This window comes from Caulobacter sp. BP25, assembly GCF_002737755.1.
Lineage (GTDB): Bacteria > Pseudomonadota > Alphaproteobacteria > Caulobacterales > Caulobacteraceae > Caulobacter.
The window spans coordinates 450,782-563,074 of record NZ_PEGH01000017.1 but is presented as its reverse complement, the minus strand read 5'-3'; the positions used below and the strand labels follow the sequence as shown (position 1 = coordinate 563,074).

At 67.2% G+C, this 112,293-nt stretch carries 101 protein-coding genes and 7 pseudogenes (2 of these 108 only partly in view); 59 read left to right on the top strand and 49 right to left on the bottom strand.

What is annotated here, in order from left to right; all coding sequences use genetic code 11:
• The 3 genes in view from leuS to holA are tightly spaced (at most 60 nt apart) and all read left to right on the top strand, a layout consistent with a single transcriptional unit that may run on beyond the window.
• On the top strand, nt 1-1,847 hold the 3' portion of the coding sequence (leuS, locus tag CSW59_RS12885) for a leucine--tRNA ligase (protein WP_099444397.1). Its footprint begins 739 nt before the window's first position; 1,847 of the gene's 2,586 nt are visible here — the last part of the coding sequence; its start codon lies beyond the left edge, outside the window; it ends in the stop codon at nt 1,845-1,847.
• Between the two features lie 5 nt (nt 1,848-1,852).
• Nucleotides 1,853-2,350 carry an LPS assembly lipoprotein LptE gene (lptE, locus tag CSW59_RS12880; protein WP_099444396.1) on the top strand — a complete coding sequence of 166 codons (498 nt, stop codon included), beginning with the start codon at nt 1,853-1,855 and terminating at the stop codon, nt 2,348-2,350.
• Nucleotides 2,351-2,410: 60 nt separating this feature from the next.
• Nucleotides 2,411-3,463 (top strand): DNA polymerase III subunit delta, encoded by a 1,053-nt coding sequence (holA, locus tag CSW59_RS12875; RefSeq protein ID WP_099444395.1) that lies wholly within the window; start codon nt 2,411-2,413, stop codon nt 3,461-3,463.
• A gap of 443 nt (nt 3,464-3,906) precedes the next feature.
• Here holA and CSW59_RS12870 read toward each other — a convergent pair whose 3' ends face one another.
• The 6 genes and pseudogenes from CSW59_RS12870 to CSW59_RS12845 form a co-directional block, all read right to left on the bottom strand.
• Entirely contained in the window at nt 3,907-4,821 is a 915-nt protein-coding gene (locus tag CSW59_RS12870; RefSeq protein ID WP_099444394.1) for a ParB/RepB/Spo0J family partition protein, read from the bottom strand.
• 53 nt (nt 4,822-4,874) lie between these two features.
• Nucleotides 4,875-5,678, bottom strand: coding sequence for a ParA family protein (locus tag CSW59_RS12865; RefSeq protein WP_099444393.1), 804 nt, complete (start codon nt 5,676-5,678; stop codon nt 4,875-4,877).
• Entirely contained in the window at nt 5,668-6,234 is a 567-nt protein-coding gene (gene rsmG, locus CSW59_RS12860) for a 16S rRNA (guanine(527)-N(7))-methyltransferase RsmG (protein WP_369825778.1), read from the bottom strand. Before rsmG ends, CSW59_RS12865 begins: the two co-directional genes overlap by 11 nt.
• Before the next feature lie 88 nt (nt 6,235-6,322).
• Nucleotides 6,323-8,194: a tRNA uridine-5-carboxymethylaminomethyl(34) synthesis enzyme MnmG gene (gene mnmG / locus CSW59_RS12855; RefSeq protein WP_099444391.1), complete on the bottom strand. Its 1,872-nt coding sequence runs from the start codon at nt 8,192-8,194 to the stop codon at nt 6,323-6,325.
• Nucleotides 8,195-8,363: 169 nt separating this feature from the next.
• Nucleotides 8,364-9,732: pseudogene (gene mnmE, locus CSW59_RS12850) on the bottom strand (tRNA uridine-5-carboxymethylaminomethyl(34) synthesis GTPase MnmE).
• On the bottom strand, nt 9,707-9,952 hold the full coding sequence (locus CSW59_RS12845; RefSeq protein ID WP_099444389.1) for a DUF6489 family protein: 246 nt from the start codon (nt 9,950-9,952) through the stop codon (nt 9,707-9,709). Before CSW59_RS12845 ends, mnmE begins: the two are co-directional and overlap by 26 nt.
• Nucleotides 9,953-10,076: 124 nt before the next feature.
• On the opposite strand from CSW59_RS12845, the gene CSW59_RS12840 reads away from it, so the two are divergent.
• Nucleotides 10,077-10,772: a dienelactone hydrolase family protein gene (locus CSW59_RS12840; RefSeq protein WP_099444388.1), complete on the top strand. Its 696-nt coding sequence runs from the start codon at nt 10,077-10,079 to the stop codon at nt 10,770-10,772.
• Nucleotides 10,772-11,737, top strand: a complete 966-nt coding sequence (locus CSW59_RS12835) for a quinone oxidoreductase (RefSeq protein ID WP_099444387.1) — start codon at nt 10,772-10,774, stop codon at nt 11,735-11,737. Before CSW59_RS12840 ends, CSW59_RS12835 begins: the two co-directional genes overlap by 1 nt.
• A 195-nt stretch (nt 11,738-11,932) precedes the next feature.
• Here the strand turns inward: CSW59_RS12835 and rho are convergent, their stop codons facing one another.
• The 4 genes from rho to hemE all read right to left on the bottom strand — a co-directional run bounded on the left by rho (nt 11,933) and on the right by hemE (nt 16,190).
• Complete coding sequence (gene rho / locus CSW59_RS12825; RefSeq protein WP_099444386.1) at nt 11,933-13,375, bottom strand: transcription termination factor Rho; 1,443 nt, start codon at nt 13,373-13,375, stop codon at nt 11,933-11,935.
• Nucleotides 13,376-13,630: 255 nt separating this feature from the next.
• Nucleotides 13,631-14,134, bottom strand: coding sequence for a CopD family protein (locus CSW59_RS12820; RefSeq protein ID WP_099444385.1), 504 nt, complete (start codon nt 14,132-14,134; stop codon nt 13,631-13,633).
• Complete coding sequence (gene hemH, locus CSW59_RS12815) at nt 14,095-15,138, bottom strand: ferrochelatase (protein WP_099444384.1); 1,044 nt, start codon at nt 15,136-15,138, stop codon at nt 14,095-14,097. Before hemH ends, CSW59_RS12820 begins: the two co-directional genes overlap by 40 nt.
• Entirely contained in the window at nt 15,135-16,190 is a 1,056-nt protein-coding gene (hemE, locus tag CSW59_RS12810) for a uroporphyrinogen decarboxylase (protein ID WP_099444383.1), read from the bottom strand. Before hemE ends, hemH begins: the two co-directional genes overlap by 4 nt.
• A 447-nt stretch (nt 16,191-16,637) precedes the next feature.
• Here hemE and CSW59_RS12805 point away from each other — a divergent pair, with 447 nt between their 5' ends.
• The 7 genes from CSW59_RS12805 (at nt 16,638) to CSW59_RS12775 (ending at nt 23,946) form a co-directional block, all read left to right on the top strand.
• Nucleotides 16,638-17,549 (top strand): pyruvate, water dikinase regulatory protein, encoded by a 912-nt coding sequence (locus CSW59_RS12805; RefSeq protein ID WP_099444382.1) that lies wholly within the window; start codon nt 16,638-16,640, stop codon nt 17,547-17,549.
• Nucleotides 17,550-17,575: 26 nt separating this feature from the next.
• On the top strand, nt 17,576-18,184 hold the full coding sequence (locus tag CSW59_RS12800; protein WP_255408981.1) for a Maf family protein: 609 nt from the start codon (nt 17,576-17,578) through the stop codon (nt 18,182-18,184).
• Nucleotides 18,181-19,038, top strand: a complete 858-nt coding sequence (gene aroE / locus CSW59_RS12795; protein ID WP_099444381.1) for a shikimate dehydrogenase — start codon at nt 18,181-18,183, stop codon at nt 19,036-19,038. The genes CSW59_RS12800 and aroE overlap by 4 nt, the downstream gene beginning before the upstream one ends.
• Nucleotides 19,039-19,042: 4 nt before the next feature.
• A complete protein-coding gene (gene coaE, locus CSW59_RS12790) occupies nt 19,043-19,642 on the top strand; it encodes a dephospho-CoA kinase (protein ID WP_099444380.1) in 600 nt (199 codons plus the stop codon).
• Between the two features lie 31 nt (nt 19,643-19,673).
• Nucleotides 19,674-20,387, top strand: coding sequence for a DNA polymerase III subunit epsilon (gene dnaQ / locus CSW59_RS12785; RefSeq protein ID WP_099444379.1), 714 nt, complete (start codon nt 19,674-19,676; stop codon nt 20,385-20,387).
• 309 nt (nt 20,388-20,696) lie between these two features.
• Entirely contained in the window at nt 20,697-22,094 is a 1,398-nt protein-coding gene (locus tag CSW59_RS12780) for an OprO/OprP family phosphate-selective porin (RefSeq protein WP_099444378.1), read from the top strand.
• Between the two features lie 40 nt (nt 22,095-22,134).
• Nucleotides 22,135-23,946: a methyl-accepting chemotaxis protein gene (locus CSW59_RS12775; protein WP_099444377.1), complete on the top strand. Its 1,812-nt coding sequence runs from the start codon at nt 22,135-22,137 to the stop codon at nt 23,944-23,946.
• Here CSW59_RS12775 and xth read toward each other — a convergent pair.
• The 4 genes from xth to murI all read right to left on the bottom strand — a co-directional run bounded on the left by xth (nt 23,943) and on the right by murI (nt 29,435).
• Complete coding sequence (gene xth, locus CSW59_RS12770; protein WP_099444376.1) at nt 23,943-24,749, bottom strand: exodeoxyribonuclease III; 807 nt, start codon at nt 24,747-24,749, stop codon at nt 23,943-23,945. The two genes, CSW59_RS12775 and xth, sit on opposite strands and share 4 nt — an antisense overlap.
• A gap of 355 nt (nt 24,750-25,104) precedes the next feature.
• The gene (locus tag CSW59_RS12765) at nt 25,105-25,761 is read right to left on the bottom strand and encodes an outer-membrane lipoprotein carrier protein LolA (protein ID WP_099444375.1); all 657 of its coding nucleotides are present in this window, start codon (nt 25,759-25,761) and stop codon (nt 25,105-25,107) included.
• A 267-nt stretch (nt 25,762-26,028) separates the two neighbouring features.
• Nucleotides 26,029-28,494 carry a DNA translocase FtsK gene (locus CSW59_RS12760; RefSeq protein WP_201722792.1) on the bottom strand — a complete coding sequence of 822 codons (2,466 nt, stop codon included), beginning with the start codon at nt 28,492-28,494 and terminating at the stop codon, nt 26,029-26,031.
• Nucleotides 28,495-28,586: 92 nt separating this feature from the next.
• Entirely contained in the window at nt 28,587-29,435 is an 849-nt protein-coding gene (gene murI, locus CSW59_RS12755) for a glutamate racemase (RefSeq protein ID WP_099444373.1), read from the bottom strand.
• A gap of 123 nt (nt 29,436-29,558) precedes the next feature.
• On the opposite strand from murI, the gene CSW59_RS12750 reads away from it, so the two are divergent.
• The 3 genes from CSW59_RS12750 to CSW59_RS12740 all read left to right on the top strand — a co-directional run bounded on the left by CSW59_RS12750 (nt 29,559) and on the right by CSW59_RS12740 (nt 33,444).
• The gene (locus CSW59_RS12750) at nt 29,559-31,697 is read left to right on the top strand and encodes a M3 family metallopeptidase (protein ID WP_099444372.1); all 2,139 of its coding nucleotides are present in this window, start codon (nt 29,559-29,561) and stop codon (nt 31,695-31,697) included.
• Between the two features lie 156 nt (nt 31,698-31,853).
• The gene (locus tag CSW59_RS12745; RefSeq protein WP_099444371.1) at nt 31,854-32,846 is read left to right on the top strand and encodes a TraB/GumN family protein; all 993 of its coding nucleotides are present in this window, start codon (nt 31,854-31,856) and stop codon (nt 32,844-32,846) included.
• Nucleotides 32,847-32,919: 73 nt separating this feature from the next.
• Nucleotides 32,920-33,444, top strand: coding sequence for an SRPBCC domain-containing protein (locus CSW59_RS12740; protein WP_099444370.1), 525 nt, complete (start codon nt 32,920-32,922; stop codon nt 33,442-33,444).
• A 42-nt stretch (nt 33,445-33,486) separates the two neighbouring features.
• Here the strand turns inward: CSW59_RS12740 and creS are convergent, their stop codons facing one another.
• Together creS and CSW59_RS12730 are read right to left on the bottom strand one after the other, a co-directional pair.
• A complete protein-coding gene (gene creS / locus CSW59_RS12735; RefSeq protein ID WP_201722791.1) occupies nt 33,487-34,857 on the bottom strand; it encodes a crescentin in 1,371 nt (456 codons plus the stop codon).
• Between the two features lie 152 nt (nt 34,858-35,009).
• Nucleotides 35,010-35,561 (bottom strand): carboxymuconolactone decarboxylase family protein, encoded by a 552-nt coding sequence (locus tag CSW59_RS12730; RefSeq protein WP_099444369.1) that lies wholly within the window; start codon nt 35,559-35,561, stop codon nt 35,010-35,012.
• 224 nt (nt 35,562-35,785) lie between these two features.
• Between CSW59_RS12730 and CSW59_RS12725 the strand changes: the two genes are divergently transcribed.
• Nucleotides 35,786-36,700 carry a hydrogen peroxide-inducible genes activator gene (locus CSW59_RS12725; protein WP_099444368.1) on the top strand — a complete coding sequence of 305 codons (915 nt, stop codon included), beginning with the start codon at nt 35,786-35,788 and terminating at the stop codon, nt 36,698-36,700.
• A 14-nt stretch (nt 36,701-36,714) separates the two neighbouring features.
• On the opposite strand, the gene CSW59_RS12720 is transcribed toward CSW59_RS12725, so the two are convergent.
• The 5 genes from CSW59_RS12720 to CSW59_RS12700 are packed head-to-tail and all read right to left on the bottom strand — an operon-like array spanning nt 36,715 to nt 40,310.
• Nucleotides 36,715-37,482 carry an ABC transporter ATP-binding protein gene (locus tag CSW59_RS12720; RefSeq protein ID WP_099444367.1) on the bottom strand — a complete coding sequence of 256 codons (768 nt, stop codon included), beginning with the start codon at nt 37,480-37,482 and terminating at the stop codon, nt 36,715-36,717.
• The gene (locus tag CSW59_RS12715; protein WP_099444366.1) at nt 37,479-38,288 is read right to left on the bottom strand and encodes an ABC transporter permease; all 810 of its coding nucleotides are present in this window, start codon (nt 38,286-38,288) and stop codon (nt 37,479-37,481) included. The genes CSW59_RS12720 and CSW59_RS12715 overlap by 4 nt, the downstream gene beginning before the upstream one ends.
• A gap of 1 nt (nt 38,289) precedes the next feature.
• Nucleotides 38,290-38,805: an outer membrane lipid asymmetry maintenance protein MlaD gene (gene mlaD / locus CSW59_RS12710; RefSeq protein ID WP_099444365.1), complete on the bottom strand. Its 516-nt coding sequence runs from the start codon at nt 38,803-38,805 to the stop codon at nt 38,290-38,292.
• A 31-nt stretch (nt 38,806-38,836) separates the two neighbouring features.
• Nucleotides 38,837-39,475, bottom strand: a complete 639-nt coding sequence (locus CSW59_RS12705) for a phospholipid-binding protein MlaC (protein WP_099444364.1) — start codon at nt 39,473-39,475, stop codon at nt 38,837-38,839.
• Between the two features lie 13 nt (nt 39,476-39,488).
• Nucleotides 39,489-40,310 carry a VacJ family lipoprotein gene (locus CSW59_RS12700; protein ID WP_099444363.1) on the bottom strand — a complete coding sequence of 274 codons (822 nt, stop codon included), beginning with the start codon at nt 40,308-40,310 and terminating at the stop codon, nt 39,489-39,491.
• 287 nt (nt 40,311-40,597) lie between these two features.
• Here CSW59_RS12700 and CSW59_RS12695 point away from each other — a divergent pair, with 287 nt between their 5' ends.
• Nucleotides 40,598-41,176: a PadR family transcriptional regulator gene (locus CSW59_RS12695; protein ID WP_201722790.1), complete on the top strand. Its 579-nt coding sequence runs from the start codon at nt 40,598-40,600 to the stop codon at nt 41,174-41,176.
• Between the two features lie 13 nt (nt 41,177-41,189).
• Nucleotides 41,190-41,474, top strand: coding sequence for a DUF2218 domain-containing protein (locus CSW59_RS12690; RefSeq protein WP_099444361.1), 285 nt, complete (start codon nt 41,190-41,192; stop codon nt 41,472-41,474).
• A 136-nt stretch (nt 41,475-41,610) separates the two neighbouring features.
• On the opposite strand, the gene CSW59_RS12685 is transcribed toward CSW59_RS12690, so the two are convergent.
• Together CSW59_RS12685 and CSW59_RS12680 are read right to left on the bottom strand one after the other, a co-directional pair.
• Nucleotides 41,611-43,752 (bottom strand): prolyl oligopeptidase family protein, encoded by a 2,142-nt coding sequence (locus CSW59_RS12685; RefSeq protein ID WP_099444360.1) that lies wholly within the window; start codon nt 43,750-43,752, stop codon nt 41,611-41,613.
• Nucleotides 43,753-46,032, bottom strand: coding sequence for a prolyl oligopeptidase family protein (locus CSW59_RS12680; protein ID WP_201722789.1), 2,280 nt, complete (start codon nt 46,030-46,032; stop codon nt 43,753-43,755).
• Between the two features lie 14 nt (nt 46,033-46,046).
• Between CSW59_RS12680 and dapF the strand changes: the two are divergent.
• The 3 genes and pseudogenes from dapF to CSW59_RS12665 all read left to right on the top strand — a co-directional run bounded on the left by dapF (nt 46,047) and on the right by CSW59_RS12665 (nt 48,661).
• Nucleotides 46,047-46,900 (top strand): annotated as a pseudogene (gene dapF, locus CSW59_RS12675) (diaminopimelate epimerase).
• 4 nt (nt 46,901-46,904) lie between these two features.
• A complete protein-coding gene (gene mtaB / locus CSW59_RS12670; protein WP_099444359.1) occupies nt 46,905-48,233 on the top strand; it encodes a tRNA (N(6)-L-threonylcarbamoyladenosine(37)-C(2))-methylthiotransferase MtaB in 1,329 nt (442 codons plus the stop codon).
• The gene (locus CSW59_RS12665) at nt 48,230-48,661 is read left to right on the top strand and encodes a GFA family protein (RefSeq protein WP_099444358.1); all 432 of its coding nucleotides are present in this window, start codon (nt 48,230-48,232) and stop codon (nt 48,659-48,661) included. Before mtaB ends, CSW59_RS12665 begins: the two co-directional genes overlap by 4 nt.
• 109 nt (nt 48,662-48,770) lie before the next feature.
• Here CSW59_RS12665 and CSW59_RS12660 read toward each other — a convergent pair whose 3' ends face one another.
• Nucleotides 48,771-49,430: a trimeric intracellular cation channel family protein gene (locus CSW59_RS12660; RefSeq protein ID WP_099444357.1), complete on the bottom strand. Its 660-nt coding sequence runs from the start codon at nt 49,428-49,430 to the stop codon at nt 48,771-48,773.
• A 90-nt stretch (nt 49,431-49,520) separates the two neighbouring features.
• Here CSW59_RS12660 and ftsY point away from each other — a divergent pair, with 90 nt between their 5' ends.
• The 3 genes from ftsY to CSW59_RS12645 all read left to right on the top strand — a co-directional run bounded on the left by ftsY (nt 49,521) and on the right by CSW59_RS12645 (nt 51,728).
• The gene (gene ftsY / locus CSW59_RS12655; protein ID WP_099444356.1) at nt 49,521-50,462 is read left to right on the top strand and encodes a signal recognition particle-docking protein FtsY; all 942 of its coding nucleotides are present in this window, start codon (nt 49,521-49,523) and stop codon (nt 50,460-50,462) included.
• A gap of 3 nt (nt 50,463-50,465) precedes the next feature.
• Complete coding sequence (locus CSW59_RS12650) at nt 50,466-51,077, top strand: inner membrane-spanning protein YciB (RefSeq protein ID WP_099444355.1); 612 nt, start codon at nt 50,466-50,468, stop codon at nt 51,075-51,077.
• 96 nt (nt 51,078-51,173) lie between these two features.
• Entirely contained in the window at nt 51,174-51,728 is a 555-nt protein-coding gene (locus CSW59_RS12645) for a MarR family winged helix-turn-helix transcriptional regulator (protein WP_099444354.1), read from the top strand.
• Between the two features lie 193 nt (nt 51,729-51,921).
• Here CSW59_RS12645 and CSW59_RS12640 read toward each other — a convergent pair whose 3' ends face one another.
• From CSW59_RS12640 to CSW59_RS12620, 5 genes are all read right to left on the bottom strand, one after another.
• The gene (locus CSW59_RS12640) at nt 51,922-52,194 is read right to left on the bottom strand and encodes a hypothetical protein (protein ID WP_099444353.1); all 273 of its coding nucleotides are present in this window, start codon (nt 52,192-52,194) and stop codon (nt 51,922-51,924) included.
• Between the two features lie 204 nt (nt 52,195-52,398).
• Entirely contained in the window at nt 52,399-52,911 is a 513-nt protein-coding gene (locus CSW59_RS12635; protein WP_099444352.1) for a DsbE family thiol:disulfide interchange protein, read from the bottom strand.
• Entirely contained in the window at nt 52,908-53,075 is a 168-nt protein-coding gene (ccmD, locus tag CSW59_RS12630; protein WP_099444351.1) for a heme exporter protein CcmD, read from the bottom strand. The genes CSW59_RS12635 and ccmD overlap by 4 nt, the downstream gene beginning before the upstream one ends.
• Entirely contained in the window at nt 53,072-53,815 is a 744-nt protein-coding gene (locus tag CSW59_RS12625) for a heme ABC transporter permease (protein ID WP_099444350.1), read from the bottom strand. Before CSW59_RS12625 ends, ccmD begins: the two co-directional genes overlap by 4 nt.
• A 111-nt stretch (nt 53,816-53,926) precedes the next feature.
• Complete coding sequence (locus CSW59_RS12620) at nt 53,927-54,493, bottom strand: Spy/CpxP family protein refolding chaperone (RefSeq protein ID WP_099444349.1); 567 nt, start codon at nt 54,491-54,493, stop codon at nt 53,927-53,929.
• Between the two features lie 235 nt (nt 54,494-54,728).
• On the opposite strand from CSW59_RS12620, the gene CSW59_RS12615 reads away from it, so the two are divergent.
• Nucleotides 54,729-55,622, top strand: a complete 894-nt coding sequence (locus CSW59_RS12615; protein WP_099444348.1) for a DMT family transporter — start codon at nt 54,729-54,731, stop codon at nt 55,620-55,622.
• Nucleotides 55,623-55,738: 116 nt separating this feature from the next.
• On the opposite strand, the gene ccmB is transcribed toward CSW59_RS12615, so the two are convergent.
• Both ccmB and ccmA read right to left on the bottom strand, forming a co-directional pair.
• Nucleotides 55,739-56,404 carry a heme exporter protein CcmB gene (ccmB, locus tag CSW59_RS12610; RefSeq protein WP_099444347.1) on the bottom strand — a complete coding sequence of 222 codons (666 nt, stop codon included), beginning with the start codon at nt 56,402-56,404 and terminating at the stop codon, nt 55,739-55,741.
• The gene (gene ccmA, locus CSW59_RS12605) at nt 56,401-57,024 is read right to left on the bottom strand and encodes a heme ABC exporter ATP-binding protein CcmA (protein ID WP_099444346.1); all 624 of its coding nucleotides are present in this window, start codon (nt 57,022-57,024) and stop codon (nt 56,401-56,403) included. Before ccmA ends, ccmB begins: the two co-directional genes overlap by 4 nt.
• A 183-nt stretch (nt 57,025-57,207) precedes the next feature.
• Between ccmA and acnA the strand changes: the two genes are divergently transcribed.
• From acnA to CSW59_RS12585, 3 genes are all read left to right on the top strand, one after another.
• A complete protein-coding gene (gene acnA / locus CSW59_RS12600) occupies nt 57,208-59,895 on the top strand; it encodes an aconitate hydratase AcnA (RefSeq protein WP_099444345.1) in 2,688 nt (895 codons plus the stop codon).
• A gap of 179 nt (nt 59,896-60,074) precedes the next feature.
• Nucleotides 60,075-60,806, top strand: coding sequence for a thioredoxin family protein (locus tag CSW59_RS12595; RefSeq protein ID WP_099444344.1), 732 nt, complete (start codon nt 60,075-60,077; stop codon nt 60,804-60,806).
• 550 nt (nt 60,807-61,356) lie between these two features.
• Nucleotides 61,357-61,689, top strand: a complete 333-nt coding sequence (locus CSW59_RS12585; protein ID WP_099444343.1) for a DUF2794 domain-containing protein — start codon at nt 61,357-61,359, stop codon at nt 61,687-61,689.
• Nucleotides 61,690-61,699: 10 nt separating this feature from the next.
• On the opposite strand, the gene CSW59_RS12580 is transcribed toward CSW59_RS12585, so the two are convergent.
• Both CSW59_RS12580 and CSW59_RS12575 read right to left on the bottom strand, forming a co-directional pair.
• Nucleotides 61,700-62,044, bottom strand: a complete 345-nt coding sequence (locus tag CSW59_RS12580; protein WP_236632217.1) for a hypothetical protein — start codon at nt 62,042-62,044, stop codon at nt 61,700-61,702.
• A gap of 99 nt (nt 62,045-62,143) precedes the next feature.
• The gene (locus CSW59_RS12575; protein ID WP_099444341.1) at nt 62,144-62,896 is read right to left on the bottom strand and encodes a Bax inhibitor-1/YccA family protein; all 753 of its coding nucleotides are present in this window, start codon (nt 62,894-62,896) and stop codon (nt 62,144-62,146) included.
• 185 nt (nt 62,897-63,081) lie between these two features.
• Here CSW59_RS12575 and CSW59_RS12570 point away from each other — a divergent pair, with 185 nt between their 5' ends.
• On the top strand, nt 63,082-64,134 hold the full coding sequence (locus CSW59_RS12570) for an aldo/keto reductase (protein WP_099444340.1): 1,053 nt from the start codon (nt 63,082-63,084) through the stop codon (nt 64,132-64,134).
• Nucleotides 64,135-64,148: 14 nt separating this feature from the next.
• Nucleotides 64,149-64,688 (top strand): RNA 2',3'-cyclic phosphodiesterase, encoded by a 540-nt coding sequence (thpR, locus tag CSW59_RS12565; protein WP_099444339.1) that lies wholly within the window; start codon nt 64,149-64,151, stop codon nt 64,686-64,688.
• Nucleotides 64,689-64,842: 154 nt separating this feature from the next.
• Here the strand turns inward: thpR and CSW59_RS12560 are convergent, their stop codons facing one another.
• Nucleotides 64,843-65,829: a D-glycerate dehydrogenase gene (locus CSW59_RS12560; protein WP_099444338.1), complete on the bottom strand. Its 987-nt coding sequence runs from the start codon at nt 65,827-65,829 to the stop codon at nt 64,843-64,845.
• A gap of 72 nt (nt 65,830-65,901) precedes the next feature.
• On the opposite strand from CSW59_RS12560, the gene CSW59_RS12555 reads away from it, so the two are divergent.
• The 4 genes from CSW59_RS12555 (at nt 65,902) to CSW59_RS12540 (ending at nt 69,202) form a co-directional block, all read left to right on the top strand.
• The gene (locus CSW59_RS12555; protein WP_099444337.1) at nt 65,902-66,438 is read left to right on the top strand and encodes an SH3 domain-containing protein; all 537 of its coding nucleotides are present in this window, start codon (nt 65,902-65,904) and stop codon (nt 66,436-66,438) included.
• 68 nt (nt 66,439-66,506) lie between these two features.
• Nucleotides 66,507-67,019, top strand: a complete 513-nt coding sequence (fabA, locus tag CSW59_RS12550; RefSeq protein ID WP_099444336.1) for a 3-hydroxyacyl-[acyl-carrier-protein] dehydratase FabA — start codon at nt 66,507-66,509, stop codon at nt 67,017-67,019.
• Nucleotides 67,020-67,097: 78 nt separating this feature from the next.
• Nucleotides 67,098-68,309 carry a beta-ketoacyl-ACP synthase I gene (gene fabB / locus CSW59_RS12545; protein ID WP_099444335.1) on the top strand — a complete coding sequence of 404 codons (1,212 nt, stop codon included), beginning with the start codon at nt 67,098-67,100 and terminating at the stop codon, nt 68,307-68,309.
• Between the two features lie 77 nt (nt 68,310-68,386).
• The gene (locus CSW59_RS12540) at nt 68,387-69,202 is read left to right on the top strand and encodes an enoyl-ACP reductase (protein WP_099444334.1); all 816 of its coding nucleotides are present in this window, start codon (nt 68,387-68,389) and stop codon (nt 69,200-69,202) included.
• Nucleotides 69,203-69,321: 119 nt separating this feature from the next.
• Here CSW59_RS12540 and CSW59_RS12535 read toward each other — a convergent pair whose 3' ends face one another.
• The 4 genes from CSW59_RS12535 to dut form a co-directional block, all read right to left on the bottom strand.
• A complete protein-coding gene (locus tag CSW59_RS12535) occupies nt 69,322-69,930 on the bottom strand; it encodes a TetR/AcrR family transcriptional regulator (protein WP_099444333.1) in 609 nt (202 codons plus the stop codon).
• Nucleotides 69,930-71,522 (bottom strand): DHA2 family efflux MFS transporter permease subunit, encoded by a 1,593-nt coding sequence (locus CSW59_RS12530; RefSeq protein WP_099444332.1) that lies wholly within the window; start codon nt 71,520-71,522, stop codon nt 69,930-69,932. Before CSW59_RS12530 ends, CSW59_RS12535 begins: the two co-directional genes overlap by 1 nt.
• 14 nt (nt 71,523-71,536) lie before the next feature.
• Nucleotides 71,537-72,640 (bottom strand): HlyD family secretion protein, encoded by a 1,104-nt coding sequence (locus tag CSW59_RS12525; RefSeq protein WP_099444331.1) that lies wholly within the window; start codon nt 72,638-72,640, stop codon nt 71,537-71,539.
• A gap of 120 nt (nt 72,641-72,760) precedes the next feature.
• A complete protein-coding gene (gene dut, locus CSW59_RS12520) occupies nt 72,761-73,228 on the bottom strand; it encodes a dUTP diphosphatase (RefSeq protein ID WP_099444330.1) in 468 nt (155 codons plus the stop codon).
• Nucleotides 73,229-73,634: 406 nt separating this feature from the next.
• Between dut and CSW59_RS12515 the strand changes: the two genes are divergently transcribed.
• On the top strand, nt 73,635-74,543 hold the full coding sequence (locus CSW59_RS12515) for a hypothetical protein (protein ID WP_099444329.1): 909 nt from the start codon (nt 73,635-73,637) through the stop codon (nt 74,541-74,543).
• A gap of 25 nt (nt 74,544-74,568) precedes the next feature.
• On the opposite strand, the pseudogene CSW59_RS12510 reads toward CSW59_RS12515, so the two are convergent.
• Together CSW59_RS12510 and coaBC are read right to left on the bottom strand one after the other, a co-directional pair.
• Nucleotides 74,569-75,870 (bottom strand): annotated as a pseudogene (locus tag CSW59_RS12510) (aminotransferase class V-fold PLP-dependent enzyme); the annotation flags it as partial.
• Nucleotides 75,871-76,084: 214 nt separating this feature from the next.
• Nucleotides 76,085-77,281: a bifunctional phosphopantothenoylcysteine decarboxylase/phosphopantothenate--cysteine ligase CoaBC gene (gene coaBC / locus CSW59_RS12505; protein ID WP_099444328.1), complete on the bottom strand. Its 1,197-nt coding sequence runs from the start codon at nt 77,279-77,281 to the stop codon at nt 76,085-76,087.
• Between the two features lie 155 nt (nt 77,282-77,436).
• Here coaBC and CSW59_RS12500 point away from each other — a divergent pair, with 155 nt between their 5' ends.
• Nucleotides 77,437-77,997, top strand: a complete 561-nt coding sequence (locus CSW59_RS12500) for a hypothetical protein (protein ID WP_161495052.1) — start codon at nt 77,437-77,439, stop codon at nt 77,995-77,997.
• 136 nt (nt 77,998-78,133) lie between these two features.
• Here CSW59_RS12500 and ubiB read toward each other — a convergent pair whose 3' ends face one another.
• Together ubiB and CSW59_RS12490 are read right to left on the bottom strand one after the other, a co-directional pair.
• A complete protein-coding gene (gene ubiB, locus CSW59_RS12495) occupies nt 78,134-79,642 on the bottom strand; it encodes a 2-polyprenylphenol 6-hydroxylase (RefSeq protein WP_099444327.1) in 1,509 nt (502 codons plus the stop codon).
• A gap of 3 nt (nt 79,643-79,645) precedes the next feature.
• The gene (locus tag CSW59_RS12490; RefSeq protein ID WP_099444326.1) at nt 79,646-80,404 is read right to left on the bottom strand and encodes a class I SAM-dependent methyltransferase; all 759 of its coding nucleotides are present in this window, start codon (nt 80,402-80,404) and stop codon (nt 79,646-79,648) included.
• Nucleotides 80,405-80,485: 81 nt separating this feature from the next.
• Here CSW59_RS12490 and mutM point away from each other — a divergent pair, with 81 nt between their 5' ends.
• The 7 genes and pseudogenes from mutM to dnaA all read left to right on the top strand — a co-directional run bounded on the left by mutM (nt 80,486) and on the right by dnaA (nt 86,351).
• A complete protein-coding gene (gene mutM, locus CSW59_RS12485) occupies nt 80,486-81,349 on the top strand; it encodes a bifunctional DNA-formamidopyrimidine glycosylase/DNA-(apurinic or apyrimidinic site) lyase (RefSeq protein ID WP_099444325.1) in 864 nt (287 codons plus the stop codon).
• 68 nt (nt 81,350-81,417) lie between these two features.
• Nucleotides 81,418-81,798: a hypothetical protein gene (locus tag CSW59_RS12480; RefSeq protein WP_099444324.1), complete on the top strand. Its 381-nt coding sequence runs from the start codon at nt 81,418-81,420 to the stop codon at nt 81,796-81,798.
• 1,083 nt (nt 81,799-82,881) lie between these two features.
• Nucleotides 82,882-82,959 (top strand): annotated as a pseudogene (locus CSW59_RS21880) (hypothetical protein); the annotation flags it as partial.
• A 14-nt stretch (nt 82,960-82,973) separates the two neighbouring features.
• A pseudogene (locus CSW59_RS21875) lies at nt 82,974-83,054 on the top strand (hypothetical protein); the annotation flags it as partial.
• Nucleotides 83,055-83,262: 208 nt separating this feature from the next.
• Nucleotides 83,263-84,051 carry an enoyl-CoA hydratase gene (locus CSW59_RS12460; RefSeq protein ID WP_099444321.1) on the top strand — a complete coding sequence of 263 codons (789 nt, stop codon included), beginning with the start codon at nt 83,263-83,265 and terminating at the stop codon, nt 84,049-84,051.
• Nucleotides 84,052-84,197: 146 nt separating this feature from the next.
• Nucleotides 84,198-84,473 carry a 30S ribosomal protein S20 gene (rpsT, locus tag CSW59_RS12455; protein WP_099444320.1) on the top strand — a complete coding sequence of 92 codons (276 nt, stop codon included), beginning with the start codon at nt 84,198-84,200 and terminating at the stop codon, nt 84,471-84,473.
• 402 nt (nt 84,474-84,875) lie between these two features.
• The gene (gene dnaA, locus CSW59_RS12450; RefSeq protein ID WP_099444319.1) at nt 84,876-86,351 is read left to right on the top strand and encodes a chromosomal replication initiator protein DnaA; all 1,476 of its coding nucleotides are present in this window, start codon (nt 84,876-84,878) and stop codon (nt 86,349-86,351) included.
• A 76-nt stretch (nt 86,352-86,427) separates the two neighbouring features.
• Here dnaA and CSW59_RS12445 read toward each other — a convergent pair whose 3' ends face one another.
• Nucleotides 86,428-87,039 (bottom strand): alpha-ketoglutarate-dependent dioxygenase AlkB, encoded by a 612-nt coding sequence (locus tag CSW59_RS12445; protein WP_099444318.1) that lies wholly within the window; start codon nt 87,037-87,039, stop codon nt 86,428-86,430.
• 93 nt (nt 87,040-87,132) lie between these two features.
• Between CSW59_RS12445 and CSW59_RS12440 the strand changes: the two genes are divergently transcribed.
• The 6 genes and pseudogenes from CSW59_RS12440 (at nt 87,133) to CSW59_RS12415 (ending at nt 100,174) form a co-directional block, all read left to right on the top strand.
• Complete coding sequence (locus tag CSW59_RS12440) at nt 87,133-89,811, top strand: M1 family metallopeptidase (RefSeq protein WP_099444317.1); 2,679 nt, start codon at nt 87,133-87,135, stop codon at nt 89,809-89,811.
• A 331-nt stretch (nt 89,812-90,142) separates the two neighbouring features.
• On the top strand, nt 90,143-92,041 hold the full coding sequence (gene dnaK, locus CSW59_RS12435; protein ID WP_099444316.1) for a molecular chaperone DnaK: 1,899 nt from the start codon (nt 90,143-90,145) through the stop codon (nt 92,039-92,041).
• A gap of 163 nt (nt 92,042-92,204) precedes the next feature.
• Complete coding sequence (gene dnaJ / locus CSW59_RS12430) at nt 92,205-93,362, top strand: molecular chaperone DnaJ (protein WP_099444315.1); 1,158 nt, start codon at nt 92,205-92,207, stop codon at nt 93,360-93,362.
• Between the two features lie 60 nt (nt 93,363-93,422).
• On the top strand, nt 93,423-94,463 hold the full coding sequence (rhuM, locus tag CSW59_RS12425) for a RhuM family protein (protein WP_099444314.1): 1,041 nt from the start codon (nt 93,423-93,425) through the stop codon (nt 94,461-94,463).
• A gap of 95 nt (nt 94,464-94,558) precedes the next feature.
• The gene (mutS, locus tag CSW59_RS12420; RefSeq protein WP_099444313.1) at nt 94,559-97,273 is read left to right on the top strand and encodes a DNA mismatch repair protein MutS; all 2,715 of its coding nucleotides are present in this window, start codon (nt 94,559-94,561) and stop codon (nt 97,271-97,273) included.
• Between the two features lie 79 nt (nt 97,274-97,352).
• Nucleotides 97,353-100,174: pseudogene (locus CSW59_RS12415) on the top strand ([protein-PII] uridylyltransferase).
• A gap of 117 nt (nt 100,175-100,291) precedes the next feature.
• On the opposite strand, the gene CSW59_RS12410 reads toward CSW59_RS12415, so the two are convergent.
• Nucleotides 100,292-100,900: a DsbA family protein gene (locus CSW59_RS12410; RefSeq protein WP_099444312.1), complete on the bottom strand. Its 609-nt coding sequence runs from the start codon at nt 100,898-100,900 to the stop codon at nt 100,292-100,294.
• A 121-nt stretch (nt 100,901-101,021) separates the two neighbouring features.
• On the opposite strand from CSW59_RS12410, the pseudogene CSW59_RS21870 reads away from it, so the two are divergent.
• Nucleotides 101,022-101,098: pseudogene (locus tag CSW59_RS21870) on the top strand (hypothetical protein); the annotation flags it as partial.
• Between the two features lie 561 nt (nt 101,099-101,659).
• On the opposite strand, the gene CSW59_RS12405 reads toward CSW59_RS21870, so the two are convergent.
• Nucleotides 101,660-102,040, bottom strand: coding sequence for a DUF2237 family protein (locus tag CSW59_RS12405; protein ID WP_099444311.1), 381 nt, complete (start codon nt 102,038-102,040; stop codon nt 101,660-101,662).
• 131 nt (nt 102,041-102,171) lie between these two features.
• Here CSW59_RS12405 and CSW59_RS12400 point away from each other — a divergent pair, with 131 nt between their 5' ends.
• The gene (locus CSW59_RS12400; protein WP_099444310.1) at nt 102,172-103,050 is read left to right on the top strand and encodes a CoA ester lyase; all 879 of its coding nucleotides are present in this window, start codon (nt 102,172-102,174) and stop codon (nt 103,048-103,050) included.
• A gap of 28 nt (nt 103,051-103,078) precedes the next feature.
• Nucleotides 103,079-103,954, top strand: a complete 876-nt coding sequence (locus CSW59_RS12395; protein WP_099444309.1) for a hypothetical protein — start codon at nt 103,079-103,081, stop codon at nt 103,952-103,954.
• On the opposite strand, the gene CSW59_RS12390 is transcribed toward CSW59_RS12395, so the two are convergent.
• Together CSW59_RS12390 and CSW59_RS12385 are read right to left on the bottom strand one after the other, a co-directional pair.
• Nucleotides 103,951-104,376 (bottom strand): HIT domain-containing protein, encoded by a 426-nt coding sequence (locus CSW59_RS12390; RefSeq protein ID WP_099444308.1) that lies wholly within the window; start codon nt 104,374-104,376, stop codon nt 103,951-103,953. The genes CSW59_RS12395 and CSW59_RS12390 overlap by 4 nt on opposite strands.
• Nucleotides 104,369-105,427: a MaoC/PaaZ C-terminal domain-containing protein gene (locus CSW59_RS12385; RefSeq protein ID WP_099444307.1), complete on the bottom strand. Its 1,059-nt coding sequence runs from the start codon at nt 105,425-105,427 to the stop codon at nt 104,369-104,371. Before CSW59_RS12385 ends, CSW59_RS12390 begins: the two co-directional genes overlap by 8 nt.
• 134 nt (nt 105,428-105,561) lie before the next feature.
• Here CSW59_RS12385 and mdh point away from each other — a divergent pair, with 134 nt between their 5' ends.
• On the top strand, nt 105,562-106,524 hold the full coding sequence (gene mdh, locus CSW59_RS12380; protein ID WP_099444306.1) for a malate dehydrogenase: 963 nt from the start codon (nt 105,562-105,564) through the stop codon (nt 106,522-106,524).
• 64 nt (nt 106,525-106,588) lie between these two features.
• On the opposite strand, the gene CSW59_RS12375 is transcribed toward mdh, so the two are convergent.
• On the bottom strand, nt 106,589-107,017 hold the full coding sequence (locus tag CSW59_RS12375) for a CBS domain-containing protein (RefSeq protein WP_099444305.1): 429 nt from the start codon (nt 107,015-107,017) through the stop codon (nt 106,589-106,591).
• Between the two features lie 107 nt (nt 107,018-107,124).
• Between CSW59_RS12375 and CSW59_RS12370 the strand changes: the two genes are divergently transcribed.
• The 5 genes from CSW59_RS12370 (at nt 107,125) to CSW59_RS12350 (ending at nt 111,315) form a co-directional block, all read left to right on the top strand.
• Entirely contained in the window at nt 107,125-107,631 is a 507-nt protein-coding gene (locus tag CSW59_RS12370) for a DUF1993 family protein (RefSeq protein WP_099444304.1), read from the top strand.
• A gap of 343 nt (nt 107,632-107,974) precedes the next feature.
• Nucleotides 107,975-109,501, top strand: coding sequence for a signal recognition particle protein (gene ffh / locus CSW59_RS12365; RefSeq protein ID WP_099444303.1), 1,527 nt, complete (start codon nt 107,975-107,977; stop codon nt 109,499-109,501).
• Between the two features lie 24 nt (nt 109,502-109,525).
• Nucleotides 109,526-110,047, top strand: a complete 522-nt coding sequence (gene rpsP, locus CSW59_RS12360) for a 30S ribosomal protein S16 (RefSeq protein WP_099444302.1) — start codon at nt 109,526-109,528, stop codon at nt 110,045-110,047.
• A 113-nt stretch (nt 110,048-110,160) separates the two neighbouring features.
• Nucleotides 110,161-110,727 carry a ribosome maturation factor RimM gene (gene rimM, locus CSW59_RS12355; RefSeq protein ID WP_099444301.1) on the top strand — a complete coding sequence of 189 codons (567 nt, stop codon included), beginning with the start codon at nt 110,161-110,163 and terminating at the stop codon, nt 110,725-110,727.
• A 24-nt stretch (nt 110,728-110,751) separates the two neighbouring features.
• Nucleotides 110,752-111,315: an NUDIX hydrolase gene (locus tag CSW59_RS12350; protein WP_099444300.1), complete on the top strand. Its 564-nt coding sequence runs from the start codon at nt 110,752-110,754 to the stop codon at nt 111,313-111,315.
• A gap of 3 nt (nt 111,316-111,318) precedes the next feature.
• Here CSW59_RS12350 and CSW59_RS12345 read toward each other — a convergent pair whose 3' ends face one another.
• Nucleotides 111,319-112,173: an acyl-CoA thioesterase II gene (locus CSW59_RS12345; protein WP_099444299.1), complete on the bottom strand. Its 855-nt coding sequence runs from the start codon at nt 112,171-112,173 to the stop codon at nt 111,319-111,321.
• A gap of 82 nt (nt 112,174-112,255) precedes the next feature.
• On the opposite strand from CSW59_RS12345, the gene CSW59_RS12340 reads away from it, so the two are divergent.
• A protein-coding gene (locus CSW59_RS12340) for a histone deacetylase (RefSeq protein ID WP_099444583.1) crosses the window boundary here: on the top strand, nt 112,256-112,293 show its 5' end (the start). It continues 877 nt past the right edge of the window; 38 of the gene's 915 nt are visible here — the first part of the coding sequence; it begins with the start codon at nt 112,256-112,258; its stop codon lies beyond the right edge, outside the window.

Genomic DNA, 112,293 nt, shown 5'->3' with positions numbered 1-112,293 from the left:
GCCTGGAAGTCTACACGACCCGTCCCGACACCCTGTTCGGCGCCAGCTTCGTCGGCATCGCGCCCGAGCACCCGCTGGCCGAGCAGCTGGCGGTCGAGAACCCGCAGATCCAGCAGTTCATCGCCGACTGCCGCAAGGGCGGCACCTCGGAAGCCGAGATCGAGAGCGCCGAGAAGCTGGGCTACGACACCGGCCTGCGGGTCAAGCACCCGCTGGATCCGTCGATCACCCTGCCCGTCTGGATCGCCAACTTCATCCTGATGGACTACGGCACCGGCGCGATCTTCGCCTGCCCGGCCCACGACCAGCGCGACCTGGACTTCGCCCGCAAGTACGACCTGCCGGTGCTGCCGGTGGTGCTGCCCAATGGCGAGGACCCGGCGACCTTCACGGTCGCCAAGGAGGCCTATGTCGGCCCCGGCAAGATCTTCAATTCCAAGTTCCTGGACGGGCTGGACGTCGAGGCCGCCAAGGCCGAGGCCATCGCCCGCATCGAGGCCGCCAACCAGGGCCAGGGCGCGACCGTCTATCGCCTGCGCGACTGGGGCGTCTCGCGCCAGCGCTATTGGGGCTGCCCGATCCCGGTGATCCACTGCGAGGCCTGCGGCGTCGTGCCGGTGCCGGAAGACCAACTGCCGGTCGCCCTGCCCGACGACGTCACCTTCGACAAGCCCGGCAACCCGCTGCTGCGTCACCCGACCTGGCGTCACACGACCTGCCCGTCGTGCGGCGGCAAGGCCGAGCGCGAGACCGACACGCTGGATACGTTCATCGACAGCAGCTGGTACTTCGCCCGCTTCGCCGACACCAAGGCAGCCGAGCCGGTCGGCAAGGCGGCGGCCGACTACTGGCTGCCGGTCGACCAGTATATCGGCGGCGTCGAGCACGCCATTCTGCACCTGCTGTACGCCCGCTTTATCACCCGCGCCCTGAAGGACGAGGGCTTGGTCTCAGTCGAGGAGCCGTTCGCGGGCCTGTTCACCCAGGGCATGGTCACCCACGAGGCCTACAAGAACGAGGCCGGCGAATGGGTCGAGCCCTCGGACGTGGTGATCAAGGTCGAGGGTAACAGCCGCTCGGCCACGCACGCCAAGACCGGCGCGCCGATCGTCATCGGCGACATCGAAAAGATGTCGAAGTCCAAGAAGAACGTCGTCGCCCCCGAGGACATCTTCGAGGCCTACGGCGTCGACAGCGCGCGCCTGTTCGTGATGTCCGACAGCCCGCCCGAGCGCGACGTGCAGTGGACCAACTCTGGCGTCGAAGGCAGCTGGCGCTTCACGCACCGCCTTTGGAACGAGTTCGACAGCCAGCCGGCAGGCGACTTCGCCCACGACGACAGCGATGAAGCGGCTCTCAGCCTGCGCAAGGCGGCCCACAAGCTGATCGGCTTCGTCACCGACAGCATCGAGGGCTTCCGCTTCAACAGCGGCGTGGCGCGCCTGTACGAGTTCCTGAATGCCCTGAAGGCCGCTCCGGCGGAGGGGGCGTCCAACGCCGTCCTGGCCGCCCGCGCCGAGGCCCTGCATATCCTGGCGCGCCTGGTCGCCCCGTTCACCCCGCACCTGGCCGAAGAGGCCTGGGCCAAGATCGGCGGCGAGGGCATGGTGGTGAACGCGCGTTGGCCCAAGGCTGATCCAGCCCTGGCGGCGGACGACGAACGCGTCCTGCCGATCCAGATCAACGGCAAGCGTCGCGGCGAGGTGAAGGTCAAGGCCGGCGCCCCGGACGACGAGGTGACCAAAATCGCGCTGGCGGATCCCAACATCATGGCCCACCTTGAGGGCGTCACGGTCCGCAAGGTGATCGTGGTGAAGGACCGCATCGTCAACATCGTGGCCAACTGAGACCGATGAAACGCTTCCTGCTGATCGGCGCCCTGGCGCTCTCGACCCTCGGCGTCTCGGCCTGCGGTTTCACGCCTCTCTACGCCCGTCCGGGCGTGGACAGTGGCCTCTCAAGCATTGAGACCGTCGCCGCCGAGGGCCGTGGCGGTTATCTGCTGCGCGAACAGCTAGACGACGCCCTGGCTCATCGCCAGGGGACGCCGGCCAGGTACAAGCTGGCCTTCGGGGTCAACGAGACGCGCTTCGCCCGCGGCGTCCGCCTCGATAACGTCGCCAACCGCTACGAGCTGAAGATGAGCGTCACCTGGCGTCTGCTGGACGCCAAGACAGGCTCGGAGGTCCACAAGGGCGTGACCGAGGTCTCGGTGACCTACGACTCGGCCGATCAGCCCTACGCCGCCATCGCGGCCCAGCAGGACGGCCAAGAGCGTGCGGCGACCGAAGCGGCCCGCAAGATCCAGCTGGACCTCGCCACCTGGCTGGCGGGCAAGAAGAAGGTCTAAGAGCGTGGCAGCCGAAAGTGTAAGCGGTTTCGGCGCCCGCCACGCTCCAAGGGCAAAGAGATGATCCTCTCCAAGCGTCCGGACGTCGAACGCTTCCTGAAGGAGCCGACCCCGGACATCCGGGCCGTGGTCATCTACGGCAAGGACCGGGGCGTCGTGCGCGACCGCGCCAACGCCCTGGCCAAGCGCGTGGTCGAGCGGCCCGACGACCCTTTCGACACCGCCCAACTGACCGAGAGCGACGTCGAGGCCGATCCGGCCAAGCTGGAAGACGAGCTCTCGGCGATGTCGCTGATGGGCGGCCGGCGCCTGGTGCGCCTGCGCCTGAACGGCGAAAAAGCCGGCCCCGACAAGGCTGCCGCCGAAGCTGTCACCCGCCACGTCGAAGGCCATCTCAATCCCGACGCATTCTTCCTGATTGAGGCCGGGGCTCTGGGTCGAGACTCCCAGCTGCGTAAGGTCGGCGAGAAGGCCAGCGGCTGCGCCGTCATCCCCTGCTACGAAGACGAGGCCGGCGATCTGGCCCGCCTGACGCGCGACACCCTGGCCAATGACAAGGTCAGCCTGAACAGCGAGGCCCTGGACCTCTTCGTCTCGCGCCTGCCCAAGGAGCGCGGCGTCGCTCGCGCCGAGATCGAGCGCTTGGCGCTGTTCATCGGCCCCGGCAGCGGCATCAACGCCACCGCCGCCGACCTGACCGACTTCTTGGGGGTAGAGCCCGAGGCCTCGCTCAGCGACGCCGCCGCCGACGCCTTCGGCGGCAAGGTCGGGGCGGCCCAGGCGGCCCTGCGCCGCGCCGCCGCCGAGGGCGAAGGCGGTCCCGCCGCCGTCCGGGCCATCAGCTACTATCTAGGCCGCCTACGGCGCGTTCTGACCCTGCACAAGAACGGCGTCGACCTGCAGGCCGCCGCCAAGGCCTCCGGCGTCTTCTGGAAGCAGGAGCGCGAGTTCCTTCGCCAGGCCCGCGCCTGGAACCTGGACGCCATCCTGGAGGTCCAGGGCGATGTCCTCAATGCCGACCGCGCCTGCAAGACCTCTGGCTCGCCCGATCAGTTGATCGCCGAGCGCTTGGCGCTGGCGATCGCGGGACGGGCGCGGCGGTTGGGGCTGTAGCCTTTCTTCCATCGCGTACAAACTAAGTTCGCCTTCCTGGGCCTTGTGCCCAGGACCCATCGTTCAGCGAACTCGGACCCGATTGATCGCGCACACGCGATGGCGGTGCCCCTCCTTCCACGCCTTGCGATCGGACGGCTGGGTCCTGGGCGCAAGGCCCAGGAGGGCGATTTGTGTGTGATCGCGCGGGAGAGCGCAGGAGCCCGCCAAAACCGCCCAAAACACCCGCTTTGCGCCGCTGTGGACGCTTTCCAAGAAAGCCTTACGCCACAAACGCTTGCGGCATAAATCCGCACAAACCGCCCTCGCCTCACAAAAACGGCGCCTCCCCGGATACGGAAAGGCGCCGCTTGGCGCGCCACAGAGGCGATTTTAGAAGAGCCTTTCGGGGCCGAAAATCCGCTCATCCGCACGCATTTAGGTGCGCCTGAACGGATCGGAGATCAGACCCCGCGCGTCAGCCGATTGCACAGATCGTCGAGCTGCTCGAGCGTCGCGTAGCTGATGGTCAGCGACCCGGCGCCGCCGCGATGGTCGATGGTGACGTCCAGGCCCAGCACCGACGACAGGTCAGCTTCCAGCGCCTGGGTGTCGGTGTCCTTCACCTTGGGCGGACGGCCGCCTTTGTTCTTGGCCGAAGGGGTGGTTGGGGTCTTGCGGGCCAGGGCCTCAGTCTCGCGGACCGACAGGCCGCCGTCGATGATCTGCTTGGCCAGCGCCACCGGGTCGGCGGCGGCGGCGATGGCGCGGGCGTGACCGGCCGAAAGCTCGCCAGTGACCAAGTATGACTGGACCTCCTCCGGTAGGGCCAGAAGGCGCAGGGTATTGGCCACATGGCTGCGGCTCTTGCCGATCGTCTGGGCAATGGCGTCCTGGGTGCGTTCAAACTTCTCCATAAGCACTTTGTAAGAAAGCGCTTCTTCGAGGATGTTCAGGTCGGCGCGCTGGACGTTTTCGATGATGCCGATTTCCAGTACCGCCAGGTCGTCCAGCTCTCGCACCATGATCGGTACGCTGCGCAGGCCGGCCCGCTGAGCCGCGCGCCAGCGACGCTCGCCAGCAACGATCTGGAATTCACCGGGCGCGCCAGGCGCTGGGCGGACCAGGATCGGTTGCAGGACGCCATTCTCACGGATCGAGTTGGACAGGTCCTCAAGATCCTCCTCACGGAAGGTGCGGCGCGGCTGGTCGGGGTTGCGTTTCAGCAGCTCGATCGGCGCTTCCCGCGATCCCGGAGCCGGATCGCCCGGCGCTTGGGCTGGCGCGGTCTCGACCTCGCCCAACAAGGCGGACAGACCGCGTCCCAGTCCCCGACGACCCTCGGCCATACCCGGCTCTCCCACCACGGCGGACTCCATCACTATCTCAGTCAAGCTTCGGTTCTAGTTCTGTAGGTCTAGTTCAAAGGGTCTTAGGCGGCCTTGGCCTGACGGTCGCGTTCGCGGCTGATCACCTCGCGGGCCAGCTTCAGATAGGCCTGGCTACCCGCGCACTTCAGGTCATACAGCAGCACCGGCTTGCCAAACGACGGCGCCTCCGAGACGCGGACGTTACGCGGGATCACCGCGTCATAGACCTTGTCGCCGAAGTGGGCGCGGACGTCGTGCGCGACCTGCTCCGACAGGCTGTTGCGGCGATCGTACATGGTCAGCACCACGCCCTGGATCTCCAGGTGGGGGTTCAGGCTGCCGCGCACGCGCTCGATCGTGCGCATCAGCTGTGTCAGGCCTTCCAGGGCGAAGAACTCGCATTGCAGCGGCACGAACACCGCGTCGGCGGCGGTCATGGCGTTGACGGTCAGCACGTTCAGCGACGGCGGGCAGTCGATCAGCACATAGGTGTAGGGGCCGTTGACCCGGATGGCCTCCAGGGCGTCCCGCAGCCGGTATGACCGGCGAGCGGTCTGACCCAGTTCGATCTCGATACCGGACAGATCGGCGTCGGCCGGTATGACGTCCAGACCGGGTAGTTCCGTCCTCACGGCGGCGTCGACGACCGGCGACTCGCCCATCAGCACGTCATACAGGGTGGTGCGGCGTTGGGTGCGGCCGATGCCCAGTCCCGTCGAGCAGTTGCCCTGCGGGTCGGCGTCAATCAGCAGAACCTTTTCGCCGCAAGCGGCCAGGGCGGTGCCGAGGTTGATAGCGGTCGTGGTCTTGCCCACGCCGCCTTTCTGGTTGGCGATCGCCAGGACGCGGAGAGCATTAGCGGACACGGGTCAGCCCCTTCACTTGAACGATCCGACCGCGAGGGTCGCTTTGGCTAGGTCGCAATTCGGACTGGAACTTCCAAGCCTTGGCGGCTTCGGAAAGCTCGGCCGCGACATCCTGCCCCTTGAGGAACAGGCCGGTCGCGCCAGTGCGCAGATAGGGTTCGGCGAAGCCCAGCAGCTTGGTCATCGGGGCGCAGGCACGCGCGGTGACGATGTCGACCTTCAGCTTCAGGTCTTCGGCCCGAGCGTTGTGGATCTGGACCGGCAGGTCGAGATCCTTGGCCACCACATCCAGGAAGCGGCAGCGCTTGGCCATCGACTCGACCAGATGGACCTTGGCTCCGGCCCTACCCTTCAACAGTATGGCCAGCACGACCCCGGGCAGACCGGCGCCGGCGCCGAGATCGGCCCAGGTCGAGGCTTCCGGCGCGAGGTCCAACAGCTGCGAGCTGTCGAGGGCGTGGCGCGTCCAGTAGGTGGCGATCGTCAGAGGCCCCACTAGGTTCATGACCTCGTTCCATTCGGCCAGCAGCTCTTGGAAACGGACCAGGTCGGCCATCTGGCTGTCGCTGGCGCCGGTCAGGGCCTGATAACCCGCCGCGTCCAGGACCGGCGGCTCCGCGACCTCCACGCTTCTTGGGGCGACGTCAGGCTGCACGGGTGCGCCGCACGTGGGCTAGCAGCGCGGTCAGCGCTCCTGGCGTCACGCCCTCGATGCGGGCCGCCTGGCCCAGGGTCAGAGGCCGAACGCGGGCCAGCTTCTCGCGGACCTCGTTCGACAAGCTACCGATGTCGGCATAGTCCATATCGGCCGGCAGGCGCAGGTCCTCGTCCTTGCGCAGGGACTCAGCGTCAGCGCGCTGGCGATCCAGATAGCCGGCATAGGCGGCCTCGATCTCGATCTGCTCTCGGACGTCGGTGTTCCACGTGAAAACCTCGGGCCAGATGCGGCCGAGGTCGTCTAGGGTCACATCCGGATAGGCCAGCATGGCGAAGACGTCACGGCGGACGCCGTCGCTGTTGACCTTGAAGCCGGCCTTCACCGCCTCGTTGGGCGTCAAACTGACCGAGCGCGCGAAGGTGCGAGCCGCGTTCAGGCGCGTCTTCTTCTCGGCCCAGGCCTTGGCGCGGCCCTCGCCGACCACGCCCAGGGCGATGCCACGATCGGTAAGGCGCTGGTCGGCGTTGTCGGCGCGCAGGGTCAGGCGGAACTCGGCCCGACTGGTGAACATCCGATAGGGCTCGGTGACGCCACGGGTGACCAGGTCGTCGATCATCACGCCGATATAGGCCTCGTCCCGGGCGAACACGGCGGGCTCCCTGCCCTGCTCGGCCAGCGCTGCATTCAGCCCTGCGATCAGGCCCTGAGCACCGGCCTCTTCGTAGCCCGTGGTGCCGTTGATCTGGCCGGCCAGATAGAGGCCCGGCAGGCGCTTGGTCTCCAGCGTGGCGAAGAGCTCGCGCGGATCGACATAGTCGTATTCGATCGCATAGCCGTAGCGCAGCACCTCGACGTTCTCGAGGCCGGGGATCGTCCGCAGGAACAGGAGCTGGGTCTCTTCCGAGACCGAGGTGGAGATGCCGTTCGGATAGACCGTCGGATCGTCCAGGCCCTCGGGTTCCAGGAAGATCTGGTGACTGGTCTTGTCGGCGAAGCGGACGACCTTGTCCTCGATCGACGGGCAATAGCGCGGGCCGACCCCCGTGGCGCGGCCGCTATAGACCAGCGACTCGCCGATCCGCTCGGCAATGATCCGGTGGGTCTCTTCGGTCGTGAAGGTCACGCCGCAGGCGATCTGCGGGACGTCGATCTTGTCGGTGAGATACGAGAACGGGACCGGCTGGTCGTCGGCCGCCTGGCTGTCCAGACGGTCCCAGGCGATCGTGCGGCCATCCAGGCGCGCGGGGGTGCCCGTCTTCAGACGACCCATCTGGAAGCCGAGGCCGTAAAGGCGATCCGACAGCCCGATGGCCGGCTGGTCGCCGACCCGGCCTGCGGGGATGCGCTCCTCGCCGCGATGGATCACGCCTTTCAGGAAGGTGCCGGTGGTCAGGATCACACGGGGGGCGCTGTAGGAGCGCCCTTCCCCGTCAACAGCGCCGGCGACCCTGGGCTTTCCATTTGGGCCGTCCTCGACGATCAGATCCTCGGCGGCGGCGGCGATGATGTCGAGGTTTCCCGTGGAAAACAGCTCGGCCTGCATCGCCTCGCGATAGAGCTTGCGGTCGATCTGCGAGCGCGGGCCGCGCACGGCTGGGCCCTTGGAGCGGTTCAGCATCCGGAACTGGATGCCGGCCTTGTCGGCCATACGACCCATCACGCCATCCAGGGCGTCGATCTCGCGAACCAGATGCCCCTTGCCCAGGCCGCCGATGGCCGGGTTGCACGACATCTCGCCGATGGTTTCCAGCTTGTGGGTCAGCAGCAGGGTGCGCGCGCCGGTGCGCGCGGAAGCGGCGGCCGCTTCGCAGCCGGCGTGACCGCCGCCGATGACAATGACATCCCAGGACTTGGACAAGACGCTCGCCTCAATGCGAACGCCCCCGGGACAAGCGGGGGCGCTGGACTCGACATATACGCCAATCAGTCGGGAGGGTCGATCCGAGTCATCAGCGTTTCACGTGAAACACCCCCGCCACAGCTGTGAGCGCGCTGTGGACAACATGGAGAGGGTTTCACGTGAAACATTACTTGCCGATGCAGAAGGTCGAGAAGACGCGACCCAGGACATCCTCCGGGTCAACGCGACCGGTGATCTTCTCCAACGCGCGGGCGGCCAAGCGAACATCCTCGGCGGCGAGCTCCACCTCCAATCCGACCTCGGAGAGGGCCCGAGCCAAGTAGCTCCGCGCCTCGCCCAAGCGTTCCGCGTGACGAAGCCGGGTCGCCGCCGGAAACTCCGAGCCAGACAGCACGTCGCTCACGTGGTCAGCTAGGCACGCACGCAGATCAGCGACCGCCGTCTCGGATCGCGCGGATAGACGGAAAACCGAAAGCCCCCGCTCCGCCCAGCGGACTTCCGCCTCCGCCAAGACAACGGCGTCGGCGATATCGGCCTTGTTCAACACCAGCCAGTCGCCGGGCCGAACTGTCGCCTCCAGCGCTTCAAGCTGTTTCACGTGAAAACCATCGACGACCCAGAGGCGAAGATCCGCCTCCTCCGCCCAACGGCGCGCACGGCGGACGCCCTCCGCTTCGATCGCGTCCTCGGTCTCGCGAAGCCCAGCGGTGTCCGCGATCAGCACCCGATAGCCGCCCAGAACCAGCGGAACCTCGATGACGTCGCGCGTCGTGCCGGGCGTGTCAGTGACAATGGCCGCGTCCCGCTCGACGAGGCCGTTCAACAGCGTGCTCTTGCCGGCATTGGGCGCCCCGACCAGAGCGATGCGATAGCCGTCCCTCACCCGGCGACCACGGGAAACGTCCGCCAAGGCCGCGTCCAGCTCCTCGGCCAAAACCCGCAGCCCGGGGCGCGCCCTCTCTGCGACTTCCTCCGGCAAATCCTCATCCGGGAAGTCGACCGCAGCCTCCAGCATGGCCAGCGATTGGACCAGCAGGTCGCGCCACTGGTCATAGCGCTGGCTCAGCGCGCCACCCACCTGGCCCAGCGCCTGCCGTCGTTGCGCCTCGGTCTCGGCGTCGATCAGGTCAGCCACACCCTCGGCCTGGGCCAGGTCCAGCTTGCCGTTCTCGAAGGCCCTCCGCGTGAACTCGCCCGGCTCGGCCAGACGCAGACCAAGCTCGCTCAGCGCGGAGAGCAAAGCCTCCACCACGGCCCGGCCGCCATGCACGTGGAACTCGGCGCTATCCTCGCCGGTATAGCTGGCCGGACCTTCGAACCGTAGGACCAGGGCTTCGTCCAGCTCTACTCCGCCGTACCGCAGCTTGCGCAGCGCGGCCATACGCGGCGCGGGCGCCCTGCCCGCCAAGGCCTCTACGGTCCGAAGCGTATCCGGCCCGGAAATGCGCACGACGGCCACCGCCGCCCGCCCGGCCGCTGTGGCCAGGGCGAAGATCGTACCCGCCATGATCAGTCCGGCTTGCCGACCGCCGCACCGGCGGCGGCCGTCATCAGCTTGCGGAATGACTCCTGGGCGCCAGCGCCAAACGCCATCCAGTTCTTCATCAACTCCTCGGGCGCGAGCATGGCCATGTTGGCGTCCATCCGGGCCTGCATTTCCTTCACCAGGTGGTCGTTCAAACCACTGACATCCGGCAGGCCTAGAAAGGCCCGCGCTTCGACTGGCGAGCAGTCAATCTCGATCGTCATCTTCATCAGAAAGTTCCCTTCGGTCAGGGCACGATATTGTTATGGGCCTCGCCCGTCGGCGCAGGTTAGAGCGCTTTGGTCGAAAGTCACATTCGTCCCGCAAGGGACCTGAGCACGACGGAGAATCCCGATGAACGAGACCCTCACCATCACCACGCCGGATGGCGCGTTCAGCGCCTATGTCGCCCGCCCGAAGGCGGCCGCCGCGCCGGCCATCGTCGTCATCCAGGAAATCTTCGGCGTCAACAAGGTCATGCGCGACATCTGCGATGGCCTGGCGTCCCAGGGCTATGTCGCCATCTGCCCCGACCTGTTCTGGCGGATCGAGCCTGGCATCGACATCACCGACCAGTCGGAAGCCGAGTGGAAGAAGGCCTTCGAGCTGTTCAACGCCTTCGACGTCGACGCGGGCGTCAATGACATCGCCGCGACGATCACGGCCGCGCGCGAGCTCCCCGGCGTCAACGGCAAGGTCGGAGCGGTCGGCTATTGCCTGGGCGGTCTGCTGGCGTTCCTGACGGCGACCCGCACCGACGTGGACGCTTCGGCCTCGTACTACGGCGTCGGCCTGGAGAAGCATGTTGGCGAAGCCGAGAAGCTGACCCACCCGCTGCTGATCCACATCGCCGAGAAGGACCAGTTCGTCCCGCCCGAAGCCCAGCAGGTCATCCTGCAGGCGCTGAAGGATCACCCGCAGATCGAGCTCCACACCTATGCCGGCCGCGATCACGCTTTCGCCCGGGACGGCGGCGCGCACTATGACGCGGCCGACGCGGCCAAGGCCAATGGCCGAAGCCTGACCTTCTTCCAGAAGGCGCTTAGCTGATGCTGGCCATCCAGTTTTCCCGTGCGGGCGGTCCGGAGGTCCTGGAGGTGGCCGAGGTCGAGATCCCCTCGCCCGACGCCGGCCAGATCCTGATCCGCCATGCAGCCGTCGGCTTGAACTATATCGACACCTATCACCGCTCGGGTCTCTATCCGCTGAAGCTGCCCAGCGGCATTGGCCTTGAGGCGGCGGGTACGGTCGAGGCGGTCGGCGAGGGCGTCACCCGGTTCAAGGTCGGCGACCGCGTCGCCTACAACGGGACGATGGGCGCCTATGCCGAGGCGGCCGTGGTTCCGGCCGACCGCGCGGTGAAGGTTCCCGAGGGCGTCAGCCTGGAGATCGCCGCCGCCGCCCTGCTCAAGGGCATGACCGCCGAGTTCCTGGTCAGGCGATGTTTCCACGTGAAACAGGGCGACGCCGTCCTGGTCCACGCAGCCGCCGGCGGCGTCGGTCAGATCCTGGTCCAGTGGTGCAAGGCCTTGGGCGCGACGGTGGTCGCCACGGTCGGCTCCGAGGCCAAGGCCGCAGTCGCGCGCGACCTCGGCGCGGACCACGTGATCGACTACAGCCAAGAAGATGTCGCCGCCAAGGTCGGTGAGCTGACCGGCGGCCAAGGCGTCGCGGTCGTCTATGACGGCGTCGGCAAGGATACCTGGGCGGCCAGCCTGAAGAGCCTCGCTCGCCGTGGGGTCATGGTCACCTTCGGAAACGCCTCAGGTCCGGTCCCGCCGTTCGCGCCGCTGGAGCTGGGCGCCAAGTCGCTGTTCGTCACCCGCCCTCGCCTGTTCGACTACATCGTCACGACCGAGGAACTGGACGAGAGCGCGGAGGCTTTGTTCGCGGTCCTCGGCTCGGGCGCGGTGAAGATCGACATCGGCCAGACCTTCCCCCTCGCCGAGGCGCGGGCCGCGCATGAAGCGCTGGAGGGGCGGCGGACGACTGGGGCGACGTTGCTCTTGCCGTAAGAACCAAGATGCTTCCCGCGATGCGCGGGAGCTGTCACGGAGTGACTGAGGGGGCTAACCCGGCCGATTTCCAGCTCGCCCCCTCCGGCTCTCTGGGCCACCTCCCCCGCGTCGCGGGGGAGGATCTTTCGAGCAACAAAAAAGGCCCCGGATCGCTCCGAGGCCTTTCTCGTATCCGGCTGAGTCTGGCTGGACTCAGGTGTTCATCGACTGGAAGAAGTCGCCGTTCGTCTTCGACTGGCGCAGCTTGTCCAGCAGGAACTCGATCGCGTCCGACGCGCCCATCGGGTTGAGGATGCGGCGAAGCACATAGGTCTTCTGCAGCTGGTCGCGCGGCGTGATGAGCTCTTCCTTGCGGGTGCCCGACTTGAGCACGTCGATCGCCGGGAAGATGCGCTTGTCTGCCACCTTGCGATCCAGGACGATTTCCGAGTTACCGGTGCCCTTGAACTCTTCGAAGATGACTTCGTCCATCCGGCTGCCGGTGTCGATCAGGGCCGTGGCGATGATCGACAGCGAGCCGCCCTCTTCCACATTGCGCGCCGCGCCGAAGAAGCGCTTCGGACGCTGCAGGGCGTTGGCGTCGACACCGCCGGTCAGCACCTTGCCCGACGACGGGACTGTGGTGTTGTAGGCGCGGCCCAGACGCGTGACCGAGTCCAGCAGGATGACAACATCGCGCTTGTGTTCGACCAGGCGCTTGGCCTTTTCGATGACCATCTCGGCTACCTGAACGTGGCGGGTCGCCGGCTCGTCGAAGGTCGAGGCGATAACCTCGCCCTTCACCGTGCGCTGCATGTCGGTGACTTCTTCCGGGCGCTCGTCGATCAAGAGGACGATCAGATAGCACTCGGGGTGGTTGGTCTCGATCGACTTGGCGATGTTCTGCAGCATCACCGTCTTACCCACGCGCGGCGGGGCGACGATCAGGCAGCGCTGGCCCTTGCCCAGCGGGGCGACGATGTCGATGACGCGGCCCGAGCGATCCTTCACGGTCGGATCGGGCAGCTCCATGTTCAGGCGCTCTTCGGGATAGAGCGGCGTCAGGTTGTCGAAGTGCACCTTGTGGCGCACGTTCTCGGGGCTCTCGAAATTGATCTTGGTGACGCTGGTCAGAGCGAAGTAGCGCTCACCTTCGCGCGGCGAGCGGATCGCGCCCTCGACGCTGTCGCCGGTGCGCAGGCCGTACTTCCGGATCTGCGACGGCGAGACATAGATGTCGTCCGGACCCGGAAGATAGTTGGCTTCCGGCGAGCGCAGGAAGCCAAAGCCGTCCTGCAGCACTTCCATGGTGCCCGAGCCCGAGATCTCCACGCCTTCCTCGGCGAGGGTCTTCAGGATCGCGAACATCATGTCCTGCTTGCGCATGGAGTTGGCGTTCTCGACCTCGAAGGTCTCGGCGAACGCCAGCAGGTCGGCCGGGGACTTCTCCTTCAGCTCCTGCAGGGACATGGACTTCAGGCCCAGGGCGGCGACGGCCTCGGCGATGCCGGAGCCGTCATCGTCGCCCTCGCCATCGGCCTCGACCGAGGCTTCGGTGGCGACGTCGGCGACATCCGCCACGGTGTCTTCAATGGTCGCTTCTTCAGCGCGCCCATCTTCCGAGGAGGGGATTTCGTTTTCGGTTTCTTCGGTCATGACAAGACTCAAGGGTGGGCGCGGTCCCCAAGACGGAGTCCGGCCAGTAGAACTTCAGGGGTCACGCCCGGTCAGACCGGGACATGCGCGTCGCTTGACGATGACGCGGATCGTTCGGGGGACGGACCTTGGAGCGGATCGCTCGCGGGGCGCGCCAGGACGGGCGCCGGTCCGAAAGAAGAAGACGGTTCACTGACAGCGAACCGATCGTCGATGCAAATCACGCGGCGGGCGGCGGGTCAAGCGCCGCGGGCTCTAGTGGTTCAGGAACTTGGTCGTCACCGCGAGGACGATCACGATCGCCAGCACGAACGGGATCTCGTTGACCATCCGCCAGAACTTCTCCGGGCGGGTGTTCTGGCCGGCTTCGAACTTTTTGCGCGAGGCCGACAGGAAGCCGTGGAAGCCGTAAAGGCCGACCAGGGCGACCAGCTTGGTGGCCATCCAGGGTTCGAGGAGGAAGCTCCAGCCCCGGATCTGGGCGTCGGCCAGGATCAGGCCCAGGCCAAACAGCGCCGTGGCGATCGAGGCGGGATTGATGATGCCGCGCAGCAGGCGCCGCTCCATCACCTTGAACGTCTCGTCCATCTGCGAGCCCGGCTCGGCCTGGGTGTGATAAACAAACAGGCGCGGCAAGTAGAGCATCCCGGCCATGAAGGCGATGACCGACAGGATGTGTAAGCCCCGCACCAGATTGAAGTGCGCCACCAGGAAATCCGTCACGCGGCGACTCCCTCTCGACGGGGGCACTTGGACCATTCAGCGCCGCAGCGCCAGCCGCAGGCCGGGGCGACCGAGCCGGCCCGTTTGCCCAGCGCGTCGCGGACGGCGCTGGCCAGACCGCCGATGAACTCGGGCGCGCCGCCCAAGGCAGGAACCCGGACATAGGGCGCGACGCCGACGTCCTTCGCCAGCTCGGCGTATTCGTGGTCGAGCTCGACCAGGGTCTCGACGTGCTCGGAGACAAAGGCGATCGGCGTGATCATCACGCCCTTGCCCTCGGTCCCCGCGCGGCGAATCTCCTCGTCGGTCGACGGGCCGATCCACTTCAGGGGTCCGACCCGGCTCTGGTAGCAGACCGTCCAGTCAATCTCGGCCGGCAGCTTGGCGGCGACGCCGGCGGCCGTGGCCTCGATCTGCTTTTGGTAGGGATCACCGGCCAGGATGATCTTCTCCGGCAGGCCGTGGGCCGAGAACAGCAGACGGATATTGGTCGGCGAACCGGCCTTCTCCCAGGTCTCGCGGATCATCCGGGCGTGGGCGTCGACAAGGCCCCCGTCCGTCGGATAGCAGCAGACCGTCGTTTCGGCGCCCGAGCCCTTATAGGTCTTGCGCCAGGCCTTCAGCGACGAGCCCGTCGTCGTGGTCGAGAACTGCGGATAGAGCGGCAGCAGAACGACCTCATCCGGCGCGAAGGCGGCGACTTGGCGCGCGGTCTCGCCGGTCAGCGGATGCCAGTAGCGCATGGCGATGAAGCACTTGGCCTCGACGCCCGGCAGAGCCGCCGTCAGGGCGGTCTCCAGCGCGTCGGCCTGCTTCTTGGTTTCCGGCAGCAGGGGCGAGCCGCCACCCATGATCGCGTAGTTGGCCTTGGCCATCTTCTCGCGCGTCGTCGAGATCAGGGCCGCCAGCGGATAGCGGATCAGCGCTGGCGCGCCGATAATCGCCGGATCGCGGAACAGGTTGAACAGGAACGGCCGCACGGCGCGCGGACCATCGGGTCCACCCAGATTGAACAGGACGACGGCGAGTTTCTTGGTCACTTGACCACCTTCTGTCCGGTCACCCGCTCAAGCACCGCCTCGACGTGCGCGATCGGCGTATCGGGCAGGATCCCGTGGCCCAGGTTGAAGATATAGGGACCCTGGTTCCACTGTTCGAGCAGTTCGTCCACGCGCTTGAGCAGGGCGTCGCCGCCGGCCCGCAGAAGCAGCGGATCGAGTGCGCCCTGGATGGTCTTGGTCTTCTGGATGGCTTGGCCCAGCGTGGCGCTGGCCTGGGTGTCGAGCGCCACGCCCTGCACCGGAACATGGGCAGCGTAGCCCTCGACCAGGGCGCCGGCCCCGCGCGGGAAACCGATGATCGGCACGGTGACGCCGCGGGCCCGAAGGCCTTCGACGATCTTCTTGTGCGGCTGGGTGACCAGGCGATCGAATAGCGGCTCGGACAGACCCTCGGCCCAGCTCTCAAACAGCTTCACGGCTTGCGCGCCGGCGTCGACCTGCATGGCCAGGTAGTCGATCGTCGAGTCGACCAGCACCTGGATCAGGGCGTCAGTCGTCTCGGGGTTCTGGTAGGCGAAGGTCCGCGCGCCGCTACGGTCGCTGGAGCTCTTCTCGATCATGTAGGTCGCCACGGTCCAGGGCGCGCCGGCAAAGCCGATCAGGGCTTTTTCCGGATCGAGCGCCGAGCGAACCCGCGTCAGCGTCTCGCCGACGAGCGATAGGGCCTTGCCCGCCTCGCCGGCCTTTTCGGCCATGGACTCGACGGACGGCATGTCGCCGAGCTTTGGACCCTCGCCGGCCTCGAACCAGACCTTTTGGCCCAGAGCCCCCGGGATCAGCAGGATGTCGGCGAAGACGATGGCCGCGTCGAACGGGAAGCGCCGCATCGGCTGCAGGGTGACCTCGGCGGCCTTCTCCGGATCGAAGCAGAAGCTGATGAAGTCTGGGGCCGTGGCCCGAACCGCGCGATACTCCGGCAGATACCGCCCCGCCTGGCGCATGAACCAGATCGGCGGATGGGCGTGCGTCTCGCCGGAAAGCGCGGAGAGAAATTTCGGAGTCTGATGGGGAGTCTGGGAGGGCGACGTCATGGCTCGGGTTAAAGCCCGGCCTGGGCTTTGGCTCAAGCCCGGAGTCCCCTTAAGCCCTTTCTAACATATCTTAATAAGAAATTAGGTTTTGGAAGAGGGAGCAGGAGGGCAACTGCAAAGTGGGGAAAACCCTCGCCGAGCGCGTGACTCCCACACGCGATCCGGCCTTGCCCACAAGGGCCCGCACATGTGGTTAACCCTCTGTTAATCTTGTGGACACCCTTGCAGGGCCTTGAAGGTCTTAATGAAAACTTAATTAACGGCGGCGCGTGAAAGACCCCTCACGAGACTCTTTCCCCCGACAGGGAGAACGAGGATTCAGACTTCGGGGGATGCGGGTCGAGCCTGGGGATGGTACGCGAGCAATGCGACCGTTGATCACAGCGGCGCCATGTCACGACGCCTCTCGGGCCATTCGGCGCCCAGGCGTCCCCAGAGGCAGGGCTAGTGGTTAAACAACCGTTAACGGATGATCCACAGGAGAGTCACGGCGCTGGCGGCGAGGGCGAACGCCTGCCCCCGCGTTTCGCGACCTACTTCCACATCCATCTGGTGTCGGACTCGACGGGTGAGACGCTGAACGCCATGGCGCGCGCGGTCTGCGCACGGTTCACCGACATCCTGCCGATCGAGCACATCTATGCGTTGGTGCGCTCAACGCGTCAGCTGGATCGAGCGCTGGAGGAGATCGCCGGCGCGCCGGGCGTGGTCATGCACACCATCGTCGACCCCGGCCTGCGCGCGGCGCTTGAGGAAGGGTGCCGCAAGCTGGAAATGCCCTGCATCGCCGCCCTCGACCCGGTGGTTAGCGCCATGTCGCGCTATCTCGGCGCGCGGATCTCGACGCGGGTCGGCGCTCAACACGCCCTGACCAATGACTATTTCGACCGGATCGAGGCGCTGGACTACGCCATAGCCCACGATGACGGCCAGGGCGGCCAGGACCTGACCCAAGCCGACGTGATCCTGGTTGGGGTGTCGCGCACCTCCAAGACCCCGACCTGCATCTATCTCGCCCATCGCGGCGTGCGCGCCGCCAATGTGCCGCTGGTGCCGGGGCGTCCGCCGCCGCAGGACCTGTTCGAGCTGAAGAATACCCTGATCGTTGGCTTGATCACCTCGCCGGACCGGCTGATCCAGATCCGCCGCAACCGCCTGCTCTCCCTGAAGGAGAACCGCGAGAGCGACTATGTCGACGCCGACGCCGTGCGCCAGGAGATCATCGCCGCCCGCCGCCTGTTCGAACGTCAGGGCTGGCCGGTGATCGACATCACCCGGCGCTCCGTCGAAGAGACGGCGGCGGCGATCATCAACCTGCTGTCGGGCGGCCGCGGCAAGGTCGAGGTCCTGGGAGCCTGACGCCTTTGACGCTTACCCCCGTAACCCTGGCCCCCGTAACCCTGGCCCCCGTAACCCTGGCGTCCAAGAGCTCGGCCCGCCAGATGATCCTGAAGAACGCCGGCGTCGCCTTCGAGGCGGTCGGCTCGGGCGTAGATGAGGACGCGGCCAAGGCCTCTCTTCTGGCCGAAGAGGTCACGCCGCGCGACATCGCCGACGCCCTGGCGGAGATGAAGGCCGTTAAGGTCTCGACCAAGCGCTCCGGCCTTGTCATCGGCGCCGACCAGACGCTCGACCTGCGCGGCAAGCTGATCGACAAGGTCGACACCCTGGGCGAGGCGCGCGCCCGCCTCTTGGAACTGCGCGGCCAGGTCCACAAGCTGCACTCGGCCGTGGTGGTGGCCCGCGACGGCCAGCCGATCTGGCGGATTGTCGAGACCGCCAAGCTTTCGGTCCGCCCGTTCAGCGAGGCTTGGCTCGACCAGTATATAGAGCGGCGCGGCGAGGCCCTGCTGTGGTCGGTCGGCTGTTACGAGTTGGAGAGCGAGGGCGTGCAGCTGTTCGACCAGGTCGACGGGGACTACTTCGCCATACTGGGTCTGCCCTTGGTCGCACTTCTGGACTTTCTACGTCTTCACGGAGCCCTGGTCGGATGACTTCCACGATTTCGGGCGCGGCCATCGTCGGCGGCGTCTGCGGCCAGCCGATCAAGCACTCTATGAGCCCGGTGATCCACAACGCCTGGATCGCAGCGGCCGGCCTGGATGCAGCCTACGTCCCCTTTGCCCCGGCGGCTGAACGGTTCGAGACCTTCGTCGACGGCCTGCGCGGCGGGGCGGTGCGCGGGGTCAACGTCACCATTCCCTTCAAGGAACGCGCCCTGGCGTTGGCCGACACCGCCAGCGACCTGGCCAGGATGGCCGGAGCAGCGAACCTTCTGCTGTTCGCTGCCGACGGCTCGATCCATGCCGACAACACCGACGGGCCGGGCCTCTTGGGCGCGGTCGAGGCTCAGGCCCCAGGCTTCGACGCCAAGGCTGGCCCGGTGGTCATCCTCGGCGCCGGCGGCGCGGCGCGAGGGGCGGTGGCGGCCCTGTTGCTGGCGGGCGCGCCACAGATCCGCATCGTCAACCGCACCCTGGCTCGCGCCCAGGAGCTGTCCGACGCCTTTGGGGCCAAGGTGGTCGCGGCCGAGGAGACCGCCCTCCCCGGTCTACTGGCCGATGCGGGCCTCGTCATCAACGCCACCTCGCTGGGCCTGGGCGGCGGAGACGGCCCGTCAGCGGACCTATCCCTGACGCCGAAGACCGCCGTGGTGATGGACATGGTCTACAAGCCGCTGCGCACCGAGTTCCTGCGCCGCGCCGAGGCGGCGGGCCGGCGCACGGTGGACGGCTTGGAGATGCTGTTGCGTCAGGCCATACCGACCTTCGAGGCGATCTATGGCGTGGCGCCCTCTCCCACCGTCGATGTGCGCGGCCTGGCCCTGGCGCTTCTGGGCGAGGCTTAAAGCCATGCTGGTGCTGGGCCTGACCGGTTCGATCGGCATGGGAAAGTCCACGACCGCGTCGATGTTCGAGGCCGAGGGTGTTCCCGTCTACGACTCCGACGCGGCAGTCCACGCGCTATACGCCGCCGGTGGCGCGGCCGTCCCTCCGGTCGAGGCGGCCTTCCCCGGCGTGGTGGTCGACGGCGCGATCGACCGCGCGAGGCTCAGCGCCAAGGTGGTCGGGGATCCCGAGGCTCTGGCCAAGCTGGAGGCGATCGTCCACCCGCTGGTCGGCGCCCACCGCATCGGCTTCTTCCAGAAGGCCCAGGCCGAGGGCCACGAGATCGTGGTCCTGGACGTGCCTCTGCTGTTCGAGACCGGCGGCCAGAAGAGCGTCGACAAGGTCGTTGTCGTCTCGGCTCCGCCCGAAGTTCAGCGCGCTCGGGTCCTGGCCCGGCCCGAAATGACGCCCGAGAAGTTCGAGGCGATCCTGGCGCGCCAGCTGCCCGATGCGGATAAGCGTGCGCGCGCCGATTTCATCATCGACACAGGCCAAGGCGTCGAGCACGCTCGGGAGCAAGTGCGCGACCTTCTGACTCTGTTGAGAACTTCCCGCTTCGCTTGAAGCGTGGATCGAACCGGCTCAAAGAAGGCCCATGGCCCGCGAGATCATCCTCGACACTGAAACGACCGGCTTCGATCCGAAGACGGGCGATCGCCTGGTTGAAATCGGCTGCATCGAGGTGGTCGACTTCATGCCGACCGGCCGCTCGTTCCATGAATATTGCGACCCGCTGCGGGACATGCCGGCCGAGGCCGAGAAGGTTCACGGCCTGTCCAGCGCCTTCCTGACCGGCAAGCCCAAGTTCCACGAGATCGCCGACCGCTTCGTCGAGTTCGTCGGCGACAGCGTGGTCGTGGCCCACAACGCCGCCTTCGACCGTCAGTTCGTCAATTTCGAGTTGGCCAAGTGCGGCCGCGCCCCGATCCACGAGGATCGCTGGATCGACACCCTGGCGATGGCCAAGAAGCGCTTTCCGGGCATGTACAACTCGCTCGACGCGCTGTGCAAACGCTTCAAGATCAGCCTGGAAAGTCGCGACAAGCACGGCGCCCTGATCGACGCCCACCTGTTGGCCGAGGTCTATTTGGAGCTGCAGGGCGGTAAGGAACGCGCGCTGGAGCTCACCCACGCGGTCGAGAGCCTCGCCGTGTCGGCCGCCGCTCAAGGCTCTTACGGGGTTCGCCCACGGCCGCTCGCGCCCCGCTCGACCGACGTCGAACGCGAGGTTCATGCCGCCTGGGTCCGCAAGAATCTCAAGGACCAGGCCCTTTGGATCAAGTTCGGGGTCGTGGCGGTCGAGGGCTGAGCCCGAACGGCGTTCGAAAACGCCGCTCCGTTTGGCCTTTGCCGGAAAGTCGGAGGCCCAAAAAGTTGACGGGCCCGCATCCCCACCAACTTCAATATCATCCATGAGAATTCGCGTCAGTCAGGCGACATGTCAGGATTCGAAAAATAACATCGTTATAAGATAGGTCATATTGTCGCGCCTTTCGAGGTATTAATCACGAATTCACCCGCCGAGCCGATCAACTTCGCCCAACAAATCTCGTTTTCTCAGAAAACAGGGCGATCTCTCGTGCGCAAACTCTTTCCTGTAACTTTGTTGGCTGCGACCATGCTGGCTAGCGTCGCAGCCGCCCAAGAGGCGCCCAAGACAGACGCCGCCGCGCTCGAAGAGCTGAAGGCGCAAATCAAGGTTATGCAGGAGCGACTGCAGTCGCTTGAGACCAAGTCCTCCGCGCCGGTCGCCGCTCCAGTCGCCGCGCCGGTCGCCAAGCCGGCGGCGCCGGCCACCCAGATCCGGTGGGAAGGCTCCCCCCGCTTCACCGAAGCCAGCGGCGCCACGTTCAAGCTGCGTGGCCGTCTGCTGATCGACGGCGTCAACGTCAATGTCGATCGCGACAGCGGCCCCACCTACAAGTCGCGCCAGTATCGCGCCCGTCAGTTGTTCCTTGGCGCGGAAGGCCAGTTCGCCGGCTTCGCCTATCGGATCGAAGGCGGCGCGGCCAATGGCGGCGCCTGGGGCTGGGACGACGCGGTCATCGAGTACAGGACCAAGAGCGGCCTGCTGCTCGCTGTCGGCAACCAGAAGGTCGGCGGTCTCGAGAACCTCACCTCGATCAAGAACATCACCTTCATGGAGCGCGGTCCGTTCGGCGACCTGACCGACAACGGCTTCGTGCTCTCCGCCCAGGCCACCAAGATCGGAAAGAACTGGTCGCTGCGCGGCGCGCTGCAAGGCGATTCGATCAACAAGGCCGACGTCTCGTCAGGCGCCTACAGCGCCAATAACGCCAAAGAGCGCTCCGGCTTCATGGTGCGCGGCACCTATGCGCCGATCATGACGGCTGACGACGCGGTTCACCTGGGCGTTTCGCTTCGCCAGCGCGACACGGGGGGCGAAACCGGCTTTACCTACGCGGCAGCGGCCAACACGGCCTATCGCCCGCAAACCTCCGCTGGGGGCGTGCTGCTGTCGACGGGCGCCGTCGGCAAAAGCGACACCACCGTCGCCGCTGAAGCGGCCTGGAAACACAAGACGGTCTCGGTGCAGGGCGAGCTGGCCCGGATCAAGGTCAATCGCGTGACCACGACCCAGAGCGCCGCCAACGGCGGCAAGGATTTCAACATCGTCACCGGCTATGCGCTGGCCAGCTGGTTCCCGACCGGCGAAACCCGCCCGTACAACGCCTCGGGTCAGTTCGGGAAGGTCAAGGTCCTCCAGCCGATCGACAAGGGCGGCAAGGGCGCCTTCGAAGTGGCGGGCCGCTATGACTATGCCGACCTGACCAAGATGAGCCCGAACGCTGTCACGGCCCTGGCCAGTCAGCCGGGCCTGGCGACTGCGGGCACCTACAAGGGCGTGACCGCCGGCGTGAACTGGTACCCCTACAGCAACGTCCGCTTCATGGCGAACGTCACCAAGGCCAAGGTCAATAACCGCCGCATCGGTACGGTCGAAAACGACGCCAACGTGACGGTCTTCCAAGCCCGCATGCAAATCGAATTCTAAGTAAAAATCTATTAAAGCTCAGAGCGGCGTGGAGTCTCGGATGTCTTTCCTGAAGAACATCTCGATCCGTAACAAGATCATGCTGTCGTTCGGCCTTCTGCTGGCTGCGGCCGTGGCGATGATCATCAGCGTCTTCCTGCAGCTCACGAGCATGCAGGCGGCCATTGGGCTGAACGACGAGAGCAAGTCGATCATTGATCAAACGCAGACCGCCGAGAAGAGTATTCTGCGCGTCAACTCGCAGATGCGCGGGATCCTGCTCACGGGCAGCGTCAAGTACATGGCCTCCTACGACGAGGGCCTAAAAGGCTTCAATGATGCAATCGCCAAGCTCGAATCCTTTAATCTGACCGATCAAGAGAGAGCCGACCTGGCAAAGGTCAAAGCCGACACCAAGACCTGGCTGGACACCTATGGTCGCCCCCTCACGATGGCGGGCCTGGACCCCGCCCGCAAAGAAGAAGGCCGTCAGACTCTCACGGAGGCCGGCGAAAAGGCTCGAGTGACCCATATAATCAAGCGGATCGGGGTCATCCGCTCGACGGAACAAGCCCGTATGGCCGTACGCGAAGACGCCCAGCACAAGGCGATCTTCTCGTCAGTCGCCATGCTGATCGGCGGCGGCATCGGCCTGGTCGTGATCGCCGTGGGCATGGGCTGGCAGCTGACGACCCTGGTCGCCGCGCCGGTGGGTCGCATGACCCAGTCGATGCTACGCCTGGCTGACGGCGATTTCGACGTCGAGACGCCTGATCGCGATCGCGCCGACGAGGTGGGCTCGCTGTCGCGCGCCTTTGAGGCCTTCAAGGAAAACAGCCTTCGGGCGGTTCGCCTCGAGCAGGAAACCGGCGCGATGCGCGAGGCCGGCGAGGCCGAACGCGCTAGTGCCGAAGCTCAGCGGGCCCGGGAAGCAGCCGAGGATCGGGCGGCCATCGAGGCGCTGGGCAAAGGCCTGCACGCCCTGTCGACCGGCGACCTGACTCACCGCATCACCGAACAGCTGTCCGCCAAGACCGAGCAGCTGAAGGAAGACTTCAACGCTTCGATCGCCAAGCTGGAAACCGTGATGTCGGGCGTGCGTCACGCCGTCATGACCATCAGCGGCGGCGCGCGGGAAATCTCCGCAGCCTCCGACGACCTGTCTCGTCGCACCGAGCAGCAGGCCGCCAGCCTGGAAGAGACCGCCGCGGCGCTGGAAGAGATCACCGCCACGGTCAACAAGACCGCCGAAGGCGCCGGCCATGCCCGGTCGGCCGTCAGCAGCGCCAAGAGCGACGCCGAAGGCGGCGGCGAGATCGCCGAGCGCGCGGTCGCGGCGATGAGCGAGATCGAAAGCTCGTCCAGCCAGATCAGCCAGATTATCGGCGTGATCGACGAGATCGCTTTCCAGACCAACCTGCTGGCCCTGAACGCCGGCGTCGAAGCCGCGCGAGCGGGCGAAGCGGGTCGCGGTTTCGCCGTCGTCGCCCAGGAAGTCCGGGCCTTGGCCCAGCGCTCGGCCGACGCCGCCAAGGAGATCAAGCAACTGATCACCCTATCGACCAATCAGGTGATGACGGGCGTCGAGCTGGTCGGTCAGACGGGCAAGGCGCTGGAAAGCATCGTCGCCAAGGTCATCGACGTCAGCGGCGTCGTCACCGAGATCGCGGCTTCGGCTCGCGAACAGGCCACCGGCCTGGGCGAGGTCAATGTCGCTGTGAACCAGATGGACCAGGTGACGCAGCAAAACGCCGCCATGGTCGAGGAAGCCACCGCCGCCAGCCACAGCCTGGCCACCGAGGCCGACGACCTGGCTCGCCTGATGAGCCAGTTCAAGGTCAGCGAAAGCGCGGCTCGGGCGCTGGCGGCTTAAAGTTTCAGGTCCGCCGTGACGGGGGCGTGGTCGCTAGGCCGCTCCCATTCGCGAACGTCGTCGTGCACGCGGGATGAGGTCCTGCCGTCCACGATGGCGGCGCCGCGTAGTCCGGGGCTGGCCAGGATGTGGTCCAGGCGCAGGCCGCGGTTGGACTTGCGGAAGTCGGCGGCGCGATAGCTCCACCAGCTGAACAGCTTCTCCGGCTCGGGCGTGGCCAGGCGCGGCAGGTCCAGGAGGTTCATCGACTTGATCATCGCGTCGAAGGCCTCGAGTTCGGCCGGGGTGTGGCTGACGATCTTCAGCATCTGGCGATGGCTCCAGACGTCGTTTTCGCCCGGCGCGATATTCAGGTCGCCGGTGACGATCAGCGGATCCTTGGGATCGCGCTTTTTTAGAGCCGCCGTGAGCGTCTCATAGAAGTCGAGCTTGTGGTCGAACTTCGGATTGGCCACCCGGTCAGGCAGGTCGCCGCCGGCCGGGATATAGAAGTTCTGGATCTCGACCCCGGCCACCTTGACCGCGACGCAGCGCGCGTGGCCCTCGCGACAGTTCATCAGAGTCGGAACGTCCTCGATCGGCAGGCGCGAGGCGATCGCCACGCCATGCCAGCCCTTCTGACCCGCGATCTTCAGGTGCGGCAGGCCCATGGCCTCGAAGGCCTCGCGCGGGAACTCGCCCTCCTGGCACTTGATCTCCTGCATACACAGGACATCGGGCGCCTGCTCGTCGACAAAACGAGCGGCCTGTTCGGCGCGCAGGCGGACGGAATTGACGTTCCAGGTGGCGATACGAAGGCGCATGACCTCGCTCTATCGCGGATTACCACCGGCTGAAAAGAAAAACGCCCCCGGACACCGAGTGTCCCCCAAGCCGACCGTGGGTCGGCGTCCAAAAGAAAAACGCCCCCGGACACCGAGTGTCCCCAAGCCGACTGTGGGTCGGCGTCCAAAAGAAAAACGCCCCCGGACACCGAGTGTCCGGGGGGCGAAAGTCAGGTCTCTCATGCCGCCGCCGGGAGGGGATAGAATCCGGCACGGTTCGCGAGGAGCGGGTCGGTCGCTCTTCGCCATGCGTGTTAAATATGCCACGTCAAAACTTTTAGTCAAGCGGCTGTCGTGTTGATTCTTGCCTGTTGTGAGAATGTCACAAAACGGACTACGGACGGCCTACCTTCGGGCGAGGATCAGTCAGGACGAACAGCTTGGGGTCGAGTCCGGACGCCGGACCAAAGTCGGCCAGGCGGACACGGATCTGGCCGCCCTTGATGTCGGTGACCGTCCAGCCCATCAGCGCGACCGGGCCGTCCGAGAAATCCAGGGCGATCTTGCCCAGCGCCTGGCGCTTGGCGTCCTGGGCCACGATCGTGAAACCATCGGCCAGACGCCGGACGTCAGTGATCACGACGCCGCGGTCCAGTCGGACCTCCCGCGCTAGCAAGAGGTTCAGCGGCGTCTTGCTGAGCGGATAGCTCTCGTAGGTCTTCAGCCGGCTGTCCCAGATGTTGACATTATTGCCGTTCGACACGACCAGCAGGCCGGCGGGCGCGTCATAGGCGAACCGCGCCTTGCCTGGGCGCTGCAGGTAGAAGGTCCCCTGCGTGCGGGTCCCCCTCGCGTCGGTCTGGACGAAACGGCCTTGGGCCGAGGATAGGCCCTGGACATAGGCCGTGGCCTTGTCGACCAGCGCCTTCTGCTCGGCGTTCAGGACGGCCGGAGCCGGTGCGGTGTTCTGCGCTAGCGCGGGCGACGCCCCCAAAGCTGAAGAAAGGGCGGCGGCCAGGCCGGCCGCGAGGAGGAAACGGCGAGTGGTCATGCGAACTCCTTAGCCCCAACCTTGGCCCGCGCGAAGGCCGCCGCGAGGCCATTTTCCGGCGCGCCGATGAAGCGCCGTTCAGGTTGGGTGCGGGGGAACGTCCTGGCGAAGGCGAAGGTTGCCATTCCTCTTGCGACTTCCCCGGCGGATGCCGGGGCCTAGATCGTAAGGCTTTGAGGTTCATGCAAGAACGCCCGCGACCTTTCGGGATCGCGGGCGTCTTGGCAGCTGGGCCCCGGCATCCGCCGGGGAGATCGGAGAAAAGCGTTACAGCGCCGGCGGCGGCGGCGCCAGAATCTCACGCTTGCCGGCATGGTTGGCCGCGCCGACGACGCCTTCCTTCTCCATCCGCTCCATCAGCGAGGCGGCGCGGTTGTAGCCGATCTGCAGGCGGCGCTGGATGTAGCTGGTCGAGGCCTTGCGGTCGCGGGTGACCACGGCCACGGCGTGGTCGTAGAGGTCGTTGGCGCCGCCCTCGCCGCCGAACGCCGCCTCGACGGCCTCTTCCTGTTCCTCGTCGCCGCCGGCGGTGACTTCCTCCAGGTACTGGGGCGTGCCCTGGTCGCGCAGGAACTTGGCCACGGCCTCGACCTCGCCGTCGCTGACGAACGGGCCGTGGAGGCGGGTGATGCGGCCGCCGCCGGCCATGTAGAGCATGTCGCCCTGGCCCAGCAGCTGCTCGGCGCCTTGCTCGCCCAGAATGGTGCGGGCGTCGATCTTCGAAGTGACCTGGAAGCTGATCCGGGTCGGGAAGTTGGCCTTGATCGTGCCGGTGATGACGTCGACCGACGGGCGCTGGGTGGCCATGATCAGGTGGATGCCGGCGGCGCGGGCCATCTGGGCCAGGCGCTGCACGGCGCCTTCGATGTCCTTGCCGGCCACCATCATCAGGTCGGCGACCTCGTCGATGACCACGACCAGATAGGGCATTGCCTCGGGGCGGATCTGCTCGGTCTCGTAGATCGGGCGGCCGGCGTCGTCGAAGCCGGTCTGGACCGTGCGCTCGAAGTGCTCGCCCTTGGCCAGGGCTTCATTGGCCTTTTCGTTGTAGCCGGCGATGTTGCGCACGCCGATCTTGGACATGCGGCGATAGCGGTCCTCCATCTCGCGGACCGTCCACTTCAGCGCCACCACGGCCTTCTTCGGGTCGGTCACGACGGGGGCCAGCAGGTGCGGGATGCCGTCATAGACCGACAGTTCCAGCATCTTGGGATCGACCATGATGAAGCGGCACTTCTCGGGCGGCAGCTTGTACAGGATCGACAGGATCATGGCGTTGACGCCGACCGACTTGCCCGAGCCGGTGGTGCCGGCGATCAGCAGGTGGGGCATCTTGGCGAGGTCGGCGACATAGGGCTCGCCGCCGATCGTCTCGCCCAGCGCCATCGGCAGGATCTGGCTGGCCTTCTCATAGTCGGCGCTGGACAGCAGATCGCGCAGATAGACGGTCTCGCGCCGGGAATTGGGCATCTCGATGCCGATGGCGTTGCGGCCCTGGGCCACGGCCACGCGGCACGAGATCACGCTCATCGAGCGGGCGATGTCATCGGCCAGGGCCACGACGCGGGCGGTCTTCACGCCCGGCGCGGGCACCAGCTCGTACATGGTCACGACCGGACCCGGGCGGATCTGGTCGATCTGGCCCTTCACGCCAAACTCGGCCAGCACGCTTTCCAGTAGGCGGGCGTTCTGGCGCAGGGCTGCGGCGTCGACCTCGGACGAGCGCGGCTTGGACTTGGCCAGCATGGCCAGTTCCGGCAGCTGGAATCCGCCCTCGCTGTCGAAATCGAAGGCCTTCTGCTGCTCGCGCTGCTCGCGGCCGGATTCCTTGAGCGTGTTCTTGGGCTTGGCGATCGCCATGGGGCGAGCGTCCAGCGAGTCTTCGAAGTCGTCCTCGTCGTCCTGGACGGCGGGGGGCGGCGTGTAGGCGCGTTCTGGGGCGACCGGCGCCGCGGCGATGGCGGTGGCGTCGTCCTCGTCGTCTAGCGGCGGCAGGCGGCCGGGGCGCTCGCGCTTGGGCGGCTCGGCCTTCTCCTTCCTGGCGCGCGGGGCCTTGGCCGGGGCGGCCTGGGCGGGCGCCGGCTCCTGGCGCGGACGGGGGCGAAGGGCGGCCTGGAACACCTCGGGGTCGATGTCGCGCACGCCGATCGCGAAACCCAGGGCGAAGACGGCGGCGATCGCGAACAGCACGGCGGCGATCACGGTCGCGCCGGGGATATGGGCGAAGCGCAAGGTCCCGGCCACGCCGTGCAGCAGGGCCTCGCCCCAGAAGCCGCCCAGGCCCTTCTCAAGTTGCCAGATCGCCGGCGGCGGCGGCGCGGCCAGCACGGCGGCGAGCGCCAGAAGACCCAGGGCCCCTACGATCGCACGCACACGCATCGACTGACGGTCGGCGTCCGGATCGGCCTGGGCCACGCGGGTGACGCCAAACACCAGCATCAGCAAGGCCACGCCCCAGGCCGCGAGGCCCAGGGACTGCATGAGCATGTCCGAGATGGTCGCGCCGACGCCGCCCAGCGCGTTGCGCGCCGGCTCGCCGCTGGCGGCGTTCAGGCTGGGATCGGTGGCGTTGTAGGTGGCGATGGCCAGCAGCAGGACGGCGCCGATGACCGTCACCACTCCGCCCCGGAACCGGGCGGTCCAGGGCTGGACCCAGCCGTAACGGACCGCATCCCAAAGGAGCTCCGTCGGGGATCGCCGCGCCGCTCGCGCCATGAAAGTCTCCGAACTCAAAACGTATCTCGCGACCCGCCAGAATGGGTCGAACCAACATGTTTTGGCCGAAGAGGGTTAAGAGGCGTTTACGACGTTCGTCAGGGTTTCGTTCAAGCCGCCTCGAACGCCACCGGGCCGCCCCAGAAGCTCTGGACGAGGCCGTTCTGCGGCCCCGGCGTTCCGGTCGTCAGGAAGACGCGGCTTCCCCCCTGCCCCGGATCGTATTCCGGGTGACGCTCCAGGTAGAGCTCCAGCGCGTCGGCGGTGGCCTCGGGCTGCTGGATCAGCGGCGTGCCAAGCGGCAGGGCCGCGCGGAAGATATCGGCGATGATCTCGTAGTGGGTGCAGCCCAGCACCACGCGGTCGGGATAGCGGCCGATGCGGGTCTTCAGCGCCTGGACATGACCTTCGACGGCCTTGGCGAGATCAACGGCCGAGGCGTCGCCCTCGATCAGCGGGACCAGCTCCGGGCAGGCCTCGGAGAACACGGCCAGGTCCTGTTTGCGCTTGTCGATCTCGATCTCGTAGACGCGCGAGCGCACCGTGGCCTGGGTGGCGAAAACACCGAGAATGTCCAGCTGCTCGACCTTCTCGCCGCGCCGCTCGGCCTCGTGCTCCCAGGGCAGGCCCGTGGCCTTCTCGATCGTCGGGACGATGATGCCCAGGATGTTGACCGGACGGCCCAGGGCCTTGCGATAGGCGGGCAGCCAGGTCTGCTGCAGGCGGCGCAGGGCGATGGCCGAAGCGGTGTTGCAGGCCAGGACCACCAGGCTGGCGCCGCGCTCGAACAGGCGCTCGCAGCCGGCCTTGGTCAGCTCGACGATCTCCTCGCCTGTCTTGACGCCATAGGGGGCGTTGGCCTGGTCGGCCAGATAGGTGAAGTCCGCCTGGGGCAGACGCTGCACGAGGGCGCGGTGGACCGAGAGGCCGCCTACGCCGGAGTCGAAGACGCCGATCATGAGGCAGGTTTAGCGCTCCGGGCCGGCGGCGTCCACGCAGGGGCGAAAGGTTACAGTCCTGTCATGTGACGGCCGCGAGGCCTTGCCCTACGGTCCCTGCCAAACATCCATCGGAGACTCTCCGTGCAACGTCGTACCTTCCTTGCTTCCGCGGCCGCCACCGGGGTCGCCGCCGCCCTCAGCCCCAGCGTGTCCATGGCTCAAGCTGCCAATCCCCTGCTCCAGAAATGGACCGGCCCCTATAGCGGCGTGCCCGCCTTCGACAAGGTCAAGGTCGAGCAGTTCAAGCCCGCGCTCGAGGCGGCCATGGCCAAGAACCTGGCCGAGATCGACGCGATCACCGCCAGCAAGGCCGCGCCCAATTTCGAGAACACCATCGCCGCGCTAGAAGACGCCGGCCGGTCGCTGAACGACGTCCAGACCTACTATTACATCTGGGGCTCGAACATGAGCACGCCGGAGTTCCAGACGGTCGAGGAGGAGATGGATCCCAAACTCTCGGCCCACTACGACAAGATCAATCAGAACGCCGCGCTCTTCGCCCGCATCGAGGCTGTCTACACTTCGCCGGACAAGGTCAAGCTGACGCCCGAGCAGCAGCGGGTGCTGTGGATCTACTACACCAACTTCGTGCGCTCCGGCGCCAAGCTGAGCCCCGCCGCCAAGACCCGCGTCGGCGCGATCAACACCGAGCTGGCCGGCCTCTACACCAAGTTCAGCCAGAACCTGCTGGCCGATGAGAACACCTGGATCGAGCTCTCCGAAGCCGATCTGGCCGGTCTGCCTGAGGGCCTCAAGGCCGCCGCCGCCTCGAACGCTGCGGCCCGCAAGCTGCCGGGCAAGTTCATCGTCGTGAACACCCGCTCCAGCGTCGACCCGTTCCTGACCGAGTCCCCGGTCCGGGCGGCGCGCGAGAAGGTCTGGCGCGCCTTCGTCAATCGCGGCGACAACGGCGGCGCGACCGACAACAACGCGATCATTGCCAAGGTCCTGAAGCTGCGGGCCGAGCGCGCTAAGCTCTTGGGCTACAAGACCCACGCCCACTGGCGTCTTGAGAACGCCATGGCCAAGAACCCTGAAAACGCCATGGCGCTGATGGAGGCGGTCTGGACGCCGGCCATCGCCCAGGTCGCCATCGACGTCGCCGACATGCAGGCGATCATCGACAAGGAAGGCGGCGGGTTCAAATTGGAGCCCTGGGACTACCGGTACTACGCCGAGAAGGTCCGTAAGGCCAAGTACGACCTCGATATGAATGAGGTGAAGCCCTACCTGCAGCTGGACAAGCTGCGCGAGGGCATGTTCTGGGCCTCGGGTCAGCTATATGGCTTTGAATTCAAGAAGCTTTCCGGCATCCCCGTCTATCACGAGGACATCACCGTCTATGAGGTGACGCGCGGCGGCAAGCACGTGGGCCTGTGGTACTTCGACCCCTACGCCCGCCCCGGCAAGCGCTCGGGCGCGTGGATGAACGCCTACCGCACCCAGGAACGGTTCTCGAAGGCCAATGGGGGCGAAATCACCACGATCGTCTCGAACAACTCCAACTTCATCAAGGGCAAGCCCGGCGAGCCGGTGCTGATCTCGTGGGACGACGCCACGACCCTGTTCCACGAGTTCGGCCACGCCATCCACGGCCTGAACGCCAACGCCACCTATCCGTCGGTGTCGGGCACCAACGTGGCGCGCGACTATGTCGAGTTCCCCAGCCAGCTGAACGAGCATTGGCTGTCCACGCCGCAGGTGCTGAACCGGTTCGCCCTGCACTACCAGACCGGCAAGCCGATCCCGCAGGCCCTGGTCGACAAGATCGAGGCCGCCGGCAAGTTCGGCGAGGGCTTCGGCACGACCGAGTACCTGGCCTCGGCGTTGATCGACATGAAGCTGCACCTGGCCGGCGACGCCGACATCGACCCCGACAGGTTCGAGCGCGAGGAGCTGACCAAGCTGAACATGCCCAAGGAGATCGTCATGCGGCACCGTACGCCGCAGTTTGGCCACGTCTTCTCGGGCGACGGTTATTCGGCCGGCTATTACAGCTATCTGTGGGCCGACACCCTGACCGCTGACGCGGCCGAAGCGTTCCAGGAAGCGCCGGGCGGCTTCTACGACAAGGCCGTCGCCAAGCGGCTCTACGAGGACATCATGTCCAAGGGCAACACGGTCGATCCGGTCGAGCAGTTCCGCGCTTTCCGTGGCCGTGACGTCAAGATCGGCGCCCTGATGCGCAAGCGCGGCTTCCCGGTTCCGCCGGGGGCGTAATCGAACCCCCTCTCCCCTTGCGGGAGAGGGTGGCCCAACGGGCCGGGTGAGGGGTTTCTGGGGCGTGTCCGTCCAACCCCTCATCCGTCAGCTCCGCTGACACCTTCTCCCGCAAGTGGAGAAGGGTTAGATGAAATGGGGGCTGAAGGAGTTTTGATGGCCGCGTCCAAGTCCGTCCTGCCCGCCCTCGCCCTTTCCCTGTTCTTGTCGACCTCGGCCCTGGCCCAGACCGCCCCGCCGCCAACGGTCGATCTCGGTCAGGCCCCGGCTCAGGACGAGAGCGCGGTGGTCGCCGAGCTGACGATCATGGCCAAGCCGCCGGGCCCCGCCGTCTGGCTGGTCGAGAAGGACGGCGCTCGGCTCTACATCCTGGGCTCGGCCCCGCCCCTGCCCCACCAACTGAAATGGTCCAGCCCGCGCCTCGAGAAGGCGTTGGACAAGGCCAGTCTCGTGCTCGTGCCGCCCGAAGCTTCGGTCGGCGTCACCCAAGTCGCCGGCTTTGTCCTGCGGTTCGGCGCCGGCTTGCGCCAGCCGCTGGGCAAGTCGCTGGAGAACGAGCTGCCGCCCGACCTCAAGGCCCGGTTCGTGGAAGCGCGGACCCAGGCCCGCAAGGGCGCGGGCGAGTACAAGAACTGGAAACCTGCCGTGGCGGGCTTCCTGCTGCTGTCGGATTTCCGCCAGGCGGCGGGGCTTTCCGAAGCCAAGCCGGTCAGCACGGTCGAGCGCATGGCCAAGGCTCGCAAACTGAAGGTCAAGGCCGTGGGCCAGTACCGGATGAGCGCGGTGACGACGATTGCCTCGAAGCTTTCGGCCGAGGACCAGCTCTATTGCCTGCGCGTGGCGCTGGACGAGATCGCCTATGACGGCGCGCATTCTACGACGATCGGCCGCGACTGGGCCGAGGGCGATCTTGCGTCTGTCCGCGCCCGCTATCGGGCCAGCGCCGCCCAGCGGTGCCTGCTCCATGCCCCGGGCGGCGTCGAACTTCTGGAGAAGGGCGTCGGCCTGACGACGGGCGCCATGACCGAGGCCTTGAAGCGGCCGGGCGTCACCGTGGCGGTGGTGGATTTGGGTTTCCTGCTGCCCGCCAATGGCGTGCTGGACCGCCTGAAGGCGGGCGGCGCGACGATCACCTCGCCAGTCGAGTAGCCGCGCTCGTCGGCTTGACGGTTCGTCGTCGAAGCCGTCAGCCTCCGCCCGCCGTCTGGGGAGGAGACCCGATATGAGAACGCTGACGATCGCCGCCGCCGGGCTGGCCCTGCTCGCCGCTGGCGCGGCGCGGGCCGAGGTGGTCGACGCCCAGCCGAACGGCTTTGAGGTCAAGCACGAGGTGGTGATCGACGCGCCGGCTGCGGCGGTGTGGGACGTGCTGGTCCAACCGTCGAAATGGTGGGCGTCGGCGCACACCTGGTCCCGCTCGGCCGCCAACCTCTCGCTGGCGGCGGCGTCGGGCGGCTGCTTCTGCGAACGGCTGCCGAACGGCGGGTCCGTCGTGCACATGACCACGGTTCATGCCGCGCCGGGGCGGAAGCTCGTGCTGTCCGGGGCGCTGGGACCTTTGCAGACCTCCGGCGCGACCGGCGCGCTGACCTTCCTGCTCGCGGAGAAGGACGGCAAGACGACGATCACCGTCACCTACGACGTTGGCGGCTACCTGAAAGGCGGTTTCGACAAATGGGCCGCCGGCGTCGATGGAGTCATCGGCCAGCAGGTCGCCGGGCTGAAAGCGGCGACGGAGGCGAAGTAGCCTCCCCTATCCCGCAGGGGGGAGAAGGAAGGGGTTCTCGTTTCAGCCCGCGTCGGCCAGGTCGGCGTCGCCGCTGGCGCCGAGCAGCGCCATCTGCAGGCGCGAGCGGTCGCGGCGGGCCGCTTCCAGGGCGCCTTCGGCCAGAGCGTTCTCCGAGGTGAGGCGCTCGATCGTGGCTTGCAGCTCGGAGACCTTGTCCTCGTGCTCGCGGCGGATCTGGTCCTGGGCTTCCTGCATGGCGTCCAGGCGGGCGCGCAGTTGCTGGGCGCGCTCCTCGGCCCGCTTCATCGCCTTTTCCTGGGCGACGGCGCTCTTGGCCATCTGGTCGGCGCGCTCGATGGCGGTGGCGCGAGCCGTGTCGACGCCGGCGTGGCGCTGACGCAGGCTTTCGGCCTCTTCCTCCAGGGCGCGGATGCGTTCCAGGGCGCGCTCCAGGGCGACATTAAGGTCGCCGGCGCGGCGCTCGACGGCCTTCTGGTGGGCGCTGGACTCGGCCAGGCGGGCCGAGAGCTGCGTGTTCATCTCTTCCAGCTTGTCGGCGCGGCCCGTAGCGGTCTCGAGGCGCGTCTGCAGGGCCGAGATCTCGGCGCGGCTGGCCTCGACCTGGCTTTCCAGGCCGCGAACGATGCGGCCGCTGTCGGTCTGGTGGGCGGCCAGCGCGTTCTCGAGAGCCTGAACGCGCGCGCGCTCGGCGGCGACCTGGGCTTCGAGGTCGGTCTCGATGCGCGACAGGCGGGCCAGATCCAGGCCGGCCTGATCGACGCGCTTCTTGAGCGTGGCGGCTTCCTCGCCCAGCAGGGCGTTGTCTTGGTTGGCGCGGGCCAGGGCGGCCTCGGCGTCACCGCGACGGGTGTCGATGTCCTGAGCCTGGGCGCGCAGGCCCTCGACGTCCTGCACCAGGTGCTCGATGCGGGCGTTGGCGTCACGCAGGGATGCGTCGAGGTTCGAGACCTTCAGGTCCGACTGTAGCAGGGCGTTGCGCAGACGGTCGATCTCAAGGGCGTTGTCCTCCAGAGTCACATCCTGGCTCTGGCGGCGGGCGTCGGACTCGCCAAGGGCGGTTTCGGCGGCGGCGAGGCGAGCGCTGACTTCGCGCTCCTCGGCCTGGATCTGGGCAATCTGGCGCTGGGCGTGGTCGAAGTTGGCGCGCAGGGCGATCAGCTCGGCGTGTTCGGCTCGCCGGGCCTCGAATTCCTGGCCGACAGGGCCACGGATCTCGGCGATCAGCGGCTCGATCGCTTTCAGGTGCTCCATGACCCGGCCGATGCTGTCGAGCCCGCCGTGAATGGTCTCGTAGCGTTGACCGATGGCCTGGGTGGACTCGATCTGGTGAAGCATCGCCTCGCTGCGATCGTCGCCCAGAACGGCCGGCTTGGCGTTCTTGTCCCGAGAATTTTTCGACAGCAGTCTCATCTCGCCCACCTTCGCCCCATGCGGGTCCGACGCGTTCCTTAAGGAACGACGGCCGAACGCCGCGAATCTCTTACCCAGAGGTTAACAACTTAGTTCACGGACAAGATGAATGTCGAGTAGGGGTAACCGCGACCGGGAGTCGCGGATAGAACTCAAACGCCCCATTTTTGGGGATTGGCTGCGGATTCGGCCGCCATCACTCGACCGACCGCGTTAACCACGGCGGCGATCCGCAGCGCCGCCTGCGCCTGGAGCGGGGTCACGCCGCGCGCCCGCAGTTCGGCCTCATGGCTGTCGAGGCACGCGCCGCAACCATTGATCGCCGACGCTGCGAGACTCCACAGCTCGTAATCAACTGCGGGCGCGCCCGGATCGGACAGTCGGTTCATCCGCAGGCGAGACGGAAGCGCCCGATATTCGGCGGCGGACATCAGGTGCAGGGCGCGAAAGTAGGTGTTGTTCATCGCCATGACCGCCGACGCGGTTCTGGCCGCCTCGAAGGCCTTTTCCGAAAGGCCCGCCGCCTCGGCCGTCGCGTCGATCGCCCGCAGGGTCAGGGGCTCGGCCACCGTATGAGCGCTGGCGACGAAGCAGCCCCACTTGGCCTGGTCCGAAAGCACGGTCTCTTCGGCTAGGATCGAGAGGTTCCTGGCGATGTCCCGCGCGTAAGGCGGCAGGGCGGCGCACAAGGCTTGGATTGGCATGGGCGGCTCCAGATGACGGGGCCGCATAGCATTGTCAGGGGACGACGTCCCGGTCCGCCGCGGCGACGGGGGGCTGAGGGCGGACCGGGGATCAGGCGGGGCGCTTCGGGGGGATGGGGGAAACATCCGAAGCCTTTTCACCATGACCTTGGATAAGCGTCTCGGCGAAATGCATCCAATCAATAGTTTTTTGCTTTCTGATAGATGTCGCCTATATTCGACCCATGCTGCCCACCCTGCGCCAACTGCAATATCTGAAGCTGCTCTCAGAGCACGGCTCGTTCAGCCGGGCGGCCGAGAACGCCCACGTGACCCAGCCGACCCTGTCGGCCGGCATCCAGGAGCTGGAGAAAATCCTTGGCGCGCCCGTCGTCGATCGCGCGCGATCCGGGGTGATCCTGACCGCCGCGGGCCAGGAGGCCGTGCGCCGCGCCGAGGACATCCTGGCTCGGGCCGAGGATCTGGTGCAGGCCGCGCGGGGCGCGGGCCAGCCGTTGGCGGGCCGCTTCCGGCTGGGCGTGATCCCGACGGTGGCGCCTTATCTTCTGCCGCGCGCCCTGCCCGTCCTGCGCGACCGCTTCCCCAAGCTGAAGCTGTTCCTGCGCGAGGACCTGACTCAGCGGCTGATCGGGGCGCTAAAGGCCGGTGCGCTGGACGCGGCCCTGATTGCTCTGCCCTACGACATGAGCGGCCTGGACTGGGCCCATGTCGAGGACGACGAACTGCTGGCCGCCGCGCCCGCCAACCATCCGATGGCGGCGTCGGTTCGGGTCGATCCCGACAGCCTGCGCGGCGATGACCTGATCCTGCTGGAGGACGGCCACTGTCTGCGCGACCACGCCCTGGCCGCCTGTGGCCTGGAGCCGCCCTCCCGTTATGGCAATGGGGGCTTAGGCGAGGAGGAGAGCTTCGCGGCCACCTCCTTGCCGACCCTGGTGCAGATGATCGGCTCGGGCCTTGGCGTCTCGTTCCTGCCGGCCATGGCGGTGCAGGCGGGGCTGACCGACAAGGCCGCCGTCACCGTGCGCCCGCTGGCGACGGAGTATTCCAGCCGCGAGATCGTGGTGGCCTGGCGCGCGGGCTCCAGCCGCTCGGTCGAGGGCCGACTGCTGGCCGAAACCCTGCGCGAGGCCGGTTGAGGCGCCGCGCCGGGTCAGACCGTGTGAGCGATCGGCCCGTCTGGACGCCCTTCGACGAACTGGCGCACATAAGGATTGTCGGTCGTCTGGAGATCGGCGGCGGGGCCGCGCCAGACGATCTTGCCGCCGTGCAGCATGGCGATCTCGTCGCCGATGGTCTGGGCCGAGGCCAGATCGTGGGTGATCGACACCGCCGTCGAGCCCAGGCGACGCACCTGATCCGAGATCAGCTGGTTGATCGCCGCAGCAGTGATGGGGTCCAGACCCGTCGTCGGCTCGTCGAAGAACAGGATCTCCGGCTGGGCGACAACGGCGCGGGCCAGGCCCGCCCGCTTCTGCATGCCGCCCGACAGCTCGGAGGGGAAGCGGTCGGCGACGGCCGGGTCCAGGCGAACCTGTTCTAGGGCCTCGATGGCCCGTTCCCGCGCCTGCTTGCGCGGCACACCGTCGGCGTTGAGCAGGCGGAAGGCGACGTTTTCCCAGATGCTCAGGCTGTCGAACAGGGCCGCGCCCTGGAACAGCACGCCGATCCGCGAGAACAGCTTGCGGCGCTGGCCTTCCGACAGGCCGACGACGTTCTGGCCGTCCAGCTCGATCTGGCCGCTCTCGGGCCGCATCAGGCCAAGGGCGGTCTTGATGGTCACCGACTTGCCCTGCCCCGAGCCGCCGATGATCACCAGCGACTTGCCGGGCGCGACCGACAGGTCCAGCCCGTCCAGGACGGGTCGGTCTCCGAAGCGCTTGGTGACGCCCTTCCAGGCCAGTTTGGGGATCTGCGTCATGAGGCGTGGGTGAAGAAGGTGGTCAGGAGGTAGTCCGAGGCGAAGATCAGGATCGCCGAGGAGACGACCGCATGGGTCGTGGCTCGCCCGACCCCCCGCGCGCCGCCCGAGGCGTTGTAGCCGTGGTAGCAGCCCATCAGCGCCACGATGAAGCCGAACACGGCCGCCTTGATCAGGCCAGAGACGATGTCCCAGCTTTCAAGGAAGTTGACCGTGTTGCGGATGTAGATGGTCGGATTGAACTCCAGCACCCGCGTGGCGACCAGCCAGCCGCCGGCGATGCCGATCGTGTCGGCCACCGCCGTCAGCAGGGGCAGCATCAGCACGGCGGCCAGCAGGCGCGGCGCGACCAGATAGCGGAACGGATCGGTCGAAAGGGTGCGCATGGCGTCGATCTGCTCGGTCGCGCGCATGGCCCCGATCTCGGCGGCGATCGCGGCCGAGACGCGGCCGGCCAGCATTAGGGCGGCGAGGACAGGACCCAGCTCGCGCGTGATGCCAAGGGCCACAATCTGCGGCATCACCTGCTCGGCGTTGAAACGCCCGCCGCCGGTGAAGATGTTCAGCGCCAGGGCCGCGCCGGTGAAGACGGCGGTCAGGCCGACGACCGGCAGCGAGAAGAAGCCGATCGCCATGAACTGGCGCATCAGCTGGCCCGGAAACCAAGGAGGGCTCAGCGCCGCAGCGGCGCCCCGCACGGCGAACACGCCCACCGCGCCAACCGTGCGGACGGCGGCCAGGGTCGAACGCCCGAGCGATCGGATGGGATTGACGGCGACCTTCCGGGCCGCCTCGCCGGCGGTCATGTCAGTAGCTCTCGGCCGGTTGCGAGGCCGACGGCGTCGCCGCGCCCGTCCCCGTGTCGCTCGATCCGCCGCCTTGCGGACGGATCACCGAGCCGATCAGGCCGAAGATATCGACGGCGCCTTGCGTGTTCTCGATCTCGCCGCCCGGCTTGAGATCCTCCAACGAGGCGCCCGGCGCGATGGCGATGTGCGCCCCGCCCAGCAGGCCGTCGCTGGTGATCTTGGCCGTGGAGTCGGCCGGCAGCTTCACGCTGGGGTCGATGGAGAGCTTGGCGACCGCTAGATAGGTCTTCGGCTCAAGCGTGACCTGCGAGACGGTGCCGACCTTGACGCCCGCCACGCTGACGGCCGCGCCCGGGGCCAGCGAGCCGGCCTCGCCGAACTTGGCGCTGATCTCGTAGTTCCCGCGTTTGGTCGAGACGCCTCCCACGCTCAGGGAATAGGTCAGGAAGCTGCCTGCCAGGGCCAGAACAACCAAGCCCATGGCCGTCTCGGCCCATTGTTCGCGCAACGCCATAGTCTTCTTCCGTCCTCGGACGCCTCGCCGCTTAGCGACCCTTGGCGCCCTGCCCCTTTTGAAGTTGGTTGATCAGTACGTCGATGTTGCCGCCGGCGTTGTCGATCGTCGAGACGAAGTCCTGCTGCTGGGTGATGGCCAGCCACACGCCCTTGAACTGGACGTCGACGACCTTCCAGGTCTGCCCGCCGCCCAGAACCCGCCAGGACACCGGCAAAGGCTGGCTGATCTGGCCGCCCGAGATGGTGGTGTTGACGATCACGTCGCCGGGCTTGCGCACGGTCGAGCCGGTCACCTTCAGGACCTCGCCCTTATAGTCGTCGATGCGGTCCTGGTAGACGTTCTCGGCGTAGGTGCGGAAGGCCGGCGCGAAGCGGGCGCGCTGGTCGGGCGTGATGGTGCGCGCATACTTGCCCAGCACGAAGTTGGTGACGCGCGGCACGTCGGCCAGTTCGTCGATCGCCTGATGGAAGACCTGCTTCTTCTGGGCCTCGCTCATGCCCTTGTTGGCGAGCACCGAGATAACCCGTTGGGCCTTGGTCTGGACAAAGGCCTCCGCGTTCGGGTCGCGGGCCTGCTGGGCCATGGCGGGCGCGCCGATCGCGGCGGCGCCGAGGAAGGCCAAAAGCGCGGCGTTGGCGCCGCGCCGGGTGGGGGAGGTGTTCATCATCTTACCAGGTCGCTTATGGAGTGGACGTCGCGGCCGGCGCGGAAGCGTCCGGAGGCGGCGCGTCGAAATCAGGCAGGTCCTCGGCTTGGCCGGTGGCCTGACGGATGAAGGCTTCGCGGTATTGGCCATAGGCCGAGCGCGTCGTGACGTAGGGGTCGGACGAGTCTTTCAACGCATGGAAGGCCGGATCAGCCGAGGCGCGGACGTCGACGATCGTCACGCCCAGCCGCGCCTTTCCGAAGTCGGTGCCGATCCCGCCGGCCACCGCGCCGACCGGATCGGTGGCCATGTCCAGCGCCCGGCCTATGCCGTCGCGGACGTTCAGCGGACCCATCAGCGGCACATAGATATAGGCCCCAGGACCCGCCCCGTAGTAGCCGAAGGTCTGGCCGAAGTCGGAATCGCGGCGCGGCAGATTCATCTTGGCGGCCACGTCGAACAGGCCCAGCACGCCGACGGTCGAGTTGACGACGAAGCGCGTGGTGGCCCGCATGGCGCGCTTGGGCTTGCCCTGCAGGACCTGATTGATGACCGTGTTGGGCTCGCCCAGGTTATAGACCGCCGAGCTGACGCGGTTGCGGACGGGCTTGGGCGTCACGGCCATGTAGCCATGGGCGATCGGCGCCAGCAGCACCTTGTCCAGGCCCATGCCCAGCTTGAAGGCGCCGCGATTGAAGCCCTCGAGCGGATCGTTGGCCTCGACGGAGCCGGCAGCGTTCTCCTCCGCGTGGACGGCGGGCGCGAGCGCCAGCAGGCCTGCGGCCGCCGCGATCCCGGCGGCGCTGAAACGCCGGCCGAGCGCCCTACGGCGCGCACTGTGGTCCTTGTCGCTCAAGAGAATGCTCCTGCTTCTGAAGCCCCCATGTATTGACGCTCTGCTCCGTATCAAGACTGACGCGATCATTTCCGTACACCTCGGTCTTCTTTAGCGCCGATTGCGGTGAGACTGAGGCGGAGAGGTCGCAGTTGAGGGTGCTATCCCAGGGTTGAGCGGCCGCGCCTTCCTCCTGTCAGCGTCCAAGCTGATTCTCGATACAATCAGATATATCGAAAATAGCTCTTGACGAACTCGCGATCCGATATATCTATAATTCCGATATAACGAAATAGGATCTAGAACACATGTTTGGACGACATCATCATCACCAGCGCGGCCAATGGGAGGGCCGGGGCGAGGCGCATCGCGGCCGTCACCCGTTCGGTTTCCAGGGCGGTCATCCCGGCCGGGGCCGTGGCGGACGCATGGGTCGCTTCTTCGACCACGGCGACCTGCGCTTCGTGGTCCTCAAACTGATCGCCGACAAGCCCAGCCATGGCTACGAGCTGATCAAGGCGATCGAGACCGCCGCCGGCGGCGCCTATAGCCCCAGCCCCGGCGTGGTCTATCCGACCCTGACCCTGCTGGAGGAGATGGGCTATGTCATCGCCAGCGACGCCGGCGGCGGCAAGAAACTCTACACCATCACGCCCGAGGGCGAGGCGTTCCTGCAAAGCAACGACGCGCCGGTCCGCTCGCTGTTCGAGCGCATGGCGCAGGCGGCTTCGGACAGCGCGGCCTTCTCGCCGCAGATCCTGCGGGGCCGCGAGAACCTGAAGACGGCGCTGCGGCTTAAGCTGCATGGCGGCCAGCTGACGGCCGAGCAGATCGCGGCCGTCGCCAAGGCGCTGGACGACGCGGCTTCGGCCATCGAGTCGATCTGAGGGAGGCGCGAACATGGAAAGTCACGCTCGCGTCGCCACCGACAAGGCGGCTCGCTACATGATCCAGCTGGCCAAGCACTGGAGTCACAAGTTCGAGGTCACCTATGACGAGACCTCTGCCCTGTTCCCGCTGCCGCTGGGGACCTGCCGCATGGTCGCCCACGCCGACGGCCTGGACATCACCGTCGAGGCCGCCGACCAGGAGGGCCTGGCCCGCATGGAGGACGTGGTGGCCAAGCATCTCGACCGCTTCGCCTTTCGCGAAGGCGAGTTGAAGTACAACTGGACCCGCGCCTAGAGCCCTTCCGAGCAGATCGGATAAAAGGGCTCTAGAAAAGAAAGGGTTGAGCATTTTCGGTCGAAAATGCTCGGGGCCGGCGGGCGGCGTCGATCCGAGAGCGATCCGGAACAACGCCGCGCGTTAGGATCCACGATCAGTCCATCAGGCGGCGGGTCAGATAGACATACTCCAGCGCCTGCCGCCGGGCCGTCTCGGCCAGGTTGGCCGCGCCGGCGTGACCGCCGTCGATGTTCTCGTAATAGAGCACCGGATAGCCCAGCTCCATCAGCCGCGCGGCCGCCTTGCGGGCATGGGCGGGATGGACGCGGTCGTCCTTGGTCGAGGTCTCGATGAAGACCTCAGGATACTTCTGACCCGCCTTCAGGTTCGAATAGGGGTCGTACTTGGCGATCACCGCCCGTTCGGACGGGATAGCCGGGTCGCCATATTCGCCAACCCACGAGGCGCCGGCGCCAAGCTGGCTGTAGCGGATCATGTCGAACAGCGGCACCTGCACGACGACGGCGTTGTAGAGGTCGGGCCGCTGGGTCAAGGCCACGCCCATCAGGAGGCCGCCGTTGCTGCCGCCCATGATCCCCAGGCGTCGGGGTGAGGTGATCTTGCGAGCGATCAGGTCCTGGGAGACGGCGAAGAAGTCGTCATAGACCTTCTGGCGGTTGGCCTTCAGGCCGGCCTCGTGCCAGGCCGGTCCGAACTCGCCGCCGCCGCGGATGTTGGCGACCACATAGGTCCCGCCGCGCTCCAGCCACAGCTTGCCCATCACGCCCGAATAGCCGGGGGTGAGCGGCACCTGGAAACCGCCGTAGGCGTAGAGCAGGGTGGGGGCCGATCCGTCGTATTTCACGCCCTTGGGCCGCACCACGAAGTAGGGGATCTTCACGCCGTCCGACGAGGTCGCCTCGAACTGCTCGACGACGTGGGCGGAGGCGTTGAACCGCGCTGGCGAGGCCTTGACCTGCTCCAGCTTCAGCGAGCCTGCGTCGGCCAGCCAGTAGGTGGTCGGCGCCAGGTAGCCGGTGACGGTGACGAACAGGCGCTCGCCCTTGTCGTCCGACGAGCCCAGACCGATCGAGCTGTTGGCCGGCAGGTCCAGGGCCTGGGCGGTCCAGCCTTTGGGCCCATGGGTGAAGACCTTGGCCGCGCCCTTCACGTTGTCCAGCATGCCGACCACCAGCTTGGTGCGGGTGGTCTGGACCTGCTCGACCGACTGGCGCGCGGTGGGCCGCAGCACGAGGGTCGCCGTCGCCTTGTCCGGGGCGGCTTTCAGCTTGGCCAGGTCAAAGCTGATCAGGTCGCCGGTCTTGAAGCCCTTGGCCGGCCACTCCTGCTCCATCAGCACGACCATCTGGCCGTCGACATAGCCCTGGATCGAGCTTTTCAGCGGCAGGTCCAGCTTCACGGGCTTGGCGCCCTCCAGCAGATAGACCTCGCTCTCGAAGAAGGTCACGCCCCGGTGCGCCATCACCGCCACGACCTTGCCGTCGGCGTCGCGCAGCACGATCGGGCTGACGGACACGTCGGTCTTCTGGCCGCGATAGACCTCGACCGCCTGGTCCGGAGACTGGCCGCGCTTCAGCGTCTTCAGGACATAGGCATAGCCGGAATCGGTCAGCTCGCCCGGCGTCCACTCGCGGCCGACCAGCAAGGTGTCCTTGTCCAGCCAAGTATAGTTCTGTTTGCCCTCGGGCAGGACGAAACCGCCGTCCACGAAGCTCTTGGTCGTGGTGTCGAACTCGCGGACGGTCACCGCGTCCTTGCCGCCGTTCGACAGGGTGACGAGGCACCGGGTCTCCTCCGGCGGCAGGCAGCTGGCGCCCTTGAACACCCAGTTGGCGTTCTCGGCCTTGGTGAGGGCGTCGATGTCGAGGATCGTCTCCCAGACGGGCTCGGCCGTGCGGTAGCTCTCCAGTGTCGTCTTGCGCCACAGGCCGCGCACGTGGTCAGCGTCCTGCCAGAAGTTGCGCAAGCTTCCGTCGCCGGCGAACGAGACGCCCGGCACCCGATCCTTGGCGTTCAGGATCGCCAGGGCCTGGGCCTCCAGGTCGGCGTAGCGAGGATCGCCTTGCAGCACGCCCAGGCTGCGCGTGTTCTGAGCCTTGGCCCAGTCGAGCGCGCGGGTTCCCTCGATCTCCTCCATCCACAGATAGGGATCGTTCTTGCCCAGCTCGGACAGCGGCGTGCGAGCCTCGGCGGGCTTGGCGCTGTCGGCGGCGGTCGCGGGGGTCAGGGTCATCAGGCTCGTGGTGGCAAGGAGGGCGAGAAGGAGACGCTTCATCTAGTGATCCATCAGCTGGCGCGACAGGTAGGTGTAGTGCAGGGCCCACCGGCGGGCGTTAGCCTTGGGGTCGGCGCCGTTGGCGTGGCCGCCGTCGGTGTTCTCGAAATAGAGATGGTCGACCTTCAGGTCATCCAGGCGCGCGGCGAACTTGCGGGCGTGGCCCGGATGGACGCGGTCGTCCTTGGTCGAGGTCGTGATGTAGGCCAGCGGGTATTTCACGCCGGCTTTGAGGTTCTGATAGGGGCTGTATGTCTCGATCCAGGCCCGCTCGGCCGGGATGGCCGGGTCGCCATATTCGCCGATCCACGAGGCCCCGGCCGGCAGCACCGTGTAGCGGATCATGTCCAGCAGCGGGCTCTCGACCACCACTGCGTTCCAAAGCTCCGGACGTTGGGTCATGGCCACGCCCATCAAGAGGCCGCCGTTCGAGCGGCCATAGGCGCCGAGATGCCGGGGCGAGGTCGCCTTGTCGGCGATCAGCTTTTCGGCGACCGCGAAATAGTCGTCATAGGCGCGCTGGCGGTTGGCCTTCAGCGCCGCCTCGTGCCAGGCCGGGCCGAACTCCCCGCCGCCGCGGATGTTGGCCACGGCGTAGGCGCCGCCGCGCTCCAGCCACAGCTTGCCGATCAGCGGGTCGTAGACGGGCAGCTTCGACAGGTTGAAGCCGCCATAGGCGTGCAGCAGGGTCGGGTTCTGGCCGCTGAGCTTCCAGCCCTTCTTGTGGACCAGGAAGTAGGGGACGGCCGTGCCGTCCTTCGACGTGGCCGACTTCTGCTCGACGACCATGTCCTTGGCGTCGAACTGAGCGGGCAGGGACTTGACCGTCTCGGCGGTGGTCCCGGTGGCGTCGGCCAGCTTCAGCTCGGTCGGCGTCAGGAACCCTTCCACCGTGTAGAAGACGTCATCGCCTTCGTCGGAAGTCGAGCCCAGCGAAACGGCGGCGTTGTCGATCACCGGCAGCGTCTGGGCCGTGACCCCGAACTCGCCGCGCAGCCGCAGGCTGACCAGGCTGCCCCGGACATTGTCATAGACAACGGCCAGCACGCGGTGGTCGGTCACGGCCACCTGGTTGATCGACTGGCGGGGCCCCGGAGCCAGCAGCTGGCACGGATCGCAATCGTTGCTGATCGCGATTTGCTTGTCGCGGGCTCCCGTCAGCAAGTCTTGCGACGCCGCGACCAACGCGCCGGCTGGATAGGTGATGGCGCTCGTCCCAACCTTGACGGTCCACGGCTCCTCAATCTTCAGAATCAGCTTCCCGCCGATCAGGCCGCTTACGCCGACCTTTCGTGGGATCGGCAAAAGCTGGGCGGCCTGGCCGTCCCACAGATAGGTCTCGTCGTGGAAGAAGTCCGTGGCGCGGGTCAGCAGGACGACCCGGTTACCGGCGGCGTCGCGCAGCACATTCGGGCGGGCGGAGACGTCGCTCTTCTGGCCCCGGAACACCTCGACGGCGTCGCTCAAGGCCTGGCTGCGCTTCAGCGTCTTGATCACAAAGCCGTAGCCGCTTTCGGTCGTCGTGCCCGGACCCCAGTCGCGGGTCAGGATCAGGGTGTCGGCGTCCAGCCACTCGATGGTCTGCTTGCTCTCGGGCAGGACAAAGCCGCCGGCCGCCGGATCGACGAAGGTCTTGGTGGTCAGGTCGAACTCGCGAACCGTGACGGCGTCCTTGCCGCCGTTGGATAACGAGATCAGGCACCGGTCATGGGTCTTGGGCCGGCAGTCGGTGCCCTTCCAGATCCAGTTCTTGCCCTCGGCTGCCGAGAGCGCGTCTAGGTCGATCACCGTCTCCCACTGGGGGCTGGCGGACTTGTAGGACTCCAGGCTCGTGCGCCGCCAGACGCCGCGCACGTGGGTCGCGTCCTGCCAGAAGTTGAAGACTGTCTTGCCGACGAAGTTCGGCATGGCGATCCGGTCCTTGCTGGCCAGGATCTTCAAGGCGTCGGCCTGCAGGCCGGAAAAGCGCGGATCGGCCGACAGCAGCGGAAGCGTCTTGTCGTTCTGGGCCTTCACCCAGGCCAGCGACGAGGGCGTCTCGACCCCTTCCAGGGCCAGATGCAGGTCCTCCGCCTGGGCCAGGGCCGAGCCGGAGGCGAGAAGGGCGATGGCGAATGCGGCCGCCGAGCCGTGACGGAGCGTGAGCATGGTCGCGGACGGTAACGAACAATCCGCCGCGCGCCAGCCCACTTTTCGGTTCATTCGTGCCTTCGATGGCTCCAAGCCAAGGCGTTTCTTCCCCGCGTCGAGCCATCCCCTGACTTGGCGGGGCTTTTCCACTATATAGCCCCGTCATGAGCCGCACCTTCCTGAAGATGAACGGCCTGGGCAATGACTTCGTCGTGGTCCAGACCCTGACCGAGAGCTTCGAGCCGACCCCTGAGGAGATCCGCGCGATCGCCAAACGCGGGACGGCGGGATCGGCTGCGACCAGGTCATCGCCATCGACCCGCCCAAGGCCGAGGGCGCGTCGGCCTATGTGCGATTCTGGAATTCGGACGGCGAGGAGACCGGGGCCTGTGGCAACGGCACCCGCTGCGTGGCGTGGCTCTTGATGCAATCGGCCGGCAAGACCGAGGTGGCCTTCGACACGGTGGCCGGACGCCTGTCGGGCGTCGCCGCTGGCGAAAAGCAGGTCACGGTCGACATGGGCCCGCCGCGCCTTGAGTGGAACCAGATCCCGCTGGCCGAAGAGATGGACACCGCTCGCGTCGAGCTGCAGGTTGGCCCGATCGACGCCCCGTGGGTCCATACGCCGGTCTGCGTCTCGATGGGCAATCCGCACGTGGTCTTCTTCGTCGACGCGCCGGTCACCGGCGATTTCGCCACCAAGACCGGCAGCCTAGTCGAGCATCACCCGCTGTTCCCAGAAGGGGTCAATGTCGGCTTCGCGCACATCGAGAGCCGCGACCATATCCGCTTGAAGGTTTGGGAGCGCGGCGCGGGCCTGACCCTAGCCTGCGGCACCGGCGCCTGCGCCGCCCAGGTCGCGGCCGTGCGCCGAGGCTTGACCGACCGTAAGGCCAAGGTCGAGTTCGAGAGCGGGTCGCTGGTGATCGAGTGGCGCGAGAGCGATGGCCACGTGATCATGACCGGCCCGGTCAGCATGGACTTCGCCGGCAAGCTGCCCGAGGCGGTCGCCGCTTAAAGCCATGGCGACCTACACCGTCATCAAGGCGACGCCCAAGCCTAAACCCGAGATCGGGGAGGAAGGCGGTCCCGCCGTCGTTTCCTCCGGCCCGGACGGCGTCCAGGTCGTGACCTTCGGCTGCCGCCTGAACGCCTACGAGAGCGAGGCCATCCGCGCCCGCGCCGCCGCCGACGGGGTGACCGACGCGGTGGTGTTCAACACCTGCGCGGTCACGAACGAGGCCGTGCGCCAGGCCCGCCAGGCGATCCGCAAGGCCCGCCGTGAGCGTCCGGGCGCCAGGGTCATCGTCACGGGCTGCGCCGCCCAGGTCGATCCCGCCGCCTTCGCCGCTATGCCCGAGGTCGACCTCGTGCTGGGCAACGCCGAGAAGGCCGCGCCCGGCGCGCTGCTGGAAACAGGCCGCGTGCGGGTCAACGACATCATGTCCGTGAAGGAGACCGCCGGTCACCTGATCGACGGGCTGAAGGATCGCGCCCGGGCCTATGTCGAGGTCCAGAACGGCTGCGACCACCGCTGCACCTTCTGCATCATCCCCTATGGCCGCGGGAACTCGCGATCCGCGCCGGCTGCCGAGGTGGTTGAGCAGGTCCGCAAGCTGGCCGCCGAGGGCTACCAGGAAGTCGTGCTGACTGGCGTCGATGTGACGTCTTGGGGCGCGGACCTGCCCGAGCAGCCGACCCTGGGCCAGCTGGTCGGCCGCATCCTGCGCATGGTCCCGGACCTGCCGCGCCTGCGCCTGTCGTCGATCGACGCGGCCGAGATCGACCCGGACCTTTTCGCCCTGCTTGAGACCGAACCGCGCCTGATGCCGTACCTGCATCTGTCGCTGCAGGCCGGCGACAACATGATCCTCAAGCGCATGAAGCGACGCCACAGCCGCGAGGATGCCCTGAAGCTCGTCGCCGAAGTGCGTCGGGTGCGCCCCGACACCGCCTTTGGCGCCGACCTGATCGCCGGCTTCCCGACCGAAAGCGACGAGGCGTTCGAGAACACCCTGCGCCTGGTCGAGGAGGCGGATCTGGCCTTCTTGCACGTCTTCCCCTACAGCCCGCGCCCCGGCACCCCGGCCGCGCGGATGCCGCCGGTGAAGGGTCCGGTGATCAAGGACCGCGCCCGCCGCCTGCGCGAGGCCGGCCAGCGGGGCCTGGAACGCCACCTCCAGCGTCAGGTTGGCCGCGTACTCTCGGGCCTGGTCGAGCGCGAAGGTCTGGCGCGGGCCGAGGACTTCACTGAGATTCGTTTCGAGGGCGAGGCGCCCGCCGGCCGGATCGTGTCCTTCAAGGTCACGGGCCATGACGGCGCCCGCGTGATCGCGGAGCTGACGTCGTGAGCTTATCGGGCGGCTGCCAGTGCGGCGCGGTGCGGTTCCGGGTGGAAGGCGAGCCGGGTCGAGCCTCCATCTGCCATTGCCGCATGTGCCAGAAGGCGTTCGGCGGCCCGTTCGGGGCGCTGGTCACGGTACCCGTCGACCAACTGACCTGGACGCGGGGACAGCGGGCGACCTTCCAGAGCTCTGAGACCATCAAGCGCGGTTTCTGCGCCGCCTGCGGCACGCCCCTGACGTTTGAATGGAGCGCCGACAAGATCGACTTGGCGGTCTTTGCCTTCGACGATCCGTCGGTCGTGGCGCCGGTGGTTCAGCTGGCGGTCGAGACCCGGCCGGCTTGGATGGAGCATCTCGCGGACATGCCGGTGCGGCCGCCGATGGGGCCGACGGGGGCGGTGGTGTCGCGGCAGCATCCGGATTTCGATACGTAAATCCCAATCCTCCCCCTAGCGGGGGAGGTGTCGGCGCGCAGCGACGACGGAGGGGAAGAGGCAGGGTCGGCAGCACTTCCCCCACCGGCGCTTCGCGCCACTTCCCCCGCTAGGGGGAGGATTTGTCCCGCCCGTCCGCGCTGTCCTCCCCAACAAACCCCGGCAGGCTCCAGCCGAACTTGATCGCGCAGGCCCGCAGGCCGAAGGCCGCCACGAATCCCGCGATCCCCGCCGGCCAGAACGGAACGCCTGCCAGCTTCAGCACCGCGAACACGCTGGCGCCCAGCAGGGCGGCGGTGATGTAGATTTCGCGCCGCAGCAGCAGGTTGGGCTCCTCGGCCAGCACGTCGCGGATCACGCCGCCGAAGGCGGTGGTGAGCACGCCCATGACGACGGCGCTGAACGGGTGCACGCCCAGGCTCAGCGCCTTGGCCGTGCCGACCACGGCGTAGGCGGCCATGCCCAGCGCGTCCAGCCACAGCAGCGCCCGGAACCGCCAGCCGCGCTTGCCCAGAAGCCAGACGACGGTGGCGGCGGCCAGACACGCGACGATGTAGCCCGGCCGCTGCACCCAGAACACCGGCGCGCCGATCAAGAGGTCGCGCAGCGTCCCGCCGCCCACGCCGGTGATCGCCGCGAAAAATCCGAAGGTGATGATGTCGTGCTTGCGCCGGGCCGCCGCGAGGGCGCCGGTTGCCCCAAAAACCGCCGCTGCAGCGTAGTCGAGCCAGAAAAGCGCTGTTCCCAAAGGGTCAAGTTGCACGTCCATGCCCTTTCCATCGCACGGCTGAACGGCTCGCGCTAACCGTCCTCGGTTAAATCCGATTTACACTTTCGCCGGGTCGGCTAAAGGGGCGCGATGAGCGACAAGCCCGAGCAGAAAAAAGGCTGGTTCCAACGCCTGACGTCCGGCCTGACCCGGTCGTCCCAGGCGATGACCGAACAGGTCACCGGGGTCTTCACCAAGAAGCCCCTGGACCAGGAACAGCTGGACGCCCTGGAAGAGATGCTGATCGAGGCCGATCTCGGTCCCGAGATCGCCGCCCGCATTACCGACGCCTTCGGCAAGGCGCGCTTTGGCAAGTCGTCGACCGACGACGAGGTCAAGGAAGCTCTGGCTGAGCTGATCGCCGCCGAGCTGGCCGACCGCCAGGGCGAGTTCGATCCGCTGCACGGCCCGCGCCCCTATGTGGTGCTGTTCATCGGCGTCAACGGCTCGGGCAAGACCACGACGCTGGGCAAGATCGCCGCCGACCTGACCGAGAAGGGCGCGCGGGTGCTGATCGCCGCCGGCGACACCTTCCGCGCCGCCGCTGTCGAGCAACTGAAGGTCTGGGCTGATCGGGCCGGGGCCGACTTCATGTCCAAGCCCACCGGCTCGGATGCCGCAGGCCTCGCCTACGAGGCCGTCGAGCGCGCCAAGGCCGAGCACTACGACGTCGTGCTGATCGACACCGCCGGCCGCCTGCAGAACAAGCAGGGCCTGATGGACGAGCTCCTGAAGGTCATCCGTGTCGTGAAGAAGGTCGATCCGGACTATCCGCACGAGACCCTGCTGGTCCTGGACGCCACCGTGGGCCGCAACGCCCTGGCCCAGGAGAAGATCTTCGGCAACCAGGTCGGGGTGTCGGGAATTGTCATGACCAAGCTGGACGGCACCGCGCGCGGCGGGGTGCTGGTGCCGGTGGCTCGCGCCTCCGACAGCCCGATCAAGCTGATTGGGGTGGGCGAGGGGGTCGAGGACCTGCAACCGTTCAACGCCCGCGCCTTTTCGCGCTCTCTCGTCGGCCTGAAGGACTGATCCGTGAACGAAGCGGCGCCTGAGGGCCCTAAGAAGACCGCCGGCTGGGTTCGGACGGTCGTCGACTATGGCGCGGCCATCGCGTTCGGCGTGGCCTATTTCGTCACCAAGGACTTCCAGAAGGCGACCTGGGTTCTGGTCGCCGCCTCGGCCGCCGCCCTGGCGATCGGCTACGCGGTCGAGCGGCGCCTGGCCTTGCTGCCGCTGTTCTTCGGGGGCATGGCCCTAGTGTTCGGGGCCCTGGGCCTGGTTTTCCACTCCGACGTCTTCGTGAAGATCAAGCTCACGGTGATCAACCTGTCCCTGGCCGCCTTCCTGCTGGGCGGCACGCTGATGGGCCGGCAGCCGCTGAAGCTGTTGATGGGCGAGGCCCTGCACTTGCCCGACGCCGCCTGGCGCACCCTGACCCTGCGCTACGGCGGCTATTTCGCCCTGGTCGCGGTGCTGAACGAGATCGTCCGCAACACCCAGGACACCGACACCTGGGTGAAGTTCCGCCTGGGTCTTCTGCCCCTGGCCCTGGTGTTCGTCGCGACCCAGATCCCCTTCATGATGAAGCACATGGCCAAGGGCGACGAGCCCGCGGCCGCCCAGCCCCCTGACGCCGGGTTCTAGTTTCAACCGTCCACGGACCGTTGTCGTCAAATCGACGCGTAATGGTGCTAGCGTTCGTCCGTCGGTCGAGAAGGCCGTGCGAGATGGGGGCGCGAGATGGTCAAGAGCAAGGGCGACAAGGCGGGTCTGCTGGAGCGTTCGCCCAGCCATCTCCTGCACCGGGTCCTGCAGCTAGCCCTCGACATCTACGCCGAGGAGTGCGGGCAGGCGGGCGTGACCCAGCGCCAGTTCGCCGTCCTGGCCGCCGTGGCCGAGAACGAGGGCGTCACCCAGACGGCCCTGGTCCGGGCCACCGGCATTGACCGCTCGACCCTGGCCGACATGGTCGCCCGCATGATCACCAAGGGCCACCTTGAGCGTCAGCGCTCGAGCGAGGACGCCCGCGCCAACAGCGTGCGCCTGACCGCCGCCGGCCGCGAGGCCCTGGAAGCCGTCCGCCCGATGGTGGCCATGGCAGACGCCCGGATCCTGGCCTTGCTCAAGCCCAGCAAGCGCGAAGGCTTCCTCGACCTGCTGGCCGACGTCGCCGGGTCGGAGCTGCATCCGGAAGAGCCAGCGCCCAAGTCCAAGAAGGCCAAGGCCGAGAAAGCCGACAAGCCGAAGAAGGACAAGAAGGTGAAAAAGGACAAGGCCGCGAAGAAAGCGGCCTGAGAGCCCTTCTCCCACGGTTCTCTTCATCGCCTTCCTCGCCCCTGTGGCGAGGACCCATGGTTTGGCTTGGCTCCGACCATGGGAAGCTGCGCCGGCGATCTCGGCGCGCGGCTCCTGTCGCAATGCAGGCTGAACCATGGGTCCTAGGCACAAGGCCTAGGAAGGCTATCGGTGAGGTTGGGAGCTGGGCGCCCTAGACTAGGATATTCAGCAGCGACCCGGGCCGCAGGATCTTCTGCGGCTGGGCGTCGGGCTGCACGAACGGCTTTTGCGGCGCGACGCGCTGCTGGGTCTGAGCCTGGGTCTGCAGCTGCACCGTCGAGGGCGCGACCGCTGGGCGTGTCGGTGTGGCGTCGGTCAGGGCCGCCTGGAAGAAGGCCGCGCGTGTCGAGGCGCCGGTCTTGGCGGGGACCGACGGGGTTTGCGACGGAACGACGGGCCAGCCGGCGGGACGGACGTTGCTCATGACTCGATGTCTAGCATGGTTAACGAAATCTGCGCGAGTATGGTCAACGCAAAGTTAACAGGCTTTGGCCGCGACGTGTGAGCGCACCTACTGTTAAAGCTGCCATCCCGGCCGCAGCGCAGCGAAGCGCCGGGACCCCAGGAGGCGCGGTGTTTCCGGCGGTCCCGGCTCGGCGCGCTTGGCGCTTGGCCGGGATGACAGCCTCTATCGAGCCTTCTTCAGCAGGTCTTCGGCCGCGTCGGGCGTCAGGGGGCCGGTGTGCTTGGCCAAGATCACGCCGTCCGAGCCGACCAGATAGGTCTCGGGCACGCCGGTGACGCCGAACTCCAGCCCCGCGCGGCCGTCGCGATCGACCAGCTTCAGGGCGAAGGGGTCTCCCAGGCGGGTCAAGAAGGCTTGCGTGTTGGCCGGGGCGTCCTTGTAGGCGATCCCGACCACGCTCACGCCCTGCGCCCTCAGGGCCATCAGCTGGGGGTGCTCGACCTCGCAGGGAGCGCACCAGGAGGCGAAGAAGTTGACCAGGATCGGGCCTTGCCCGGCCGTGCGGATCGCCGTCGGCGTCCCGCTGGTCAGCTCGGGCAGCAGCAGGGCGGGCGCGGGCTTGCCGACCAGGGCCTGGGGCTGGACGCGCGGGTCGCGCTTCAGGGCGTAGCCGGCGAACAGGCCCGCCAGGGCCAGCAGGATCAGCAGCGGGACGAAGGTCAGCCAGCGCTTCACGGCTTGGAGGACTCCAGCTCGGCCTGCAGGCGCTCGGCCTCGCGCCGCCAGCGGCGGGCCATGGCCAGGCTGTCGCCGATCAGCCAGGCGAAGGCCACGGCCGACACGGCGAACGCGGGCCACAGGTAGATGGCGTGCTTGCCCGCGTCGAAATCGAAACTCATCGCGCGCTCTCCGCCAGCTTCATGGCGAGGCTTCGCGCCTTGCGCCGCCAGACCAGGGCGCGAATCCGCACCAGCCACAGCGCGCCGAAGCCGCCGAGATAGGCCAGAGCCATCAGGGCGGCCGGCCAGGCATAGATCGCCGGCAGGTGGTCACCCTTGTCCGCGAGGAAGGTGGAGGAGCCCTGGTGCAAGGTGTTCCACCAGTCGACCGAGAACTTGACGATCGGAAGATTGATCACGCCGACCAGGGCCAGTATGGCCGCCGATCGTGCGGCCTTCTGTTCGTCCTCGAGCGCCCCGCGCAAGGCCATGTAGCCAAGATAGAACAGCAGCAAGACCAGCACCGAGGTCAGGCGGGCGTCCCAGACCCAGAAGGTCCCCCACATCGGCCGGCCCCACAGCGAGCCGGTGATCAAGGCCAGAACGGTGTAGATCGCGCCGATCGGGGCGCACGCCTGCGCCGCCAGATCGGCGAGGACGTGGCGAAACACCAGCGACAGCAAGCTGGCGACTCCTAGGCAGAGGTAGATGAACATCGACAGGGACGCGGCCGGGATGTGGATGAACATCATCCGCACCGTGTCGCCCTGCTGGTAGTCCTCGGGGACCATGAAGGTCAGGACCAGGCCAACGGCGGCCGCGATGGCCGATAGAACGCCGAGCAACGGCGCGGCCCACCGCGAGAAGGCCATGAACCGCTCGGGGTTGGTCAGGAAATCGAACGTGTGGCGCGCGTCCATGCTTCACGCTCTAGAGCGGCGCGACGGCGCGGGCAATGGCCGTATCGCTACGGAGTTTGGAGAAAGGGGCGGCGCGTGCAGGCGCGCCGCCCCTCGGGCGCAGGGTCGGGGTCAGCCGATCTTGCGTTGGATCATCATTGTCCGCGAACCGCCCTTGGAGCTCGCGGGACCGCGCGTTTCGATGCGATGGACACGCATGTGATCGCCGCCGACCTCCAGGTCCAGGGCGTCAAACGCCTTTTGCTGGCTCGGCGACAGGGCGGTGTAGAAGGCCCGGGTGGCGGCCACGCGCTTCTGCACGGCCTCGGCGGCCTTGGTCATTTGATCAAGGCGCTCCAGCGTGGTCGGCGGTTTGCGGTCGATCAGGCGGTCGGGACCGCCCCTGTCGTCGTCCCGGTCCTTGCGGATCATGATCTTGGGCGAGGTGGCGTCGACATAGGTTTTCAGCGCGCCCTCCTGGTCTGGCCGCAGCTGGAGGACATCGCGCAGATGCTGGACGCGCTGTTCCGGGCTCGGGGCGCGGCCGTGGTGCATGGCCATCATCCGCTCCGTTGGGGGCGGCGGCGCGGGGGGAGCGGGCGGCGTCGGCGGGGCGGGAATCTGGGCCGAGGCCGCGCCGGCGGCCAGGGCGGTGACGGCGGCGCTCGCGAGCGCCAGACGGATAAGGCTTTTACGCATGATGTGAGCTCCTGTCGTTCTAGCGACCAAAGCTTGGGCATCGCGATGTGGCGTGAAAATGTCTGGATAGATGAACAATTTTACAGACTTGACGCGGGACGGACACGCACGGGTTTGCAGGCCGGGCCAGCGGCGCTATCACCACTGACAATTCTGGGCCTCACCGACGCTAGACATCGCCATGAGGCGGGCCGCGCGGCCTGCTCTTGCCCGCCCTCTTCCGCGCGGAGTCCGCATGAAGTCGATCGCGTTTCTGGCCCTGGCCCTGGCCGGCGTCTGCTGGGGCCTTGGCTTTCCCACGGGCAAGCTGATCCTGACCGAGACACAGGCCGCCCACATGGTGCTGCTGAGGTTCGCCGTCGCCGCCCTGGCCGCCGCGCCGTTCGCCCTGCGCGATCCTAAGGTCCGGGCCCTGTTCCGCTCGCCGGTCGTGCTGGCTGCCGGCGTGCTCTATGGCGTGGCCTTCCTGGTCCAGTTTGAGGGCCTGGCCAATGTCAGCGTGACGGTGGCGGCCTTGCTGGTCGGGGCGATGCCGGCCCTGATCGCCATCAGCGCCCGCGTTCTGGGCGAAAAGGTCTCGCGGTTGTCGTGGGCCGGCGTGGCGGCGGCGACCCTCGGCGCGGCGCTGATCGCCGGCAAGCCGGACGGCGCCAGCACGCCCTGGGGCGTGGCGCTGTCGATCGCGGCGCTGTTCCTGTTCCTGGCCTGGCTGCTGACGCTGCGCCGGGCCCCGGCCGCGCCCAATGCGATGGCCATTCCGGCGGTGTCAATCATCGTGGCCGCCGTGACCATCCTGCCGATCGCCTTCTTCATGCATGGGGCGCCAAAGCTGGATCTGAGCCCGCCGGTCTGGGCCGCCGTGGTCGCGCAGGGCGTCCTGGCCACCTTGCTGGCGACGGCGGCCTGGCAGTTCGGCGCGGCTCAGGTCGGTGCGGCCAGCGCCGGGGTGTTCATCAATATCGAGCCGCTGATCGGCGCGGCCTGCGGCGTGCTGCTGTTCGGCGACCACCTGACCTTGCCGCTGCTGGCGGGCGGCGCCTTGATCATCGGCGGCAGTCTCGCCGTGGTCCGGGGCGAACGGAAGGCCGCGCCGGGGGAGCTGCAGGCGACGGTTCCGCCCACGCCGTAAAAGCTGTCATCCCGGCCGCAGCGTAGCGGAGAGCCGGGACCGCAAGAGGCTCTGAGCTTCCGGCGGTCCCGGCTCGGCGCGCTTCGCGCTTGGCCGGGATGACAGCATCCATCGCCTCAATCCAGCGCGTTCCGACAAGCCGCGCCCATGGCCAGCGGCGACAGGGCCACCGCACCAGCGCAGTAGGCCAGCATCAGCAAGAGGCCGCTGGTCCAGGGCAGACCGGCCGAATAGCCGTCCAGCGCCCCCGCGCCGAAGATCACGGGGGGCGCGAAAAGCGGCAGAACAATCACGGCCACCAGCAGCCCGCCGCGCTTGCTGCCCAAGGCGAGCGCCGCGCCCAGACCGCCCAGGAAGGCGAAGGCCAGGCCTCCGATCAGGGCGCACAGCACCAGGAGCGGCATCACCTTGAGGTCGGCGCCCAGCATCAGGGCGGCTACGGGGGCGGCCAGGGCCAGGGGCGCGCCGGTCGCCAGCCATTGAGCCAGGCACTTGGCGACCGCCACGGCCTCCAGCGGCGCGGGGCCGAGCGCCAGCAGGTCCAGGGTCCCGTCCTCGTAGTCGCGCTCGAACAGGCGCTCCAGCGACAGCAGCGCCGCCAGGGCCAGGGCCAGCCAGGCGATGCCGGGCGCGATCGCGGCCAGGCGCTCGGGCGCGCGACCCGACGCCATGGGCAGCAGCACCACGACGCAGGCGTAGAAGGTCAGGGCCAGCAGCGGCCCGCCGCCCCGGCCCCAGGCCAGGGACAGCTCGCGCCGCAGGAGGACGCCGAACGCCTTCATCGGCCGGCCTCCCCAATGGCGATGCTTCGCGTGGGGATCGGCAGCGGATCATGCACCGAGGCCAGGATCATGCCGCCGGCGGCCAGGTGCTCGCTCATGACCTGGCCGAACGCGGCGCGCTGGGCGGTGTCTAGCGGCGCCATGGGTTCGTCCAGCAGCCATAGGGTGCGCGGACTGGCCGCCAGCCGCGCCAGGGCCAAGCGTCGCCGCTGTCCGGCCGACAGGCGGCGGACTTCCAGGTCCAAGAGCCTTGGCAGATCGAAGCGTTTGGCCGCCGCGCGCGCCGACTCCTCGGTCCCGCCGGTCCACAGCGTTTGGAAGCGTAGTTCCTCCCAGGCGGTGCGGCTGGATTTCAAGCCGTCCTGGTGGCCCAGCAGATGCAGGTGCTCGGCGCGAGCCGCGTCGGCCTCCACCGGCCCGTCAGCGCCCTCGAACGCGACGGTTCCCTCGGCCGGGCGCAGCAGGCCGGCCAGAGCGCGCAGCAGACTGGTCTTGCCTGCGCCATTTCGCCCCACCAGCACCGCAGCCTCGCCCGCGGACAGGGTCAGGTCCAGGCCCGAGAACAGACGGCGCTCGCCCCGTGTAATCGCCAAATCCTTTATGAGAACAGCTCTCAACACGCCAAGACCCCGCGCGCGACATGGACGTTGAGCCAACGCAGCGCTAAGAAGCGCGCGGTCGTCCCCCTCCAGTCGGTTTGGGTGGTACGCGGCGCGGAGGCGGAACCTGTGTGTCCCTTCCGATCAGCGCGTGATCCCGGGAGTGGTTTTCGGGCGGCCGTGGACAGAGAAGGATCCTTAGAAATGGCGTCTGTGGACAGCCTGAAAGCCCGTCGCGAGCTTACCGTCGGCGGCAAGACCTACGTCTATTACAGCCTTCGCGCCGCCGAGGAAGCCGGTCTTGCCGGAACTTCTTCGCTGCCGGTCTCGATGAAGGTGCTTCTTGAGAACCTGCTGCGCAACGAAGACGGCGTCTCGGTCGCCGAGGAAGACCTGAAGGCCGTCGCCGCCTGGCTGCAGAACAAGGGCTCGGTCGAGCACGAGATCAGCTTCCGCCCCGCGCGCGTGCTGATGCAGGACTTCACCGGCGTTCCCGCCGTCGTCGACCTGGCCGCCATGCGCGACGCCATGGTCGCCCTGGGCGCCGACCCGGCCAAGATCAACCCGCTGAACCCCGTTGACCTGGTCATCGACCACTCGGTGATGGTCGACAACTTCGGCGACGCCAAGGCCTATGACGCCAACGTCAAGCGCGAGTATGAGCGCAACATCGAGCGCTACCGCTTCCTGCGCTGGGGCTCGTCGGCCTTCAACAACTTCCGCGTCGTGCCGCCCGGCACCGGCATCTGCCACCAGGTGAACCTCGAATACCTGGCCCAGACGGTGTGGACCAACACCGTCGACGGCGCTGAAGTCGCCTATCCCGACACCGTCGTCGGCACCGATAGCCACACGACCATGGTCAACGGCCTGGCCGTCCTGGGTTGGGGCGTGGGCGGCATCGAGGCCGAGGCCGCGATGCTGGGCCAGCCGATCCCGATGCTGATCCCGGAAGTCATCGGCTTCAAGCTGACCGGCGCCATGCCGGAAGGCGCGACGGCCACCGACCTGGTGCTGACCGTCACCCAGATGCTGCGCAAGAAGGGCGTGGTCGGCAAGTTCGTCGAATTCTACGGCGACGCCCTGGCCAACCTGACCCTGGAAGACCAGGCGACCATCGCCAACATGGCTCCGGAATACGGCGCCACCTGCGGCTTCTTCCCGATCTCGGCCTCGACCGTGGCCTATCTGAAGGGCACCGGCCGCACGCCGGAGCGCGTCGCCCTGGTCGAAGCCTACGCCAAGGAGCAGGGCCTGTGGTGGGAGCCGGGCGTGCCCGAGCCGACCTTCACCGACACCCTGGAACTCGACCTCTCGACCGTCCAGCCCTCGCTGGCCGGCCCGAAGCGCCCGCAGGACCGCGTCCTGCTGGCCGACGCGGCCGCCAAGTTCGCCGAGTCGCTGGTGGGTGAGTTCGGCAAGGCCGAGACCCCCGAGCTGCGCGCCCCGGTGGAAGGCGAGGATTTCGACGTCGGTCACGGCGACGTGGTCATCGCGGCCATCACCTCGTGCACCAACACCAGCAATCCCTCGGTGCTGATCGCCGCCGGCCTGCTGGCCAAGAACGCGGTCGCCAAGGGCCTGAAGGTCAAGCCGTGGGTGAAGACCTCGCTGGCGCCTGGCTCGCAGGTGGTCACCGACTATCTGGCCAAGGCCGGCCTCACCAAGTCGCTGGACGCCCTGGGCTTCAACCTCGTGGGCTACGGCTGCACCACCTGCATCGGCAACTCCGGCCCGCTGCCGGAAGCCATCAGCAAGACGATCAACGACAACGACCTGGTCGCCTGCAGCGTGCTCTCGGGCAACCGCAACTTCGAAGGCCGCGTGAACCCGGACGTGCGCGCCAACTACCTGGCTTCGCCGCCGCTGGTGGTGGCCTACGCCCTGGCCGGCACCCTGAAGATCGACCTGGCCACCCAGCCGATCGGCCAGGACAAGAAGGGCAATGACGTCTTCCTGAAGGACATCTGGCCCTCGAACGAGGACATCGCCGCCCTGCAGCGCAAGGCCATCAACGAGAAGATGTTCGCCACCCGATACGGCGACGTCTTCAAGGGCGACAAGAACTGGCAGGGCATCAAGGTGACCGGCGGCCAGACCTACGCCTGGGAAGGCGACTCGACCTACGTCCAGAACCCGCCGTACTTCCCCAACATGTCGATGACGCCGGCTCCGGTGACCGACATCGTGGAAGCCCGCGTCCTGGCCGTGTTCGGCGACTCGATCACCACCGACCACATCAGCCCGGCCGGTTCGATCAAGGCCTCTAGCCCTGCCGGTCAGTACCTGATCGACCAAGGCGTGCAGCCGGTGGACTTCAACGGCTACGGCGCGCGTCGCGGCAACCACCAGGTGATGATGCGCGGCACGTTCGCCAATATCCGGATCCGCAACCGCATCACCCCGGACATCGAAGGCGGCGTGACCAAGCACTTCCCGACCGGCGAAGTGATGTCGATCTACGACGCGGCCATGAAGTATCAGGCCGAAGGCCGTCCGGCGGTCGTCTTCGGCGGCAAGGAATACGGCACGGGTTCGTCGCGTGACTGGGCGGCCAAGGGCACCAAGCTGCTGGGCGTCCGCGCCGTGATCTGCGAGAGCTTCGAGCGCATCCACCGTTCGAACCTGGTCGGCATGGGCGTGCTGCCGCTGCAGTTCGTCCAGGACGGCTGGCAAAAGCTGGAGCTGACCGGCGAGGAAATCGTCTCGATCCGTGGTCTGACGGATCTGGCGCCGCGCAAGCAGCTGATCGTCGAGCTGTACCGCCCGACCGACGGCCGCATCGCCCGCTTCCCGGTGCGCTGCCGCATCGACACCCCGACCGAGCTTGAATACTTCAAGAATGGCGGCGTGCTGAACTACGTGCTGCGCAACCTGGCGCGCGCGGACTAAGCAGGCCCTCGGGCTTCGTAACGAGACGGCCGGTCCCTTGCGGGCCGGCCGTTTTCGTTTCGAGGTTGTCGTTGTGGGGCGTGTGACAACGATGTCTCCACCGTTTCTCCCCATGGACCGGCGCTATTCACGGCCTCGTGAACGGATATCCTGGGCGTTCTTGGCTTAAGTGACCCGCAATGCGTAAGGTCGCCCTCTCCCTGTTCTGCCTGACCCTGTCCGGCGCTGCGTCATCCCTGACTTGGGGGTCGGCCGCGTGGGCGGGCAAGCCGCCCGTGGTGGTCGAGCTATTCACGGCCCAGGGCTGCTCGTCCTGTGGCAAGGCCAACCAGCTGGCCGCGGAGCTGTCCCAGCGCGACGGCGTCTTGGCCCTGACCTATTCGGTGGACTACTGGGACTATCTCGGCTGGAAGGACACCTTCGCCAAGCCGGCCTTCGCCGAGCGCCAGCGCGCCTACGCCATAAAGTTCGCCCTGCGCGACGTGCCGACGCCGCAGATGGTGGTCGCCGGACGCGTCCAGGCCTCGGGGGCCAAGGCCGAGGCGATCGAGGACCTGATCAAGACGGCCGCCAAGGCGTCGGCCAACCCACCGGACATGGAGTTCGTCGGAAAGACACGGGTCGCCGTCGGCTCAGGTCCGGCTCCGCGCGGCGGCGGCGAGGTCTGGCTGGTGCGCTACGATCCGCGCGAACAGGACATCGCCGTCAAGCGCGGCGATAACAAGGGCCAGACCCTGGTCCACCGCAACGTCGTGCGCGAGCTGGTGCGTCTGGGCTCCTGGACGGGCAAGCCCCGGCTCTATCGCCTGCCGCCCGCCGCTGAGCCGGATCTGGCCAGCGTGGTGCTGGTGCAGGGCGCCAAGGGTGGCCGCATCCTGGGCGTGCTGCAGGCCCCGGCCGTCGAGCACTGAATTCCTGGCTTTTCGCGAGCAAAGAAAAACCCGCGCGGCGGGAGGGGGAATGCCGCGCGGGTTCCTTTAGCGTCGCCGAAGTGGGGGGTGGACCGGGGGGGCTGGGGGGGCTGGGCAGGGCCCCGGTCCGTCTTCGTCGACACCGTCTTTATCGAACCCCAAACCGGCGAGGTCTGGACTAAACCAAGGTCCTTTCGAGGCCGCGCATGACCGTCGTGCGGCGATGATCTCCGACTTGCTACAGAGCGCGGACCAAACGCAAAAAGCCCGCGCGGGAGGGGGGTCCGCGCGGGCTCGTTGGGGAGGGGATCTTTCAAGTTTGTCGGCCGACCGGCCCGCGATCTAGGGGCTGGGGGGGGCTGTTCAGGATCCGGACCACAGGGTCTCCGATCAGCCGACATTGATGTTATCGACCCGCAAACGGGCGGGCGAAGGACCGAAATAAGGTCCTTTCGGGGCGCGCCATGACCGTTCCGTGTCATTTTCGCCGGCTGTGGCCCGTCTGACACGCGGCTGTTCCAATCGGCCGATTTCGGACTAGATTCGCGTCATGGCTCTGGAGTCCCAGCCCACCCCTGTCGGCGGCGTCGTCTTTTTCGAGCGGCGCGAGCTTGACCAGCTAATGCGCCTCTATGGCCGGATGGTCGCCGCCGGCGAGTGGCGCGACTACGGCATCGCGGGGCTTTCCGACCGGGCCGTGTTCTCGATCTTCCGCCACGCGGCCGAGGCGCCGCTCTATCGTGTCGAGAAGCATCCGGCCCTGGCCCGCAAGCAGGGCGCCTGGGCGGTGTTTGGCCAGGGCGGGCAGATCCTCAAGCGCGGCCACGAGCTGACCCAGGTGCTGCGGGTCTTCGAGAAGGGCAAGTTCTCGGTCGTCGACTGAGGCCCTCGGGTCAGAACGAGAAGCCCAGCTTGGCCCCGACGAAGCGGCCATCGTTGTCGTAGCCTCGGGCCGTGCCGACGCCGCTGGTGTCGGCGCTGGGCTGGATGCCGCACAACACGCCGATCCCGCCCGAGACCCCGCCTTCGCGGCGCTCGATCGCCGTGCGGGCGACGCCCCTTGGCAGCGGGGCCGGCGCCTGGGCGTAGCGCAACTCGATCGGGCTCACCGGCTTGAGGTTCAGAGGCAAGGCGAGGTTGGGGGTCTTGGCCGCCGGCGGATAGGCCGGAAGCATGGTCTCGGCGTGGGCGAGGCCAGTGGCCGCCAAGGCGGCGGCAAGGGCGAGGGTCCGGATCATCGTCGTCTCCATCGCCTTCAATGTGGGGCGGCTTGACCAAAGAAAAAGCCCCGGCGGTTTCCCGCCGGGGCTCGTCTGGTCCGTTCCGTAACGCCGTGCTTAGCGGCGGTTGCCCATGATGCTGAGCAGGAATTGGAACAGGTTGATGAAGTTCAGATACAGGCTCAGCGCGCCGTAGTTGGTGGCCACGGCCATCGACTGTTGGTCGCCGCCCATCTGATAGTAGGTCATCTTCAGGTTCTGGGTGTCGTAGGCGATCAGGCCCGCGAAGATGAACACGCCCAGGATGCTGATGATGAAGCCCAGGCCCGGCATCGGGAAGAACATCTGCACCAGCGAGGCCAGCATCAGACCGATCAGGCCCATGATCAAGAAGCTGCCGAAGCCGGTCAGGTCCTTCTTCGTGGTGTAGCCGAACAGGCTGAGGCCGCCGAACGCGATGGCGGTGATCAGGAAGGTCGCGGCGACCGAGGCGCCGGTATAGGCCAGAAGCCAGACGCCCAGGCCCGCGCCCATCGAGGCGACCAGCGCCCAATAAAGGATGCCGGACGAGCGGGCGGTCGGGTTGCGCATGGCGAACATGGCCACCAGCATCATGACCAGCGGCGCGAAGCGGACGATGGTGCCCAGCATCGTGAAGCCGGCCAGGCGGCCGTCAGGGGTCAGCACGTAAAGCAGGCTGGCCACCGGCTGATAGGCGCTGGTCAGGAAGGCCAGGCCAGCCGACAGCAGGAGGCCCAGCGCCACCTTGTTGTAGACGCCGAGCATGAAACTACGCAGGCCGGCGTCAACCGACATGTCGGCGCGATCCGCCGGGATCGAGCGCGCATAGCCGCGGTTGAAGTCGTTCATCGAATAAAGCCCTTGAGCTAGGCGTCCACGGTGGACGCTCGCCAAATATCGGGTGTCCTCGCGTCGGGCGCAATCCCCGTTCGAAAAGTATACCATGTATGCGCACGTGGTCGCCCAGGATGCTTCCCAAGCCGCCGCCGCACCCCTTAAGAACGACGGGCAGAACAAGAACAAGGGACGCGCCGATGGAGTACGCCAAGCTGGGTCGGACCGACGTGACGGTCTCGCGCTGCTGCCTGGGCACCATGACCTGGGGCTCGCAGAACAGCGAAGCCGAGGCCCACGCGCAGATGGACTACGCGCTGGGACGCGGCGTGACCTTCTGGGACACGGCCGAGATGTACGCCAGCCCGCCCAATCCGGAGACTCAAGGCCGCACCGAGGAATACATCGGCTCGTGGTTCCAGAAGACCGGCAAGCGCCAGGAGGTCGTGCTGGCCTCGAAGGTCGCCGGCCAGGGCGCGGCGTTCGGCGGTCTTTCGTGGATGCGCAAGGACGGGGCGACCACCCGCCAGACCAAGGCCCAGATCGACGAGGCCGTTGAGGGCTCGCTGCGCAGGCTGAAGACCGATTATCTGGATCTCTACCAGCTGCACTGGCCCGATCGCCGGGTGCGGGTGTTCGGCGGCCAGACCTTCAAGGACTACGACCAGGACTTCGAAAGCTTCGGCGACATTCTGGAAGCCCTCGACGCCCACGTGAAGAAGGGCTCGATCCGCCATGTCGGGGTCTCCAACGAGTTCCCCTGGGGCGTGATGCGCTTCCTGGCCGAGAGCGAAAAGCAGGGCCTGCCGCGCATCGCTTCGATCCAGAACGCCTATCACCTGGCTAACCGGACCTTCGAATACGGCCTGGCCGAAATCGCCATGCGCGAGCAGGTGGGCCTCTTGGCCTATTCGCCGCTGGCCCAGGGCCAACTGACCGGCAAGTATCTGGACGGCGCCACGCCGGCCGGCTCGCGCAAGGCGCTCTACAACCGCATGCAGCGCTATGAAGGCCCTGGCTCGCAGGAGGCCTTCCACGCCTATGTGGCGCTCGCCCAGGCCAATGGGATCGATCCGGCCCAGCTGGCGCTCAAGTTCTGCGACGGGCGGCCTTTCGTGACCGCCACGATCATCGGCGCCACCTCGATGGACCAGTTGAAGACCAATATCGACGCCTTCGACCTGGCCTGGACCGACGATCTGGAAGACGCGGTCAACGCCATCCACGCCCGCCACCCCAACCCGTGCCCGTAAGCGTTCAGGCCAGCATGATCCGTCTCTTTACCGCCATCGCCATCCCGCCGGACGTCGGCGAGAGCCTGCTGCCCCGCCAGCACGGGATCGAGGGCGCCCGCTGGCGGCCGCGGGAGGCCTTCCACATCACGCTGAGGTTCATCGGCGACGTGGCCGAGGACGTGGCGGCTGATCTTGACGAAGCGCTGATGGCGATCGACGCCCCGGCCTTCGACCTGACCCTGGCCGGCGCGGGCTATTTCGGCGAGGGGATCGACATCCACGCGGTCTGGGCCGGGGTCGAGGACAGCGCGCCCCTGCGCCGGCTGCAGAAGGCCAACGAAAGCGCCGCCCGCGCGGCCGAGCTCAAGCCCGAGGCGCGGCTCTACACGCCGCACGTCACGCTGGCCTATCTGAAGCGCGCGCCCGTTCCGGAAGTCGGCGCCTGGATCCAGGCCAACAACCTGCTGAAATCGGCGAGCTTCCCGGTTGATCGCTTCGGGCTCTATTCCAGCTGGCAGACCAGCGCGGGGTCGGTCTACCGGCTGGAGCGGGAGTATCCGCTGGCGGGGTAAGGGTGTGAGCGCCCCCTCCGTCACGCGGCTGCGCCGCGCGCCACCTCCCCCGTTTTACGGGTGAGGAGGAGGCCGCCGCCCTCCTGCCCCGCTTGCGGGGGAGGCGGATCGGCGCGAAGCGACGAGACGGAGGGGCGCTTGCAGCCTCCCGCCCCTACAGCATCGCCGGGATCACCCGATCCGGCGGCCGGTGGCCGTCCATGAAGGTCTTCACGTTGACGATGACCTTCTCGCCCATGTCGATGCGGCCCTCGACCGTGGCCGAGCCCATGTGGGGCAGCAGCACGACATTGGGCAGCTTGAGCAGCTTGGGATTGATGGCCGGCTCGTGCTCGTAGACGTCGAGGCCGGCGCCGGCGATCTCGCCCTTGGCCAGCATGTTGGCCAGGGCCCCCTCGTCGATCACCTCGCCGCGCGCGGTGTTGACCACGATGGCGTGCGGCCGCAGCAGCTTCAGCCGGCGCGCCGACAGCAGGTGATAGGTCGCCGGGGTGTGCGGGCAGTTGACCGAGATGAAGTCCATCCGGGCCAACATCTGGTCCAGGCTTTCCCAATAGGTGCAGCCCAGCTCTTCGGCGATGCGCGGGCTGATGGGCTTGCGGTTATGGTAGTGCACCTGCATGCCGAAGGCCTTGGCGCGGCGGGCGACGGCCTGGCCGATGCGGCCCATGCCGATAATGCCCAGGCGCTTGCCCCACAGGCGGCGGCCCAGCATCCAGGTCGGCGACCAGCCATGGAAGCCGCCGGCCTTGACCACCTCGGCGCCTTCGACGATCCGGCGCGAGGCGGCCATGATCAGGGTCATGGTCAGGTCGGCGGTGTCCTCGGTCAGGACGCCCGGGGTGTTGGTGACAATGATGCCGCGCGCATTGGCCGTGGCGACGTCGATATTGTCCACGCCGGCGCCAAAATTGGCGATGAGCTTGAGCCGATCGCCGGATCGCGACAGAAGGCGCGAGTCGATGCGGTCGGTGATCGTTGGAACCAGCACGTCGGCGCGATTCATAGCGTCCACCAGCTCATTCGGCGTCATCGGCGTGTCGGTGACGTTGAGTTCGGTGTCGAACAGTTCGCGCATCCGCGTCTCCACCGGATCGGGGAGTTTGCGGGTGACGACGACTTTGAGCTTGCGGGCGGCCATGGTCGGACTGAAAAGCTCTCACTGACGGGCGTTTGAAAGCTGTAGCAAAGGGGCCCGAGGGGGCCAAGCAACATGCCGTCGAAAACAGAACAAGGTTCGCTCTGGAAGCGTTTCATGCCGCTCGTGCTGGGTCTAGCCGCTTTCGCCGCTGGCCCGGCGCTCGCCCAGGGGCCCCGGATCACGCCGTCCGGGCTGGAGGTGCCGCGCTACGTCTCGCTGAAATACACGGAAGTGAACGCGCGCAAGGGCCCCGACGAGGCCCATCAGTTGCTTTGGGTCTACCGCGCCAAAGGCCTGCCGGTGCAGGTCGTGGCCGAAACCCGCGAGTGGCGGCGGATCTGCGATCCCGAGGGCGGCTTGGCCTGGGTGCACAAGCGCACTGTCGATGGCCGCCGCTCGGCCATGCGGGTCCAGCCGACCAGCCTGCCTTTGCTGAAGTCGCCCAAGGAGGGCGCGAAGGTCACCGCCTATCTGAAGGCGCGAGGGATCGCGTCCCTCGACAAGTGCGAAGACGGCTGGTGCCGCCTGCGGGCCGATGGGGTGTCGGGCTGGGCCCGCGAGCGCGAGATCTGGGGCGCCGACCCGGCCGCCCAGTGCGGCAAGGACTGACCGCCTCGCGGGGCGTTTCGACAGGGAAACATTGAGGCGCGCCCCGCCGCCGTGCTAGGGCGTGGCCCATGCAGAAGAACGCCTACACCTTTGAGGAACTCCTGGCTTGCGGCCGGGGCGAGCTTTTCGGCCCGGGCAACGCCCAACTGCCGGCTCCGCCGATGCTGATGTTCGACCGGATCGTCCGGATCGAGTCGGACGGCGGCAAGTACGGCAAGGGCTATGTCGAAGCCGAATTCGACATCAACCCAGACCTCTGGTTCTTCGGCTGCCATTTCATCGGCGATCCGGTCATGCCTGGCTGCCTGGGCCTGGACGCCATGTGGCAGCTGGTCGGCTTCTTCCTGGGCTGGTCGGGCGCGCCGGGCCGTGGCCGCGCTCTGGGCGTGGGCGAGGTCAAGTTCACCGGCCAGGTGACTCCGGACGTCAAGAAAGTCGTCTACAAGATCGACCTGAAGCGGGTCATCATGCGCAAGCTCGTCATGGGAATCGGCGAAGGCGTGCTGGAGGCCGACGGCAAGGTGATCTACGAAACCAAGGACCTGAAGGTCGGCCTGTTCACGCCTGAACAAATGGCTTGATCCGTTAGTTTTAAGACCGGTCGTTTAGCGAAAGAACCGGCCCCTGACGGATCGGAGGGGGAGAAGAGGATTTAAAGAATGCGTCGCGTCGTCGTCACCGGACTGGGGATCGTCTCGTCCATCGGCAACAACGCCAATGAGGTGCTGGCCTCCCTGCGTGAGGCCAATTCCGGCGTGGTCGCCGCGCCGGAATACGCCGAGCTGGGCTTCCGTTGTCAGGTCCATGCCGCGCCCCAGATCGACTGGGAGCCGCTGGTCGATCGCCGCGCGGCGCGCTTCCTGTCGCCCGGTTTGGCCTATGCCCACATCGCCATGGAGCAGGCGATCGCCGATTCCGGCTTGGAAGAGACCGAGATTTCGAACGAACGCACCGGCCTGATCGTCGGTTCGGGCGGTCCTTCGACCAGCATCATCGTCCAGGCGGCCGCCACGACGATGGAAAAGGGCCCCAAGCGGATTGGCCCGTTCGCCGTGCCCAAGGCCATGAGCTCGGGCCCGTCGGCGGTGCTATCGACCTGGTTCAAGATCCGCGGGATCAACTATTCGATCAGCTCGGCCTGCGCGACCAGCGCCCACTGCATCGGCGCGGCCGCCGAGCAGATCCAGATGGGCAAGCAGGACGTCGTCTTCGCCGGCGGCTGCGAGGAGCTGGACTGGACCCTGTCGAACCTGTTCGACGCCATGGGCGCCATGAGCAGCAACTTCAACGACCGTCCGGCCGTGGCCAGCCGCGCCTATGACAAGGCGCGCGACGGTTTCGTGATCGCCGGCGGCGCGGGCATCGTGGTGCTGGAAGAGTACGAACGCGCCAAGGCGCGCGGCGCCAAGATCTACGGCGAACTCGTGGGCTACGCCGCCAATTCCGACGGCTATGACATGGTGGCCCCGTCGGGCGAGGGCGCGGCGCGCTGCATGAAGCTGGCCATGGCCGACGCGGGAAACCGCGCGATCGACTACCTGAACCCGCACGGCACCTCGACGCCGGTCGGCGACAGCAAGGAGATGGGCGCGGTGCGCGAGGTGTTCGGCGACAAGCCGCCGATGATCTCATCGACCAAGTCCCTGACCGGCCACAGCCTGGGCGCCGCCGGCGCGCAGGAGGCCATCTACTCGATCCTGATGCTCGACAACGGCTTTGCCGCCGAGAGCGCCCACATCGAGGAGCTGGACCCTGAGTTCGCCGACCTGCCGATCCTGCGCCAGCGCGTCGACAAGCCGCTTGAGACGGTGATGTCCAACAGCTTCGGCTTTGGCGGCACCAACGGAACGCTGATCTTCAGCAAGATCTAGGATTTGAGCGCAGGGTTCCGCCCAACGGCCAGCCCTGCTAACCAGCGCTCAACGATTTGCCAAAGAGGGCCCGACACATGGCCGACGACTACGCATTCCCCAAGGGCGAGCTGATGCGGGGCAAGAAGGGCCTCGTCATGGGCGTGGCCAACCACAACTCGATCGCCTGGGGCATCGCCAGCCAGCTGGCCGCTCAGGGCGCCGAGATGGCCTTCACCTATCAGGGCGAAGAGCTGGAGCGCCGCGTGCGCCCGCTGGCCGAAAGCATCGGCGTCAAGACGATGATCCCGGCCGACGTCACCGACGACGCCTCGATGGACGCGGCCTTCGCAGCCATTGAAAAGGAATTTGGCGCGCTGGACTTCGTGATCCACTCGGTGGCCTTCGCCAACAAGAATGAGCTGAAGGGCTCGTTCGTGGACAACACGACCCGCGAGGGCTTCCTGATGGCCATGAACATCTCGGCCTTTAGCTTCGTGGACGTCGCCAAGCGCGCGTCCAAGCTGATGCCGAATGGCGGCTCGCTGATCACCATGACCTATCTGGGGTCGGAGCGGACCATCCCGAACTACAACACCATGGGTGTGGCCAAGGCGGCGCTGGAAGCCTCGACCCGCTATATCGCCCGGGACCTCGGCCCCAAGGGCATCCGCGCCAACGCCATCTCGGCCGGCGCCATGCGTACCCTGGCCCTGGCCGGCATCTCCGGCGGCCGCGGCATGATCGCTCAAGGCCGCGCCTTCTCGGCGATGAAGGAAGACACCTCGATGGAAGGCGTCGCCGGCTGCGCCCTGTGGCTGGCCTCGGATCTGGGCAAGTCGACCACGGGCGAAGTGGTCCACGTCGACGCCGGCTTCCACATGATGGGCATGCCCGATCAGGACGAGGCGTAAGATCTAAGATCCTGTCATCCCGGCCAAGCGCGCCGCGCGCCGAGCCGGGACCGCCGCAGGCGCTGAGTATGCCTTGGTCCCGGCTCTCCGCTCCGCTGCGGCCGGGATGACAGCTCTTTTTACGGCGCGTAGGCCCGCATGAACCGTTCGGCTGCTTCCCGCGCGAAGCGGTCGAGCTGTTCTGGCGTCTTGTCGGACGGCAGGCGCAGCAGCGAGCGGATCTGGTTGTGGCCCAGGATCATGCCCGAGAAGAACTCCGCCGCCTGATCGCAGTCCTCGACCTTCATCCGGCCAAGCTCGGTTTCGGTCTTTAGGAACGCCGCCAGCTGACGGCGGGCGCTCAGGGGGCCGGCCTCATAGACCTCCTGGGCGACGTCGGGCATCTCGCCCGCTCCCATCATCACCACCCGCATCATCGAGTAGTTCCTGTTGGTGGTCACCGTCTCCAGCAGCGAGCGGGCGTAGGCCTCCAGCGTGGCGGTGGGGTTGTCGACCGCGTCCTGGCCGCGCAGCGGCGCGGTGACCCGCTCGACCCGGCGCTGCATCAAGGCCCGCATCAGCTCGGCCTTCGAGCCATAGTGGTTGTAGACCGTCTGCTTGGAGACCCCCGCCCGCTTGGCGATGGATTCCATCGGGGCGGCCAGGCCCCGCTCGCCGATCACCTCGACGGCGGCGTCGAGGATGGCTTCGGTCTTGGCGACGTCGATCTGTCCGGGAATGCGCGGCATTAGTGGGCGTCCGAAGGTGGGGGCGTGGCGCCCTTGGCGGGGGTGGCCAGCAGCGAGACCGCGGCGGCGATGAAGCAGCCGATCGCCAGCAGGGTAAAGCTGTCGCCGAACGCCATGACGGTCGCCTGCTGCTCCATCATGCCGCTGATCGCCTTGCGGGCCGCGCCGGCGGGATCGGCGACGCCCAGCTGGGTCATGCGTTCGGTCAGGCCCGCCATCATGCTGGCGGTGGGGCCGCCCTGGGTCACCTTCGAGGTCATGTCGTCATAGTAAAGCGCCGTCTGCTGGGTGATCGAGGTCGCCAGCAGGGCCAAGCCCACCGCGCCGCCGGTGTTGCGCGACAGGTTCACCAGACCCGAAGCGTTCTTGACCATGTGCGGCGGCAGGGTGCTCATGGTGATCTGCTGGGTGGCGATCATGGCGATCATCACGCCCACGCCCCGGCAGGCCTGAACCCCGGCGAACTCCCAAAACCCCCAATCCTTGGTCACGCCGTGGGCCATGTACATGCCCCAGCCAGCCAGCAGGAAGCCGATGCACATCGGAATCCGCGGGTCGGTCTTGCGCACCAGGCGTCCGGCGATCGGTCCGGTCAGGAACATCGACAGACCCGAGATGATCATGGTCGTGCCGACCTCCGACGCCGAATAGTTCCGCACCCGACCCAGGAACTGCGGCAGCAGGAAGGTGCCCCCAAACAGGCTGGCGCCCGAGACGGCGGTCATCAAGACGCCGACCGTGAAGTTCCGGTTCGAGAACGCCCGCAGCTCGACGATCGGGTTTTTGTAGGTCAGTTGCCGCCAAATGAAGAGCATACCGCCAATCGCGGCCGTGACGGTCAGCCACAGGATGGCGGTGTCGTCGAACCAGTCGTCCTTGGCGCCTTCCTCCAGTACGTACTGCATGCTCATCAGGAAGACGGCCATGATGGCCAGGCCGAACCAGTCGAAGCCCTTAGCCAGGCTGGGATCGCCCTTGTCGAAATCGCCCCAGCGGGCGACGCCGAACAGCACGACAAGGCCCGTCGGCACGTTGATGAAGAACAGCCAGCGCCAGCTCAGCCACTCGGTGAGGTGGCCGCCAAGCGTAGGGCCGACCGTCGGAGCCAGGGTGACGATCAGGCCCATGATTACGCTGGCCGTCAAGCGCCGCTCGGGCGGGAAGGCGGTGAAGGCCACGGCGAACACGGTGGGGATCATCGCCCCGCCGATGAAGCCCTGCAGCGCCCGGGTCAGGATCATCATGTCGATCGAGGTCGACAGGCCTGTCAGCACGCTCATGACGATGAAGCCCGCGCACGAGATCAGGTAGACGCGCTGGGTGCCCCACAGGCGTGACAGGTATCCCGACAGGGGGATCATCACGACCTCGGGGATCAGGTAGGCGGTCTGAATCCAGCTGACCTGGTCGGTGCTGGCGCCGACGCCGGCCTGAATCTGAGGCAGCGAGGCGGCGACGATCTGGATGTCCAGGATGGCCATGAACTGGCCAATGACCATGGCCCCGAAGCCCAGGAACAGTTTGGTCCAGTCGATCTCGGACGTGGGAGCGGCCTGGGCGGCTTGCGAGGCGGGGACGGCGGCGTCGGTCATGACGCGTCCGCCGTCTAGCGGGCCGCGCCCTGACGGGCGACTTGCGGCGTTGCCTGGGCCGCCTCGGCGAAGGAGGGGCCCGAGCGGTCGCGGACGTCGACCTTGATCTCGACCGACAGGCCAGGACGCAGGGCCGCGCCCAGCGGGCTGCGGTCGACGGCGATCTTCACCGGCAGGCGCTGGGTGATCTTGGTGAAGTTGCCGACCGCATTCTCGACCGGGATCAGGGCGAACTCCTGACCGGTGGCCGGCGCGAAGCTGTCGACCTTGCCGATGATCTTTTCTTTGCCGAACGCGTCGGCCTTGATCTCGACTGGCTGGCCGATCCGCAGGCGGGCGACCTGGGTTTCCTTGAAGTTGGCGACGACATAGGCCTGGCCCAGCGGCACCACCGACATCAGGGCCCCGCCCGGCTGGACCAGCTGGCCCGGACGCACCGCGCGGGCGCCAACCACGCCGGCCACCGGCGAGCGGATCACGGTGCGTTCCAGGTTCAGCTTGGCCTGCTCGACGGCGGCGTGGGCGGCGGCGGCTTGAGCGATCGCCTGGTCCTTGGCCGAACCCAGCGACTGGGCGGCGCGGCGTTCAGCTTCCAGCGCGGCCTGGGCGCTGACGACTCCGGCGACGGTCTGGGTGGCGGCGGCGCGCTCGGTTTGGACCTTCTGCTGCGAGACCCAGCCTTGGCTGGCCAGGGCGTTGTAGCGGTCGAGGTCGGCCTTGGCCCGGTTGGCGTCGGCCTTGGCGCTGGTCACGCCGGCCGCGCGCTGGGCGATCATCGCCTGCTCGAGGCTGTTCTTGTCGTCGATGGCGCGGACGGCGGCGTCTGCAGCGCTGGCGTTGGCGATCGCCTGGTCGACGAGGGCCTGGAAGGTCGACGGGTCGATCTTGGCCAGCACCTGGCCGGGCTCGACCCGCTGGTTGTCGGCCACCACCACCTCGGCCACGTAGCCGGAGACCTGCGGGCTGATCTGCACCGTATCGGCCTGCACAAAGGCGTTGTCGGTGCTTTCGAAGCGCTGTTTGTCGACAAACCACAGGGTCCCGCCGACCACGACGGCGATCAGAACGGCCCCACCGACGATCATCGGGACCAGCTTCTTATTTTGCGGCGTCGCCATGGACGAAAACCCTATCCGGACAGCGTAGGCGCGCCCGATAGAGCCATAAGGCCAGCGCGACAAGCGGATAAATGGACGCATCCGTCCAAAAATCAACAACGCCCCGAAGAAGTTTTTGCGTCAGACGCCCGTCGAGCCAAAGCCGCCGGCGCCGCGGTCGGTCTCATCCAGGTCCTCGACCTCGAGGAGCGGCCATTGCGGGGCGGCGGCGATGACGCCCTGGGCGATGCGGTCGCCCCGGCGGATCGTGAAGTCCTCCTCACCCAGATTGATCAGCAGCACGCAGACCTGGCCGCGATAGTCGCTGTCGACGGTGCCCGGCGCGTTGACCACGGTGACGCCGTTCTTGAAGGCCAGGCCCGAGCGCGGCCGCACCTGCATCTCGAAGCCGTCGGGGATCGCCACCGAGAAGCCGGTGGGCGCCATGCAGCGCGCGCCCGGCTTCAGCACGATCGGTTCATCGTCCGGCACGGAGGCTCGCAGATCAAACCCCGCCGCGCCCGCCGTGGCGTAGGTCGGAACCGGCAGATCGGCGTTGCCTTCCCAGCGCTTGAAGCGGATGGCGAGACCGGCGGGAATGGCGGACATGCGGAGTTCCTGTCTTAGGGACGGACCTGTTCTGGGGACAGGCCCGCTTTAGCTGATTTGCAGGGGGCGGGGCCAGGGGGAGGCCGCCTTGCAGACGTCCATGCGACGGGAAAGCCGCCTGCCTTTCTTCGACGGTCCGGGTCGACGCCCTCTTCCTGGAGCGCGTTAGGTTTAAACGTGAGCGTTTAAACTGCTCGAACGCGCTCCAGGTGTCTGAAGATGGAGCCTGTCTGGTCTCGGTTGGCGCTGCTTTGCGCACAAGGATCGTGAACAGGCCCAGGTCTTGGCGGACTGCAATTTCGTCCGCTAAACGCGGAGACTAGAAGTCTGCGGGGGCGCGGCTTGGCATGGGGGGCGCTATTGTGTGCAAACGATTGGATTCAAGCCTCTTCGAGGGGCCGAGGACATGACGGGGTCGGCCTCGAGCGCCGACAGGGTCGTCGAACAACTATGCCTGGCGTTCTCGGCTGAGCTGATCTCCGGCGGGTTCCTTCGGGGGACCTATCGCTCGGCCCTGGACACGCTTTTGGCGCTGGCCATAAGCCAGGCCAATCTGGCGCATATGTCGCGCAACCTGGTGTTCCAGAAGACTTACGCTGGCCTGAGTCATTCGCCGCCCGACGCGCTGCGGCGGCCCGTGCGGGTTCGCTCGATCGCCGTCTCGCTTGGCATCGCCCAGGAAACCGCGCGGCGGCGTGTGGCCTTGATGGTCGAGTCTGGATTCTTGATCCAGACGGACGCCGGGGTCTTCATGCCCAAGACCGCCACGGAGACGCCGATCTACATCACAACCGCCGAGGCGACCTGGCGGGCGATCGGCGACCTCTACTGCGCCTTTCGGCGCCAAGGCGCGCTGGACCCGCCAGACCATACGGCCACTGAGGGCGAGATTCCCCATCGTTACATGATGCGGCTTTGGGGGGACCATTTCCTGCGGCTGGTCGAGATGCTCCTGCCCATCGTCCAGGAGCCCTTCGCCATCGTCTTGCTGTTCACGATCCTGCGCGAGGGCCAGGCGACGCAGCCCATGGGGGGCAAGGCCGTCTCGGCCTCGGCCCTGTCGCGGTCTCTTGGCTTGCCGTTTGAGACCGTGAGGCGCAATGCGCTGCTGCTCGCCGAAGCGGGCCTGTGCCACAAGACGCCACGCGGCTACCTGATCACGCCCGAGCTGCTCGACACGCCGATCTGGCGGCAATTCACCGAGCGCAACGGCCAGATTCTGAAGCGCTTCTTCTCCATCATGGGCGAGAGGGGCCTGCTGGGCTGGTGGGAGGCCGACTACCAGGCCGCCAATCCTCCGTCCCGGCGTCGCTAGCGGGACCGTGTGGCAACCGAGCGCTCTAGCCGAACATCGCATGCTCGACGCGCAGGGCGGCGGCCAGAGCGTCCACGTCCGCAGGGGTGCTGTAGAGACCAGGTGTGACGCGGATCACGGGTCCGCGCGCGATTCCGCCGCGCCAGACAGTGTGAATTCGGTAGCGCTCGAAAAGGACGCGCTGGACGCGCTTGGCGTCCTCTTCGGTCTTCATGCCCTTCAGGCGGAAACTGGTGATCGCGCAGTAGCGGGCTGGATCGTCGGGCACGCAGATTTCCACATTCGGCCGGTCGCGCAGCGCGTTCACCCAGCTGTCGCGAAGACCACGCATGTGCTTTTCCTTAGCGGCGGCCCCGACTGCGAAATGGAAGTCCACGGCGATGGGTATGGTCAGCAGCGCGGGGAAGTTCACGGTTCCCGGCGGGACGCGCGTATTGATGTCGTCCTCCGGGTAGTTGTGGTTCTCGAAGGCGATATTGATGTCGGCCAGACGGCTTTGGCGAACGTACATCGCGCCGGTTCCCAGCGGCGCGGAGGTCCATTTGTGCACCGACCAGCCGACGAAGTCGGCGCCCAGGTCGTCGAGCTGGAAGTCCAGGCAGGCTACGCCGTGCGCCGCGTCCACGATGGTGTCTACGCCACGCGCGCGAGCCATGGCGACGATCTCCTTGACGGGCGTGATGATCCCCGTGCGGTTTGAGACCTGGGTGACCAGAAGGAGCTTCGCGGCGGGCGTGCGCCGAAGAACCTCATCATAGGCCGCCAGGATGTTGGCGGTCGTGGCCGGCTCGGGCATGCTGAACGACACCACGTTGGCGCCGCGATGCGAGCCTAGCCACTTCATGGCGGCGATCATCGCGTCATAGTCCAGATCGCAATGGATGACCGCGTCGCCAGGCTTCAGCGGCTTGTAGTTGGTGATCAGCATCTGCAGGGCGTCGGCGCCGCTGCGGGTTACCGCGATCTCACGCGGGGCGCAGCCCATCTGGCGAGCGATGGCGGCCTGCGCCGCGCGGTTGGCGGCCATCAGGCCCGAACCGTCCGGCAGCACGTTGCGCGCCCAGATCGAACTAGCGCTGTTCACCGCCGCCGTATGTCGCGCATAGGTCTGGGCGACGATCCTGGGCATGATGCTCCAGTAGCCGGCCTCCAGGTTGTGGACGCCGGACTCGACATCGAAATAGCGGGGCAAATCGGACGTCCGGATGGAGCCGGGGCGGAGCGACATCTCCTCGTCACGCGTCGGGGCGGCGAGCGCATCCGAAGCCGAGGCCACCAGAGGCCCGGCCGCGGCGACGGACCCGAGGAGATGTCGACGCGTGGGCAGGCTGACCATGATCGCTCGATTCCAGACGTTACTTTGTAACGGACTTTCCTTCCGTCCGGCGCATCGGCAAGCGCGAACTCGCCGATGGCGTCACGATAGGGCGCAAAGCCTTTGCGCGAGGCGCCGCCTTTCCATTCGGACGTCGAGGCGCCCTCAAGAGGGTGTTGGATTTAAGCGTGAACGGTCAAACCGCTCGAACACGATCCTAGGCGCATCAAGATAGGGCCCGCGCGATCCGCGTCGCGATCTGGGCCGCCACCACGTCCTTGGCCGCGCGGTCCCAGCGCTCGGTCTTGTCCTTGGTGACCAGCAGGACGGCGTTCTCGCCGCCGCCCATGACGCCCGGCTGGGTGACGTCGTTGGCGATGATCCAGTCACAGCCCTTGCGGGCCAGCTTGGCGCGGGCATGTTCCTCGACATGGTCGGTCTCGGCCGCGAAGCCGACAACCAGCTTGGGCCGATGCGGGCCTGAGGCCGACAGGGTGGCCAGGATGTCGGGGTTCTCGACGAAGGTCAGGGCCGGCGGGCCGCCCTTTTCCTTCTTCAGCTTGGCCCCGAACGCTTCATCGACGCGCCAGTCGGCGACGGCGGCGACGAAGACGCCGACATCGGCCGGCAGGGCCGCCTGGCTGGCGGCCAGCATCTGGCGGGCGGTCTCAACGTCCACCCGTTTGACCCCCGGCGGGGTGGGCAGGAAGACCGGACCAGCGATCAGGGTCACCTCGGCGCCCAGCCTGGCCAGCGCCTGCGCGATCGCGAAGCCCTGCTTGCCGCTGGAGCGGTTGGTGATGCCGCGCACGGGGTCGATCGGCTCGAAGGTCGGGCCGGCGGTGACGATGGCGCGCTTGCCGACCAGCGGCTTGGCGGCGGGCCCTTCCAGCATGGCGACGATGGCCGCGAAGATCTCCTCCGGCTCGGCCAGGCGTCCAGGGCCGAACTCGCCGCAGGCCATCGCGCCCTCGGCCGGATCGACGAACGAAACGCCGTCGGCCTTCAGGGTCGCGACATTGCGCTGGGTGGCCGGGTGCAGCCACATCCGCACGTTCATGGCCGGCGCCATCAGCACGGGCTTGTCGGTGGCCAGGAGGGCGGTGGTCGCCAGGTCGTTGGCCAGGCCGTGAGCCGCCTTAGCGATCAGGTCGGCCGTGGCCGGCGCGACCACCACGAGGTCGGCTTGGCGCGACAGCTCGATATGGCCCATCTCGTGTTCGTCGGTCAGCGAGAACATGTCCTGATAGACCTTGTCCTCGGCCAGGGCCGACAGGGACAGCGGCGTGACGAACTGCTCGCCCGCCTTGGTCAGGATCGGCCGCACGGCGATGCCCGCTCGGCGCAGCAGGCGCACCAGCAGCAGCACCTTGTAGGCCGCGACCCCGCCGCCGACGATCAGAAGAACCCGCTTGTCGCTCACGCCGCGCTCCCGCTTTCCGCGTTCGTCTCGTCCCTGCACATGCCCACCTGCGCGCCAAAGCGCCAGTGACAATCCTACGGTGAAGATTGGGACTCGACTCTCGTTCCGCTTTCGTTCATCAAACGTAAAGGTAGAGCAATGGGGCGAATGCGATCATGAAGATTGTGAGACAGATTTCTGTCGGCGTCGTCGCTTGGCTGGGTGTGCTGGCCGTGGCGGCTTGCGACAGCGGGGCCTCGGCGGTCAAGGCGCCGAAGGGCGGCGAGCGGGCCAGCGCGGCCTCCGAGGGCGTTCCCGCGACGAGCTCGGCCGACGCCGTGAGCCGGGGCGACCCGCGCGATGCGCCGGTCAAGCTGATCGCGGGCAAGCCGTACTGGGCCGCCAACCGCACCCGCACAGCCGAGGAAAACGCCCAGCGCTCGTTCGAACGCAATGGCGAGGTGTTCGGGGCCAAGAGCGCCGACGACTATGTCGCCAAGGTCCACGCCTTCGTCAGCGATCCGCCGAAGGGGGCGCAAACGCTCAAGCGGGCCAACGGCGATCTCCTGATCTACGACCCCAAGGACAACGTCTTCGCCGTGGTCTCGCGCGAGGGGGCGCCGCGCACGATGTTCAAGCCCGACGAGGGTGCGGCCTACTGGACCGAACAGAAGACCCGCGAGGCCCGCCGCGCCACCGCGTCCAAGACACGCGAGCGGGACGAGGCGGCGGGGTAAGGGGGATCTCTCCTGCCACCCTGGGCTCCGCGCCCGGGACCAGGGCGGGTCTGGGGCAGGGGGTGATGGGTTGGGCGAGGGCGGTCGTGCGCCTTCGCTTGGCTCGCTACGAACAAACCGCTCGGGCGGTGTCGACCTAGCGCGATAGTAAAAGCCCGGTCACGAACGCCGTGCCGGTCGTGGCGGCGCCGACCAGGAACCACAGCAGTGGCAAGACGGGCGCCCGCTCGACGCGGACCTCGCTCTTCGTTGGCGACGCCTCGGCAAGGCGGACGATGGCGCGCAGCGCGCGCAGCGCTTCCTCGGCGAAGTCGCGGACCTTGGCGGCGGGCGACAGCTCGCGGCCGATCCAGCGGCGGACCACCGGATCGGCGGCGGCCCACAGGTCGTGGGTGGGGTCGATGCGGCGGGCCACGCCCTCGACCGTGACCATGGTCTTCTGGAGGAGAACGAGCTCCGGCCGCAGGGCCATGTCGAACAGGGCGGTGATCTCGAACAGCTGCGCCAGCAGGCGGCCCATCGAGACGTCGCGGGCGTTGCGGCCAAACACCGGCTCGCCGACGGCGCGCAGGGCTTGGGCGAAGGCGTCCTTGTCCTGATGGGCGGGCACATAGCCGGCGTCGAAATGCACCTGGGCGATGCGGGCGTAGTCGCGGTTCAGAAAGCCGTACAGGATCTCGGCCAGGTAGCGACGCTCGCCGGCGCCCAGGCGTCCGACGATGCCATAGTCCACGGCCACCACACTCGCCGGCGCGGCGACGAACAGGTTGCCCTCGTGCAGGTCGCCGTGGAACAGGCCGTGGTCCAAGGCCTGGGCCAGGAAGCCTCGGGTGACGTTCTCGGCTAGGGCCCTACGGTCCAGGCCTGGCAGCTCCAGCGCGGCGGGGTCCGACAGCGGCGCGCCCTGCGCCCAGGTCAGGGTCAGGACGCGCTTGCCCACGCCCTCCCAGCACACGGCCGGGGCGCGCATGTAAGGGTCCTTGGCCATGGCCTCGCCCAGCTCGGCGCAGCCGGCGGCCTCGAAGCGCAGGTCCATCTCCAGCTCGAGCGCGCGGATCACCACCTCGACGAATTCGGTGGGGCGCAGGCGGCGCGAGGCGGGGACCAGGGTCTCGGCCAGGCGCGCGGCCAGGCGCAGCACGCCGGTGTCGCGGGCGACCTGGCGCTCGACGCCGGGGCGCAGCACCTTCACCGCCACCTTGCGGCCGTCGATCAGGGTGGCCGGATGGGCCTGGGCCAGCGAGGCGGCGGCGACCGGCTCGCCGATCTCGGTGAAGATCTCGGGGAGCGGCTTGCCCAGGTTGCGGGCGATTTCGGCTCGGGCGATCGCCAGCGGGAAGGCCGGCAGCCGGTCCTTCAGGTGCGACAGGTCCTCGGCGAAGGCGGCGCCGAAGATGTCGGCCCGGGTCGACAGGAATTGGCCCAGCTTGATCGCCGCTGGCCCTTGGCTTTCCAGCACGCGGGCCAGACGCTCGCCGGGTCTGCCGCGCTTGGCCGAGCCGCCGGCTAGCAGGCGCAGCAGCCTTCCCGCCAGTTTGACGGCCGGCGGCAGCAGCGGCTCGGCCTCGCGCGGGATCAGGGCGTCGGCCCGCACCAGCGCCCAGCCCGCGCCTGTCAGGCGCCAGAAGGCTCCGAAACCGGCCACGTTCTAAAGCGCCCAGCCCTGGTGCAGGGCCGCGACGCCGCCGGTGAAGTTGGTGAAGCTGACCCGCTTGAAGCCGGCGGTCTCCATCATGCCGGCGAAGGTCCTCTGGTCTGGGAAGCGGCGGATGCTCTCGACCAGGTACTGATAGGCCTCGCGGTCCTTGGCGACCCACTCGCCGACCTGCGGGATGACCTTGAAGCTGTAGGCGTCATAGGCTTTCGCGAGGGCTTCCGTCACTGGCCGCGAGAACTCCAGGCACAGGAAGCGGCCGCCGGGTTTGAGCACCCGGCGCGCCTCGCGCAGGGCCGCGTCGATGTCGGTGACGTTGCGGATGCCAAAGCTGATCACATAGGCGTTGGCGTAGGCGTCGGGCAGCGGCAGGCGTTGGGCGTCGCCAACGGTCCAGGTGATCTCGGGCTCGCCGCCGCGCTCAATGCCGGCCATGATCATCTCGGCGTTGTAGTCGACGATGTTGATGGTCGCGTCGAGGCCGCCGCGCCGCTCCTGGGCGTTGCGGGCCATCTTGGCGAAGCGCCGGGCCATGTCGCCCGTGCCGCCAGCGCAGTCGATGATCACCTCGCCCGGCTGCGGGTTCAGGCGCGCGGCCACCGCGTCCTTCCACAGGCGATGCACCCCGCCGCTCATCAGGTCGTTCATAATGTCGTAGTTCTTGGCCACGCGGTCGAACACGCCGCGCACCAGACCCGCCTTCTGCGAGGCGTCGACATCCTTGAAACCGAAGCTGGCGGAGGTGTTGCTCATGACGTCCCGGGGGCGAAGTCGCTATAGGAAGGTCCGCTATTAGCCCGCGTCACGCGCGCCGTCATCCGCCGAAGGTTTCCCGTGCCTGAATTGCCCGAAGTCGAGACCGTCCGACGCGGTCTTGAGCCCGTCCTGTCCGGCGCGCGCCTGGCCCGCGTGCGCGCCAACCGGCCCGACCTGCGCTTTCCGCTGCCCGACGGCTTCGTTCAGCGGCTGAGCGGCGCGACGATCCTGCGCCTGGACCGTCGAGCCAAGTACATCCTGGCCCCGCTGGACCGGGGCGACACCCTGGTGATGCACCTTGGCATGACCGGCCGCTTCGAGATCGCCGCGCCCGAGGGCTCGATCAGGCCCGGCGACTTCGCCCGCGTCGTCACGCCCGAGGACAAGCACGCCCACGTCGTCTTCGAGACCGAAGCGGGCGCCACCGTCACCTACTACGACCCGCGCCGCTTCGGTTTCATGGACCTGATCCCGACCGAAGACGTCGATCGGCATCCCTGGTTCTCGACCATGGGCCCCGAGCCGCTGGGCGAAGGCTTCGACGCGGGGACGCTGGAAAAGGCCTTCGCGAACCGCAAGCAGGGGCCCAAGACCCTGCTGCTGGACCAGCGCACCGTGGCGGGCCTGGGCAACATCTATGTCTGCGAGGCCTTGCACCGCTCGGGAATCTCGCCGTTCAAGCCGGCGGGGGGCGTCGCCAAAAAGCGCCTCGGACCGCTGACCACCGCGATCAAGGCGGTGCTGACCGAGGCCGTCGAGGTCGGCGGCTCGACCCTGAAGGACTTCGCCGCCGCCGACGGCGCCCTGGGCTACTTCCAGCACCGTTTCCGCGTCTACGACCGCGAGGGTGAGCCGTGTCCGACGCCGGGCTGCAAGGGCGTGATCGCCCGCGAGGTCCAGGCCGGGCGGTCGACGTTCTTCTGTCCGGTATGTCAGGTGTGAGGGGCGGGCGGGCCGCTTGACGATGTAGATTACGACTGTAATCTATCGTTTCCTCATGGGAGGCGGGTATGACGGCGCAAGGGCTTTGGAGTGTCTTCGAACACGCGGCGGCCCCTCAGAAAGTGGTTCTCATTCTGCTCTGCGCGGCGCTACCGGGCGTCCTGATCGCCGCCTTGCTCGGGGCGAGAAGCCAGAGAAACATCTGGCGTCGCGTCGTCGCCGACCTGCGGATCGCCGGCCCGGCGCTGGGCCTTTTCGTGGGCGGGCTCAACAGCTTCCACATGGGCCACACCCTTCAGAAGCTCCCATTCGATCCGACCCTCAAGCAGATAGCCCCCGGCGTTCTTGAGGTGTCGACCCTGGTTAGCCTCGGCGCTCTGGCGGGGCTCGTGGCGGTCGCCGCGCATGCGGCGATGTCGGTGACCCACGCTGGAAAGCGGACGCACTGAGCGTCTGCGGAGTGTGGAGAGCCGACCTTTAATAGCGGAATCCTTCAGATCCCGATCCGAGCGACCTTCCAGCCAACTAGGGTACTCACGCCTCCGGCAAGAGCTATCATACCCCATACCTCTAACATCGGGGGGAAGAAGTTCTTCCTGAAGAAATCATAGGATATATTACCAAGTACAGCGCAACGCAATTTGCCAACATTCCGATCGCGTATAGAGCTAAGCCCACTTTATTCAATTTAGATAGTTGGCGGCGCTCAGTATTCTCTGATTGATTTGCTTGCATCCTCAGCCAAATGATGATCCCAGCCCAAAGGATGGCGATGGAAGGTATTTGCAGGGTTAGAGCGTTGTATTGCTGCGACACGATCGTCCCGACAATTCCTATCAGTAGAAGGCCAGAAGCAATGTATAGCTTCGGCGATGCATTGGTTGGCCGGTTCATGACCCAATCATAGATGGGCGCGCCACCGTCGCAATGTCCGCAACGGGGCGAGGCTGTGTGAAAGCGTGGGGCTGAGCCGTCTCGCGAAGAGAGCTTTCGCCACCCGACCTCCCGAGGTCGGAGCGAACCTTACATCTCTTGGAGGCTGCAGCGTGCAGGACTGACCGGGTTGGTCAAGGACCGCCCTCCGGGCGGCCGCTGCGCGGCGGCGAAGCCGTCCTTGAGCAACCCGGTCAGCCCTGCGATCGTCTCGCCGTGAGATGTAAGGATGGCTCCCGTCTTGGGGGACGGGTTTCACAGCGCTAATCGGCCGACGCCGCAGGCCCCCACCTGACCACGCTCCGCGTGGTCGTCCGCCCCCAAAGGGGGGCAGAAGGAAACGCGCCCCTTCTTCCCCCTCCGGGGGAGGAGCGCCGCAGGCGCGGAGGGGGCAAGTACGAGCGTTCGCGGCGCTCTATGATCCGCGTATCCGGAATCGAACCGAACGATTTCAACCGCTTCCCACTTTTACGCGCCGCTGGATCATCCGCGTTGAAACCGCCTCCATACTGATCCCACCTCGTCGCGAGGAAAGGGCGCATGGCCAGCGACCATTTGCGGCGGCGGGGGGCGATTGAGCGGGGACAGGTTCGAGGGGGATACTCGGACGGTCCGGGGATGAGCTTGCTGGGCTCACCCGCCCGCCGTCGGCGTGGTTGGAGGCAAAAGGGCGTGTTTGGCTGAAAGCCCGTCCTCTCCGACCGCTGGGGCTTCCGGAAACGGAGCGCCCCAGGTCCCGGTAAGGCCTGAACAGGGCCACCCGACGGGACGCTGGCGGATAACGGTCGCGCGGAGCGCCTGGCTTCGTCGAAACGGTACACACACTTCAATCCTCCGGACGGATGTCCGGCGCTCCGCGTCCCTTTCCATCCCTTCAGCGAGCGATCGCGTGAAGTGGTCGCGGCGTGGATGACGTCACGGCGGGGCTCCCCAAGCGCCACAGCCTCTCTATAAAAGCCTCGACCACCCAGGAGACCCCGATGGCCGACTACCAGACCTTGATCGTCGAGGCGCCCTCGAGCGCCCCCGGCGTCGCCCTGATCCGCCTGAACCGGCCCGAGGCGCTGAACGCGCTGAACATCCAGCTGCTGGGCGAGCTGGCCCAGGCGCTGGGCGCGGCGGAGGCCGACGATGCGGTGGGCTGCATCGTGCTGACCGGCTCGGCCAAGGCCTTCGCGGCCGGCGCCGACATCAAGGAGATGTCGGACAAGACCTACGCCCAGATGTTCCGCCAGGACTTCTTCACCGCCGGCGCGCGGGCGGTCGAGCAGTGTCGCAAGCCGATCATCGCGGCGGTGTCCGGCTATGCCCTGGGCGGCGGCTGCGAGCTGGCGATGATGTGCGACTTCATCCTGGCGTCCGACACCGCCAAGTTCGGCCAGCCCGAGATCAATCTGGGCGTCGCGCCCGGCATCGGCGGCACCCAGCGCCTGACCCGCCTAGTGGGCAAGTCCAAGGCCATGGACATGATCCTGACCGGCCGGATGATGGACGCCGTCGAGGCCGAGCGCGCGGGCCTGGTGTCGCGGATTTTCCCGGCCGACAGCCTGGTCGACGAAGCGTTGGCTGTGGCGGCCAAGATCGCCGCCCAGTCGCCGCTGGCCGTCGCGATGAACAAGGAACTGGTCGAGGCCGCCTATGAGACGACCCTGACGACGGGCGTGGCGCTGGAGCGGCGCCTGTTCCACTCGCTGTTCGCCTTTGAAGACCAAAAAGAAGGCATGGCGGCCTTCGTCGAGAAGCGAAAGCCAAGCTTCAAGGGGATGTGATCGGGGGCGAAACGATTGCGTCGATCGGGCTTTCGGAATCCTGCCTGTGGACCGTTGACCCCGGACGCCGCTTCCCGTATATCCGCGCGCTCTGTTTTCCTTGCTTCGCGGCCGCCCGCGCGGCTGTCCGTTTGAAGGTCCGATCCATGGCCAATAATCCCGGCGCCAAGAAAGCGATCCGCAAGATCGCTCGCCGCACCGAAGTCAACACCGCTCGCCGCTCGCGCGTGCGCACCTTCCTGCGCAAGTTCGATGACGCGATCGCCAAGGGTGATGTCGCCGTCGCCAAGGCCGCTTTCGTCGAGGCGCAATCGGAACTGATGCGCGCCGTTTCGAAGGGCGTGGTTCATCCGAACACGGGCTCGCGCAAGGTTTCTCGCCTGGCGGCTCGTTTGAAGAAGCTGGATAAGGCCGCGGCCTAGTCCAGATTCTTGACGAACGCCGTTCGTCGAGCGAATTCAAGTATTTACGAAAGCCGGTCAGGTTTACCTGGCCGGCTTTTGCTTTGAATCCAACGTCCTTTTCCTGACGTTGCAAACTGTGATCTGAGACCCCTTTCCGGGTATTCCCTTGCCAGGCGAGGCCCTCTCGCGAGTCAACAGAAATATCCGCGACCGGACGCAAGTTTTCCGTTTGACCCGCCTCCGCCGCTGGCTAGTTTAAGCGTCTCAACGCTTCTCCAGTCTTGAACAAAACAAGGCGGCGGCGGGCCCATTGCGCCCGCCGAGTAAGAACCTGTGTGCGTTGAGGCGAACCGGTCGCGCGCCATGGGGGGCGGCGGCTGAGGGTGTGCGGCGGTTACTTTTTTGCGAGGCGGTGGACGAATGACGATGAAGGGTGGGGTGGCCAGCCAGGACTTCTCTGCGGCGATCGCGGCGGCTTGCGAGCCGGCGACGGCCGTGTGGTCCAAGGTGTGCGTGGCTTTGAAACGTGAGCTCGGCGATGCGGCCTTCGGGTCGTGGATCGCGCCCGCCCTGCTGCGCGAGGCCGCCACTGGCGACATCGTCCTGGTCACGCCTACGGGTATCGCCCGCGACTGGATCCGTCGCAGCGCCTGGCGCCGCATCGGCGAGCTGTGGGCCGCCAACGACCCGACTGGCCGCCGCATCGACCTGAAGTCGCGCCTGGAGTTCGAAGCCCTGGCCGGCGTCTATGTCGAGGCGGCCGCCAAGCCTGCCGCCGCCGCCGAGCCGATCGAGATCGTGCTGCCGGTGTCGACCGATGCTCCGGCCATGGCGCCGACCAGCGCCAAGTCGTCGCGTACGCAGGGTCTGCAGGAGCGCTTCACCTTCGAGACCTTCGTCCCGGGTCCGGCCAATGAGTTCGCCCACGCCGTGGCGCGCCGGATCGCCAACTGGGCCGACGGCCACTTCAATCCCGTGCTGTTCCACGGCCCCTACGGCTTCGGCAAGACCCACCTGCTGAACGCCCTGGCCTGGGAAGCCATGCGCAACGCGCCGGAAAAGCGCGTGGTCTATCTGACCGCCGAGCGCTTCCTGTCGACCTTTGTGCGCGCCGTGATGGATCGCCAGACGGCGGCCTTCAAGGAAGAGCTGCGCGCCGCCGACCTCCTGATCATCGACGACGTCCACTTCATCGCCGGCAAGCAGTCGACCCAGGAAGAGCTGTTCCACACCCTGACCGCCCTGGTCGAGGAAGGCCGCCGCGTCGTGTTCTCGGCCGACCGTCCGCCGTCGGCCATGACCGAGATGGACGCCCACCTGCGCTCGCACCTGTCGGCGGGCCTGGTCTGCGGCCTCGAACCGGCCGACCGCTCGCTGCGCCTGGGCATCCTGGAGCGCAAGATCCAGACCCTGTCGGCCGCGCACGGCTTCGAGCCGACCATGCGTCCGGACGTGCTGCAATTTTTGGCCGACCGCTTCACCGACAGCGTCCGTGAGCTGGAAGGCGCCTTGAACACCCTGTCGGCTCGCGCCGGGGAAGGGCTGTCGCGCATGACCCTCGACGAGGTCCAGGCCATTCTCCGTCCGCACCTGCGGTCGGGCGAGAAGCGCATCACCATCGACGACATCCAGAAAGCGACGTCCGAGCACTACGGCATGAAGCAAGCCGACCTGCTCAGCGAGCGCCGCAACCGCGCCGTGGCCCGTCCTCGCCAGGCGGCCATGTGGCTGGCCAAGCAGCTGACCACCCGCTCGCTGCCGGACATCGGCCGTCGCTTCGGCGGCCGCGACCACACGACGGTGCTTCACGCCGTGCGCCGCATCGAGGCTCTGCGCGCCGACGACGCCGTCTTGAACCAAGACCTGGAAACGATCACGCGCAAGTTGCGCGGCTGATCCGGGCGTCGCCGAGACACCGGTTTCCGAAGGCAAGAAAAGGGTCGCTCCCACGGGGCGGCCCTTTTTCTTGCGCTCAGCGGGCCCGTCGAAGGGTCAGGTTGATCCGGCCGCCGCCAGGGACCAGGCTGGAGGAGCCCGGCACGATGCGGTCGACACCGTGGAAGGCCAGCCGCGCGGGGCCCGAGAGGCGGCAGACGTCGCCGGAGGCCAGCCGCAGGCTCCGCGTCGGGTCCTTGCGGCTCGTCCCGCCGATCCGGAACACCGCCGTCTCGCCCAGCGAGACCGACAGCACCGGAAAGCGCGCATCCGCCTCGTCGCGGTCCTGATGCAGGCCCATGCGGGCCTCGCCGCGATAGAGATTGACCAGGCACGAGTCCGCCGACGTCTCCGCATCGCCCAGCCGCGTCCAAAGGTCGTGCAGAACGTCCGGCATCTGCGGCCAGGGTAGCCCAGTGCCGGGATGGCGGTCGGCGTAGCGATAGCCGCTTCGGTCGCTGACCCAGCCCAGCGGCCCGAAGGCCGTCATGGCCGCGCTCATCGCCTTGCCCTGCGGCGTCTCGTAGTGGGCGAACGGCGCGGTCTTGGCCGCCTCCAGGATCGCGGCGACCAGGGCTTTCTGGGTCTCAAGGTCCAGAAGACCCGGCCACAGGTCGAAACCAGGGCTGACGGACAGCGGCTGCAACATTACCGATTATTAACGCGCGATGCAGGGGCGGAAGGTGTTGCTTTGCGCCGCCGGCTGAGGGGGCCGGATAATTTTTCCAGTCTGGAAGCCGCCATGCGTCGTCTCTTGTCCTCTACGGCCGCGGCCGTGATCCTTTTGGCCGCCGGAGGCGCTTGCGCCGCCAACGCGCCCCCCGCCGCCGGTTCGAAGGGCGCGACCTTCGCCACGGTTACGACCCAGCTGCCGCGCAATGTCCGGCCCTCGCACTATGATCTGGCCTTCACGCCCGACGCCGACAAGCTGAGCTTCACAGCCCGGGTGAAGATTTCGATCGAGGTGGTCGAGCCGACCAGAACGGTGACGCTGCAAGCCGCCGACCTGACCTTCGACAAGGCGCAGATCGCGGGCCCCGATGGCAAGACGATCGGCGCGGCCAAGGTCAAGGTCGACGCCGAGGCACAGACCGCCAGCTTCACGTTCGACAAGCCGCTGCCCAAGGGCAAGTACGTCCTGGCGATCGACTATGCCGGCAAGATCTACACCCAGGCCGCCGGTCTGTTCGCGCTCGACTACGAGACCGAGACCGGCAAGAAGCGCGCGCTCTACACCCAGTTCGAGAACTCCGACGCCCGCCGCTTCATCCCCTCGTGGGACGAGCCGTTCTACAAGGCCACCTACAGCGTCGAGGCGACGGTTCCGACCGGCCAGATGGCGCTGTCCAATATGCCGGTCGCCGCGTCCAAGGACATCGGCGGCGGCAAGACCCTGGTGACGTTCGCGACCTCGCCGAAGATGTCGACCTATCTGCTGTTCTTTGGCCTGGGCGAGTTCGACCGCGCCTCGGTCAAGGTGGCCGGCGTCGATATCGGCGTGGTCACCAAGAAGGGTGACAACCCGAAAGCGCAGTTCGCGCTGAAATCGGCGGCCGACATCCTGCCCTGGTACAATGACTATTTCGGCACGCCCTATCCGCTGCCGGTGATGGACAACATCGCCGCCCCCGGCCGCAGCCAGTTCTTCAGCGCCATGGAGAACTGGGGGGCGATCTTCTATTTCGAATACGCCATGCTGCTGGATCCGAAGATCTCGACCGATACGGACAGACAGGATGTCTTCACGACCGTCGCCCATGAAATGGCCCACCAGTGGTTCGGCGACCTGGTTACCATGGCCTGGTGGGATGACCTCTGGCTGAACGAGGGCTTCGCCTCGTGGATGGAGGGGCGCGCCAGCGAGCACTTCCACCCCGAATGGAACTCGGCCCTCGCCGCCGTCGGCGGCCGCGAATACGCCATGAGCCTGGACGCCCTGTCGACCACCCACCCGGTGGTGCAGCACGTCGAGACGGTCGAACAGGCCAGCCAGGCCTTCGACGGCATCACCTACCAGAAGGGCGAGGCCGTGATCCGCATGCTGGAAAGCTATGTGGGCCATGACGCCTGGCGCGACGGCGTGCGCGCCTACATGAAAAAGCACGCCCACGGCAACACGGTCAGCGACGACCTGTGGAGCGCCATCGAGGCCTCGGCCAAGAAGCCTATCAAGACGATCGCCCACGACTTCACCCTGCAGCCGGGCGTGCCGTTGATCACAGTCGACAGCGCCACCTGCGCGGCGGGCAAGACCACGCTGTCCCTGACCCAGGGCGAGTTCAGCAAGGACAGGCCGGGCAAGACGCCTCTCGTCTGGCGCACGCCGGTGACCGTGAAGGCCCTAGGAAATGAAAAGGGGGGCGGCGGCGAGGCTAAGACCCTGGTGACCGGCGGCAAGGGCTCGGTGAGCGTCGAGGGCTGCGGCCCGGTCGTCGTCAACGCCGGCCAGAGCGGCTATTTCCGCGTCCAGTACGGTCCCGAGCGCTTCGCCGGCATCGCCAGAAACTTCGCCAAGCTGCCGTCGATCGACCAGTTGGGCGTGATGAGCGACGCCTGGTCGATGGGCCTGGCCGGCTACCAGCCCGCCACCGACTTCCTTGAGCTCGCCAAGGCGACGCCCGCCGACGCCGATCCGCAGGTGCTGTCCAAGATCACGGGCGTCTATTCGACCATCGACGCCTATTATGAGGGCATGCCCGCCGAACGCGCGGCGTTCCGCAAGCTGGCCATCGCCAAGCTTCGCCCGCTGCTGGCCGCGGTCGGTTGGACCGCCAAGGCCGGCGAGCCAGACAATATCGCCATCCTGCGGGCCAACCTGATCGGGACCCTGGGGGGGCTGGGCGACGCGGACGTGGTGGCCGAGGCCATTCGCCGCTTCAACGCCGACAAGACCGATCCGACCGCCATTCCTGGCCCGCTCCGCAAGGCCATTCTGGGCGTGGTCTCCAAGCACGCGGACCCCGCCACCTGGGAGGCGATCCGCGCTCAGGCGCAGACCGAGAAAACCCCCCTGGTCAAGGCGCAGCTCTACTCGCTGCTCGCCGCGACCGAGGACGAGGCGCTGGCCAAAAGGGCTCTCGAGCTGGCCCTGACGCCTGAGCCGGGCGAGACCATGTCCAGCACCATGATCTCACGCGTCGCCCGCAACTTCCCGGACATGACTTTCGACTGGGCCGTGGCCAACAAGGACGCCGTGAACGCCAAGGTCGACACCAGCTCGCGCACCCGGTTCATCCCGGGTCTGGGCTCAAGCTCCTCAAATCCAGCGATGGCCGACAGGATCAGAGCCTACGCTGCGGCCAATCTGGCCGAAGGCTCGCGCAAGGAGGCCGAGATTTCCGCAGCCTCGGTGCTGGACCGCGCGAAGATCCGCCAGGATCGCCTGCCGGCCATCACGGCCTGGGTCGCCAAGGCCGGCTAGGCTGTCAAGAGCTTCAACTTTCGAGACTTTTTGTGGCCGCGTCCTCTGGGCGCGGCCATTTTATTGGGCCGTAGGGCCAGATTCCCCCTCGCCCCTAGGGGTTATGGTCTTGCGCGCCGCTGGCTATCACCCATATCCGGCTTCGAAAGCGGGGTTGACGGGCTCGTCAACTTCGCACAACGCATTTTGCCCGTTCGACTTTCGTCGAGCGGACAGGATGTGGAACGTGAACCCGAGAGTGCGAACCACGGGGACGGCAAGAGAAAAATTGGGGCGCTTCTGAGAAGGCCCTTGTCACCGCCGTCCGCCTACAGGAGCGACAGGTACGAAGATGAGCAAGATTATCGGCATCGACCTTGGCACCACGAACTCGTGCGTGGCCATCATGGACGGCAAGACCCCGAAGGTGATCGAGAACGCCGAAGGCGCTCGCACCACGCCGTCGGTCGTGGCCTTCATGGAAGACGGCGAGCGCCTGGTTGGCCAGCCCGCCAAGCGTCAGGCCGTGACCAACCCGACCAACACGCTGTTCGCGATCAAGCGCCTGATTGGCCGCACCGCCAGCGATCCGGTGGTCGAAAAAGACAAGGGCATGGTGCCCTACGATATCGTCAAGGGCCCGACCGGCGACGCCTGGGTCAAGGCCCACGGCAAGGACTACAGCCCGCAGGAAGTCTCGGCCTTCATCCTGCAGAAGATGAAGGAAGCCGCTGAAGCCCATCTGGGCGAGCCGGTGACCAAGGCGGTCATCACGGTTCCGGCCTATTTCAACGACGCCCAGCGTCAGGCGACCAAGGACGCCGGCAAGATCGCCGGCCTGGAAGTCCTGCGGATCATCAACGAGCCGACCGCCGCGGCCCTGGCCTACGGCCTGGACAAGAACGACGGCAAGAAGATCGCTGTCTACGATCTGGGCGGCGGCACCTTCGACGTGTCGATCCTGGAAATCGGCGATGGCGTCTTCGAGGTGAAGTCGACCAACGGCGACACCTTCCTGGGCGGTGAAGACTTCGACCTTCGGATCGTCGACTACCTGGCCGACGAGTTCAAGAAGGAGCAGGGCGTCGACCTGCGCAAGGACAAGCTGGCCCTGCAGCGCCTTCGTGAAGAGGCCGAAAAGGCCAAGAAGGAACTGTCCAGCACCGCTCAGTACGAAGTGAACCTGCCGTTCATCAGCATGAACGCCTCGGGTCCGCTGCACCTGAACATCAAGCTGTCGCGCGCCAAGCTGGAAGCCCTGGTCGACGACCTGATCGCCCGCACCATCGGTCCGTGCGAACAGGCTCTGAAGGACGCGGGCCTGAAAAAGAGCGACATCGACGAGGTCATCCTGGTCGGCGGTATGAGCCGCATGCCCAAGGTTCAGCAGGCGGTGCAGGACTTCTTCGGCCGCGAGCCCCACAAGGGCGTGAACCCCGACGAAGTCGTGGCGCTGGGCGCGGCCGTGCAGGCCGGCGTGCTGCAAGGCGACGTCAAGGACGTGCTGCTGCTGGACGTGACCCCGCTGACCCTGGGCATCGAGACCCTGGGCGGTGTGTTCACCCCGCTGATCGAACGCAACACCACCATCCCGACCAAGCGCTCGCAGACCTTCTCGACCGCCGACGACAACCAGTCGGCCGTGACGATCCGGGTCTTCCAGGGCGAACGCCCGATGGCGGCCGATAACAAGATGCTGGGCCAGTTCGACCTGGTCGGCATCCCGCCGGCGCCGCGCGGCGTGCCGCAGATCGAGGTCACCTTCGACATCGACGCCAACGGCATCGTCCAGGTCCACGCCAAGGACAAGGCGACCAACAAGGAGCATTCGATCCGCATCCAGGCCAATGGCGGCCTCTCGGACAGCGACATCGAGCGCATGGTCAAGGAAGCCGAGGCCAACAAGGCCGCGGACGAGAAGAAGAAGCAGCTGGTCGAGGCCAAGAACCAGGGCGAGGCGATCCTGCACTCGACCGAGAAGGCCCTGGCTGAGCACGGCGACAAGGTCGGCGCGGCCGAAAAGACCGCGATCGAAACCGGCATTGTTGACCTGAAGAGCGCTCTGGAAGGCGAGGACGTCGAGGCCATCCAGGCCAAGACTCAAGCCCTGATCCAGGCTTCGATGAAGCTGGGCGAGGCGATGTACGCCGCCCAGCAAGATTCGGCCGAGGGCGGTGAGTCCCCGGCTGCGGACGACGGCGTGGTCGACGCCGAGTTCGAAGAAGTCGACGACAACAAGCCGGCGGCTTAAGCACCGCCATGCGCGCGCCGCGGAACATTCGCCAAAGGATCGTTCCGCGGCCGCGACCTTCGGCCCCGTGGGCCCAGAGCGCCTTGCGCCGGGCCCCGGATCATCCCACCTCTCCCCTCATCAACGCCTCTTTCGTGGGCCTTTTGGGCGCCAGACGCTGACGATGCGCGACTATTACGAAATTCTCGGCGTGACCCGGACTGTCGACGAGGCAGGTCTGAAGTCCGCGTTCCGCAAGCTGGCGATGGAACATCACCCCGACCGCAATGGCGGGTGCGAGAACGCGGCCGGTCGGTTCAAGGAAATCAACGAAGCCTATTCGGTCCTGTCCGACGCCCAGAAGCGCGCGGCCTATGACCGTTTCGGCCATGCCGGCGTCAACGGTCCGCAAGGCGGACCGGGCGGGTTCGGCGGTCAGGGCTTCGACGCCAGCGACATCTTCAATGACGTGTTCGGAGACGTCTTCGGCGAAATGTTCGGCGGCGGTCGTCGCCAGTCGAGCGGCCCTCAGCGTGGCCAGGACCTGCGCTACGACCTCGAGATCAGCCTTGAGCAGGCCTATGCGGGCGCCGAGGTCGAGATTACCGTGCCCGCCGCCATGACCTGCGAGGTCTGCGAGGGCTCGGGCGCCAAGCCGGGCACCAGCCCCACCGTCTGCGGCACCTGCGGCGGCGCCGGACGGGTCCGCGCCACCCAAGGCTTCTTCGCGGTCGAGCGCGGCTGCCCGCGCTGCGGCGGCTCGGGACGCCTGATCCTCGATCCGTGTGGCAACTGCCACGGCCACGGCCAGGTGCGCCGTGAGCGCATCCTGTCGGTGCGTATCCCGGCCGGTGTTGACGACGGCGCCCGGATCCGCCTGGCGGGCGAAGGCGACGCGGGCGCGCGCGGCGGTCCGCGTGGCGATCTCTACATCTTCCTGTCGGTGACCCCGCACGAGCTGTTCGAGCGCGATGGCCTGGATCTCCTCTGCACCGTGCCGGTGCCGATGACCACGGCGGCTCTGGGCGGTGAGATCGACGCGCCCTGCCTGCTGGGTGGCGACAACTGCGACGGCAATTGCAAGGTCAAGGTCCAGGTGCCCGAGGGCGCCCAGACCGGCAAGACTGTCCGCCTGAAGGGACGCGGTATGCCGTCCCTGCGCAGCCGCCAGCGCGGCGACCTGGTGGTCGAGCTCTTCGTCGAGACCCCGACCCACCTCTCCGCCCGCCAGAAGGAGCTCCTCGCGGAGCTGGCCGGCCTGTGCGGCGAGAAGCAAAACCCCAAGTCCGCCAACTTCGTCGGCAAGGCCAAGAGGTTCTGGGAAGAGGTGACGGGGAGCTAGGGCGCTAGCCTTCCCTCAAAAGTTGTTCTACTATTGTTCTCGTTTCGCTGAGCGAGAACCATGAGCAACGAGTCTGACATCGCCGCGCCCGTCACCCTCGTCGAAGACGCTGATACCGGTCACCGTTTTCTGATCTACGCCACTGCGAACGGAGCTCAGGTTGAGCTTCGTTATGAAGGTGATGCGCTTTGGATGACCCGCGCGCAGATGGCGCAGTTGTTCGGGCGCGACGTTTCCGTTGTGGCGCGCCACATCACCAATATCCTTGAAGAGGGCGAACTCGAAGAGGAGAGCAATGTGCAATTTATGCACATTGCTCGGTCGACCAAGCCGGTCTCGCTCTACAGCCTCGATATGGTGATCTCGGTCGGCTACCGGGTCAGTTCCGCTCAAGCGACGCTGTTTCGCAAATGGGCGACGAGTGTCCTGGTCCGCTTCGCCACCAGAGGCTTCGTTGTCGATGTCGAGCGGCTGAAGGCGCCGGGTGAACTGGATCGCGTTCGCGAACTTCGCGAGATCATCCGCGACATCCGTGCGTCCGAGGCGAACGTCTATGCCGAGCTTCGGCGTATCTGCGCCATGTGCCAGGACTACGAGCCGAACTCGCCAGTGGCGCTGCAGTTCTATCAGCGTACCCAGGCCAAGCTGTTCTATGCCGTGGTAAACCGCACGCCGTCCGAAGTTCTCGGCGAGCGCGCCGACGCCGATGCGCCCGACATGGGCCTGAGGAGCTGGCCTAAAGACCAGATCCGGCAGGCGGACGCCGTGATCGCGAAGAACTATCTCGCGCCGACCGAGCTAAAGGAGCTCAATCGGCTGACGGATATTTTGCTCAGCATTTTCGAGGACCAGTTGGACATCGGCCGTCTGGTTCTGATGGAGCAGGCCTCACAGCTGCTCGATCAGCAACTGGCCAGTCTTAACCGCGTCGTGTTGAACCATGGCGGCTCGATCCGCCACGACGAGGCCGAAGCCCGTGCCAAGGCGGAATATAGGCGGTTCGACGAAGCGCGCAGGCTGGCGCGGAAGGAAGAGGCGGATCGCGCTCTGGCTCAACTGAAGGCGGCAGACCAGGCTCTCCCGAAGCCACGCCGACGGTGAGAACCTGTCGTTCCGGGAACGGCAGGTTTCCATCCCCGGAAAACCTTAACGCCGCCCCTTAACGGCGCCCGCGACGCTCTGTAGTTTCCGGGGCGATGAACGCTCACGCCTCGCCCCCAGCCGCTACGCTCGACCCCACCGGCGCGACGCCGGTGATGCAGCAGTTCTTCGAGATGAAGGCGCGCCAGCCCGATGCGCTGATCTTCTTTCGCATGGGCGACTTCTACGAGCTGTTCTTCGACGACGCCTATAAGGCCGCCGCCGCCTTGGGGATCAGCCAGACGTTCCGGGGCACGCACAACGGCCAGCCGATCCCGATGGCGGGCGTGCCGCAGCACGCGGCCGAGGCCTATCTGTCCAAGCTGATCCGCCTGGGCTTCAAGGTCGCCGTCTGCGAGCAGATGGAAGACCCCGCCGAGGCTAAGAAGCGCGGCTCCAAGTCGGTGGTCCGCCGCGACATCGTCCGCGTGGTCACGCCGGGCACCCTGACCGAGGATGGCCTGCTGGACGCCCGGGGCGCCAATCGTCTTGCGGCCGTCGCCATCCGCGCGGGCCAAGCGGCCGTGGCCTCGGTCGAGCTGTCGACCGGCGAGGTCGAGGTCTTCGCCCTGGCCAAGGAAGCTGTCGCGCCGATCCTGGCGGCCCTGGCGCCGTCCGAGACCCTGGTCGCCGACCGTCTGCTGTCCGACGACGCCCTCTCCCAGACCCTGAAAATCTGCGGCGGCCTGGTGCAGCCGATGCCCTCGGCCCTGTCCGAGCCGCAGGCCTCCGAAGCCCGCGTGAAGCGCCTCTATGGCGTCGAGACCCTGGATGGCTTCGGCGGTCTGTCGCCGGCCGAGATCGGGGCCCTGGGCCTGATCGCCGCCCACCTGGAGATGACCCAGGCCGGCAAGCTGCCCGCGCTCCGTGCGCCGCGCCGCGCCGCCGACGCCGACGTTATGGCCATCGACCCGGCTACGCGCGGCAGTCTTGAGATCGACCGCACCCAGACGGGGGACCGCAACGGCTCGCTGCTGGCCGCCATCGACCGCACGGTGACCGCCGGCGGCGCGCGGATGCTGGCTTCGCGCCTGGCCCGCCCGCTGCTGGATCCCGCCGCCATCGACCAGCGCCTGGACGCCGTCGAATGGTTCGTCGAGCACCGCCAGCTGCGCCAGCGTCTGCGCGAGGTGCTGAAGGGCGCCGGCGACATGGCCCGCGCTCTGTCGCGCTTGGCGCTGGGCCGAGGCGGTCCGCGCGACCTCGGCTGCATCCGCGACACTTTGAAGGTCGGCGAGCGCCTGGCCGGCATGGCGGGCGGCTCGCCCGACCCGCTGTCGCCGCCGCCGTTCGAGCTGGAGCACGCCTTTAAGGCCCTGACGCCCTCGCTGCACGATGGCCTGTCGCAGTTCCTGAACGTCCTGGAGCAGGGTCTTGGCCCCGACCTGCCGGCCCTGGCCCGCGACGGCGGCTTTGTCGCCGCCGGCGTGCGGCCCGAGCTGGACCAGGCCCGCGGCCTGCGCGACGACAGCCGCAAGGTCATCATCGCGCTGGAAGCCCAGCTGATGGCCGAAAGCGGCGTGCCGCTGAAGATCCGCCACAACGGCGTGCTGGGCTATTTCGTCGAGGCCACGGCCGGCAAGGCCGACCCCCTCTTTCAGCCGCCGCTGAACGCGACCTTCATCCACCGCCAGACCCTGGCGAACCAGGTTCGCTTCACCACGGTGGAGCTGGCTGATCTCGACGCCCGCATCGCCCAGGCCGCCGAGCGGGCCCTGGCCATGGAGGTCGCCGCCTTCGAGGACTGGCGCGAGCAGGCTCGCCTGTTGGCCGACGCCATCCAGATCGCCGCCGAGGCGCTAGCGCGGATTGACGTCGCCTCCGCCCTGGCCGAATGGGCCGAGGACGCCGGCGCGGTGCGCCCGATCGTCGACCGCTCCTACGCCTTCGACGCCAGGGGCGCTCGCCACCCGGTGGTCGAGGCCGCCGTCAAGCGCGCCGGCGAGCCCTACACGCCCAACGACTGCAGCCTGGACGCAGCCGGGGAGACGGGACCGCGCCTGTCGATCGTCACCGGTCCGAACATGGCCGGTAAGTCGACCTTCCTCCGGCAGAACGCGCTGCTGGCCATCCTGGCGCAGTCGGGCTGCTATGTGCCGGCCGCCAGCTTCCGGCTGGGCGTGGTTGATCGCCTGTTCAGCCGCGTCGGCGCGGGCGATGATCTGGCCCGAGGCCGCTCGACCTTCATGATGGAGATGGTCGAGACCGCCGCCATTCTGACCCAGGCCGGGCCGCGCTCGCTGGTGATCCTGGACGAGATCGGCCGGGGCACGGCGACCTATGACGGTCTGGCCATCGCCTGGGCCTGCGCCGAGGCCCTGCACGACACCAACCGCTGCCGGGCCCTGTTCGCCACGCACTATCACGAGCTGGCGACGCTGGAGGAGCGGATGGCTCACGTCTCCAACCTCTCCCTGCGGGCCAAGGAGTGGAACGGCGACCTCGTCTTCCTGCACGAGGCCGTCTCGGGTCCCGCCGATCGCTCCTACGGCGTTCAGGTCGCCAAGCTGGCCGGCGTGCCGATGCCGGTGGTCGCTCGCGCCCGCGAGGTGCTTGATCGCCTGGAGAGCAAGGACCAGTCGCCGGCCAGGCTGGATGACCTGCCGCTGTTCGCCATGAGCCAGGCGGTCGCCTCGACGTCCATGGGGGCGCCCGCCAAGGCGGCGCCCAGCGCGGTCGAGACCTCGCTGGAGGACCTCGATGTTGACGGCATGAGCCCCCGCGAGGCCCTGGAAGCGCTCTATCGTCTTAAAGGTCTGCTGAGGGCCTAGAGTCTTTAGTGGACGCGTGACGGTCGCCAAAACCGGCTTCCACTTTTGGCTGTCACGCTATGGTACCCATATAATCCACATGCCCCGTCGCCTTCGCCCCACCCGCCTGGAACACGTCGTCGACGGTCACGCGCTTCGTGCGCGTCTGTCCGCCGCCGCTCTCGACTCGATCGGCAATGAAGCCGAGCAGCGCTCAAGCGCGATCGCCATCCTCAAGCAGGCGCTGTTTCGCGGCCGGATGATCGCCAAGGAGCGGCTGGAGAACGGGGCCAGCGGCGTCGAGACCGCCCGCCTGCTCTCAGGTGTCACCGACGAGGTGATCACCGCCCTCTACGATTTCACGACCGTCCACGTTTTCCGCGCCCGCAACCCGACCGAGGGCGAGCGCCTGTGCCTGCTGGCCGTGGGCGGCTACGGCCGCGCCACCCTGGCGCCGTTCAGCGACATCGACCTGCTGTTCCTGCGGCCCTACAAGCAGACGCCGCACGCCGAGAGCGTAATCGAGTACATGCTCTATGCGCTGTGGGATCTGGGCTTCAAGGTCGGCCACGCCTCGCGGACGATCGAGGAGTGCGTGCGGCTGTCGAAGGAAGACTTCACGATCCGCACCTCGATCCTGGAGGCCCGCCGCCTGACCGGCGACGAGCGTCTGGCCGATGACCTCAAGCGCCGTTTCCGCGACGAGGTGATGAAGGGCACGGGCGCCCAGTTCGTCGCCGCCAAGCTGAAGGAGCGCGACGATCGCCAGGCCCGCGCCGGCGCCAGCCGCTACATGGTCGAGCCCAACGTCAAGGAGGGGAAGGGGGGCTTCGCGACCTTCACACCCTGATGTGGATCGCCGAGTATCTGCACCCCGTCGACCGGCCCGAGGACGTCTTCAAGCTGGAGGTGTTCTCGACCCGCGAGACCAAGGCCTTCATCCGCGCCTTCGATTTCCTGCACGCGGTGCGGGCCCACCTGCATTTCACGACGGGACGGCCCGAAGAGCGGCTGACCTTCGACCTGCAGCCGGAGATCGCCCGGCGCATGGGCTATGGCGACCGGGGCGACGCGCCAGCTGTCGAGCGCTTCATGCGTCGCTACTTCCTGATCGCCAAGGAGGTCGGGGCCCTGACCCGCGCCTTCTCGGCCAAGCTGGAGGCCGAGCATTTCAAGCACGAGCCTAAGGGCATCTCACGGTTCCTGCCGGGCGGTCGCCCCAAGCGCAAGGCGCTGGAGGTCGACGGCTTCTTCGAGGATGGCGGCCGGCTGAACATCGAGGGGCCGGAGATCTTCGAGGCTGATCCGGTCAACCTGATCCGCCTGTTCAAGATCGCCGATGAGCGCGACCTTGATCTGCATCCCGACGCCTTCACGGCGGTGACGCGAAGCCTGGCCTTGATCACCTCCAAGGTCCGACGCGACCCCGAGGCCTGCCGGGCGTTCCTCGACCTCCTGGCGCGCGGCAAGCGCAGCTATCGCACCCTGACCCTGATGAACGACGCCGGGGTGCTGGGGCGCTTCATTCCGGAGTTCGGGCGGGTCGTCGCCCAGATGCAGTTCAACATGTACCACTCGTACACGGTGGACGAGCACACCCTGCGCGCCGTCGGCGTGATCGGGGATATCGCCGCTGGGCGCTTGGCCGACGACCACCCGCTGGCCGTCTCGATCATGCCCCTGATCGAGGACCGAGAGGCCCTGTTCCTGGCTATGCTGCTGCACGATACCGGCAAGGGCGGCGTGGGCGGACAGGAGAAGGCCGGCGCACGCTCGGCCCGCAGCGCCTGCGAGCGCCTGGGCGTCGAGCGCAGCAAGGTCGAGCTGGTCGCCTGGCTGGTCGAAAACCACCTGGTGATGAGCGATTTCGCCCAGAAGCGCGACGTTTCAGATCCAGGGACGGTGGCTGCCTTTGCTCGCATCGTCGAGAATCCCGAACGCCTGCGTCTCCTGCTCGTCATCACCGTCGCCGACATCCGCGCCGTCGGGCCGGGGGTGTGGAACGGCTGGAAGGGTCAGCTGCTGCGCGAGCTCTATAACGCCACCGAGGCGGTGTTCCGGGGCGGGCGCGGCAGCGACGCCGCCGCCAATGTCCAGCGTCACCAGGAGGCGGCCGCCGAGGCGGCGCGGGCAGCCTTGCTGGAAGCCGACCCCGACGCCGGGAGCTGGGTCGCGGCGATGGAGAACGCCTATTTCAGCGCCTTTTCGCAGGAAGACCTGCTCGAGCACGCGGTCCTAGCGCGCCGGGCCGCCGCCCAGGGCGGCGCGGCCGCCGAGGGGCGGGTGCGCTCCGGCCAGAACGCGTCCGAGATCGTTGTCGCCGCCAAGGACCGCCAAGGCCTGTTCGCCGACCTTGCCCTGACCATCTCGTCCCTGGGCGGCAACGTGGTCGGCGCCCGGGTCTTCACGTCACGCCACGGCCAGGCTCTGGATGTCTTCTATGTTCAGGACGCCACCGGCGCGCCGCTGGGCTGCGAGAATCCGCGCGCCTTGCGCCGTCTGGCCGATGCTCTGGAAGCGGCCGGGCGAGGCGAGCCCCTGGCGGTTGAGCCCCGTCGCGGCGCCGACCAGTCCCGGGCGGCGGCCTTCGCCATCGCGCCCAGCGTCACGGTCGACAACGACGCCTCGGACGACGCCACGGTGGTCGAGGCCTCTGGGCGTGATCGGCCTGGCCTGCTGCACGCTCTGGCCAAGAGTCTCGCTGACAGCGGCCTGTCGATCCAGTCGGCCCACATCGACGGCTATGGCGAGCGGGCGGTTGACGCCTTCTATGTCCAGACCGCGCAGGGTGAGAAGATCACCGAGACACGCCGGATCAACGCGCTGAAGGCCGATTTGCTGGACGCCCTGGAGCAGAACGAAGCCAGCGCGCCCGCCGCCCGGCCTGGCCTGCGACGGGCCCGCGCCAGCGTGGCGCGCTAGAGCCCTTTCCGATCTGATTGGATCAATCAGATCGGATAAAAAGGGCTATAATTCAAAAGTTTAGAGCATTTTTCGATCCGATAACCGTTTCACACTTATCGGAAAATGCTCTAGGGATTACTTACCGGCAGTCTCGATCGCCGCGTCGATCTCGGCCAGCGAATGATAGCCGGGCTGCATCTGGCGGCCGTTGATCTCGAAGGTCGGGGTGGCGCTGACGTCGTTTTCGCGGGCGTTGCGCTGGACCCGTTCATTCAGCGCCTTGATCTGGGCCTCGTCGGTCACGCACTGGGTGAACTGGTCCTCGGTCAGGCCCGACGACTTGGCGATCTCCAGCAGGGTTTCGCGCGGCGTATTGAACACGGCCGGCTGGCTGGCGAACACCGCGTCGACCACTGGGAAGTATTTGTCCTGACCGGCGCAGCGGGCCAGCAGGAAACCCGCCGACGCCACTGTCACCTCCGAGCCGCCGCCGACCAGCATCTCGCGGAAGACGTAACGCACCTTGCCGGTGTCGATATATTTGGCCTTGAAGGCCGGATAGACCTCCTTTTGCCAGGCCGCGCAGACCGGACAGCCCACCGAGGCGTATTCAACGACCGTGATCTTGGCGTCCTTGTTTCCCAGGCTCATGTCGTCGGCCATCGCGTTGGAGGCGGGCGCCTTGTTGCAAGCCGCCAATGAGAAAGTGGCCAGGGCGGCGGCGACAAGGGCGAGACGACGCATGGGGTTCAGACCTCTTCGTATTGAACGGCGCCATGTGAGGGAGGATCGCGGGCGGGGTCAACTCGCTGAGAGCGCATCGGCCACCGCCGCTGGCCCCCACCTGACCACGCTTTGCGTGGTCGTCCGCCCCCAAAGGGGGCAGAAGGAAGCGCGAGCCTTCTTCCCCCTCCGGGGGAGGAGCGCGCCAGCGCGGAGGGGGCAAGTACGAGCGTTCACAGCTCTGTATCATCCGCGTATCCGGAATCGAATCGAATGATTTCAATCACTTCTCACTTTTACACGCCGCTGGATCATCCGCGTTGAATCCCGCTCCATACTTCTTCTCACCCGATGGCTTGGAAGGGACGTCCGGCCGGCGATCGTGACGGCTGTCGGGGGTGGTCGAGCGGGAAGCGCTCGCCGGTCTTTCTTCGGAAAGGCGTCTTCGCGGCGGATCCAGGTGCGGGCTCCCTGAAACATCGGGACGAGGCCCCAAATCCTTCCCTTAGGGGGCGGTGAAGACTTCGGCGGCGCGACAGGTCCGGGCTGAAATCGCCCGGGCGTTCCGGGACCGGGGTCGTCGCCCTGGCCCGCCCGTCGGGGGCCGACTGTCGGGAGCGGGTTAAAACCCCGCGCCCCGCTGGCTCACCGGATAACGACTGCGCGGAGCGTCTGGCTTCGTCGAAACGGTACTTAACTTCCAACCTCCGGACGGATGTCCGGCGCTCCGCGTCCTTTCCATCCCTTCAGCGGCAAGCCGCGTGAAGCGGCGGAGCCGTGTCAGGTGACCGCATGATCCTTCAGCACGCCCAACGGCGCGACGGCCAGCATCTCCTCGTGGGTGGCTTCCAGCACCACTTGCGGCGCCATGCCGGCCTCCAGGGCCTCGGTCCAGCGGCCGGCGCACAGGCACCAGCGGTCGCCGGCCTTCAGGCCCGGAAAGGCCAGATCCGGGCGCGGGGTCGACAGGTCGTTGCCGCGCGACTTCGAAAAGGCCAGGAAATCCTCGGTCATCACCGTGCAGACGGTGTGCAGGCCCAGGTCATGCGGCCCGGTCTCGCAGCAGCCATTGCGATAGAAGCCGGTCACCGGGTTCAGCGAGCAGGGGGCCAGTTCCCCGCCCAGCACGTTCTTCGCGTTCTCGTCATATCGCGTGGTCATGTCCCGATCCTACGCCAAGCCGAGAGCGCGCCAAGGCGGTTATTGCCCTTCCTGCCCCAAACGGAAGGCTTTTGCTGCGACGCAGCAATGCTAAGCTCGCCGCAAAGCTAGAAACCGATCCGGGGAGTTCCATGACGATCGCCGTTCCCAGCCGCCCGCGCCGCAGCGCCCTCTACATGCCGGCCTCCAACGCCAAGGCGGTCGAAAAGGCCCGCACCCTGCCCGCCGACGTGATCATCCTGGACCTGGAGGACGCCGTCGCGCCCGAGTCCAAGCCGGCGGCCCGCGAGGCGGCCGTGGCGGCGGTCCAGGCCGGGGGCTTTGGCGATCGCGAGGTGGTGATCCGAGTCAACGGCCTCGACACCCCCTGGGGCGCCGAGGATCTGGCGGCGGCGGCCGAGGCTGGGCCGGACGCGGTGCTGGTCCCGAAGGTCAACGACGCCGCCGACGTGCGCCTCTACGATCAGCGCCTGCATGCGGCTCCGCCCGCAACACGCCTGTGGACGATGATCGAGACCGCCAAGGCCGCCTTTCACCTGTGGGAGATGGCCGAGGCCGCCCACGGCACGCGCCTTTCGGCCTGGGTCATGGGTGTCAACGACTTCGCCAAGGAGATGCGGGCCCGCCAGACGCCGGACCGCGCGCCGTTCCTGCCGCTGCTGACCCTGTCGGTCGCGGCGGCGCGGGCGCACGGCCTGACGATCCTGGACGGGGTCCACAACGATATCGAGGACCTTGAGGCGCTGGAGGCGGTCTGCGTCCAGGGCGTTGACTTCGGTTTCGACGGCAAGACCCTGATCCACCCCAAGCACCTTGAGATCTGTAACCGGGTCTTTTCACCCTCGCCCGAGGACATCGCCTGGAGCCGCGCGGTGATCGCGGCCTTCAACGCGCCGGAAAATTCTGGCAAAGGCGCCTTGCGGGTGGACGGCAAGATGGCCGAACGTCTGCATCTGGCGCAGGCCGAACGCCTGGTGGCGGTGGCCGAGGCGATCGCCGCCAGAGGGTAGTCGGGCGGGGCTGATCAGAAGGTTGCGAATGCGGGCTATCGTCTTCTCCGTCGTCCTGGCCGCCAGCCCCGCGCTGGCCCAGCAAAGCCCGGCGACGGCTCCGCCCGCGCAAGCCGCGCCTGTCGCGGCCGCGCCGCCGGCGGTTCCGCAGGCGCTGGACCCCCAGTCTCTCGACCCCTTGGCCGACCTGATCTCGCAATCCGGCCAGGACATGGACGAGGAGCAGGCCGAGACCGCCGCCAAGCCCGCGCCGCGCCGCAAGCCCAACATCCTGCCGATCCCGGCGCCGGGCGAGACCTCGCCGGCCGAGCAGGTCTATGAGATGCGAGTGCGTGGTTCGATCGCCGCCGCCCAGAACCTGCAAGGGCCGCTGGACGGCCAGTGGCGCGTGGCGGGTCCGGACGGAACGCCGCTCTACGCTCTGCTGATCGTCGACAAGGCCGGCGGCTTAGCCCCGCTGGAAGGCGCCTGGCGCGATCTGCGTCGCACCGGCGCGCCGGGCTCGACCGGCCTGATTGACGACCTTCAGCGGGAGGGCGAGGGTCTCTCGGCGCGTTTCGCCATCCGCGAGGGTGTTGCGGCCTCGATCCTGACCCTACGCCCAGATGAGGACGGTCGCTGGACGGGCGAGTTGGTCGAGGACGGCGCGACGCGGGCCGTGTCCGGCGAGCATCTGCGGCCCGAGGCGCCGCCTGGCTACGAGGCGCGCACCGCGCGGCCCTATGTCTGGCCGCCCCGCGCCGCAGCCAGTCGCGCCGCCCCCGCCAAGGCGGCCGTCTGCTCGACCAAGGGCAAGAAGGGCAAGGCGCTCAAGGCCGCTAAGGCCAAGTGCGCGGCGCTGAAGAAGAGCAAGGCCGCGAAGGCCAAGAGCAAGAAGACCCCCGCGAAGAAGAAGAAGCGCTAGTTTTCCAGCACGTCTTCGGCGGCGGTGGTCGCGGCCTCCAGCGCGTCGGAATCGTAGGGACTGGCCGGGCTATGGCCCCAGACGGGTCCGGGCCAGGCCGGATCGTCCCGCCGCCGGCCCACGACATGGACATGCAGCTGGGCCGTGACATTGCCCAGGGCGCCGACATTGAGCTTGTCGACCTCGAGCCCGAGTGCGGAGCCGATGGCCCGGACGGCGGCGCCGGCCAGGACGATCTCCTCCATCAGCTGCAGCCGATGGCCGACGTCGAGCTGCTCGATCTCGGTCAGGCCGGGCTGGCGCGGGATCAGGACCAGCCACGGATAGCGGACGTCGTCCTGCAGCCGGGCCTCGCACAGCGGCAGGTCGGCGATCAGGTGCGAGGTCGCCACGAAGGCCGGGTCGAGAATGAAGTCAGCCACGCTTGGGAATCGCCGCCCAGTAATCGAAGTCGAGGATCACGCCGGACTCGTAGACACCTTCGCCGTTCTTGTCCGGGAATTCCGCGCAGGGCGCGTCCTTGGCGGCAATGAGTCGCAGGCGCAGCGCGCCAACGGAACCGAGATCGGCCTTGTCCAACACCTGGCTCCAGGCGAACACCGTGCCGCCGGCGAAGAACGGGGCGACGTGCCGGCCGCCGTTGATCGCCAGGATCAGGCCGGCGTTCTGCAGGCCGTTGAACGACAGCGCCTTGGCCGTGGAGATGACCACCCCGCCATAGACGAGGCGGCGGCCGGACGGATCGCGGGACCGCTCGAACTGGTTGAAATGAACCTTGGCCGTATTCTGCCACAGGCGCGTGGCCATCTGATGCTCGGCCTCCTCGACCGCCATGCCGTCGACGTGGTCGATCTTCTCGCCGATCTCGTAATCCTCAAAGGCGTGCGGCGCGCCGGCCAGGGCCCAGTCATAGCCGGAGAAGTCGAGACCGGGCGGCAGGGCCAGATCGGCGGAGGCGACGGCCGTCGACAGGGTCGGGACCACCTGCTCGGCGATCTCGGCGGCTTCGTCGCGTTTGCGCACCATGACCCAGCGCACATAGCTCAGCACCGCCTCGCCGCGCTGGTTCACACCCGTCGTGCGGACATAGACGACGCCGGTCTTGCGGTTGGAATTCTCCTTCAGCCCGATCACGTCCGAGACGGCGCTCAGCGTGTCGCCCGGAAACACCGGCGCCAGGAACCGGCCCTCGGCGTAGCCCAGATTGGCCACGGCGTTCAGGCTGATGTCCGGCACGGTCTTGCCGAACACAACATGGAAGGCGATCAGCGGATCGACCGGGGCGGACATAAGGCCGCAGGCCCTCGCGAATTCGTCGGACGAGAACAGCGAAAAGCGCGGACCATAGAGCGCCGTATACAGCGCCACGTCCCCCGCCGTGACGGTCCGAGGCGTGGCGTGGACCAGTCTCTGGCCCAGGCGGAAGTCCTCGAAGAAGTTGCCCGGATCGGTCTTCGTGGCCACGGCTTTCATCCCCTGTTCTGCTTATCGTTGTTCACACATCTTTGCCGCAGTGCAGCGAAACGGGAAAGGGGGCTTGAGGCCGGGCCGCGACAGGTCTAGACCGCGCGCGACATTTCACTGTCCACAGCCTTGATGGAGACCCCATGGCTCGCGCGAAGATCGCCCTTATCGGCGCCGGCATGATCGGCGGCACCCTGGCCCACATCGCCGCTCGCGAAGAGCTGGGCGACGTGATCCTGTTCGACATCGCCGAGGGCACGCCCCAGGGCAAGGCGCTGGACATCGCCGAAGCCTCGGCCGTGTTCGGCAAGGACGTCGCCCTGAAGGGCGCTAACGACTACGCCGATATCGCCGGCGCCGACGTCTGCATCGTGACCGCCGGCGTGCCGCGCAAGCCGGGCATGAGCCGCGACGACCTGCTGAGCATCAACCTGAAGGTCATGAAGGCCGTCGGCGAGGGCATCAAGGCTCACGCCCCCAACGCCTTCGTCATCTGCATCACCAACCCGCTGGACGCGATGGTCTGGGCCCTGCAGCAGTTCTCGGGCCTGCCGAAGGAAAAGGTCATCGGCATGGCCGGCGTCCTCGACTCGGCCCGCTTCGCCTACTTCCTGGCCGAAGCCACCGACGTCTCGGTCGAGGATATCCACGCCTGGACCCTGGGCGGCCACGGTGACGACATGGTCCCGATGGTTCGTCACTCGACGGTCGGCGGCCTGCCGCTGCCGGAACTGGTCAAGCAAGGCTGGCTGACCCAGGAAAAGCTGGACGCCATCGTCGAGCGCACCCGTAAGGGCGGCGGCGAGATCGTCGCCCTGCTGAAGACCGGCTCGGCCTTCTACGCCCCGGCCGAGAGCGCCATCGCCATGGCGACCTCGTACCTGAAGGACAAGAAGCGCGTCCTGCCCTGCGCCACCTACCTGACCGGCCAGTACGGCCTGTCGGACCTCTATGTCGGCGTGCCGGTCGTCATCGGCGCCGGCGGCGCCGAGAAGATCGTCGAGTTCGAAACCAACGACGCGGAAAAGGCGATGTTCGCCGCTTCGGTCGCCTCGGTTAAGGGCCTGATGGAAGCATGCAAGGCCATCGACAGCTCGCTGGTCTAGGCCTCGTCGCTTAAGCGAATAAGGAAAGGGCGGCTCCTCGCGGGGCCGCCCTTTTGCTTTCCGGTTACTGCGTCTCGTCGGACTCCTGCGAGATCTCCTCCAGCGTCTTGCCGACCTGCTTGGACCCGTAATCCTTGGCCACGTCGCCCAAGGACAGGATGCCGGTCAGGTCGCCGGCGTCGTTCAGCACCAACAGGCGGCGGACCTGATGGTTGGCCATCTTGGCGGTCGCGTCGGCCAGGACGTCATCCTCCTTCACGCTCAGCACATCGCCGTCCGACATGGCGTCGGAGATGGGGCTGTCGAAGCTGCGGCCTTCGGCGACGACCCGCAGGACGATGTCGCGGTCGGTGACGACGCCCACCACCTTGCCGTCTTCGACGACGGGCACCACGCCGCTCTCGACCTTGGCCATGGTCTGGGCGACCTGGCGGATGCTGTCGGTGGGGCGGGCGATCGAGACCTGGCTGGTCATGGCGTCGCTGACTTTCATGGGGGGACCTCTTGAGTTTGAACTTGAGCTCCTAAAACCCGCCGCCGCCATCTCCCGTTCCGCTCATTGCGGTCCTATCTAGGCGCATCCCTCAAGTGGAGCTTCCCATGTCGATCTCGATCCATCAGGCCAGCGCGCCCGTGTTCATCCAAGGGCTGAAGGGCCTGAAAGGCGTGCTGACCAAGGCCGCCGCCCAGGTCGAGGCCAAGGGGTGGGACGCTGACGCCCTGCTGAAGGCCCGCCTGTATCCCGATATGTTCCCGCTGATCCGCCAGGTGCAGATCGCCACCGACTTCGCTAAGGGCTGCTGCGCGCGCCTGGCTGGGGCCGAGGTTCCGGCCTGGGACGATGTCGAGACCAGCTTCGCCGAACTGATCGCCCGCATCGACCGGGCCATCGCCTATGTCGAGGGTCTGGACGAGGCCGCCTTCGCCGGCGCCGAGGACCGTGACATCACCCTGACCCGCCGCGGCGAGACCAGCGTGGTCAAGGGCCTGGCCTATTTCCAGACCCAGGCCCAGCCGAACTTCTTCTTCCACGTCACCACCGCCTACGCGATCCTGCGCCACAACGGCGTCGAGGTCGGCAAGCGCGACTTCCTGGGCATGGCTTAGGCTCTAGCCCCCTCAACCCACCGCCTTCCTCGCCCTCGTGGCGAGGACCCATGGCGGGGCCAGGTTTTCAGCGCCTCGCGTGCTGAGCGATGGGTCCCAGGCACAAGGCCTGGGAAGGCGGGAATTGGTTGGGCGAGTCCGCATTCACCCGTGACTGTGGACTCTTTGCCCATTTCCATGCATAAGCCCCGGCTTCCGGCGCTTTATCAGCAGCGCCTCCACCGTCACGACCCCGGCCTGCTAGCGCAGGATCCATCCGGACGAGGACGGCGAGGACCCCCGTCGACGTGATCGTCCACGGGGGCTGATCGCGTTTGGAGCCGTGTATTCAACAGGGTTCGACATGTTCGACGGCCTTACAGAGCGACTTTCCGGCGTCTTCGAACGTCTCGGCGGTCGCGGCGTGCTGTCCGAGAAGGACATCGACGAGGCGCTGCGCGAGGTCCGCGTCGCCCTGCTCGAGGCCGACGTCGCCCTGCCCGTCGTCAAGGACTTCATCGCTAAGGCCAAGGAACTGGCCGGCGGCGAGGCGGTCATCCGCTCGGTCAAGCCGGCCGACCAGGTGGTCAAGATCGTCTATGACGGCCTGGTCGACATGCTGGGCGGCGACGTCCCGACCGGCCTGAACTTGGCGCTGAACCCGCCCAGCATCATCCTGATGGCCGGCCTGCAAGGCTCGGGCAAGACCACCACCACCGGCAAGCTGGCCCTGCGTCTGTCCAAGACCGAGCGCAAGAAGGTGCTGGTCGCCTCGCTCGACACCCGCCGACCCGCCGCCATGGAGCAGCTGGCCCTGCTGGCCAAGCAGGTCGAGGTCGAGAGCCTGCCGATCGTCGCCGGCCAAAGCGCCGTCGACATCGCCAAGCGCGCCGTCTCGGCCGCCAAGCTGGGCGGCTATGACGTCCTGATCCTCGACACCGCCGGCCGCACCACGCTGGACGAAGCGATGATGAACGAGGCGGCCGAGGTCGCCCGTATCGCCAATCCGTCCGAGACCATCCTGGTCGCCGATAGCCTGACCGGTCAGGACGCCGTGCGCACCGCCAAGGCGTTCCACGAGCGCCTGCCGCTGACGGGTCTGATCCTGACCCGCGCCGACGGCGACGGCCGCGGCGGCGCGGCGCTGTCGATGCGCCACGTCACGGGCCTGCCGATCAAGTTCCTCGGCGCCGGCGAGAAGATCGACCAGCTGGACGTGTTCGACGCTCGCCGCGTCGCCGGCCGGATCCTGGGTCAGGGCGACGTCGTGGCGCTGGTCGAGAAGGCCGCGGCCGACCTCGACCACGCCGAAGCCGAGCGCATGGCCAAGAAGCTGGCCAAGGGCAAGTTCGACCTCGACGACCTGGCCGCGCAGCTGCGCCAGATGCAGAAGCTGGGCGGCATGGAAGGCATTATGGGCCTCCTGCCGGGCGTCCAGAAGGTCAAGAAGCAGATCTCCGAGAGCGGGATCGACGACAGCATCTTCCGTCGCCAGCAGGCGATCATCGGCTCGATGACCAAGGAAGAACGCAAGAAGCCCGACATCCTGGCCGCCTCTCGCAAGCGCCGCATCGCGGCCGGCTCGGGCGTCGACGTCGCCGAGGTCAACCGTCTGCTCAAGCAGCACCGCCAGATGGCCGACATGTTCAAGGCCATGAGCAAGGACGGCGGCAAGGGCATGGCCCGCATGGCCCAGATGATGGGCGGCGGCGACATGGCCCGTCTCAAGAATTTGGGTGGCGGCAAACTTGCTTCCCCCGATCCCAACGCAGCGGGGGGCCAAGGCCTCTCGGGGCTGCCCGGTCTGCCGGGCCTGGGGACTGGCGGCGACGCCAAACCCAATCCTCTCTCCGGCCTGGGCCTGCCCGGCTTCAACCCGTTCAAGAAATAGAACTTTAGACCAAGGACTACCGCAATGCTGAAGATCCGTCTCGCCCGTGGCGGCGCCAAGAAGCGCCCGTACTACTCGATCGTCGTCGCTGACAGCCACTCGCCGCGCGATGGCCGTTTCATCGAGAAGGTCGGCACCTACAACCCGCTCCTCAAGAAGGACGACGCCAACCGCGTCACCCTGAAGGTCGAGTCGATCCAGGAGTGGCTCAAGAAGGGCGCCCAGCCGACTGATCGCGTCGCGCGCTTCCTGGCCGCCCAAGGCCTGACCACCTGGACCGCCGGCAACAACCCGCAGAAGGGCGCTCCGGGCAAGAAGGCCCAAGAGCGTTCGGCCGAGCGCGCTCAGCGCGAAGAAGACCGCAAGCAAGCCGAAGCTGACGCCAAGGTCGCCGCCGCCGAAGCCGCTGAAGCCGCCAAGGTCGCCGCCGCTGAAGCCGCCGCCGCTGCGGCCGCTGCTCCGGCCGTGGAAGAAGCTCCGGCTGAAGAGGCTCCGGCCGCTGAAGCCGCCGAAGCTCCGGCTGCTGAAGAAACCACCGAAGGCTAAGGGTTCCAGCGCCGCCGATCCTTGGTTTGCGGACCCCCTTTATCCTGATCCGATCATGAAGATCGGATCAGGAGGGGCCCCGGCCGGGTCGGCGGCGCGACTCTGTCTACGCGATGGCCGTTTCTCCCGATGATCCGCTGATCCTGGTCGGCCGCGTGGCCGGCGGCTTCGGCGTGCGCGGCGAGGTGCGGATCTCTACCTATACCGAAGACCCGATGAGCATCGCGGCCTTCAAGAGCCTGAAGCGCCAGGACGGCTCGCCCGCCCTGACCATCGCCTCAGCGCGCAAGACCAAGGACGGCGTTGTCTGTCGCTGTCCTGGCATTGAGACAAAAGAGTCCGCCGACGCCCTGCGCGGCCTACGCCTCTACGTCCCGCGCTCGGCCCTGCCCGAGCCCGATGAGGACGAATTCTACCTGACCGACCTCGTGGGCCTGACCGTCCGCCACATCGCTACCGACGTCCTGCTGGGCCGCGTGAAGAGCGTCCAGAACTTCGGGGCCGGCGATATCCTGGAGATCACCCCGGATCTTGGCGGCCCGACCTGGTACCTCCCCTTCACGCGGGCGGCTGTCCCCGAGGTAAAAATCGGCGAAGGTCTGATCCTGGCCGATCCGCCCGCTCTGGTGGGCGAGCACGAGGGGCCGTCGGAAGACGAAGAGCTCGGCGACCGGGACTGACTAGCCCTTAGGAGACCCCCAGCGATGTCGGACGGAAAGTGGCGGGTCACCGCATCGCGCCAGATCCACAAGGACCGCTGGATCAGCGTGCGCGCCGATGACTGCGTCACCGACGAAGGCACCGTGATCTCCCCCTACTACGTGTTGGAATATCCCGACTGGGTCGAGGTCGTGGCGCTGGACGCCGACAACAACGTCCTGTTGGTCAAGCAATACCGTCACGCCCTAGGCGACATCTCCATTGAGCTGCCGGCCGGCGGCATGGACCCCGGCGAGACAGATCCGGTGGAAGCAGCTCGGCGCGAACTACTGGAAGAGGCGGGCTGCGCGGGAACCCTCTCCCTCGTGGGCGAGACGCGCCCTAACGCTGGCACCCACACCAACCGCACCCACATCATCCTGGCGCGCGACGTCGTGAAGGTCGCCGAGCCTCAGGACGAACCCAGCGAGCGGATCGAAAGCATCTGGGTTTCTCTCTCCGAGGCGATCCGCATGGCCCTGGCCGGCGAGATCACTGTGGGCATGCAGGCCGCATCGCTGCTTCGCGGCCTGGCGGTCGCCAGCGTCGCAAGGATCGAGCCGGCCTGAAGCCTACTTCCGCACCCGCATCAGGCACTCCTGGGCCACCGAGGCCAGCAGCTTGCCGTCGCGGCTGAACATCTGGCCGCGCACCAAGCCGCGCCCTTGCGAGGCGCTGGGGCTGTCCTGGGCGAACAGGGTCCAGTCGTTGAAGTCGAACGGATGATGGAACCACATGGCGTGGTCCAGGCTGGCGCCCTGCAGGCCCGGCGTCGTCCAGATCAGGCCGTGCGGGCGCAGGGCGCTCTCCATGAACGCCATGTCCGAGGCGTAGGCCAGAGCCGCCTGCTGCATCTTGATGTCGTCGCCCAGCGGGGCCTTGGCGCGCATCCAGACGTTCTTGGTCCCGGATTTCCGGACCGGCGTGACGGGGTTCTGGGGATCTTCCCAGCGCACGTCCACGGGGCGCGGCTTCTTGGCATGGGCCAGCATCTTCGGATGAATCTGATCGCCCAGGCTCTCAAGATACTCGATCTCGGTCGGCAGGCTCTCGGGATCGGGCGCGTCGGGCATCTCCGATTGGTGCTCGAAGCCCTCTTCCGGCGTCTGGAACGAGCAGGCCAGGTTGAAGATCTGCTCGCCGTGCTGGATGGCGGCGACGCGGCGGGTCGTGAAGGTGCCGCCATCGCGGGCCCGCTCCACTTCGTAGAGGACCGGAGCGTTCACGTCGCCCGGACGGATGAAATAGGCGTGCAGCGAGTGGCAGACGCGGTCGGGCACCGTGCGATAGGCCGCCAGCAGGGCCTGGGCGATCACGAGGCCGCCAAAGATGCGGGGGAAGCCGTCGTTGGGGCTTACGCCCCGGAACAGGTTCACCTCGATCGGTTCGAGGTCGAGGATGTCGGCGAGGGTCTCGGTCGTCTGCATGGCGCAGTGCGATAGGCTCAGCTGTTCGCCGCCGCAAGTCGTCACCTTGCGTCAGGCCGTCGCGGCGCCCATCGTGATAGCGATGTCTTACTCGCCACCGATCGTCCACCACCCCGCCTT

Excerpts from the sequence above, each read along its gene's own strand:
- CSW59_RS12440 (WP_099444317.1), top strand. The coding sequence starts at position 87,133 with ATGCGTCGTCTCTTGTCCTCTACGGCCGCGGCCGTGATCCTTTTGGCC.
- ffh (WP_099444303.1), top strand. The coding sequence starts at position 107,975 with ATGTTCGACGGCCTTACAGAGCGACTTTCCGGCGTCTTCGAACGTCTC.
- CSW59_RS12345 (WP_099444299.1), bottom strand. The coding sequence starts at position 112,173 with ATGCAGACGACCGAGACCCTCGCCGACATCCTCGACCTCGAACCGATC.
- CSW59_RS12775 (WP_099444377.1), top strand. The coding sequence starts at position 22,135 with ATGTCTTTCCTGAAGAACATCTCGATCCGTAACAAGATCATGCTGTCG.
- CSW59_RS12515 (WP_099444329.1), top strand. The coding sequence starts at position 73,635 with ATGACGGGGTCGGCCTCGAGCGCCGACAGGGTCGTCGAACAACTATGC.
- aroE (WP_099444381.1), top strand. The coding sequence starts at position 18,181 with ATGACTTCCACGATTTCGGGCGCGGCCATCGTCGGCGGCGTCTGCGGC.
- CSW59_RS12720 (WP_099444367.1), bottom strand. The coding sequence starts at position 37,482 with ATGACGCAGATCCCCAAACTGGCCTGGAAGGGCGTCACCAAGCGCTTC.
- CSW59_RS12555 (WP_099444337.1), top strand. The coding sequence starts at position 65,902 with ATGCCGTCGAAAACAGAACAAGGTTCGCTCTGGAAGCGTTTCATGCCG.
- fabA (WP_099444336.1), top strand. The coding sequence starts at position 66,507 with ATGCAGAAGAACGCCTACACCTTTGAGGAACTCCTGGCTTGCGGCCGG.
- xth (WP_099444376.1), bottom strand. The coding sequence starts at position 24,749 with ATGCGCCTTCGTATCGCCACCTGGAACGTCAATTCCGTCCGCCTGCGC.
- mdh (WP_099444306.1), top strand. The coding sequence starts at position 105,562 with ATGGCTCGCGCGAAGATCGCCCTTATCGGCGCCGGCATGATCGGCGGC.
- lptE (WP_099444396.1), top strand. The coding sequence starts at position 1,853 with ATGAAACGCTTCCTGCTGATCGGCGCCCTGGCGCTCTCGACCCTCGGC.
- CSW59_RS12835 (WP_099444387.1), top strand. The coding sequence starts at position 10,772 with ATGCTGGCCATCCAGTTTTCCCGTGCGGGCGGTCCGGAGGTCCTGGAG.
- ccmB (WP_099444347.1), bottom strand. The coding sequence starts at position 56,404 with ATGAAGGCGTTCGGCGTCCTCCTGCGGCGCGAGCTGTCCCTGGCCTGG.
- CSW59_RS12690 (WP_099444361.1), top strand. The coding sequence starts at position 41,190 with ATGGAAAGTCACGCTCGCGTCGCCACCGACAAGGCGGCTCGCTACATG.
- mtaB (WP_099444359.1), top strand. The coding sequence starts at position 46,905 with ATGGCGACCTACACCGTCATCAAGGCGACGCCCAAGCCTAAACCCGAG.
- CSW59_RS12595 (WP_099444344.1), top strand. The coding sequence starts at position 60,075 with ATGCGTAAGGTCGCCCTCTCCCTGTTCTGCCTGACCCTGTCCGGCGCT.
- CSW59_RS12535 (WP_099444333.1), bottom strand. The coding sequence starts at position 69,930 with ATGCCGCGCATTCCCGGACAGATCGACGTCGCCAAGACCGAAGCCATC.
- rimM (WP_099444301.1), top strand. The coding sequence starts at position 110,161 with ATGGCCGTTTCTCCCGATGATCCGCTGATCCTGGTCGGCCGCGTGGCC.
- CSW59_RS12640 (WP_099444353.1), bottom strand. The coding sequence starts at position 52,194 with ATGAGCAACGTCCGTCCCGCCGGCTGGCCCGTCGTTCCGTCGCAAACC.
- CSW59_RS12715 (WP_099444366.1), bottom strand. The coding sequence starts at position 38,288 with ATGACCGCCGGCGAGGCGGCCCGGAAGGTCGCCGTCAATCCCATCCGA.
- dut (WP_099444330.1), bottom strand. The coding sequence starts at position 73,228 with ATGTCCGCCATTCCCGCCGGTCTCGCCATCCGCTTCAAGCGCTGGGAA.
- CSW59_RS12400 (WP_099444310.1), top strand. The coding sequence starts at position 102,172 with ATGACGATCGCCGTTCCCAGCCGCCCGCGCCGCAGCGCCCTCTACATG.
- CSW59_RS12660 (WP_099444357.1), bottom strand. The coding sequence starts at position 49,430 with ATGGACGTGCAACTTGACCCTTTGGGAACAGCGCTTTTCTGGCTCGAC.
- rho (WP_099444386.1), bottom strand. The coding sequence starts at position 13,375 with ATGACCGAAGAAACCGAAAACGAAATCCCCTCCTCGGAAGATGGGCGC.
- CSW59_RS12540 (WP_099444334.1), top strand. The coding sequence starts at position 68,387 with ATGGCCGACGACTACGCATTCCCCAAGGGCGAGCTGATGCGGGGCAAG.
- mutS (WP_099444313.1), top strand. The coding sequence starts at position 94,559 with ATGAACGCTCACGCCTCGCCCCCAGCCGCTACGCTCGACCCCACCGGC.
- creS (WP_201722791.1), bottom strand. The coding sequence starts at position 34,857 with ATGAGACTGCTGTCGAAAAATTCTCGGGACAAGAACGCCAAGCCGGCC.
- CSW59_RS12530 (WP_099444332.1), bottom strand. The coding sequence starts at position 71,522 with ATGACCGACGCCGCCGTCCCCGCCTCGCAAGCCGCCCAGGCCGCTCCC.
- CSW59_RS12525 (WP_099444331.1), bottom strand. The coding sequence starts at position 72,640 with ATGGCGACGCCGCAAAATAAGAAGCTGGTCCCGATGATCGTCGGTGGG.
- CSW59_RS12395 (WP_099444309.1), top strand. The coding sequence starts at position 103,079 with ATGCGGGCTATCGTCTTCTCCGTCGTCCTGGCCGCCAGCCCCGCGCTG.
- CSW59_RS12820 (WP_099444385.1), bottom strand. The coding sequence starts at position 14,134 with ATGGTCCAAGTGCCCCCGTCGAGAGGGAGTCGCCGCGTGACGGATTTC.
- acnA (WP_099444345.1), top strand. The coding sequence starts at position 57,208 with ATGGCGTCTGTGGACAGCCTGAAAGCCCGTCGCGAGCTTACCGTCGGC.
- CSW59_RS12385 (WP_099444307.1), bottom strand. The coding sequence starts at position 105,427 with ATGAAAGCCGTGGCCACGAAGACCGATCCGGGCAACTTCTTCGAGGAC.
- holA (WP_099444395.1), top strand. The coding sequence starts at position 2,411 with ATGATCCTCTCCAAGCGTCCGGACGTCGAACGCTTCCTGAAGGAGCCG.
- dnaJ (WP_099444315.1), top strand. The coding sequence starts at position 92,205 with ATGCGCGACTATTACGAAATTCTCGGCGTGACCCGGACTGTCGACGAG.
- thpR (WP_099444339.1), top strand. The coding sequence starts at position 64,149 with ATGATCCGTCTCTTTACCGCCATCGCCATCCCGCCGGACGTCGGCGAG.
- fabB (WP_099444335.1), top strand. The coding sequence starts at position 67,098 with ATGCGTCGCGTCGTCGTCACCGGACTGGGGATCGTCTCGTCCATCGGC.
- dnaQ (WP_099444379.1), top strand. The coding sequence starts at position 19,674 with ATGGCCCGCGAGATCATCCTCGACACTGAAACGACCGGCTTCGATCCG.
- murI (WP_099444373.1), bottom strand. The coding sequence starts at position 29,435 with ATGATCGGCGTCTTCGACTCCGGCGTAGGCGGCCTCTCGGTCCACCGC.
- CSW59_RS12625 (WP_099444350.1), bottom strand. The coding sequence starts at position 53,815 with ATGGACGCGCGCCACACGTTCGATTTCCTGACCAACCCCGAGCGGTTC.
- rsmG (WP_369825778.1), bottom strand. The coding sequence starts at position 6,234 with ATGGCCGACCTGGTCCGTTTCCAAGAGCTGCTGGCCGAATGGAACGAG.
- CSW59_RS12460 (WP_099444321.1), top strand. The coding sequence starts at position 83,263 with ATGGCCGACTACCAGACCTTGATCGTCGAGGCGCCCTCGAGCGCCCCC.
- CSW59_RS12780 (WP_099444378.1), top strand. The coding sequence starts at position 20,697 with ATGCTGGCTAGCGTCGCAGCCGCCCAAGAGGCGCCCAAGACAGACGCC.
- CSW59_RS12445 (WP_099444318.1), bottom strand. The coding sequence starts at position 87,039 with ATGTTGCAGCCGCTGTCCGTCAGCCCTGGTTTCGACCTGTGGCCGGGT.
- mlaD (WP_099444365.1), bottom strand. The coding sequence starts at position 38,805 with ATGGCGTTGCGCGAACAATGGGCCGAGACGGCCATGGGCTTGGTTGTT.
- CSW59_RS12745 (WP_099444371.1), top strand. The coding sequence starts at position 31,854 with ATGGCCGCGTCCAAGTCCGTCCTGCCCGCCCTCGCCCTTTCCCTGTTC.
- rpsT (WP_099444320.1), top strand. The coding sequence starts at position 84,198 with ATGGCCAATAATCCCGGCGCCAAGAAAGCGATCCGCAAGATCGCTCGC.
- dnaA (WP_099444319.1), top strand. The coding sequence starts at position 84,876 with ATGACGATGAAGGGTGGGGTGGCCAGCCAGGACTTCTCTGCGGCGATC.
- CSW59_RS12560 (WP_099444338.1), bottom strand. The coding sequence starts at position 65,829 with ATGGCCGCCCGCAAGCTCAAAGTCGTCGTCACCCGCAAACTCCCCGAT.
- dnaK (WP_099444316.1), top strand. The coding sequence starts at position 90,143 with ATGAGCAAGATTATCGGCATCGACCTTGGCACCACGAACTCGTGCGTG.
- CSW59_RS12765 (WP_099444375.1), bottom strand. The coding sequence starts at position 25,761 with ATGACCACTCGCCGTTTCCTCCTCGCGGCCGGCCTGGCCGCCGCCCTT.
- ftsY (WP_099444356.1), top strand. The coding sequence starts at position 49,521 with ATGAGCGACAAGCCCGAGCAGAAAAAAGGCTGGTTCCAACGCCTGACG.
- CSW59_RS12845 (WP_099444389.1), bottom strand. The coding sequence starts at position 9,952 with ATGAAGATGACGATCGAGATTGACTGCTCGCCAGTCGAAGCGCGGGCC.
- CSW59_RS12725 (WP_099444368.1), top strand. The coding sequence starts at position 35,786 with ATGCTGCCCACCCTGCGCCAACTGCAATATCTGAAGCTGCTCTCAGAG.
- CSW59_RS12870 (WP_099444394.1), bottom strand. The coding sequence starts at position 4,821 with ATGGAGTCCGCCGTGGTGGGAGAGCCGGGTATGGCCGAGGGTCGTCGG.
- CSW59_RS12685 (WP_099444360.1), bottom strand. The coding sequence starts at position 43,752 with ATGAAGCGTCTCCTTCTCGCCCTCCTTGCCACCACGAGCCTGATGACC.
- CSW59_RS12570 (WP_099444340.1), top strand. The coding sequence starts at position 63,082 with ATGGAGTACGCCAAGCTGGGTCGGACCGACGTGACGGTCTCGCGCTGC.
- CSW59_RS12480 (WP_099444324.1), top strand. The coding sequence starts at position 81,418 with ATGACGGCGCAAGGGCTTTGGAGTGTCTTCGAACACGCGGCGGCCCCT.
- coaE (WP_099444380.1), top strand. The coding sequence starts at position 19,043 with ATGCTGGTGCTGGGCCTGACCGGTTCGATCGGCATGGGAAAGTCCACG.
- CSW59_RS12615 (WP_099444348.1), top strand. The coding sequence starts at position 54,729 with ATGAAGTCGATCGCGTTTCTGGCCCTGGCCCTGGCCGGCGTCTGCTGG.
- CSW59_RS12500 (WP_161495052.1), top strand. The coding sequence starts at position 77,437 with ATGAAGATTGTGAGACAGATTTCTGTCGGCGTCGTCGCTTGGCTGGGT.
- CSW59_RS12375 (WP_099444305.1), bottom strand. The coding sequence starts at position 107,017 with ATGAAAGTCAGCGACGCCATGACCAGCCAGGTCTCGATCGCCCGCCCC.
- CSW59_RS12490 (WP_099444326.1), bottom strand. The coding sequence starts at position 80,404 with ATGAGCAACACCTCCGCCAGCTTCGGTTTCAAGGATGTCGACGCCTCG.
- CSW59_RS12410 (WP_099444312.1), bottom strand. The coding sequence starts at position 100,900 with ATGCGTCGTCTCGCCCTTGTCGCCGCCGCCCTGGCCACTTTCTCATTG.
- CSW59_RS12840 (WP_099444388.1), top strand. The coding sequence starts at position 10,077 with ATGAACGAGACCCTCACCATCACCACGCCGGATGGCGCGTTCAGCGCC.
- CSW59_RS12370 (WP_099444304.1), top strand. The coding sequence starts at position 107,125 with ATGTCGATCTCGATCCATCAGGCCAGCGCGCCCGTGTTCATCCAAGGG.
- rhuM (WP_099444314.1), top strand. The coding sequence starts at position 93,423 with ATGAGCAACGAGTCTGACATCGCCGCGCCCGTCACCCTCGTCGAAGAC.
- CSW59_RS12730 (WP_099444369.1), bottom strand. The coding sequence starts at position 35,561 with ATGCCAATCCAAGCCTTGTGCGCCGCCCTGCCGCCTTACGCGCGGGAC.
- rpsP (WP_099444302.1), top strand. The coding sequence starts at position 109,526 with ATGCTGAAGATCCGTCTCGCCCGTGGCGGCGCCAAGAAGCGCCCGTAC.
- CSW59_RS12350 (WP_099444300.1), top strand. The coding sequence starts at position 110,752 with ATGTCGGACGGAAAGTGGCGGGTCACCGCATCGCGCCAGATCCACAAG.
- hemE (WP_099444383.1), bottom strand. The coding sequence starts at position 16,190 with ATGACGTCGCCCTCCCAGACTCCCCATCAGACTCCGAAATTTCTCTCC.
- CSW59_RS12620 (WP_099444349.1), bottom strand. The coding sequence starts at position 54,493 with ATGCGTAAAAGCCTTATCCGTCTGGCGCTCGCGAGCGCCGCCGTCACC.
- ccmD (WP_099444351.1), bottom strand. The coding sequence starts at position 53,075 with ATGAGTTTCGATTTCGACGCGGGCAAGCACGCCATCTACCTGTGGCCC.
- CSW59_RS12405 (WP_099444311.1), bottom strand. The coding sequence starts at position 102,040 with ATGACCACGCGATATGACGAGAACGCGAAGAACGTGCTGGGCGGGGAA.
- CSW59_RS12585 (WP_099444343.1), top strand. The coding sequence starts at position 61,357 with ATGGCTCTGGAGTCCCAGCCCACCCCTGTCGGCGGCGTCGTCTTTTTC.
- CSW59_RS12645 (WP_099444354.1), top strand. The coding sequence starts at position 51,174 with ATGGTCAAGAGCAAGGGCGACAAGGCGGGTCTGCTGGAGCGTTCGCCC.
- CSW59_RS12705 (WP_099444364.1), bottom strand. The coding sequence starts at position 39,475 with ATGATGAACACCTCCCCCACCCGGCGCGGCGCCAACGCCGCGCTTTTG.
- CSW59_RS12740 (WP_099444370.1), top strand. The coding sequence starts at position 32,920 with ATGAGAACGCTGACGATCGCCGCCGCCGGGCTGGCCCTGCTCGCCGCT.
- CSW59_RS12695 (WP_201722790.1), top strand. The coding sequence starts at position 40,598 with ATGTTTGGACGACATCATCATCACCAGCGCGGCCAATGGGAGGGCCGG.
- CSW59_RS12580 (WP_236632217.1), bottom strand. The coding sequence starts at position 62,044 with ATGATCCGGACCCTCGCCCTTGCCGCCGCCTTGGCGGCCACTGGCCTC.
- CSW59_RS12575 (WP_099444341.1), bottom strand. The coding sequence starts at position 62,896 with ATGAACGACTTCAACCGCGGCTATGCGCGCTCGATCCCGGCGGATCGC.